The sequence below is a fragment of the Vibrio limimangrovi genome, from assembly GCF_054064025.1.
In genome coordinates, this window is the sequence record NZ_JBSUGF010000006.1 from 230,686 (window position 1) to 346,028 (window position 115,343).

At 45.9% G+C, this 115,343-nt stretch carries 102 protein-coding genes and 2 pseudogenes (2 of these 104 only partly in view); 34 read left to right on the top strand and 70 right to left on the bottom strand.

Going from position 1 to position 115,343, the window contains the following annotated elements; genetic code table 11:
* From ACWYU8_RS06955 to ACWYU8_RS06985, 7 genes are all read right to left on the bottom strand, one after another.
* Positions 1-735, bottom strand: the 5' portion of a protein-coding gene (locus ACWYU8_RS06955; protein WP_457518322.1) for an SDR family oxidoreductase. The gene continues 24 nt to the left of window position 1, outside the view; 735 of the gene's 759 nt are visible here — the first part of the coding sequence; the start codon lies at positions 733-735; the stop codon falls past the left edge of the window.
* A gap of 9 nt (positions 736-744) precedes the next feature.
* Positions 745-1,641, bottom strand: a complete 897-nt coding sequence (gene mmsB, locus ACWYU8_RS06960; protein WP_457518324.1) for a 3-hydroxyisobutyrate dehydrogenase — start codon at positions 1,639-1,641, stop codon at positions 745-747.
* Positions 1,642-1,687: 46 nt separating this feature from the next.
* Positions 1,688-2,818: an enoyl-CoA hydratase/isomerase family protein gene (locus ACWYU8_RS06965; protein ID WP_041170471.1), complete on the bottom strand. Its 1,131-nt coding sequence runs from the start codon at positions 2,816-2,818 to the stop codon at positions 1,688-1,690.
* A 27-nt stretch (positions 2,819-2,845) separates the two neighbouring features.
* Positions 2,846-3,622, bottom strand: a complete 777-nt coding sequence (locus ACWYU8_RS06970) for an enoyl-CoA hydratase (RefSeq protein ID WP_020333788.1) — start codon at positions 3,620-3,622, stop codon at positions 2,846-2,848.
* A 48-nt stretch (positions 3,623-3,670) separates the two neighbouring features.
* Positions 3,671-4,825, bottom strand: a complete 1,155-nt coding sequence (locus ACWYU8_RS06975) for an acyl-CoA dehydrogenase family protein (protein ID WP_014233975.1) — start codon at positions 4,823-4,825, stop codon at positions 3,671-3,673.
* A gap of 84 nt (positions 4,826-4,909) precedes the next feature.
* The gene (locus tag ACWYU8_RS06980; protein WP_014233974.1) at positions 4,910-6,403 is read right to left on the bottom strand and encodes a CoA-acylating methylmalonate-semialdehyde dehydrogenase; all 1,494 of its coding nucleotides are present in this window, start codon (positions 6,401-6,403) and stop codon (positions 4,910-4,912) included.
* A gap of 70 nt (positions 6,404-6,473) precedes the next feature.
* Positions 6,474-7,652, bottom strand: coding sequence for a thiolase family protein (locus ACWYU8_RS06985; RefSeq protein WP_457518326.1), 1,179 nt, complete (start codon positions 7,650-7,652; stop codon positions 6,474-6,476).
* A gap of 209 nt (positions 7,653-7,861) precedes the next feature.
* On the opposite strand from ACWYU8_RS06985, the gene ACWYU8_RS06990 reads away from it, so the two are divergent.
* The 6 genes from ACWYU8_RS06990 to ACWYU8_RS07015 all read left to right on the top strand — a co-directional run bounded on the left by ACWYU8_RS06990 (position 7,862) and on the right by ACWYU8_RS07015 (position 15,001).
* Positions 7,862-8,248: a MerR family transcriptional regulator gene (locus ACWYU8_RS06990; protein WP_005373242.1), complete on the top strand. Its 387-nt coding sequence runs from the start codon at positions 7,862-7,864 to the stop codon at positions 8,246-8,248.
* Between the two features lie 45 nt (positions 8,249-8,293).
* Positions 8,294-9,463, top strand: a complete 1,170-nt coding sequence (locus ACWYU8_RS06995; protein WP_065298804.1) for an isovaleryl-CoA dehydrogenase — start codon at positions 8,294-8,296, stop codon at positions 9,461-9,463.
* 104 nt (positions 9,464-9,567) lie between these two features.
* Positions 9,568-11,175 (top strand): carboxyl transferase domain-containing protein, encoded by a 1,608-nt coding sequence (locus ACWYU8_RS07000; RefSeq protein WP_065303459.1) that lies wholly within the window; start codon positions 9,568-9,570, stop codon positions 11,173-11,175.
* A 107-nt stretch (positions 11,176-11,282) separates the two neighbouring features.
* A complete protein-coding gene (locus tag ACWYU8_RS07005) occupies positions 11,283-12,065 on the top strand; it encodes an enoyl-CoA hydratase-related protein (RefSeq protein WP_457518342.1) in 783 nt (260 codons plus the stop codon).
* The gene (locus ACWYU8_RS07010; RefSeq protein ID WP_457518344.1) at positions 12,058-14,118 is read left to right on the top strand and encodes an acetyl/propionyl/methylcrotonyl-CoA carboxylase subunit alpha; all 2,061 of its coding nucleotides are present in this window, start codon (positions 12,058-12,060) and stop codon (positions 14,116-14,118) included. The genes ACWYU8_RS07005 and ACWYU8_RS07010 overlap by 8 nt, the downstream gene beginning before the upstream one ends.
* Complete coding sequence (locus ACWYU8_RS07015; RefSeq protein WP_457518345.1) at positions 14,099-15,001, top strand: hydroxymethylglutaryl-CoA lyase; 903 nt, start codon at positions 14,099-14,101, stop codon at positions 14,999-15,001. Before ACWYU8_RS07010 ends, ACWYU8_RS07015 begins: the two co-directional genes overlap by 20 nt.
* Positions 15,002-15,336: 335 nt before the next feature.
* Here ACWYU8_RS07015 and ACWYU8_RS07020 read toward each other — a convergent pair whose 3' ends face one another.
* The 7 genes from ACWYU8_RS07020 to ACWYU8_RS07050 form a co-directional block, all read right to left on the bottom strand.
* Positions 15,337-15,831: a hypothetical protein gene (locus tag ACWYU8_RS07020; protein WP_457518347.1), complete on the bottom strand. Its 495-nt coding sequence runs from the start codon at positions 15,829-15,831 to the stop codon at positions 15,337-15,339.
* Positions 15,832-15,834: 3 nt separating this feature from the next.
* The gene (locus ACWYU8_RS07025) at positions 15,835-16,272 is read right to left on the bottom strand and encodes a DUF5675 family protein (RefSeq protein WP_457518349.1); all 438 of its coding nucleotides are present in this window, start codon (positions 16,270-16,272) and stop codon (positions 15,835-15,837) included.
* A gap of 405 nt (positions 16,273-16,677) precedes the next feature.
* Complete coding sequence (gene dgcA / locus ACWYU8_RS07030; RefSeq protein WP_457518351.1) at positions 16,678-17,664, bottom strand: N-acetyl-D-Glu racemase DgcA; 987 nt, start codon at positions 17,662-17,664, stop codon at positions 16,678-16,680.
* Complete coding sequence (dgcN, locus tag ACWYU8_RS07035; protein WP_457518353.1) at positions 17,657-18,679, bottom strand: N-acetyltransferase DgcN; 1,023 nt, start codon at positions 18,677-18,679, stop codon at positions 17,657-17,659. The genes dgcA and dgcN overlap by 8 nt, the downstream gene beginning before the upstream one ends.
* An 82-nt stretch (positions 18,680-18,761) precedes the next feature.
* Complete coding sequence (locus ACWYU8_RS07040) at positions 18,762-19,481, bottom strand: ABC transporter permease (RefSeq protein ID WP_457518355.1); 720 nt, start codon at positions 19,479-19,481, stop codon at positions 18,762-18,764.
* A 10-nt stretch (positions 19,482-19,491) separates the two neighbouring features.
* A complete protein-coding gene (locus ACWYU8_RS07045; protein ID WP_457518357.1) occupies positions 19,492-20,196 on the bottom strand; it encodes an ABC transporter permease in 705 nt (234 codons plus the stop codon).
* 74 nt (positions 20,197-20,270) lie between these two features.
* Positions 20,271-21,050, bottom strand: coding sequence for a transporter substrate-binding domain-containing protein (locus ACWYU8_RS07050; RefSeq protein ID WP_457518359.1), 780 nt, complete (start codon positions 21,048-21,050; stop codon positions 20,271-20,273).
* Between the two features lie 208 nt (positions 21,051-21,258).
* Here ACWYU8_RS07050 and ACWYU8_RS07055 point away from each other — a divergent pair, with 208 nt between their 5' ends.
* The gene (locus ACWYU8_RS07055; RefSeq protein WP_457518361.1) at positions 21,259-22,242 is read left to right on the top strand and encodes a LysR family transcriptional regulator; all 984 of its coding nucleotides are present in this window, start codon (positions 21,259-21,261) and stop codon (positions 22,240-22,242) included.
* 33 nt (positions 22,243-22,275) lie between these two features.
* On the opposite strand, the pseudogene ACWYU8_RS07060 reads toward ACWYU8_RS07055, so the two are convergent.
* The 3 genes and pseudogenes from ACWYU8_RS07060 to ACWYU8_RS07070 all read right to left on the bottom strand — a co-directional run.
* Positions 22,276-22,389, bottom strand: a pseudogene (locus ACWYU8_RS07060) (2-nitropropane dioxygenase); the annotation flags it as partial.
* Between the two features lie 34 nt (positions 22,390-22,423).
* Positions 22,424-23,008, bottom strand: a complete 585-nt coding sequence (locus tag ACWYU8_RS07065; protein WP_457518363.1) for a DUF1294 domain-containing protein — start codon at positions 23,006-23,008, stop codon at positions 22,424-22,426.
* Positions 23,009-23,184: 176 nt separating this feature from the next.
* Entirely contained in the window at positions 23,185-24,045 is an 861-nt protein-coding gene (locus ACWYU8_RS07070; protein WP_457518365.1) for a mechanosensitive ion channel family protein, read from the bottom strand.
* A gap of 167 nt (positions 24,046-24,212) precedes the next feature.
* On the opposite strand from ACWYU8_RS07070, the pseudogene ACWYU8_RS07075 reads away from it, so the two are divergent.
* The 4 genes and pseudogenes from ACWYU8_RS07075 to ACWYU8_RS07090 form a co-directional block, all read left to right on the top strand.
* A pseudogene (locus ACWYU8_RS07075) lies at positions 24,213-24,722 on the top strand (c-type cytochrome); the annotation flags it as partial.
* A 635-nt stretch (positions 24,723-25,357) separates the two neighbouring features.
* Positions 25,358-26,137: a hypothetical protein gene (locus ACWYU8_RS07080; protein WP_457518367.1), complete on the top strand. Its 780-nt coding sequence runs from the start codon at positions 25,358-25,360 to the stop codon at positions 26,135-26,137.
* Between the two features lie 337 nt (positions 26,138-26,474).
* Positions 26,475-28,586, top strand: a complete 2,112-nt coding sequence (locus ACWYU8_RS07085) for a glycoside hydrolase family 3 N-terminal domain-containing protein (RefSeq protein ID WP_457518369.1) — start codon at positions 26,475-26,477, stop codon at positions 28,584-28,586.
* Between the two features lie 192 nt (positions 28,587-28,778).
* The gene (locus ACWYU8_RS07090; protein WP_457518370.1) at positions 28,779-29,780 is read left to right on the top strand and encodes a helix-turn-helix transcriptional regulator; all 1,002 of its coding nucleotides are present in this window, start codon (positions 28,779-28,781) and stop codon (positions 29,778-29,780) included.
* 41 nt (positions 29,781-29,821) lie between these two features.
* Here the strand turns inward: ACWYU8_RS07090 and ACWYU8_RS07095 are convergent, their stop codons facing one another.
* From ACWYU8_RS07095 to ACWYU8_RS07135, 9 genes are all read right to left on the bottom strand, one after another.
* Entirely contained in the window at positions 29,822-30,424 is a 603-nt protein-coding gene (locus ACWYU8_RS07095) for a methyltransferase domain-containing protein (protein ID WP_457518372.1), read from the bottom strand.
* Between the two features lie 111 nt (positions 30,425-30,535).
* Entirely contained in the window at positions 30,536-31,738 is a 1,203-nt protein-coding gene (locus tag ACWYU8_RS07100) for a phenylacetate--CoA ligase family protein (RefSeq protein ID WP_457518374.1), read from the bottom strand.
* A gap of 9 nt (positions 31,739-31,747) precedes the next feature.
* The gene (locus ACWYU8_RS07105; protein WP_014233948.1) at positions 31,748-32,569 is read right to left on the bottom strand and encodes an ABC transporter ATP-binding protein; all 822 of its coding nucleotides are present in this window, start codon (positions 32,567-32,569) and stop codon (positions 31,748-31,750) included.
* A 52-nt stretch (positions 32,570-32,621) separates the two neighbouring features.
* Positions 32,622-33,866, bottom strand: a complete 1,245-nt coding sequence (locus ACWYU8_RS07110; protein WP_457518377.1) for an ABC transporter substrate-binding protein — start codon at positions 33,864-33,866, stop codon at positions 32,622-32,624.
* Between the two features lie 45 nt (positions 33,867-33,911).
* Complete coding sequence (locus ACWYU8_RS07115; protein ID WP_457518379.1) at positions 33,912-34,979, bottom strand: branched-chain amino acid ABC transporter permease; 1,068 nt, start codon at positions 34,977-34,979, stop codon at positions 33,912-33,914.
* Positions 34,980-34,990: 11 nt separating this feature from the next.
* Positions 34,991-35,884, bottom strand: coding sequence for a branched-chain amino acid ABC transporter permease (locus tag ACWYU8_RS07120; RefSeq protein WP_457518380.1), 894 nt, complete (start codon positions 35,882-35,884; stop codon positions 34,991-34,993).
* A complete protein-coding gene (locus ACWYU8_RS07125) occupies positions 35,884-37,836 on the bottom strand; it encodes an AMP-binding protein (protein ID WP_457518382.1) in 1,953 nt (650 codons plus the stop codon). Before ACWYU8_RS07125 ends, ACWYU8_RS07120 begins: the two co-directional genes overlap by 1 nt.
* Positions 37,836-38,636: an ABC transporter ATP-binding protein gene (locus tag ACWYU8_RS07130; RefSeq protein WP_014233943.1), complete on the bottom strand. Its 801-nt coding sequence runs from the start codon at positions 38,634-38,636 to the stop codon at positions 37,836-37,838. Before ACWYU8_RS07130 ends, ACWYU8_RS07125 begins: the two co-directional genes overlap by 1 nt.
* A 242-nt stretch (positions 38,637-38,878) precedes the next feature.
* Positions 38,879-40,516: an electron transfer flavoprotein-ubiquinone oxidoreductase gene (locus tag ACWYU8_RS07135; protein ID WP_457518632.1), complete on the bottom strand. Its 1,638-nt coding sequence runs from the start codon at positions 40,514-40,516 to the stop codon at positions 38,879-38,881.
* Positions 40,517-40,675: 159 nt separating this feature from the next.
* Here ACWYU8_RS07135 and ACWYU8_RS07140 point away from each other — a divergent pair, with 159 nt between their 5' ends.
* Complete coding sequence (locus tag ACWYU8_RS07140) at positions 40,676-41,428, top strand: electron transfer flavoprotein subunit beta/FixA family protein (RefSeq protein ID WP_457518384.1); 753 nt, start codon at positions 40,676-40,678, stop codon at positions 41,426-41,428.
* The gene (locus ACWYU8_RS07145) at positions 41,425-42,351 is read left to right on the top strand and encodes an electron transfer flavoprotein subunit alpha/FixB family protein (RefSeq protein WP_457518386.1); all 927 of its coding nucleotides are present in this window, start codon (positions 41,425-41,427) and stop codon (positions 42,349-42,351) included. Before ACWYU8_RS07140 ends, ACWYU8_RS07145 begins: the two co-directional genes overlap by 4 nt.
* A gap of 59 nt (positions 42,352-42,410) precedes the next feature.
* Here the strand turns inward: ACWYU8_RS07145 and ACWYU8_RS07150 are convergent, their stop codons facing one another.
* From ACWYU8_RS07150 to ACWYU8_RS07160, 3 genes are all read right to left on the bottom strand, one after another.
* On the bottom strand, positions 42,411-45,584 hold the full coding sequence (locus ACWYU8_RS07150; RefSeq protein ID WP_457518387.1) for an HD domain-containing phosphohydrolase: 3,174 nt from the start codon (positions 45,582-45,584) through the stop codon (positions 42,411-42,413).
* Positions 45,585-45,927: 343 nt separating this feature from the next.
* Complete coding sequence (locus tag ACWYU8_RS07155) at positions 45,928-46,299, bottom strand: DOPA 4,5-dioxygenase family protein (RefSeq protein WP_457518389.1); 372 nt, start codon at positions 46,297-46,299, stop codon at positions 45,928-45,930.
* Positions 46,300-46,446: 147 nt separating this feature from the next.
* Positions 46,447-47,361, bottom strand: coding sequence for a LysR family transcriptional regulator (locus ACWYU8_RS07160; RefSeq protein ID WP_457518391.1), 915 nt, complete (start codon positions 47,359-47,361; stop codon positions 46,447-46,449).
* Between the two features lie 159 nt (positions 47,362-47,520).
* On the opposite strand from ACWYU8_RS07160, the gene ACWYU8_RS07165 reads away from it, so the two are divergent.
* Both ACWYU8_RS07165 and ACWYU8_RS07170 read left to right on the top strand, forming a co-directional pair.
* Positions 47,521-48,522 carry an MBL fold metallo-hydrolase gene (locus tag ACWYU8_RS07165; RefSeq protein ID WP_457518393.1) on the top strand — a complete coding sequence of 334 codons (1,002 nt, stop codon included), beginning with the start codon at positions 47,521-47,523 and terminating at the stop codon, positions 48,520-48,522.
* A gap of 232 nt (positions 48,523-48,754) precedes the next feature.
* On the top strand, positions 48,755-49,330 hold the full coding sequence (locus ACWYU8_RS07170) for a sugar O-acetyltransferase (protein WP_457518395.1): 576 nt from the start codon (positions 48,755-48,757) through the stop codon (positions 49,328-49,330).
* An 84-nt stretch (positions 49,331-49,414) separates the two neighbouring features.
* Here the strand turns inward: ACWYU8_RS07170 and ACWYU8_RS07175 are convergent, their stop codons facing one another.
* The 3 genes from ACWYU8_RS07175 to ACWYU8_RS07185 form a co-directional block, all read right to left on the bottom strand.
* Positions 49,415-50,593, bottom strand: coding sequence for an MFS transporter (locus tag ACWYU8_RS07175; protein WP_457518397.1), 1,179 nt, complete (start codon positions 50,591-50,593; stop codon positions 49,415-49,417).
* Between the two features lie 67 nt (positions 50,594-50,660).
* Complete coding sequence (locus ACWYU8_RS07180) at positions 50,661-51,581, bottom strand: EamA family transporter (protein ID WP_457518398.1); 921 nt, start codon at positions 51,579-51,581, stop codon at positions 50,661-50,663.
* A 225-nt stretch (positions 51,582-51,806) separates the two neighbouring features.
* Complete coding sequence (locus ACWYU8_RS07185; protein ID WP_457518400.1) at positions 51,807-53,009, bottom strand: MFS transporter; 1,203 nt, start codon at positions 53,007-53,009, stop codon at positions 51,807-51,809.
* A gap of 168 nt (positions 53,010-53,177) precedes the next feature.
* Here ACWYU8_RS07185 and ACWYU8_RS07190 point away from each other — a divergent pair, with 168 nt between their 5' ends.
* The 3 genes from ACWYU8_RS07190 (at position 53,178) to ACWYU8_RS07200 (ending at position 55,648) form a co-directional block, all read left to right on the top strand.
* The gene (locus ACWYU8_RS07190) at positions 53,178-54,056 is read left to right on the top strand and encodes a LysR family transcriptional regulator (protein WP_457518402.1); all 879 of its coding nucleotides are present in this window, start codon (positions 53,178-53,180) and stop codon (positions 54,054-54,056) included.
* 98 nt (positions 54,057-54,154) lie between these two features.
* Complete coding sequence (locus ACWYU8_RS07195) at positions 54,155-54,913, top strand: metallophosphoesterase (protein WP_457518404.1); 759 nt, start codon at positions 54,155-54,157, stop codon at positions 54,911-54,913.
* A gap of 147 nt (positions 54,914-55,060) precedes the next feature.
* Positions 55,061-55,648, top strand: coding sequence for an AAA family ATPase (locus ACWYU8_RS07200; protein WP_457518406.1), 588 nt, complete (start codon positions 55,061-55,063; stop codon positions 55,646-55,648).
* 56 nt (positions 55,649-55,704) lie between these two features.
* Here the strand turns inward: ACWYU8_RS07200 and amrA are convergent, their stop codons facing one another.
* Complete coding sequence (amrA, locus tag ACWYU8_RS07205) at positions 55,705-56,289, bottom strand: AmmeMemoRadiSam system protein A (RefSeq protein ID WP_457518408.1); 585 nt, start codon at positions 56,287-56,289, stop codon at positions 55,705-55,707.
* A complete protein-coding gene (amrB, locus tag ACWYU8_RS07210; protein WP_457518410.1) occupies positions 56,267-57,070 on the bottom strand; it encodes an AmmeMemoRadiSam system protein B in 804 nt (267 codons plus the stop codon). The genes amrA and amrB overlap by 23 nt, the downstream gene beginning before the upstream one ends.
* Positions 57,071-57,134: 64 nt before the next feature.
* Between amrB and amrS the strand changes: the two genes are divergently transcribed.
* Both amrS and ACWYU8_RS07220 read left to right on the top strand, forming a co-directional pair.
* A complete protein-coding gene (amrS, locus tag ACWYU8_RS07215; RefSeq protein WP_457518411.1) occupies positions 57,135-58,223 on the top strand; it encodes an AmmeMemoRadiSam system radical SAM enzyme in 1,089 nt (362 codons plus the stop codon).
* Between the two features lie 241 nt (positions 58,224-58,464).
* Positions 58,465-58,647 (top strand): hypothetical protein, encoded by a 183-nt coding sequence (locus ACWYU8_RS07220; RefSeq protein ID WP_457518413.1) that lies wholly within the window; start codon positions 58,465-58,467, stop codon positions 58,645-58,647.
* Positions 58,648-58,753: 106 nt separating this feature from the next.
* On the opposite strand, the gene nadE is transcribed toward ACWYU8_RS07220, so the two are convergent.
* Positions 58,754-60,850 (bottom strand): NAD(+) synthase, encoded by a 2,097-nt coding sequence (nadE, locus tag ACWYU8_RS07225; protein WP_457518415.1) that lies wholly within the window; start codon positions 60,848-60,850, stop codon positions 58,754-58,756.
* Between the two features lie 443 nt (positions 60,851-61,293).
* Between nadE and guaD the strand changes: the two genes are divergently transcribed.
* A complete protein-coding gene (gene guaD, locus ACWYU8_RS07230; protein ID WP_457518634.1) occupies positions 61,294-62,619 on the top strand; it encodes a guanine deaminase in 1,326 nt (441 codons plus the stop codon).
* A gap of 73 nt (positions 62,620-62,692) precedes the next feature.
* On the opposite strand, the gene ACWYU8_RS07235 is transcribed toward guaD, so the two are convergent.
* The 27 genes from ACWYU8_RS07235 to ACWYU8_RS07365 form a co-directional block, all read right to left on the bottom strand.
* Positions 62,693-63,175 (bottom strand): c-type cytochrome, encoded by a 483-nt coding sequence (locus tag ACWYU8_RS07235; RefSeq protein ID WP_457518417.1) that lies wholly within the window; start codon positions 63,173-63,175, stop codon positions 62,693-62,695.
* A gap of 125 nt (positions 63,176-63,300) precedes the next feature.
* Entirely contained in the window at positions 63,301-63,777 is a 477-nt protein-coding gene (locus tag ACWYU8_RS07240; RefSeq protein ID WP_457518418.1) for a PaaI family thioesterase, read from the bottom strand.
* A gap of 247 nt (positions 63,778-64,024) precedes the next feature.
* Complete coding sequence (locus ACWYU8_RS07245) at positions 64,025-64,540, bottom strand: cytochrome b/b6 domain-containing protein (RefSeq protein WP_457518420.1); 516 nt, start codon at positions 64,538-64,540, stop codon at positions 64,025-64,027.
* A complete protein-coding gene (locus ACWYU8_RS07250) occupies positions 64,533-64,817 on the bottom strand; it encodes a PepSY domain-containing protein (protein WP_457518422.1) in 285 nt (94 codons plus the stop codon). The genes ACWYU8_RS07245 and ACWYU8_RS07250 overlap by 8 nt, the downstream gene beginning before the upstream one ends.
* Before the next feature lie 196 nt (positions 64,818-65,013).
* Positions 65,014-65,973: an alpha/beta hydrolase gene (locus ACWYU8_RS07255; RefSeq protein WP_457518424.1), complete on the bottom strand. Its 960-nt coding sequence runs from the start codon at positions 65,971-65,973 to the stop codon at positions 65,014-65,016.
* A gap of 27 nt (positions 65,974-66,000) precedes the next feature.
* Positions 66,001-66,402, bottom strand: coding sequence for a hypothetical protein (locus ACWYU8_RS07260; protein ID WP_457518426.1), 402 nt, complete (start codon positions 66,400-66,402; stop codon positions 66,001-66,003).
* Between the two features lie 15 nt (positions 66,403-66,417).
* Positions 66,418-69,750, bottom strand: a complete 3,333-nt coding sequence (locus ACWYU8_RS07265) for a DUF6519 domain-containing protein (protein ID WP_457518428.1) — start codon at positions 69,748-69,750, stop codon at positions 66,418-66,420.
* A 10-nt stretch (positions 69,751-69,760) separates the two neighbouring features.
* Positions 69,761-71,845 (bottom strand): hypothetical protein, encoded by a 2,085-nt coding sequence (locus ACWYU8_RS07270; RefSeq protein WP_457518429.1) that lies wholly within the window; start codon positions 71,843-71,845, stop codon positions 69,761-69,763.
* Positions 71,842-74,538, bottom strand: coding sequence for a hypothetical protein (locus ACWYU8_RS07275; RefSeq protein ID WP_457518431.1), 2,697 nt, complete (start codon positions 74,536-74,538; stop codon positions 71,842-71,844). The genes ACWYU8_RS07270 and ACWYU8_RS07275 overlap by 4 nt, the downstream gene beginning before the upstream one ends.
* A gap of 1 nt (position 74,539) precedes the next feature.
* Positions 74,540-77,020 carry a baseplate J/gp47 family protein gene (locus ACWYU8_RS07280; protein WP_457518433.1) on the bottom strand — a complete coding sequence of 827 codons (2,481 nt, stop codon included), beginning with the start codon at positions 77,018-77,020 and terminating at the stop codon, positions 74,540-74,542.
* A 35-nt stretch (positions 77,021-77,055) separates the two neighbouring features.
* The gene (locus ACWYU8_RS07285) at positions 77,056-77,421 is read right to left on the bottom strand and encodes a GPW/gp25 family protein (protein ID WP_457518435.1); all 366 of its coding nucleotides are present in this window, start codon (positions 77,419-77,421) and stop codon (positions 77,056-77,058) included.
* A 16-nt stretch (positions 77,422-77,437) separates the two neighbouring features.
* Positions 77,438-77,761, bottom strand: coding sequence for a hypothetical protein (locus ACWYU8_RS07290; RefSeq protein WP_457518437.1), 324 nt, complete (start codon positions 77,759-77,761; stop codon positions 77,438-77,440).
* 16 nt (positions 77,762-77,777) lie between these two features.
* On the bottom strand, positions 77,778-78,293 hold the full coding sequence (locus tag ACWYU8_RS07295) for a phage baseplate assembly protein V (RefSeq protein WP_457518438.1): 516 nt from the start codon (positions 78,291-78,293) through the stop codon (positions 77,778-77,780).
* Positions 78,290-79,417, bottom strand: a complete 1,128-nt coding sequence (locus ACWYU8_RS07300; RefSeq protein ID WP_457518440.1) for a hypothetical protein — start codon at positions 79,415-79,417, stop codon at positions 78,290-78,292. The genes ACWYU8_RS07295 and ACWYU8_RS07300 overlap by 4 nt, the downstream gene beginning before the upstream one ends.
* The gene (locus ACWYU8_RS07305; RefSeq protein WP_457518442.1) at positions 79,417-79,761 is read right to left on the bottom strand and encodes a LysM domain-containing protein; all 345 of its coding nucleotides are present in this window, start codon (positions 79,759-79,761) and stop codon (positions 79,417-79,419) included. Before ACWYU8_RS07305 ends, ACWYU8_RS07300 begins: the two co-directional genes overlap by 1 nt.
* 12 nt (positions 79,762-79,773) lie before the next feature.
* Positions 79,774-80,403 carry a CIS tube protein gene (locus tag ACWYU8_RS07310; protein ID WP_457518444.1) on the bottom strand — a complete coding sequence of 210 codons (630 nt, stop codon included), beginning with the start codon at positions 80,401-80,403 and terminating at the stop codon, positions 79,774-79,776.
* On the bottom strand, positions 80,404-80,613 hold the full coding sequence (locus ACWYU8_RS07315) for a hypothetical protein (protein WP_457518446.1): 210 nt from the start codon (positions 80,611-80,613) through the stop codon (positions 80,404-80,406).
* A gap of 100 nt (positions 80,614-80,713) precedes the next feature.
* Complete coding sequence (locus ACWYU8_RS07320) at positions 80,714-82,723, bottom strand: ATP-binding protein (protein ID WP_457518448.1); 2,010 nt, start codon at positions 82,721-82,723, stop codon at positions 80,714-80,716.
* Positions 82,720-84,027, bottom strand: coding sequence for a DUF4255 domain-containing protein (locus ACWYU8_RS07325; RefSeq protein WP_457518450.1), 1,308 nt, complete (start codon positions 84,025-84,027; stop codon positions 82,720-82,722). The genes ACWYU8_RS07320 and ACWYU8_RS07325 overlap by 4 nt, the downstream gene beginning before the upstream one ends.
* The gene (locus tag ACWYU8_RS07330) at positions 84,024-84,848 is read right to left on the bottom strand and encodes a hypothetical protein (protein ID WP_457518452.1); all 825 of its coding nucleotides are present in this window, start codon (positions 84,846-84,848) and stop codon (positions 84,024-84,026) included. The genes ACWYU8_RS07325 and ACWYU8_RS07330 overlap by 4 nt, the downstream gene beginning before the upstream one ends.
* Positions 84,849-84,863: 15 nt before the next feature.
* The gene (locus ACWYU8_RS07335; RefSeq protein ID WP_457518454.1) at positions 84,864-85,688 is read right to left on the bottom strand and encodes a T4 family baseplate hub assembly chaperone; all 825 of its coding nucleotides are present in this window, start codon (positions 85,686-85,688) and stop codon (positions 84,864-84,866) included.
* 10 nt (positions 85,689-85,698) lie between these two features.
* A complete protein-coding gene (locus ACWYU8_RS07340; RefSeq protein ID WP_444493207.1) occupies positions 85,699-86,226 on the bottom strand; it encodes a phage tail protein in 528 nt (175 codons plus the stop codon).
* A 75-nt stretch (positions 86,227-86,301) separates the two neighbouring features.
* A complete protein-coding gene (locus tag ACWYU8_RS07345) occupies positions 86,302-88,248 on the bottom strand; it encodes a phage tail sheath family protein (RefSeq protein WP_457518456.1) in 1,947 nt (648 codons plus the stop codon).
* A gap of 575 nt (positions 88,249-88,823) precedes the next feature.
* Positions 88,824-89,981: an eCIS core domain-containing protein gene (locus tag ACWYU8_RS07350; RefSeq protein ID WP_457518458.1), complete on the bottom strand. Its 1,158-nt coding sequence runs from the start codon at positions 89,979-89,981 to the stop codon at positions 88,824-88,826.
* A gap of 463 nt (positions 89,982-90,444) precedes the next feature.
* The gene (madM, locus tag ACWYU8_RS07355) at positions 90,445-91,209 is read right to left on the bottom strand and encodes a malonate transporter subunit MadM (protein ID WP_457518460.1); all 765 of its coding nucleotides are present in this window, start codon (positions 91,207-91,209) and stop codon (positions 90,445-90,447) included.
* A gap of 11 nt (positions 91,210-91,220) precedes the next feature.
* Entirely contained in the window at positions 91,221-91,607 is a 387-nt protein-coding gene (madL, locus tag ACWYU8_RS07360) for a malonate transporter subunit MadL (RefSeq protein ID WP_457518462.1), read from the bottom strand.
* A 400-nt stretch (positions 91,608-92,007) separates the two neighbouring features.
* Positions 92,008-92,568 (bottom strand): SOS response-associated peptidase, encoded by a 561-nt coding sequence (locus ACWYU8_RS07365; protein WP_457518464.1) that lies wholly within the window; start codon positions 92,566-92,568, stop codon positions 92,008-92,010.
* A 398-nt stretch (positions 92,569-92,966) separates the two neighbouring features.
* Here ACWYU8_RS07365 and ACWYU8_RS07370 point away from each other — a divergent pair, with 398 nt between their 5' ends.
* The 4 genes from ACWYU8_RS07370 (at position 92,967) to ACWYU8_RS07385 (ending at position 96,894) form a co-directional block, all read left to right on the top strand.
* Complete coding sequence (locus ACWYU8_RS07370; RefSeq protein WP_457518465.1) at positions 92,967-93,992, top strand: TRAP transporter substrate-binding protein; 1,026 nt, start codon at positions 92,967-92,969, stop codon at positions 93,990-93,992.
* Between the two features lie 36 nt (positions 93,993-94,028).
* Positions 94,029-94,619 (top strand): TRAP transporter small permease, encoded by a 591-nt coding sequence (locus ACWYU8_RS07375; protein ID WP_457518467.1) that lies wholly within the window; start codon positions 94,029-94,031, stop codon positions 94,617-94,619.
* Positions 94,619-95,905 carry a TRAP transporter large permease gene (locus ACWYU8_RS07380; RefSeq protein ID WP_457518469.1) on the top strand — a complete coding sequence of 429 codons (1,287 nt, stop codon included), beginning with the start codon at positions 94,619-94,621 and terminating at the stop codon, positions 95,903-95,905. Before ACWYU8_RS07375 ends, ACWYU8_RS07380 begins: the two co-directional genes overlap by 1 nt.
* A gap of 71 nt (positions 95,906-95,976) precedes the next feature.
* Positions 95,977-96,894, top strand: a complete 918-nt coding sequence (locus tag ACWYU8_RS07385) for an MBL fold metallo-hydrolase (protein ID WP_457518471.1) — start codon at positions 95,977-95,979, stop codon at positions 96,892-96,894.
* A 12-nt stretch (positions 96,895-96,906) separates the two neighbouring features.
* On the opposite strand, the gene ACWYU8_RS07390 is transcribed toward ACWYU8_RS07385, so the two are convergent.
* Entirely contained in the window at positions 96,907-97,788 is an 882-nt protein-coding gene (locus ACWYU8_RS07390; RefSeq protein ID WP_457518473.1) for a helix-turn-helix domain-containing protein, read from the bottom strand.
* Positions 97,789-97,940: 152 nt separating this feature from the next.
* Here ACWYU8_RS07390 and pobA point away from each other — a divergent pair, with 152 nt between their 5' ends.
* Positions 97,941-99,161, top strand: a complete 1,221-nt coding sequence (gene pobA / locus ACWYU8_RS07395) for a 4-hydroxybenzoate 3-monooxygenase (protein ID WP_457518475.1) — start codon at positions 97,941-97,943, stop codon at positions 99,159-99,161.
* A gap of 113 nt (positions 99,162-99,274) precedes the next feature.
* Here the strand turns inward: pobA and ACWYU8_RS07400 are convergent, their stop codons facing one another.
* Complete coding sequence (locus tag ACWYU8_RS07400) at positions 99,275-101,080, bottom strand: S8 family serine peptidase (RefSeq protein WP_457518477.1); 1,806 nt, start codon at positions 101,078-101,080, stop codon at positions 99,275-99,277.
* A gap of 421 nt (positions 101,081-101,501) precedes the next feature.
* On the opposite strand from ACWYU8_RS07400, the gene ACWYU8_RS07405 reads away from it, so the two are divergent.
* Positions 101,502-102,137 (top strand): hypothetical protein, encoded by a 636-nt coding sequence (locus ACWYU8_RS07405; RefSeq protein ID WP_457518478.1) that lies wholly within the window; start codon positions 101,502-101,504, stop codon positions 102,135-102,137.
* A 483-nt stretch (positions 102,138-102,620) separates the two neighbouring features.
* On the opposite strand, the gene ACWYU8_RS07410 is transcribed toward ACWYU8_RS07405, so the two are convergent.
* The 6 genes from ACWYU8_RS07410 to ACWYU8_RS07435 are packed head-to-tail and all read right to left on the bottom strand — an operon-like array spanning position 102,621 to position 107,465.
* On the bottom strand, positions 102,621-103,460 hold the full coding sequence (locus ACWYU8_RS07410) for a class III extradiol dioxygenase family protein (protein WP_457518480.1): 840 nt from the start codon (positions 103,458-103,460) through the stop codon (positions 102,621-102,623).
* Between the two features lie 2 nt (positions 103,461-103,462).
* Positions 103,463-103,816, bottom strand: a complete 354-nt coding sequence (locus ACWYU8_RS07415; protein ID WP_014233887.1) for a protocatechuate 4,5-dioxygenase subunit alpha — start codon at positions 103,814-103,816, stop codon at positions 103,463-103,465.
* 1 nt (position 103,817) lies between these two features.
* Positions 103,818-104,696, bottom strand: a complete 879-nt coding sequence (locus ACWYU8_RS07420; RefSeq protein WP_457518482.1) for an amidohydrolase family protein — start codon at positions 104,694-104,696, stop codon at positions 103,818-103,820.
* 18 nt (positions 104,697-104,714) lie between these two features.
* Positions 104,715-105,773, bottom strand: coding sequence for a 4-oxalomesaconate tautomerase (locus ACWYU8_RS07425; RefSeq protein WP_457518484.1), 1,059 nt, complete (start codon positions 105,771-105,773; stop codon positions 104,715-104,717).
* Entirely contained in the window at positions 105,766-106,443 is a 678-nt protein-coding gene (locus ACWYU8_RS07430) for a 4-carboxy-4-hydroxy-2-oxoadipate aldolase/oxaloacetate decarboxylase (RefSeq protein WP_457518485.1), read from the bottom strand. Before ACWYU8_RS07430 ends, ACWYU8_RS07425 begins: the two co-directional genes overlap by 8 nt.
* Positions 106,444-106,454: 11 nt before the next feature.
* Positions 106,455-107,465 (bottom strand): amidohydrolase family protein, encoded by a 1,011-nt coding sequence (locus ACWYU8_RS07435; RefSeq protein ID WP_024372799.1) that lies wholly within the window; start codon positions 107,463-107,465, stop codon positions 106,455-106,457.
* A gap of 250 nt (positions 107,466-107,715) precedes the next feature.
* Here ACWYU8_RS07435 and ACWYU8_RS07440 point away from each other — a divergent pair, with 250 nt between their 5' ends.
* The 7 genes from ACWYU8_RS07440 to mrcB all read left to right on the top strand — a co-directional run.
* Positions 107,716-108,552, top strand: a complete 837-nt coding sequence (locus tag ACWYU8_RS07440; protein WP_457518488.1) for a shikimate dehydrogenase family protein — start codon at positions 107,716-107,718, stop codon at positions 108,550-108,552.
* A 15-nt stretch (positions 108,553-108,567) separates the two neighbouring features.
* Entirely contained in the window at positions 108,568-109,011 is a 444-nt protein-coding gene (gene aroQ, locus ACWYU8_RS07445; RefSeq protein ID WP_457518490.1) for a type II 3-dehydroquinate dehydratase, read from the top strand.
* Between the two features lie 398 nt (positions 109,012-109,409).
* A complete protein-coding gene (locus tag ACWYU8_RS07450; protein WP_457518492.1) occupies positions 109,410-110,627 on the top strand; it encodes a LysR family transcriptional regulator in 1,218 nt (405 codons plus the stop codon).
* Positions 110,628-110,735: 108 nt separating this feature from the next.
* Positions 110,736-111,665 (top strand): DUF1932 domain-containing protein, encoded by a 930-nt coding sequence (locus ACWYU8_RS07455; protein WP_457518494.1) that lies wholly within the window; start codon positions 110,736-110,738, stop codon positions 111,663-111,665.
* Positions 111,666-111,678: 13 nt separating this feature from the next.
* Positions 111,679-112,626, top strand: a complete 948-nt coding sequence (locus ACWYU8_RS07460; RefSeq protein WP_457518495.1) for a Gfo/Idh/MocA family oxidoreductase — start codon at positions 111,679-111,681, stop codon at positions 112,624-112,626.
* A gap of 26 nt (positions 112,627-112,652) precedes the next feature.
* On the top strand, positions 112,653-113,684 hold the full coding sequence (locus ACWYU8_RS07465; RefSeq protein ID WP_457518497.1) for an aldo/keto reductase: 1,032 nt from the start codon (positions 112,653-112,655) through the stop codon (positions 113,682-113,684).
* A 199-nt stretch (positions 113,685-113,883) separates the two neighbouring features.
* Positions 113,884-115,343: the 5' portion of a penicillin-binding protein 1B gene (mrcB, locus tag ACWYU8_RS07470; protein ID WP_457518498.1), read on the top strand. Its footprint extends 883 nt past the window's final position; only the first 1,460 of its 2,343 coding nucleotides appear in the window; its start codon is at positions 113,884-113,886; its stop codon lies beyond the right edge, outside the window.

Genomic DNA, 115,343 nt, shown 5'->3' on the forward strand with positions numbered 1-115,343 from the left:
TTCTAATACCCTTCCGGTCACGAACTCGTTAGTTAATACATATTTCACGGTCGCGGAGATTTCATCAGCAAGTCCCAAGCGGCCGACAGGAATCATCTTGATTAGCCTATCCATTGCTTCCGGTTTAATCTGATCCGTCATCGCCGTTTTGATTACGCCCGGCGCGATCGCAACAGAGCGAATACCAAATCGTCCTAATTCCTTCGCCCACACCGTCGCCATTGTCGCCACTGCTGCTTTGGAGGCAGAGTAGTTGGTTTGACCAATATTACCGGCACGCGCGACGCTCGATATATTGATAAGTACGCCTTTACTGTCAGTATTGAGCATGACTTTGCTGGCTTCTCGCCCACATAGGAAGGTGCCTGTAACATTAACATTCATAACCGACTGGAACTGCTCCAGAGACATTGGCGTGATCTGACCGTCTTTCACTTTAATGAACATACCATCACGCATGATGCCAGCGTTGTTAATCACGCCATTGAGCTGCTTAAAGTCCGCTTCAATTTGCTCAAAGGCAGCACAAACCTGTTGTTCGTTTGTCACGTTCGTCACATAAACTCGGGCATTAACGCCCAGAGATTCACACTCTGCCTGTGTATCCCTCAATTGTTCCAAATTGAGATCGATTAACGCGAGATTCACTCCGCTTTCTGCCAGCGATAATGCCATCTGTTTGCCAAGCCCCTGCCCAGCACCTGTAATCGCAACAACCTTATTTGCTAACTCCATAAGCGCTCCTTAGGCTTGGTTTTGCTTTTGGTAGAACTCAAACAAGCTAGAGAAATCTTTTTGCCCGTTGCCCTGACCGTTATGAAAATTAAATAAATTGCGTGCCACGCTACCCATTGGCGTTGAAGTTTGACTGGCAACTGCCGCTTCCATAGCAAGGCCGAGGTCTTTCGCCATAAGCAGACTCATAAAACCACCTTGATAGCCATTACTCGCCGGCGCATTCTCCATCACGCCAGGACACGGGTTGTAAAGCTCTAACGCCCAGTTTCGACCTGAGCTTTGCAGCATAATGTCAGACAGCACTTTAGGATCGAGACCGTTCTCGATACCGAGGTTAAGTGCCTCACAAGTACCGCTCATAAGAATACCCAGCATCATGTTATTGCAGATTTTCGCCACCTGACCAGCACCAGCGTCACCCGCATGGAAGATGTTTTTTCCCATATGGCAAAGCAACGCTTTAGCCTGAACAAAGTTCTCTTGTGAGCCACCAACAATAAATGTCAGTGTCCCTGCGGCTGCGGCTGCCACACCTCCCGAAACCGGTGCATCGACAAAGCTGATGCCTAACTGTTGTGCCTTTTCGCCAACCATACGTGCGGTCGCCGGATCAATGGTGGATGAATCAATCAGCAATGTTCCAGACTCAACGCTTTCTAAAATGCCATCCTGACCAAGATAGACACTTTTTACATGCTGACTAGCAGGTAACATAGTGACGACAATGCCCGCACCTTGAACGACTTGCTGAACAGAATCTGCACTCGAAGCGCCAAGTGCGGTAAGTTCCGCCACAGCGTTCGGATTCAAATCAAAAACTTCAACCTTCAAACCGGCTTTAACCAGGTTCTTAGCCATAGGTGCGCCCATATTGCCAAGACCAATAAATGCTATTTTATCCATGTTCTGTCTCTTCCTTGTCGCTAATCCGTTTAACTATTCCGTTCAACTAAAGTTCAGCTGTCGCCAATTGCGTGTCTTTGAGTGGGTAATCCACTGAATCAATGGGTGCAAAAAAGCGTTGCAACTCTTGTGGTGTCACATCGACAACACTCTTGTGCATCCACGTTGGCTGATTGGTTTTATCGATGATGAGTGCACGAACCCCTTCTCTAAAGTCACCTTCTAAGCCACAACGCAATGTGAGATTAAACTCCATATCAAAACAAGCATCTAAAGACAGCCCCTGATACTGAGTCAATTGTTGGTAAGTAAGATTGAGTGAAAGAGGACTGCCATAACTGAGTGCTTTCTGCGCGTTCACGAACCATTTATCATCCACATCAGCGTTGGCTATCGCGTCAGCTATCGTTGGTAAATCGCCACGACAAAGCTGCTCTATCAAGTTAGCATGAGGTAACATCAATCCCTCGCCCGGTTCGTCGACTTCTAAAGTACGAAGTAGTGTCGCAATCTTCTCGTTAATGTCTGCCTCACTTTTCCAATTGATATCAGACAGTTGAGAGAAGAAATCCCCTTTGCTTTCAGGCTGGGTAATCCATTGGCTCAACCCTAATGCTTTCATATCGGTCGCATTAATCTGACAGGCAGTTAAACCAAGAAACAGCGCGTAGTGTTTTGGTAACTGATTCAAAAAGTAGGTCGCGCCCACATCCGGATAAAGACCAATTTTGATTTCTGGCATCGCAAAGCGAGTGTTGGTCTCCGCCACGCGATGACTTGCGCCCATAAACAGACCGACCCCACCACCCATCAGGTAGCCATGTCCCCAAGCGATAATCGGCTTTGAATAGGTATGAATCAGGTGATCGCAGCGATATTCAAGATCGAAGAACGTCTTCATCGCGGAAAGTGCAGAGTTAAAATCTTGCTCTTTGTTTTCTAACGCGCGGTAAATGGCTTGAATATCACCACCTGCACAGAATGCTTTTTCACCCTTCGCATGCAAACACACCGCAACGATGTTGTCATCGATTTGCCACTCAAGCAGCTGATTGTATAGCTGCTCAATCATTACATAACTCAGTGCGTTGAGCGCCGCTGGATTATCTAACTCCAGTACACCAATGACAGAACCATCGGCACACTCTAGCTTTGACACGTTTACTTTGCTGGTCATCTCTACGTTGCTCGCCATGGTGACTCCTTAGCTATTGGTCCAGTTTGGCTTACGCTTTTGCAAGAAAGCGTTCACACCCTCTGTCTGATCTTGCGTATTGAAAAGCTGTAAGAACAATTCACGTTCCAAAACCAGCCCTGCCGCATGTGTCTGGCTACGTCGATTTTGAATGAGTGTTTTGCAAGCAGATACAGACTTAGGCGATTGACCCGCGACACGCTGTGCCAGTTCCATTGCGGTTTCCAACGCTTGTCCTTTTTCAACGACTTCTTCAACCAAACCAATTTTCTCTGCTCGCTCGGCTGTCACACGTTCACCACATAGGATCATGCGCTTCGCCCAACCTTCACCGACTAACGCAGTGAGATTTTGCGTTCCTCCGGCACAAGGCAATAAGCCAACCGACGCTTCTGGTAACGCCATTTGTACTTGCTCTTCAGCGATACGAATGTCGCAAGCCATCGCAACTTCCAAACCACCGCCCATTGCATAGCCATTGATCGCCGCGATAGACACCCCATCAAACGCTGACAAGGCTTCAAACGCTTCACCAAATGCAAACGCCATATCCGCCGCTTGCGATTTGTCACCCGAGGCGAAATTATTAAGGTCCGCACCAGCAGAAAAGAACTTCTCCCCTTCACCCGTTAGTACCAAAGCGTAGATAGAGCGATCGTTGCTGAGCTCAATTGCCAACTCTTTAAGTTGATTCAAAGACTCAAGCGTCCACGTATTCGCAGGTGGATTGCTGATGGTTAGCTTGGCAATGTGATTTTCACGCTCTAATTTGATTTGTGCTGTCATAATCTTTCAATCCATTTTGTTCTTTAAGGTAAGGCTCTACTGCGCAGGCTAAACCAGCTCAACGCCTTCCGTGAGTAGACGTCTTGAGATGATAAGACGCATGATTTCGTTGGTACCTTCAAGAATTTGGTGAACACGAACGTCTCTGAAGTGACGCTCAACTGGATATTCTTTGATGTAGCCATAACCGCCGTGAATTTGCAGTGCCTCGTCACAAACCTTGAAGCCCACATCCGTTGCAAAGCGTTTCGCCATTGCGCAGTACGCACTTTTTTCTGCGTGTTGAGCATCGAGTTTTGCAGCCGCAAGTCTCACCATTTGACGGGCAGCGACCAGCTCTGTTGCCATGTCCGCCAGCTTGAATTGCAGCGCCTGGAATTGAGCTAGTGAACGTCCAAACTGTTTACGCTCTGTCATGTACTGTTTTGCTTCGTTCAGCGCTTGTTGTGCCGTACCAACAGAACAGGTAGCGATATTGATTCGGCCACCATCAAGACCGAGCATAGCGAATTTAAAGCCTTCACCCTCTTCACCCAACAAGTAGTCAGCCGGAATTCGGACGTTTTCGAAGGTGATCATGCGCGTTGGTTGGCAGTTCCAGCCCATTTTGGCTTCTTTCTTACCGTAACTGATGCCTTCGCTGTCAGCAGGTACAACAAAAGCAGATACACCGCCAGCACCTTCTCCACAAGAGCGAGCCATAACAACGAGTACGTCCGTATCACCCGCGCCAGAGATAAACACTTTTGCGCCATTCAAAACAAACTCATCGCCATCACGCACTGCACTCGTCGTCAGAGATGCCGCGTCAGAACCTGCATTTGGCTCAGTGAGGCAGTAAGAAGCGAGCTTTTCACCCGTGATCAATTCACCACTAAATTGTTGAGCAACTTCCGGTTTGGCAAAGCTGGTGATCATCCAGGTTGCCATATTATGGATAGTCATAAACGCTGTAGTTGCCGTACAACCCATCGCCAATTGTTCAAAAATAATCGCAGCATCCAAACGGGAAAGCCCCAGGCCACCGTGCTCAGGTGGCGTATAGATACTCAAAAAACCCAGTTCACCCGCCTGACGAAGTACATCTTTAGGGAAGTGTTGTTTTTCATCCCACTCTGCGGCGTGCGGTGCAAGCATCTGTTCTGCGAACTGTTTAGCTGCGTCTGCGAATGCGATTTGATCTTCGTTTAATTCAAAATCCATCTTGAAGTCCTAAGGTCTAATTCATTGCATTTGAATCTAGGCCAAGCAGGAATAAGCTTGGCCATATACTGTTAACGTGGGTAATTAGCTAAGCTGAATGGTCATGTTCGGACCGCTTGGAATGTCATCTTCAAACCAGCGTGCGGTGACCGTTTTCGTTTCAGTGTAGAAGCGAACCGCTTGTTTACCGTAGGCATGCAAATCGCCATAGAAACTGCCTTTCCAACCCGTAAATGAGAAGAATGGCAACGGAACTGGGATTGGCACGTTAATACCCACATTACCCACTTCAATATTGTGCTGATACTTTCTCGCGGCAGCGCCATTCGCTGTGAAAATAGACGTACCGTTACCAAAACGGTTCGCGTTGATAAGCTCAATCGCCTCGTCCAGATTATCCACTTCCATGGTCAGCAACACTGGGCCAAAAATCTCTTCCTGATAAATCGACATGTCTGTCGTCACGTTGGTAAACAGTGTTGGACCCACCCAGTTGCCGTCAGGAAAACCAGCCACTTGGCAGTCGGTACCGTCCAGAACACAGTTCGCGCCAGATTCTTTGCCTTCATTAATTAAGTTCACCACACGTTGTTTCGCTTGCGGGCTAATAAGCGGTCCATAACCCGCTGATTCATCATCCCACGCACCTGGCTGAACTTGAGCTAACGCCTCTTTAAGCTCTGGAATCCATTCTTTGGTTTCACCAACAAACACCGCCACCGAAATCGCCATACAGCGCTGACCTGCGGCACCAACTGACGCACCAACAAGGTTATTAATCACTTGCTGTTTATTTGCATCAGGCATAATAACCATGTGATTCTTCGCACCAGCAAATGACTGAACGCGTTTTAGGTTGTCAGTGCCCGTTTTGTAGATGTACTCTCCAACCGGCACAGAGCCAACAAAAGAGATAGCGCGGACGACTGGATCGGTAAGAATGCGGTCAACCTGCTCTTTACTGCCGTGGACAATTTGCAATACACCTTTTGGTGCACCGGCCTGTTCAAACAGTTCAGCCAGTTTCATCGCGGTTAGCGGCACTTGCTCCGACGGTTTCAAAATAAAGGTGTTGCCGCACGCAATCGCCATAGGGAACATCCACAATGGGATCATCGCAGGGAAGTTAAACGGAGTGATACCTGCACAAACACCAAGTGGTTGAATGTAAGAGTAACCATCAATATTCGTTGCGACATTCTCAACCGTTTCGCCCATCATTGAGCTACAAATGTTTGCAGCTTGTTCAACGACTTCAATCCCGCGCCAAACATCACCTTTAGCATCCGCTAGGGTTTTACCTGTCTCGCTTGAAAGCAATATTGCCAACTCGTCGTGCTGCTCTTTTAGTAGATGTTGGTAACGCAGCATCAATCTTGCACGCTCCGGTGCAGCCACTTCTTTCCAACGCTTAAACGTCTCTGTTGCGCTGGCGATCGCCGCATTCATTTCTGATTCCGTGGCACAAGGTACTTGTGCAATCACTTCATTGGTTGCCGGGTTGGTTACATCTAGCCATTGTTTTGAGTCGGAGATGGCGAATTCACCACCGATATACTGCTTTACTTGTTCTGTCATGATGACATCCTTGTATTTTTCAGCTTGTTACTGACTACTGTTATGTAAGTGAAACTTTGTTGAGAATGAATTAGCAGATTTCAATCGCGATCGCGGTTGCCTCACCGCCACCAATACAAAGCGATGCAACGCCACGTTTTCCGCCAGTTTGCTTAAGCGCGTGAATCAACGTCACGAGGATGCGGTTACCACTGGCACCAATAGGATGACCTAACGCACAAGCACCACCGCGCGGGTTAACTTTGTTCTCATCGAGTTCGAGTACTTTCACTGCGTATTGAGTGACAACAGCAAAGGCCTCGTTAATTTCCCAAAGGTCAACGTCCGATTTGTCCCAGCCCGTTTTTTCCAGCAGTTTTTCAATCGCGAAGACAGGTGCGATGGTGAACTCTTCTGGCAGCCTTGCATGTGTGTTGTAACCCACGATTTTGGCCAGAGGTTGAAGGTTTTCCTGACGACCAAACTCGCTATCGACCAATACCATTGCCGACGCGCCATCTGAAATGGAGCTTGAGTTTGCCGCTGTTACGCCACCATCTTTAGCAAACGCAGGGCGCAAAGTTGGAATTTTGGCAACATCGAGTTTGCTCGGTTGCTCATCGTCGGCAACCAAGATGTCGCCGCGTCGACTTTTCACGTTAACAGGCACGATCTCTTCTTTGAACAAACCTTGCTCAATTGCTTGCTGCGCACGAGTCACCGATTGCTGCGCCCAAGAATCCATGCTTTCACGATTAAACTGATACTTTTGCGCTGTTTGTTCAGCAAAGACCCCCATCAGCTCGCCTTGATAAGCATCCTGTAAACCATCATAAAACATGTGGTCGAGCACTTGTTCGTGACCTAAACGGAAACCCTCGCGCGCTTTCTTTAATAGATAAGGAGACGAAGACATGTTTTCCATACCACCCGCAATAACCGCGTGCGCGTTGCCAGATTGAATAAGATCATGAGCAAGCATCACGGTTTTCATGCCCGACCCACACACTTTGTTCAGCGTGGTACAACCGATGGATTGTGGCATGTCAGCTTTTAAACTCGCCTGTCTTGCAGGTGCTTGTCCCACACCTGCTGGCAGAACACAGCCCATCAGTACTTCATCTATTTTGTCTGCATCAAGCTGACTTTCTGCTAAAGCGCCCTGAATGGCTGTCGCCCCGAGTTCAGTGACATCGGTTGAAGCTAATGCTCCTTGAAAAGCACCGATAGGCGTTCGTTTAGCGGCAACAATCCATGTTTCGTTTTTCATTCTGTTAACCTTTTGTTGACGTTTACGTCATAACTATACTAACATTTACGTTAACGTCAAGTTTGAGGTTATTGTTTGTTCGAGTGAATCGTCAGTTTCGGGTAAACGTCAGTAATATCAAGGCTCAAGAGTGTTCACTAGTTGTTTACTTTAACGTTAACGAATTGTATATTCGGATAAATGTTATACGAAAGTCGTAAGGTTAAAGAATGAATACATTTAAGATCAGTGAGCTCGCTAAGGAGTTCGATATTACAACCCGAAGTATTCGCTTTTACGAAGATTTAGGTCTGCTAACTCCAGAACGTAAAGGCAACACTCGAATCTACAATGGTCGCGATCGAATTCGACTAAAACTGATTTTGCGAGGTAAGCGATTAGGCTTTTCTCTTGCAGATATCAAAGAGTTGTTTGAACTCTACGATACCGATCAAAGTACTGAGCAGTTGAACTATATGATTCGGTTGATCGAAGAGAAGAAGGCAGCATTGCAACAGCAGGCGAATGACATTCAAGCGGTAATGATGGAATTAAATGCTGCGCAGTTGCGATGCCAAAACACACTGAGATCCATGAAAGGCGAAAAAGTCACCTGACACCTCAGCACTGGGATGTAGGTGACGTAAAGGCAAGGACACGCAATGAAATCTACCTACTCTTCCCTAAACTTTGTTTATGACGAAAATACCGATTTGCTTCGCGAGCAAATCAATAGTTTTGCTGCAAGAGAAATTGCGCCTCTCGCGCAATCTATCGACCAATCTAACGACTTTCCAAACCATCTTTGGTCCAAATTAGGTGAAATGGGTCTTTTAGGTGTGACCACCAGCGAAGAGTTTGGTGGCGCAAACATGGGCTACCTCGCCCATGTGATAGCGATGGAAGAAATCAGCCGGGCATCAGCTTCGGTTGCTTTAAGCTACGGTGCGCACTCCAACCTTTGTGTTAACCAAATCCACCGCAACGGGACACAAGCTCAAAAAGAGAAATATCTGCCTAAACTTATCTCCGGTGAACATATTGGTGCGCTAGCAATGAGCGAGCCTGGCGCAGGTTCCGATGTGGTATCCATGCAGCTCAAAGCCGAACGTAAAGGCGATATCTTCCTGCTAAATGGCAACAAAATGTGGATCACTAACGGTCCAGATGCACATACCTATGTTGTCTACGCCAAAACCGATCCAAGCCAGCACTCCAAAGGCATCACGGCCTTTATTGTAGAACGTGGATACCCTGGATTCACTCAAGCGCAAAAGCTCGACAAACTAGGCATGCGCGGTTCGAACACTTGTGAATTGGTATTCCAAAACTGCGAAGTCCCTGCTGAAAACATTCTTGGTGAAGAAAACCAAGGCGTGAAAGTGTTGATGAGCGGTTTGGACTACGAACGCGTTGTGCTCGCCGGCGGCCCGCTTGGCATTATGCAGGCATGTATGGATATCGTCGTGCCATATATTCACGACCGTAAACAGTTCGGCAAATCCATTGGCGAATTCCAGCTTGTGCAAGCGAAAATCGCAGATATGTACACACAAATGAATGCTGCTAAAGCCTACGTTTACGCTGTGGCAGCCGCTTGTGATCGCGGTGAAACCACACGTAAAGACTCCGCTGGTGCGATTCTCTACAGCGCGGAACTGGCAACCAAAATGGCTTTGGATGCGATCCAGTTACTCGGTGGAAACGGCTATATCAATGAGTTTGATACGGGTCGTCTGCTTCGTGATGCCAAACTGTACGAAATCGGCGCGGGCACTTCGGAAATCCGACGCATGCTTATTGGTCGCGAATTGTTTAACGAAAGCGCCTAGTTATCATTCAACCCCAGGCGGACTGACTCAACACATTTCATTATTCAACCTAAATTGGTGACAGGCAATCTGTGCCTGTCACTCCGAATGGAGATCGGCTATTTATGGCTTGTTTGACGACCAATATTAATACCCACTCAGAGCAGTATCAGGAAAACTACCGCTCTATGGCGTCACTTGTGGATCAACTTTATACCGTGACCGCGCAAATAGAGGACGGTGGCGGCGAAAAAGCGCGAGAACATCAGCAGAAGAAAGGCAAGCTCCCTGCTCGAGAGCGCATTCTGGCCCTACTCGATCCAGGTTCGTCCTTTTTAGAAATCGGTCAATTTGCTGGCTGGGATGTGTACCCTGATTACGTTCCATGCGCAGGAGTAGTTGCAGGTGTGGGTGTGATAGACGGCACAGAGTGCATGATCGTCGCCAACGACGTGACGGTAAAAGGCGGCAGTTACTATCCACTTACCGTTAAAAAGCACTTAAGAGCTCAGGAAATTGCAGAAAAATGCCAACTACCGTGTGTTTACTTAGTCGATTCTGGCGGCGCTAACCTGCCTCGCCAAGATGAAGTATTTCCAGACAAAGATCACTTCGGTCGTATTTTCTACAACCAAGCCCGTATGTCGGCCAAAGGCATCCCACAAATTGCTGTCGTGATGGGGCTGTGTACTGCTGGCGGCGCGTACGTTCCTGCCATGTGTGATGTTTCCATCATCGTAAAAGAGCAAGGTACGATCTTCTTAGCGGGTCCACCTCTTGTAAAAGCAGCAACAGGCGAAGAAGTGAGTGCTGAAGATCTAGGCGGCGCCGATGTTCACTGCCGTACATCTGGCGTAGCCGACTATTATGCAGAAAACGATCACCACGCGTTAGAGCTAGCAAGACAGGCCGTTTCACAAATCAACCACTTAAAGCCGATTCAACTTAAGCAAAAAGCGCCACAAGAACCACGTTTCTCTGCGCAAGAGCTTTACGGCATCGTCGGTACCGATCTTAAAAAGCCGTTTGATGTAAAAGAAGTAATTGCTCGAATCGTCGATGACTCCCAGTTCGATGAATTTAAAGCCTTATTCGGTGAAACCTTAGTCTGCGGCTTTGCTCATATCCATGGTATGCCGATTGGGATCGTTGCTAACAACGGCATTCTATTTTCTGAGTCGGCACAAAAAGGCGCCCATTTTATTGAGCTGTGTGCACAGCGAAAAATTCCACTTCTCTTTTTGCAGAACATAACAGGCTTTATGGTCGGTCAAAAATACGAGGCAGAAGGCATCGCTAAGCATGGCGCAAAAATGGTGACCGCTGTGGCATGTGCAGACGTGCCTAAATTTACCGTTGTTATTGGTGGCTCGTATGGCGCAGGTAACTACGGTATGTGTGGCCGAGCTTATGACCCAACCATGATGTGGATGTGGCCAAATGCGCGTATTTCCGTCATGGGTGGCGAGCAAGCTGCGGGCGTAATGGCGCAAGTGACCCGTGATATTAAAACGCGCAAAGGTGAAAGCTGGAGCGCAGAGGAAGAGGAAGCGTTCAAGCGCCCAATTGCGGAGCAATATCAGACGCAAAGCCACGCTTATTACGCCAGTGCTCGTCTGTGGGACGACGGCATTATTGATCCCGCGAAAACCCGAGATGTTGTCGGCATTGCGCTGTCTGCTGCGCTTAATGCACCGATACCAGACAGCAAATTTGGCATCTTCCGTATGTAGTCGGATACAAAGCAAACCTTAACTCCTCGCTATCCATCAATGATGAATAAAGTGCTGACTAGCGAGTATTGGAATATCAGACTTAAATGTCAGACAAAGGAAGTCACATGACCGGACTACTGCTTGAAAAAGACAGCAATGGCGTTGCCTGGTTGAGCCTGAATCGGCCAGAAAAACACAACGCGTTTAATGACGAATTGATTGCCTCACTGATTGAGACACTAGAGCAACTCGAAAAGGAAGATTCTCTCCATGCACTGGTGTTAACTGCACAGGGAAAACACTTTTCTGCGGGGGCTGATCTTGGCTGGATGCAGTCAATGGCAACCAAAACTAAAAGTGAAAACCTGCAAGATGCACAGCAACTAGCAAAACTTTTGCATACGCTGGATACCTTCAGTAAACCAACGATTGCCATGGTGCATGGCGCAGCATTTGGTGGTGCGCTTGGGCTGATTTGCTGCTGCGATATTGCCATTGGCACACCTGAGAGCCGCTTCTGTTTGAGTGAGGTGAAACTCGGCTTATTGCCCGCGACTATCGGCCCATACGTAATCCGGGCGATTGGACAACGACAAAGCCGACGCTATTTTTTAACCGCGGAACTGATTGATGCCGAGACTGCGCTTTCGATGAACATTCTTCATCAAATCGATCCACAGCCAAAAGAGGCGGTCAATCGTATAGTTGATCACCTGATTAATAATGGTCCGCAAGCCATGCAGGCGGCAAAAGCACTTTGTTTACGTTGTGATAACCAACCTATCGACCACTCATTAATTGAATACACCAGCCAAGCGATAGCTGCTGCTCGGGTATCCGCAGAAGGACAAGAAGGCCTGACTGCTTTTTTCGAAAAGCGTGCCGCTCATTGGAGGAATCATGTTTAAAAGAATACTGATTGCAAATCGCGGTGAAATCGCATGCCGAATCATTAAAACCGCAAAAAGCATGGCCATCGAAACCGTTGCCGTCTATTCCGAGGCCGATCGCAACAGCCTGCACGTCAAACAAGCAGACTTTGCCGAATTTATTGGCCCCGCTCCGGCGAGTGAGTCGTATCTGGATATTGATGCCATCATCCGTGCTGCAAAGAAATGGCAAGCCGATGCTATTCACCCTGGCTACGGCTTTCTGTCGGAGAACCCGAAACTGGCGAAAGCGTGCAGTGAAAATGGCATTGTATTTATTGGCCCTTCCACCAGCGCAATCGAGGCAATGGGTTCTAAATCTCAAGCCAAAGCAATCATGTCAGAGGCGAACGTACCATTGGTTCCCGGCTATCACGGCACAGACAACAGCGTAGAGCATTTATTAGCAGAAGCGGAAAAAATCGGTTACCCGGTGATGCTAAAAGCAACCCAAGGTGGTGGCGGTAAAGGCATGCGAGTGGTCAGCAGTGCGGATGAAATGCCGTTAGCCATTGACGGAGCGCAGCGCGAAGCACTTTCAAGCTTTGGCGACAAACAGCTTCTGATCGAAAAATGCATATTGCAGCCGCGCCACGTGGAAGTGCAGGTATTCGCCGATCAACATGGCAACTGCGTTTATCTTTCTGATCGCGATTGTTCCATTCAGCGTCGTCACCAAAAAGTCGTCGAAGAAGCGCCTGCTCCCGCTCTGAGTGATGAACTACGTAAACAAATGGGTGAAGCCGCTGTTCTGGCCGCTCAGGCGATCGACTACGTTGGCGCTGGTACGGTTGAATTCTTACTTGATAGCCGTGGTCAATTCTACTTCATGGAGATGAATACCCGTCTGCAAGTTGAACACCCAGTCACTGAATTGATAACAGGTGTTGATCTCGTTGAATGGCAGTTCAACGTTGCGGCTGGCGAGCGTTTGCCTATCTCACAAAACGAAATCACGCATAACGGTCATTCAATCGAGCTACGAATTTACGCCGAAGACGCCGAGAATGACTTTATGCCGTCGACTGGCCGCATTGACTACTTGAAAGAACCCGTCTCAGACAGCAATGTTCGCTTGGCGGGCGTGCGTGTCGATAGTGGTGTCACACAAGGCGATGCCATTAGCGAGTATTACGATCCGATGATCAGTAAACTGATCGTCTGGGGTCAAACGCGCGACATTGCACTCAAACAGCTTAAACAGGCTTTAACTGAGTATCACGTGCGTGGCGTCACCACCAATATTGGTTATCTGCACAGCATTATTTCGCAGCCAGCCTTTGCTGATGTTGAGCTTGATACTGGATTCTTGGTCCAACATCAGCAAGGCATTAACGAGCAACAAAACGTGTCTGATTCGATCTGGCTCACATTGGCCGCCATTGCGCGCTGGAACGATATCACCTCGACGTCTGGAGATTCATCATTACCGTCCCCTACTAAGCAAGGTTTTAGGCTGTCGGTTGAGAACGTGTATCGATTTAATTTCACGGATGCAACGGCTAACCATCAAGTACGCTTACACCTTTCTGCTAAGGAGTCCGGTTTCCAGCATCCTGACCAATTTACGATTCAATGTGGTGATCAAGTACATCAGGTATGCCTGCTTGAAAAAGATGGACAATTCATCGTTGATATTGATGAGGTGCGTTACATCTTTAATGCACTCAACGACGAACAAAAAACGACGCTGTTTTATCTTGGTCAGCAACGTACATTTGCGCACCAACCAAGCTTTGAATCACCAAAAGGCAAAGAGGATGAGCTTAGCCCAACAGCGCCACTTAACGGCATAATCTCGGCTGTCATGGTGAATAAAGGCGACGAAGTGGCCGCTGGCGATCCATTGTTAGTTCTCGAAGCGATGAAGATGGAGTACACCATCACCGCTCCGGTAGCCGCCACCGTTGATGAAGTTTTTTATCAGCATGGAGACCAAGTACAGCATGGTTCGATACTGCTGCATTTAGCTTTGGCATCAGAGAATGTCTGTGTCGATAAGGAGCGCGAGTATGCTACCAGCGAAGGTTAATATCGTCGAAGTTGGCGCTCGCGACGGCCTGCAAAATGAAACGGCAGTGACGTTGGTGGATAAAGTCCGCTTAATCGATCAATTGAGCCTCAGCGGGTTAAAACACATTGAAGCGGGTTCTTTCGTCTCGCCGAAATGGGTGCCACAAATGGCCGATTCTGATCAGGTATTTGCGGGAATAACTCAACAACCAGGCGTGGTTTACAGCGCGCTCACACCAAACTTAGCAGGTTTAGAACGAGCACTAGAAAGTGGCGTAAAACAAATTGCGGTATTTGGCTCCGCTTCTGAAGCGTTCAGCCAGAAGAACATCAACTGCAGTATTGCGGAAAGCCTCGCGCGGTTTGAACCTGTGGTAGCGTTAGCACAGCAGCATAACATTCCTGTGCGTGGGTATTTATCCTGCACCATGGTTTGCCCCTACGAGGGAGAGATCAAACCAGAGCAAACCACCGCGGTAGCGAATACGCTATTTGATATGGGATGTTATGAAATTTCTCTGGGCGATACTGTCGGTAAAGCAACCCCAAATCGCGTTATTGCCATGCTTGATTCGCTGTTAATGCAACTACCAAAGGATGCGCTCGCAGTACATTTTCACGATACTTACGGGCAGGCATTGGCCAACATTTACCAAGCTTTATTAATGGGAATTAACACCGTTGATAGCGCCGTTGCAGGTTTGGGAGGCTGCCCTTACGCAAAAGGAGCGAGTGGCAATGTCGCAACAGAAGACGTGCTTTATCTGTGTGAGCAACTTGGTATTGAAACGGGCGTTGATCTCAACGCTGTCAATGAAGCAGGTTGGCAAATCTGCCGCGCATTAGGTAAACCGCCAGCGTCAAAAGTGGCACTCGCACTTGGCGATCCTAGAAGCCTGTAAAAAATATTTAGCCATTACTACTTCAGTGCTCATTGAAAATAAATCTGTCAGTTGCAAACTTAACTTATTACTTGGACTGACAGATTATCTTTCCAGCTAAGTCAATTGTTCGAAGTTGTTAAAGTCCTCTACCCAACGAATAAATTGAGTCAAAGACGTCTCGTGCCGCCTTTTAATATTCAATTCATCACAAATAGTTTGTCAAAAGGAAATGACAGCTCCTTAACTTTTAAGTTTACTGACTCACCGGGTTCCAAGCGATCTATGTACCAAGAGTCTTCACTCAACCAACCTTCTATTAGCTTTCTTTCTACCACTCACTATTCATAGACATGTCAGTCTACGCTTCGGATTGTAATTTCCTCGAGCCGTTCAAGTAAGCTCTTTCCATAAGGAGCCAGCATTACTTGAGGGTTTGAGTTCATATATGAACTCAAAGCACGAACAACATCTTCTTTAGTTTGAGATAATTGTTCAACTTCTCCCCCATTGAAATCCGTAAAGACTATTCCCTGTAATTCATTTAACCACTTTAAAAACGAATCGGGCTCTGATGAAAGTACTGCCAATGAAATATGGGTATGATGAGTCAAAGCAACTAACAACAAAGAGGATACCTCTCCAGAAACAGCACCGTCTCTATGAATCCATATTTCACCTAGAGTATTTATCGTAGGTACGACTAATATTGAATCATCATGCCTCAATTTTTGTTGGATTATAGAATAATTACTTTTCATCCACTGAAGATTGATCTCTGTACGAGGAGTAGATGCAATCACAGTCGCAGAAAACACTAGAAAAACTAAAATGCCAATTCTTTTTAACATGAATCATTTCTCCAGTTGATTTGTTACCCTAATCTCAACACTTTTAAACTTTCCAATCTCTGCAAAAATTTCTTTTAAAGCCACCTTACTATTGCTTACATAATAGTGTGAATCATTTAATGCACCCCAATTTTTACCAGGCATGAGGCAACCTTCTGTATTTTCATGGTAATTACCTGCGTGAATCAATATATAAGTTCGTCCTGGAACATTTTTTAATTCATACACATTTTTATATTTTGTTCCACTAAACGGTTCCATTTTGTATGTACCAGATGAAATTCTTTTGTCAGATCCCTCAACTATTGAGTCAGGACCTCCCGGCTCTAAAACAAACCAACTTTTGTCTATACCATCAATAGTTAGTTTTCCTAACGTCGTTTCTCCATATTGCTTTATCCGTCTAAGGTTTAATATTGCTTTGATCTTCTGGCTAGTCATTAATGAGCCTCCATAGTAAATTGAGAGCATATTAACAAGAATAGAACTATTAGAAGCTTCAAATAGGTCCTTTTGGGGCAAGGTTCAAACCAAGATTGTACTTAACAATTCTAATTATTACCTTCGACGAATTGACTCATAAAAGCAAATACATATCCTCACTAATCTCCTCATAATTTCTCTGAAAAACAATGAGTAGGCGCACATCGCCCCGTCTGATGTTCAAGATCAGCTACGCGACATCACTTTACGGTAGAGCCGTTCAGGTGTATTCAGACAACGACTGTATGAGAATAAATATCAGAAGCTTCACAACGCGTTATATCTTTTGCTTGGAGCGGAGTTAGAACAAAGCCAAGGAAAATCTCCCCTGGCTTTAATTTAGAAATGAATCAGTATTGGAAATTAACCCCATACGCCTTGCGTGGGCTCAACCACACTCTCGCGATAATTGAGTGCTGGAGTTCTGTCTTCAGATAATAACAGTGGCCCATCGATATCCACCCAACGAGCTTGTTGAGAGAGCAGCAATGCCGGAGCCATTGCGAGAGAGGTTCCAATCATGCAACCTACCATCACTTCAAAGCCCATCTCCTGCGCCTCTTTAAGCAGAGCCAATGCTTCGGTCATACCTCCGGTTTTGTCCAGCTTGATATTCACTGCCTGATAACGCCCTTTCAAAGCGGCTAGCGAGGTGCGATCAATACAAGATTCGTCGGCAGTGATTGGCAAAGCTGGCGTAATGGTTTCCAATAAGTGCTCTTCTTCGAACGACAATGGCTGTTCGACCATTTCTACACCGAGTTCAGCTAACACTGGCAAGTAATCACACAGCTGAGCAAAGCTCCAACCTGTATTGGCATCAATCACTAAACGGGTATTTGGTGCGGCTTCACGCACAGCGCGAACACGTTCCAAGTCGCCATCACGACCCAACTTGAGCTTCAGGATTGGGCGATATTTTTGCGCGGCCGCTGCCTTACCCATGTTCTCTGCACTGTCGAGCGATAACGTGAATACCGTCGTCACTGGCTGAGGTGCTTCACTAAAACCCGCCATTTGCCATGCTGGTTGCTGTTTTAGCTTGGCTTCCAATTCAAATAAAGCACAGTCAACGGCATTGCGTGGCGCAGCAGATGGCAACAATTCACGCAGCTCGTCACGGCTAATACCCGACTCCACCGCTTTAACAGCCGACTGAACTTCCGCCAGCACATCAAAAGGATAATCTGGTTCGAAGATGTCCATTCGTTCGCATTCCCCGCGACCAACGCAACCATCTTGCTCAATCTCAACCACAACTACTTCGCCGTGCAACATTGGTGCCATGCGAGAAATGACGAACGGCTCATGCAAAGGCCATTTCTCGACGCGCACACTCATCTTACGCATAACACACCTCGGTAATGCCATCGACAATTTTCGCCACACCAGTACGTACTGGATCAACAACCGGTACTCCAAATTTCTTCTCGACACGCGCAATTTCAGCCAACGCTTCTTCTTCACTCAGGTTGACGGTATTCAACGCAATACCGCCCAGACGAATATTCGGGTTCGTCACACGGCCCATAGTAAGGTTAATATCGATCACCGTTTGCAGATCTGGCACGCTAAAACCTTCCATTTCATCCATTTGAGTACGTCCAGCCTCATGACAAACGATGATCACATCCGCTTGAGCACCGTGCAATAGACCCAGACTCACACCCGCATAGGCTGGATGCAGCAATGACCCCTGACCTTCGATGATATCCCAGTGCTCCGGAGCATTGTCCGGAGATAATGTCTCAACCATCCCAGAGATAAAATCTGATACCACAGCATCCACTGGAACGCCGCTACCTTCAATGAGAATCCCAGTTTGGCCAGTTGCGCGGAACGTTGCCGGAATGCCACGTTTCTCCATCTCACGGTGGATCGCCAACGTGGTAAACATTTTGCCAACGCAACAATCTGTGCCGACGCTGAGCAGACGTTTGCCACTACGAGGCAGACCTGTACCACAGACCATCGGCCCCTGTGGCACTCGTACATCCAACAGTTTTTGACCAGTACGTTCAGCAGCAGCAACAAGCTCAGGGATGTCATTCAGGCGCATGTGCAAACCACTTGCTATGTCCATTCCCGATTCCATAGCGTCGATTAAAATTTCGATCCAATCCATCGGCAGCGTGCCACCTACCGGAGCAAGACCAAGAATAAACGTTTTTGCCCCGCATGCAGCCGCTTCACGTGGTGACATTTCAGCCAATCCAAGGTCGGCTTTCGCGCCTGGCAATCGATATTGCGCCAGACATTTCTCTGGTCGCCAGTGAGCCACACCTTTGGCTACTTTCGCCATCAGAAGATCATTTGCATCGCCCAGAAAAACCAAATATGGTGTTTTCAATTCAATCTTGTTCATAAGGTTGATCCTTTTTTAAAGTCAAACGAGCCCACAAGAGTCATTGCTCCTGTTGCCATCAGGTTGTGGTTGGGTTGAAAAATCAGGTCGTCGCGACAGTGGCGGGTTTCGCACCCGGTGTTCGCTGGATCTGATGACGATAGAGGTAACGTTCGGCCTGTCGCCAAGCCATCACAAATAGCGTTGCGATAACCAGATACATCGCTGCCGCCAGAAAATACGTCGAGATATCAAAAGTCTGAGAAAATGCGCGTCGGGTTTGCCCCATCAAATCCATCACGGTAATCACACTTGCCACCGCGCCACCTTTGAGCATTAAAATGCACTCATTACCCAATGCTGGGAAGGCAATACGATACGCAAGTGGCAATACAATGTGTCGGTACAACAGGCTATTGTTCATCCCCATCGATTTGGCCGCTTCTATCTCGCCCGCATCTACGGATTGAATCGCACCGCGTAAAATCTCGGTCTGATACGCCAGAGAGTTCAGGGTAAACACCAATAGCGCGCAGTTAACTGGGTCGCGGAAGAATTGCCACATCCCCATTTCCATTAGCCAAGGACGAAACTGACCAGAGCCGTAATACAACAAAAATAACTGGGCGATCAATGGCGTTCCACGAAAGAAGGAGATAAAGAGCTGTGCTGGCCAACGGTAGATACGTGCCGACTGAATACGCAACAACGACATAGGTAACGCCAACAGCGCTGCCAAGGATACCGATATAAAGGTAATCTTAAGCGTCATCCATGCACCGTTGAGCAACATCGGAGCCACCTTAGCGATAAAATCTGTCATAGCTTACTCCTTAGCGACTCACGCGAATGCCGCGCTTCGAATGTTGTTCCATGACGGCTAATAACCTTTCACAGCATACGCATACTGCCCAGTAGGCAAGACAAACCGTCAGATAGAACAAAAATGGCTTTTTGGTCGCGCCCACAGCAATGTTTGCTGCACGCATCAAATCATCGAGTGCAATTACTGAAACCAAAGCAGTATCTTTAAGCAAATTAATCCAAAGATTCCCTAATCCCGGCAGAGCCAAACGCAATAACTGCGGGCGCTCGATAAGCCAGAAGATCTGTAGTCTGGACATCGCGAGTGCATAACCTGCTTCACGCTGACCTTTGTTCATCGCTTTCCAGGCACCGCGCAAGACTTCCGCCGCGTAGCCACTAAACACTAAACCTAGCGCGATCACACCAGCACCAAATGGGTTCAATTCGAAGAAGCCATTGCTCGGGTCGAGCCATTTCAGCGTTTTGTTAATCAGAAGCCCAACGCCATGGTAGATGATAAAAAGAGTCAGCAGTTCCGGAAGACCGCGCAGTACGGTGGTATAAACATTGGCAAACCAACGATGGCTTTTACGCGGACTTATCGACAGTGCCGCCACGCCAGTTCCCAAAAATAAGCCAACCGGTAACGCACATATCGCTAGACCAAGGGTCACGACTAAACCTTTAAGCAGCTCGTCCCCCCAGCCCGTATCACCTAGACTCAAATACATCAGATAATCCATCGCGTTGCTCTCTTTATGATTTACTACTCAGTGGCGACATAGGCCGCCACATTTGATCTGACTTATTTCAGAGTCAGCAAGTTAATCGAGAAGAACTCGTCGTTGATTTTCTGATAAGTACCATTTTTAATGATGCTTGCCAGCGCCTGATCTAAACGCAGACGAAGATCCTGATCCTCTTTACGGAATGCGATACCGACACCATCACCAACGTACTTGCGATCGGTGATCAGATCGCCGACTTTCTGGCAACACGCACCGTCTTCGGAGTTAAGCCAGTCCGTCATTGGCATGATGTCGCCCGCTTGAGCGTCAATACGGCCGCTGACCAAGTCTAGGTTCACCGCATCCTGCGTTGGGTATAAGCGCACTTCGGAGTCCGGGTATTTAGCTAACAGGTATTCAGCCTGTGTCGTTGAGCCTTGCGCACCAATGATCATGCCTTTCATCGCCTCAGGTGACACGTCTTTGATACCAGACTGTTTATCGACAACAAACGTCATCGCAGACGCCTGATACGGCGCACTGAATGCCACTTGTTCTTTACGCTCATCGGTAATGAACATTGAAGCCAGAATCATGTCGTATTTACCTGCCAAAAGAGCCGGGATAATACCGTCCCAATCCTGAGCAACAAACTCACATTCGACTTTCATCTCCGTGCACAGTGCTTTGCCGATTTCGATATCAAACCCAGCTAACTGACCATCAGCGGTGTAGTAGTTAAAAGGAGGATACGCACCCTCCGTACCAATTTTGATTGTTTCTGCGTTAACGCCCGCTGACGCAGCGACGGCCACTGAGGTAGCAAGCAAAGCACCTAAAAATTTCCCTTTTGACATCATGGATTCCCTTCTACTTTTGTTATCGTTTCATTCCAGATTCTCGCTCGCTAAGAAGACAGTTCCCTTCCACTTCAGCAAACGGTCACAAAGACAATATTGAGTATGTGAAAAAAGTGGTTAAAAGCCATAATGATGAATTAGTATGATATACATAGCCTATCGCTATGGGTATTTTTCAAAAATTACAATTCAAGGAAAGAGGCACATGCTCAACCCGAAAGACCGCCTGCTGCGTAATCTCGACTGGAACTTACTGTATACATTTTTAACCATCGTTAATGAAGGCGGTATCAGTGCTGCTGCGCGTAAATTGTCTCTCAGCCAGCCCAGCGTCAGTAATGCATTGAAGCGACTCGAAGAACACGTAGATAAGAGGCTCATCCTGCGTAAAAAAGGGGTGTTTTCTCTTACTCTGCACGGAATGCGAGTCTATGAATATGCCTCTTCAGTGAGTCGCATTATCGGCAATATGGCGGATCAATTTGTTGATCAAGCGGATAATATTCAAGGCGAGCTGACGATTGAGATAGCCAGTCATCTGCAGTGCCCGGCGTTCGATGCCACACTGACGAACTATCACGCGCTGTACCCTAACGTTATTTTTAACGTTAATACCCATCCAAGCGCTGACATCGTCAGTCACGTTGCGGACGGTTTATTACGTATAGGACTGAGTAACAAGAAAATTGCCAAAACTGGAATTCGCTGTGACTTTCTCGGCTACGAGCAAATGGGATTTTACTGTGGGCGGGCACACCCTTGCTTTGGACGTGAAGACCTGACTCTCGAAGAAATCAAAGGCCTGTCATACATTTCATTTGAAAGTGATCAGCCCGGAGAAGGATTAGATGCGATTGCTCACTTTCGTGAACAACAGCAGTTTTGGGGTAAATTAGTTGCCGTTTCGTCCAATGTTGAGGAAGTTCGCCGTATGATCATGACAGGCATCGGCTTTGGTGCACTGACTGTCGAAAGTGCCAAACCGTACGTTGCACAAGGTCTGCTCTGGCCCCTCCCGCCTTACGAATCATTACCCGTGACTGAGATGTATCTTGTAACGCCAGAAACGGTCTCGTTGAGCGATATTGAAGTACAGTTTGTTAAACTGCTCAAGCAAAAAACTCAAGAGTTGGTGCGCGATACCCTTAATGCGATTCAGACCGCTCATCACCAGCCTCAGGGAGATTAAGTCACACTTTCACATTGGAAAAAGACTGAAAACTTAGCGCAGCCCAGCTAACGCAAGTGTCATCTCTTTTGCGGATATTTCACGGCAACCTTGCGTATTTTGTCCACACCACAAAGGCGAGAAGTCATCCATACCTTGGCTCTCAGCTTGCTTACTCTACTGGATTCCTAAATACCGTGCTCTAAAGATTACCAACAACATTTTGGATAATTTCCCTACCTGAATCAGTCAGGGACCAAGTAAACGCACAGATATTCAAAGCCACCGTAATCCAAAGAATAAATTTGAAGGGCTGCTTTTTGGACTTATGTCGTAACTGAAATTGAGCCAACAGTGCTCCTGGCCAACCGCCTGCTAATGAAAGCAAATGCAGAGTATTTTCAGGTGTTCTCCAGTTTCCATTTTGAGCGGCCTGTTTATCCCACGCGAACATTAGATAGGTAAATACGCTAATAGCCAGGTAAAAAGGGATAAGTAATAACGAGCCATCAAAAACCACAACGGACGCGAACGCAGCTACCAAAAAAGTAAAACCAAATAATACAGCAACTGGAAAACCGTTCGCTCCTTGTATCACTACGTTTTCCGCGTTGAAACGACCTTTATTGTCTTTACTAACTTCAAATGTAACCGTGTCATTTAATTTAGGACGGCGTCTCGATTTCTTGACTGATGACACATGAACGAAAACCTTTCGTTCACCATTTGAAGCAGAGATAAAGCCGTAACCTTTCGAATCATGCCACTCTACAATTTGACCTTTCATCTTAATTCCTCATTCTAAGCGACGGTAAGAGGCTATTGGCTCACTTTCTAAGTACGTTTCAATGCGCATAATAATGCAACCTTTTGCTCATTCAGACAATCTATGAGTATCTCTGAGGCTCAAGATTTTAGAGGCTAGGAGTAATTACATGAAACAGAGCGTAATTTTAGGGTGGGCTAAGGTTCCCGAGAGACCTTAATTTCCCCATCAATATGCACATCACGTTGAGGAAATGCGATCTCAATGCCTTTTCGCTCAAAGGCTTCATAAATTTCAAAACGTATCTGACTGGATACCGCACGAATCCCTCCTTCAACCGTTGAATGGATCCAAAAATATGATTCGAAGATCAATGCGTTATCACCGAAATCTTGAAAGAACACATCTGGCGCGGGATTATCCAGTACTGGTTCTTGTCTTGAGGTAGCTTCTTTCATCAAAGAGGCGACCAGTTTGACGTCACTACCATACGCGACACCTACGACAACGGTCCCTCTCACCAATCTGTCGCATAACGTCCAGTTAATCACCGCATTTTCAATAAGTTGACTGTTCGGTATTAACATGTGCACACCATCAGTACGTCGGATTCGTGTTGAACGGGTGTTAATCTGTTCTACCGTCCCTTTCGCACCTTCTACTTCTAAAAAGTCACCGATTCTAATTGGCTTCTCACCAATCAAGATCCAACCACTAATAAAGTTGTTAATGATGTTCTGCGCCCCGAAACCGAACCCAATAGCGATAGCGCCAGATAAGAAAGCAAACGCGGTAATAGGCACATTAATCATCGAAAGCGTAGTTAAAAAGACAATCCCAAGAGCCATAACGAAGAGTATTCGTTTAACCAGATGAATCACATTGGGGTCTTTTCCGGCAGACGACATTCTGGATGTTACCGTTGTGATTAATATTTTTGCCACCCACAGACTTACCACTATCCAAGTAGGTACCATCAATATCGCCCACAAAGTGATGGGTTGCTCGTTAAAGGTAAATAACGTTGTTTCCAAAATTGAAATTACTTTTTCGAACATAGGAACTCACTTTTATTTCATTGATTTTGGTGAATACATAGTGCGTTAACTAAATTGTAATCCACATAATGATGAGTGAATGTTTTAATCGCCTCCTCTTAAATTGCATTAGTTCTATTGAGTTGAGCGAAGATATGTAAACCACTCCTCGAACCAACACACAAGTTGATGGTGTTCCGGTTGTTGGACCCCCATTATGGGGATTAGCAGAACGTGATATTGCGAGCTTTGAGGACTTCAATTACAGCGAAGGCCTCAAACAGCATCGAGGAAAATGGGATGCTGAAAAGCTTGATACGTTTCTATCTTCACCCACAGATTTTGCCACAGGAACTAATATGGTGTTCCCAGGGGTAAAAGATCCGGGAGCTCGTGCCGCGATCATCGCTTGGCTTGCAACTAAAAACCCTACTCCTCCCAACTGGGATACCTCCTCCTCTGGAATGGAGGTCAAGTCCGCTGGTGATGGGATATTAACGCCAGGGGAAAACATGGAACTTGTGGCAGCAATATGCTCTGCGTGTCACTCGTTACATATGGTAGCTCAGCAGGGCTTAAGCCGATCGCGGTGGGATAAAATGCTCGACTGGATGATTGAGGAACAAGGGATGGAAGAGCTAGCTGGCGACGACCGGGAAGCTGTTCTTGATTATTTATCAATGTACTACGGAGAATAGCAATAATAATTAGCACAATATTAACGTGGTGCAATATATCCTCAATTATTTCAAATTTCTATTATCAATCGATTCTCTATTATACTTTTCAAATAGAGTTAAAACTCCATTTCTGGTTGCAATACCCATGTAAGAATGTAACTATCTAAATTCAATAGCTAATTATTTAATGACGTTTATAAACTTATAATTAAAATTGTAAATACTGGATAAAATTATATGAAGCAAGGTGCCTATTGGTGTAATTGAATTGATTCTAACAATTGCAGTCATAAATAAATTACTTTAAATTCATATACTAATAACATACCTACTAATTATCTTCGTTCATCTGTCATTATGCACTCCCTCACCAAACAACATTTCTTGCAGCAAACAATATGATATACCCAGTAAAAATATAAATTTCCCACCAATAAGAAAAATGTTTTTGTGCAATCTATTTATATTCAACTAGTATTTTATTCAATGGTTTTTATTAAGGATTAATTTAAAGACCATGCCAGCCATGAATTTAATTTAAACGTGGCTAATCATTTTATTGTCATACACCCATTTCGTTATTGATTGTATTAAGAATCTGGGGAACTTATTGTTTCAATAATCAGGAGTTAGACATGAATTTTAAAAAATTATTGTTATTAACAGCTATCACAGGTGTCATTGGTTCTACTTCGGTAATTGCGGCACCATCAGCCAAATTCGCAGCTGCGTGGGACGTAAAATCACCTAAGTACGTATCCGTTGCGGTAATTGAAAATGCTACGACAGATACACCAGTAGTACTGGATAGAAGTAAAGGCTACCTACTTACTACTATGAAAGTTCCGCAAGACAAAGAACTGCTGGTCGGTGTTTCTGCCGAAATTGGCATCGTGACTGACACTTCGGTTAAAGGGAAAGACGGAGGTTCAGCAAGAGCCATTGCTGGTGGCGTTGCTAAAGTTTTAGTGACGGCGACACCTGTAGGTGGTGGAGAATCAGTGATTGCCGCTCCGGGAACAATAACTCTTTCTAAAAGAATTCAAGAGCTGAGTGCCACACTCGGTGGGGACGACGTCTGTACAGACACGATCGGTGCTACCGACGAAAGTGGTAATGATATCCCAGATGGCACAATAGATGTGTTACTAGAATGTACAGTGACAGATGAAGAGGTCGGCTTGATGCAAAAGACGCTCGCGTCGCAGCATTTCAATTTTGTTTTACCTAACATGGACGCTGGTGAGTACGAGATTAGAGCCCACTTTGTAACCAAAGCAACAGCGGAAGTTGATATAGACGAAATTTCAGTACAGGACGGTGGAACCGTTTCAGGCAGTGCTTATGCAAAAGCCTTCGTAGGTAAAAATATGATAACGGTGCAGCAAGTGCGTGCGGCCCAATCCTTGTCTGACTTCGATATAGTTGAATAAAAACTTAACATGACAAAATAAGCCATCGTAATCCTCTTATTTTCCCAGTAGTAAAAATGTGAACGATGGCTTGTCTCTCTCCACATTACAGATTGATACTCCTCTAGACCAAATAGCCAGTACACCAGCCTCAAACTCGAACTTAAGTTTTTGATCCTTTTTTAATTTTATAAACTAACGATTTAGCCAGTATGCGTCAAAAAATGCATCAAGCTCACAGTTCATTCTTTATGCTACTAAATGCAAACAATCAGCTCCTAAATGTTTAAAACAGATAACTAATGCACTGTTAATGTTTCGACCGAAAACAAGATAAATAACAAAAGGTAATCGAAACATGAGAACACCTCTAAACCCTATCGCTATTGCCGTCGCAGGGGCAATATTATTATCTGGGTGTAATGACTCAGATACAGACACCGTTTCCATTCAAGATCAAGTTGAGCTATCAACTCAAGCTTTAACACTACTGAATAAAGATGATTTGCAGTTTAAAGATCACAATAAAAACGGTGTACTTGACCCTTATGAAGATTGGCGGCTTACTCCGTCTGAACGAGCTACGGATTTAGTAGAGCGTATGACGGTTGAAGAAAAAGCTGGCATGATGATGCACGGAACGCTCGTCATCAATGACAATAACCGTATTGAAGTGGATACCGATTCAGATAACTATGAATTGATTGCTCGCCGATATATCACTACGTTGATCACAAGACAAGCGGGTGAAGTGGCAAATATGGCCACCGACAACAATGCCCTTCAGACACTGGCAGAAAGCACCAGACTCGGCATTCCTTTATCTATCTCTACTGATCCCCGTAACCATTTTGATGAAGCATTTGGCGGGTCACACAGCGCTGGTGACTTCTCTATGTGGCCAGAAACTCTCGGCTTGGCTGCGCTTGATGATGTCGAACTCACAAAGCGTTTTGCCGATATCATCAGGCAGGAATACCTCGCTGTAGGGATAAACCAAGCTTTGCACCCAACTGCTGATATAGCGACAGAACCTCGCTGGGGACGTAACTACTCGACTTTCGGTGAAGACGCGTATTTATCGCAGAGAATGACAAAAGCTTACACTCAAGGGCTCCAACATTCCGATACCGGCTTAGTTAAAGACGGCGTATGGGCCGTGGTGAAACACTATGCTGGTGGTGGTCCTCAGAAAAATGGTATCGATGCCCACCACTATATCGGTCGCCATCAGATCTATCCGGGTAATAACTTTGACTACCACCGTATTCCATTCCAAGGCGCTTTTGAGGCTGGCGTTGCTGGTGTCATGCCTTATTACGGTGTACCAGTCGGCCAGTTACCAGAAAGCGAAGGGAACATTGGTTTTGGTTTTAGTAAGTACATCCTGACTGACTTGCTTCGCGGGGAAGATAACTTCGAAGGTGTGCTTGTGTCTGACTGGCTCATCGGTGATAACTGTGATGGCGCATGTAGAACTGGCGTTCGTACTCCAGAGGACTTAACCAACTTCAGTTTAGGGATGCCTTGGGGTACCGAGGATATGGACAAGACCGAACGTTTCGCGCTTTCTGTTGACGCAGGTATTGACCAGTTCGGCGGTATTGACGATCCGAGTTTCCTACTTGCAAACATCAATAGCGGTCGCATTAGTGAAGAACGTATCGATGTATCGGTTCAACGCATTCTTGAACAAAAATTTAAACAAGGTCTTTTTGAGAGCCCATTTGTCGACGTGGAACAAGCAATCGAAATCGTGGGGAATGCCGAGTTCCAACGACAAGCAGACGACACTCAACGCCGCTCTTACACCTTGTTGAAAAACGCGAACAATGTATTACCAATCTCAGTCGATACCATGCAGACTGTGTACCTTTACGGCATTGACCGAGATGTCGCTGAAAGCTACGGCCTGACAGTGACGGATAATATGTCAGAAGCGGACACGATCCTAATGCGTGTTGTTACGCCAGCGACGGAATGGAATGCTTGGGTACCATTTGGAGCAATTAATGCGTCTGGCGAACTCGCATTCGTTTCTGAAGAAGATTTCGCCTTGAGGGATTACGAGCTAGAAGCAGATCCAGAACAGACTGATGCTGCCGTTTGTTATGACCCGACTCAATACCCAGAAGCTGGGCAATGTGAATATACGGGCTTTGATGACTATAACGCGATTCGTGCAGCAATTGATTCAGGTAAGCGATTGATTCTGGACGTTAAACTACACAGAGCCGTGGCATTAGGCAATATTGACGCTCAACTGAATACTATTCTTGCCAACTATGGTGCTTCTGATCAGGCCTTCCTGGATATCGTTACTGGTGTCGCATCACCAGAAGGTAAACTACCATTTGGTCTGCCTGTATCAACCGACGCAGTCGAAGAACTTGGTATGGAAGATGTCCCTTCATTTGAACTGCCTGAAGAAATGACGCTATACCCATTTGGCCATGGACTTAGCTACTAATATTGTTTATCGACTAACATAAATTTATCTACTAAAAAGTGACACCCCTAAGAAAAGTACTGCTTTCACTAGCAGTGCTTTTCTTCCTCAAAATAGTGAGTTAGCCGATCTAGCTAACAAAAAACGGGGTTGCGATTAGCTCTGGTGCAATCTCTGATTTAACCTGATTGTAGTTTCAAGGAGCGAACATCAATGAGCCTAATTAGTTATCCATTGTTTGAACATTGCTATCAGTCAGTAACGAAATCTAACCGTACAATTGCACTGACTCAATTGCATTCACAAGCCCTCTCTACAATGGTCGCTGAACACTACGTTCCTGAAAATTTGTGGCGCAGATTGGTGGCTGAAGTGAATAAATTGGTCAAAGCCCCTGTGTCGCTGCCAACGTTTGAGTGGTTATTATCTATCATCCCTGAGCTTGCCTGTGTAGCCAACAGTCCTAATGGCCAGATTGCCATCGAAAGATATATCAAGTATCAAAACTTGATAGGGACGTCAGACTCTTATTTGTTGACGCCAACAACGACGGGAATCTTTATTGAGTACGTACCCGATAAATTTGATGGGCACGGCATCTTAAGTGCTATCAGTAATTTTTCGATTATTAGTCACCTGATTAAAGATCTCTATGACATACAAAATCCACCAATAACTTGGTATTTTCCTAGTGACCGAATCAGTAAACCACTAAACAAGCTGATAAAAGATGATATTCGACTTAGTCAAACTACCTGTAATCTATTCATTCCATCTGATTATCTCACAGCACCAGCATTACACTTCAATGCGAGTATTGATTCAGCACTAATCAGTTTAGCGGAGTCACAATTAGATTATGTCGACAGCTACTTAAGTACACACCTAATTGTGCAAAAGGTTAAAGTTCATATACTGCGTTTGTATCAAAATGAGCAACTCGAACACTGCTTAGAAAGAATTTGTGAATCGTTGCACCTTTCACGCTGGACACTTAATCGACAACTGAAAAAAGAAGGCACAAGCTATCAGTATCTGCTTACACAATTTCGCAACAAAAAAAGCAGAGAGCTACTTATGCAACCCAACATTCCACTAAGCGAAATCGCATTTAGACTGGGGTTTCAATCACAAAGCAGCTTCAATCGTTATATCAAAAGCACATTCAACTGCACGCCAAAGGATCTCAGAGACACGTTTTTACAACGAGATTAGATAGTTGCAAATTCGAGTAATCAGTGAATTTTTACCTATCGTTACTTCTTCTGCCACACCATCCAATACTCTTTGCCTTTAAACACATCAACGCTATTTGTGACAGGTGACGATTCGAGCAGATTGAAGGATGACTCTAACCTTCTTTCCAACTCTCCATTACGTAAACAAAACGGAGGAAAGCGCGATAGATAGTCGTTATCGATAACGAAATAACCCACCAGAAGACCTTTGCTTGGTAATAACCGCTGAATCATTGCAAAGTAATCGTCCCACTTCTCTTTTGGTAATGCGGCTAAAAATGCTCGTTCATAAATCACATCAAACGGCTCGGAGAATTCCGCGCTAAACACGTCCCCTAACCTGACTTTATCTTTGTGCCTGCCAAGCTTTGATTGAGCCATTTTCACGGCTTCTTCGCTGTAATCCATCGCGACAACATCATGTCCATGTTCAAGAAAGCTCGATACTTCATGCGCCGCGCCGCATCCAGGAATAATCACAGATTGTACTTCACCAAAAGTGCAATTTAGATAATGTTTCAATGCTTCAGGTGCTTGATTACAATCCCACGGCATTGTGCCTTTGACAAACAAATCATCCCAGAAATTCACATCAATACTTGGTGAGTCTGTCGTTTTCATCGCACTTCCTTTAAAGCGGTATTGTTTAACTTAAAAATAACTTAAAAAGGGATACGCGACTAATCTCGGTATCCCTTTTCTCCTAGCCTTACCCTGTTATATCTAACGTTGCTAATTGCGTAAATCGTTAATCAGAGGTTGCTCTGCACTGTTCGGCACAAACTGGACCTTGCCCTTGAGCTTAGTAACAGACTGCAACGTTGCTTGAATATCATCGGCAGAAACGTGATCTTCCTGGCAACAGAATGTAATCGTATCGCTGAAACCATCGCGCTCAATTTTTAACGAGCCAGTGATTTCATGACGACGACACACTTCCTGTATCTGATGTGGATAGACAAATAGACCTTTTACCTTAACAGCAGAATCCGCACGCCCCAGCCAGCCCTTTATACGCATATTTGTACGCGGTGAGTCAGATTTTCTTTCGATGTAAGCAGATAGATCACCGGTTGCGTAGCGAATAAGCGGAAACTTTTCATCCAGAGAAGTGACCACCACCTCACCGATTTCACCTGATTGAACAGGCATACCATCAGGGTCAACGATTTCAACAATGATATCCTCTGCAATCACTAAGCCTTGTTCACCAGAAACCTGATAAGCAATCAAACCAAGTTCTGCGCTCGCATACGCTTGAGACACTGCAATGCCCAAGTCTGAAAACGCTTTTTGCATGTCTGCCGTGACCGCTTCTCCAGAAACCAGAGCCTTGGTAATACTCGGCTTCTCACCATATTGCTCTTGATACTTGGTTAGCAAAGTAATTAGGTAAGATGGTGTCCCGGTGTAGCCCGTTGGCTGAAGCTGTTTGATCGCTTCTATCTGCGCTTCGGTATTCCCTACCCCAGCCGGAAATACCGCACAGCCACAGGCTCTTGCTCCGCCATCCATGATAAATCCACCAGGAGAGAAGTGATAAGAGAGCGTATTGTGGACTAAATCCCCACTGCGAAATCCTGCTGCATGGAATGCTCGCCCCATTCGCCAGAAGTCAGCTTCATCCGTTTGCGCTTCATACAATGGGCCTGGAGATTGAAACACGCGAACCATTTGCCCGATACTGACGCTGTTCAAGCCCCCAAACGGCGGCTTAAGTTGCTGCTGGCTTGGCACATTAAACTTGCGTGTAATCGGCAACTTCGATAGCCCTTCGCGACAACTTACCGCGGTAGGATCAATATCTGCGAATAGTTTAGCGTAATGCTCGCTGTGCGCTTTTGCATTTTCAATCAGTGTCGGCAGACGTTTAAACAGAGATTCTTCTCTCTCTGTTGACGGCAGAGACTCTTTCGCATCAAATAATTCGTTCATCACCACTCCTTACAACCAACGCTTACGACGTTTGTAAGATTTTAAGTTCTTAAAGCTTTTGCGCTCTTCATCGCCACCACCAAGGTAGAACTCTTTCACGTCTTCATTGTTAAGCAGCTCATGCTTGGTGCCATCGAGTACAATTTTGCCTGACTCCATGATGTAACCGTAATCGGCTGCATGAAGGGCAAAGTTCGCGTTCTGCTCCACCAGCAACATGGTAATACCTTGGTCTTTGTTGATCTTCTCAATGATGCTGAACACTTCTTTCACCAGCAGTGGCGAAAGCCCCATCGACGGTTCATCAAGTAAGATCATTTTTGGGCGAGCCATGAGTGCACGGCCAATTGCGAGCATTTGCTGCTCACCGCCAGACAAATAGCCCGCGAGACCAGTACGTTCTTTGAGTCGAGGGAAGTAGTCAAACACCATTTCGATGTCTTTCTCGACCTCGTTGTCATTGCGGGTAAATGCACCTAAGCGAAGGTTCTCGATAACCGTCATATCTTCGACAATCCGACGTCCTTCCATCACCTGGAATATCCCTGACCGGACAATTTCTTCCGGGCTCTTGTTGTCGATACGCTCGCCCATGAAGGTAATTTCACCACGGGTCACTTCGCCATCTTCGGTTTTCAACAAACCAGAAATCGCTTTTAGTGTGGTAGATTTACCCGCCCCGTTTGCGCCTAATAGCGTCACGATTTGACCCTTTGGCACTTCAAGGCTTACACCACGCAGAACCAAGATTACTTCGTCGTAGACCACTTCGATATTGTTAACCGAGAGCAGGATTTCTGCTGGTTCTATATTCGTTGCTAATTCACTCATCAAGCCACTCCTGTGCAGGTGAGAGTTTCCTCTCACCTGTTCTCGTTTGAAATTAGTAACCTAGCCAATCATCACGACGTGACAATGTAACTTGAGACACTTTCTTGATGTCTACCGCGCCACCCTGGTTATTACCCATAAACACGTTTACGGTTGTTGTGCCACGGTGATCTTCTGGTTGCCAGTTAGCAGGAATACATACACCCTCCAGGCCTTTTGGTACCCAGTTGGTGTGTACGTACATGCCTTTCTTGATATTTTCACCGGTAATACCACCGTTGTCTTTCGCCCACTCCATCGCTTCTTTCATGTAGAACGCAGAGCACACGCCACGGATGTAGTGGTGAGTTCGAAACTCTCCTGGTTCCGACTCTGACAGTTTGGAAATTTCCTCAACCAGTTTCATTCCTTCTGTATCATCACCCCAGAATGCGGTCATACCCGGGAAAACATAGTCTTTCAGACCGTCACCCGCCGCTTCAATAACTGGTTTATCACCGCCCCAGATGTTCGCCATGTATTGGAAGTCGGTGCCGACCGTGTTACACGACTTCACCAGAGAAATCACCGAACCACCTAAGTTTGCGATGTAGCCGTAGTTGGTACCAGACTCTTTAAGTGACAGACATTGCGCTTTAAAATCGCCCGGTTTAAGTGACACAACCACTGGATTTTGCACTTCAAAGCCCAGTTCTTTGGCATACTCTGCACACGCCTCTTTTGGCGCATTCGGGAACGGGTGGTTATCGCCGATGTGAGTAAATTTAGGCGCAGTGGTATTGCCTTTCGCTTCCCAGTCTTCTTTCGCCCATTTCACCAATGCACGACAGGCATCTGAATAAGAAGCGCCATAGAAGAAGTTGTACGGAGCAGGTTTGGCGGTTTTCGGGTTTTTACCTGTTGGGTCTGTTAAGTGGCCCGAGTAAGATGCCGAAAAGACTGGCACTTTGTCTTTGGTGACAAAAGAGATTAACGCTTCGGTATCCGCCGTACCCCAACCTTGCAGCGCTACCATGTTCTTACGGGCAACCCAACGTTTGTAGTTAGAAATCGCAACTGGCACTTTGTACGCCATATCCACCGTTTCAAATTCTAATTCGGTACCGTTGATGCCGCCATTTTCGTTAATCCACTGCAGTGCATCTCGTACACCAGAGCCGTACGGTTTACTTACATAAGCCGTTGGACCAGAGAAATCCACCAGATGCCCGACAAACACGGAATCTTTTGCCCAAGATGCGGTAGTAAACAGTGCCGAAGATAGCACCAACGTTGTCGCTAAATGTCCTTTGTTCATAACTCGTTGTCCTTGTTATTGAGGTATATTCCACTTAAGTACACGTTAATAAGAGAACGGATAATGTTTCCAATATGCTCGAATCTGCTGCCAGCGATGTGACAACCCTTGAGGTTCGAAAATCAGAAACAGCATGATGACCAGACCAATTGCCATTTCTTTGAAGTAAGCCAGCCCATCAATAAACGAAGTGTTATCGCTAAACGCAGCCAAACCCGTTACGCTAAACTCTAAAACTTCTGGCAGCAATACGATAAATATCGTGCCCATTAAGGTGCCTTTTACTGAGCCCAGACCACCGATGATGATCATCGCCAGGAACTGGATAGACATCATGATGGTGAAGCCTTCCGCAGAGACAAAGCCTAAGTAGTGACCGTAGAGTGCGCCGCCGATACCTGCGTAAAATGCGCAGACACCAAAAGAAAGCAGACGATACTTGGTCAGATTTATACCCATGATTTCTGCGGATAAGTAGTGATCTCGTACTGAGACAAACGCACGTCCATCACGCGAGCGGATGAGGTTCGATGCCCACATGTACATAAAGATCAGCGCAAACAGTGCAACATAGAAGAAGCTTTCATCGGTCGAAAATTCGAAACCAAACAGATTGATTGGGTTTGCACTTGCGCCGTATGAACCACCACTGAACCACTCAGCGCGAGCAAAGAAATCTTCTAAGATGAACTGTGCAGCTAAGGTTGCGATTGCAAGGTACAATCCTTTGATACGCGCCGCTGGCAGACCAAAGATCATCCCGACAATCATGGTAAGGTAACCCGCGAGCGGAATGGCAAGCACCACAGGAATGTTGTATTGGTTATTCAGCCATGCCGATGCAAATGCGCCAAAGCCAAAGAACGCACCGTGACCTAACGAAATTTGCCCGGTAAAGCCAACCAGAATGTTCAGACCCAGCGCTGCAATACCCAGATATGCAATCTGAATAAATAGGTTGAGGAAGTAGATATCCAGAACCAGCGGCGCTGCAAGCATCGCGATAACACCCGCTATCGCTAGTCTTCTAATGGTTTTGGTTTCAAAAATCGGCGTATCACTTTTGTATGTGGTTCGAAAATCCCCACATGGGCGCATGCTAAGTTGAGCCATGTTATTTCTCCTTAAATACGCTCAATATCTTTGGTACCAAACAGGCCATATGGCTTGAAGGCAAGAATGATTAACAGCACATAGAAAGGTGCGATGTTGTACAGGTTACCCACTTGCAGGTATTGGCTATCAAAAAACTCAGCCAGATTCTCTAGTAACCCGATAGTGATACCACCAACAATCGCCCCGACCACCGAGTCCAAGCCACCTAAAATAACCGCTGGGAATACTTTGATGCCGATGATGGATAGCGCGTCAGAAACACCGTTTACAATCCCGATAACAATCCCTGCTGTCGCGGATACCATCGCCGAAATAGCCCAACTGATTGCAAACACTTTCTTGATGGAAATGCCAAGACTCTGGGCTACTTGCTGGTTAAATGCTGTCGCTCGCATCGCCAAACCCATTTTGCTGAATTTGAAGAACCAGTAGAACGCACCCATGATGATCATTGAGATGATCAAGCTAAGGATGTAAGCAAACTCAACGTTGAGACCACCGATATTCACTACGTTTGTTTCGAATACTTGTGGGTACGATACCGCTGATACACCAAATATCCATTTCATCAGTGCCTGGAAGAACATCGACAGACCAATGGTCACCATAATGACCGAGATGATCGGCTCACCAATTAAAGGTCTGAGCACAATGGTTTGGACCGCGATACCAAACACCATCATAAAGGCGAGTGTCAGTAAGAAGCCGACAAAGAAAGGTAATTGAAGGTGAACCAACGCCGCCCAGCACACCCATGCGCCGATCAGTAGAAATTCACCTTGCGCGAAGTTCACCACCTGAGTCGATTTGTAAATCAATACGAAGCACATGGCGACCACGCCATACAACATGCCGACGATTACGCCATTAATGACGAGTTGCAGTAATAAATCCGTATTCACTATGCGATCCTCCGTTGTTCGCTATCCACCAGTGTCAGCTCATGTTGAATAAGCGTTTCAATCACCAGTGACGTTTGAATGCGTGTCTTAGTCCCATCCTGATAAGTAATCACCGTATCGACATCGACATTTGGCGCAGCACTGTAAATGGTTTCGATGATGTCAGCGTATTTCTCCGCAACCACACCACGACGAACTTTACGAGTACGGGTTAACTCGCCGTCATCGGCATCCAACTCTTTATAAAGCAGAATAAATTTGCTGATTTTCTGTGCGTCCGGCAGAGACTCGTTAACTTTGAGTACTTCTTCGCGAATCGCTTTATACACCTCAGGTTGCGCAGAAAGGTTGGTGTAGTTGGTGAACGCAATACCCTTTTGCTCTGCCCATTTGGCGACGATCGCGTAACGAATACAGATAATTGCAGAGAGCCAAGGTCTGTCTTTACCCACCACAACTGCTTCTGCGATAAATGGTGAGAACTTGAGTTTGTTTTCAATAAACTGCGGAGAGTAACGGTCGCCATGGCTGGTTTCCGACATGTCTTTCAGACGGTCGATCACCACTAAGTGGCCAGATTCTTTAAAATAGCCCGCGTCGCCAGTATGCATCCAGCCATCCAGGACATCTTCATCGTAAGCGGCTTGGTTATTGAGGTAGCCGGTAAACATGCCAGTACTTTTGGCAATGATCTCACCAACCCCATTGCTGTCTGGGTTGATGACTTTCACTTCCGCATTGTCAAACGCCACACCAACTGAGTCGTAGTCGACATCATCCGCTTTATGCACGGTGTACGCGCCACACATTTCGGTCTGACCATAAAGCTGTTTGAGTGGCACACCAATCGCTTGCAAGTAACGGAAAGTATCTGGGCCCATTGCCGCACCGCCTGTTGCAGCAGAGGTCAGATTCGAGAATCCTAAACGGTCACGCAGTGCTCGCAGAAGAATCCATTCGGCTAACTTGGAGCGTTTACCCTGATCCAAGGCTTGATTCGCCAACTTCATTCCGAGTTTGTACATTTTCTGCTTAAACGGTGTAGAGTCCATCATTCGAGCAGACACGTCTGCCACAATGTTTTCCCATACACGTGGAGCCAATAAAACGAAGTTTGGGCCAATCTCGCGTAAGTCCGCCATCATGGTTTCCTGCTCTTCGACAAAGTTGACGATTTGACGGGAAATCAACGCCTGACCAACCACATATACCTGCTCCATGATCCAAGGCAGTGGAAGTACCGAAACGTAGTTATCACCTGGAGAACGTGGGTCGGCACGCAGATAAGCCGCACAGTGATCCAAGAAGTTACCACTATGTAACTGAGCCAGTTTCGGTTTTGAAGTCGTACCCGAAGTAGTACAAAGAATCGAGAGGTCGCTGCCTTTCGTTGCCGCTACCATGTTCGGGTACTTGTCTGGATCTGCTTTGTCTATAAGCTGACCTTTTTTGTACACTTGCTCGACGTCAATCAGTCGCGGATCATCGTACTTACGCATCCCGCGAGGGTCACAATAAATGATGTATTCAACACTTGGGATCTCATTACCAAGTTCAAGCAATTTGTCACATTGCTCTTCGTCTTCTGCAATCACTACTTTCGCTTTGGCATAGTTGATTAAATACGCCACTTCCTCGTGCATCGAGTCTTGATAGATGCCCAGTGAATAACCTTTGATCGCATGCGCGGCCAGTTCACCCCACACCCATTCAGGTCGGTTGTCGCCTAAAAGCCCCACAACGTCTTGCTCACCAACACCTAAATCTTGCAGTGCAAGCGCCATCCACTTGACTCGATCTTCATAATCCTGCCAAGTAAATTCTCGCCAAATACCAAATTCCTTCTCGCGCATTGCGACCTGATCTGGCCAGTGCTTGGCGTTGTGCTGCAACACTTTTGGAAAGGTATCTAAGCTGGTTATATCTGCCCAATCATTATGTTGCTGTGCCATTATGCACTCTCCTCTAATGTCGGAAGTTCTTCACCTAAGTAGGCTTGTTTCACGTGAGGGTTCGCCATGACTTCTTCTGGCTGCCCCATCGCAATGTGTTTACCAAAATCCAAAACGAGCACTCGGTTAGAGATGTCCATGACCACACCCATATCGTGCTCGATCATGATGATGGTGATGTCCAGTTCTTCGTTGAGATCCATGATGTAACGTGCCATGTCTTCCTTTTCTTCCAGGTTCATGCCGGCCATCGGTTCATCAAGCAGGAGAAGTTTTGGTTTCAAAGCTATAGCGCGAGCAAGCTCAACACGCTTACGTAACCCGTAAGAAAGCGTGCCAGCGGTGGCTTTACGGATGTGTTGGATTTCTAAAAAGTCGATGACGTCTTCTACGTACTTGCGGTGTGCCATCTCTTCTTTTTGTGCGTTAGAGAACCAGTAAAGCGGACCTGTTACAAAGTTGTTTTTCAACAGGTGATGGCGGCCAACCATGATGTTATCGAGTACAGACATATGAGAAAAAAGCGCCAGGTTCTGGAACGTTCTACCCAGACCTAACTCTGCTCGTTGACTCGGTGTACGCTTGGTGACGTCATTTCCGGCAAACACTACGGAGCCTTTGTTAGGCGTGTATCGTCCTGAAATGCAGTTGAGCATTGATGTTTTACCAGCACCGTTGGGACCAATGATTGAAAAGATTTCCTTTTCGTTCACATGGAAGCTCACATCGGTTAAAGCTTTAACCCCACCAAAGGCCAATGAAATATCGTTTACCTGCAAAAGAGGTGTTTCCGATACCATAGTTGATCTCCCTTTCTTTTTGAGTGCGTTCCGTGAAGCACTATTTCCATATCCAGCCTGACGTTGATACTGGCAACTGCTTATACACCTATGCATCAACTCATTTATTCAGTTTACGTAAACGTCAAGTTAAAATCAGAATAGTGCCTAGAAGTTGAAGTTGCAATCCAGTTCATCGATTAAGATTTGAACCAACGCAAAGTTTAAGTAAATAATTTGTTAACAAAAGTTAATGTCAGATATTACATGTTTGGGTAGTTGGGACCACCACCACCCTCCGGAGGTGTCCAGGTTATATTTTGACTTGGGTCCTTGATGTCGCAGGTTTTACAGTGAATGCAGTTTGCCGCATTAATCTGTAATTGGGCTTGATCTTCACCCTGCACAACCTCATAGACCCCTGCTGGACAGTAGCGCTGTGCGGGTTCTGCGTAGAGTGCTAAGTTCTGCTCTATAGGGATACGCGGACTAGTGAGTTGCAGATGACAAGGCTGATCTTCTTCGTGATAGATATTGGACAGATAGACAGAAGAAAGACGGTCAAAACTCAGTACGCCGTCAGGTTTTGGATAGACAATCTCATTACTCTTTTCTGCCAAAAGTAACGACTGATGATCGGGATTATTACAACGTACATTCCACTTTGCTTTGCCTTTTAACACGTTGTGTTCCAGCATGGCTAAGCCTCCACCTAACCAAGCGCCAAAGCGGTGAATACCACTAGAAAAGTTACGTGCTTGATAAAGCTCTTCATACAGCCACGACTGTTGGAAATGCTTTTGATAATCAGCAGTAACCGATTGATTTGAAATTGCTTCGAATACCGCTTCGGCGGCAAGCATCCCCGATTTCATTGCGGTATGAGTGCCTTTGATTTTCGCACCGTTGAGCGTTCCAGCATCGCAGCCAATCAATAATCCACCCGCAAATTGTTGAGTCGGAAGAGAATGAAATCCGCCTTTAGCGATCGCTCTCGCGCCATAGCTGATGCGCTTACCATTTTTAAGGTACTGCTCAATCATCGGGTGATGTTTGAACCGTTGGAATTCGTCAAACGGGCTGAGATGAGGGTTCGTATAATTAAGGTCGACGATCAGACCAACCGCAACTTGGTTACCTTCCAAATGATAAAGGTAGCTTCCCCCTGTTGCCTCACTAGCAAGTGGCCAGCCTAATCCATGCACAACTAACCCTTGCTTATGCTGCTCGGCTGGAACTTCCCACAGCTCTTTAAAGCCAATCGCATAGTGCTGAGGCGTTTTATCATCGGCCAGATTAAATGTGTTAATCAACTGCTTACCAATATGACCACGTGCACCTTCGGCAAACAGGGTAAACTTAGCGCGAAGCTCAATACCCGGCTCAAAATTGGCTTTCTGCTCGCCATTTTTATCCAAGCCCATATCGCCAGTGATTACGCCACAAACACGGTTTTGCTCGTCAAAGATAGCCTGACTGGCACTGAAACCTGGGTAAATTTCTACGCCTAAGTTTTCCGCTTCATTCGCCATCCAGCGGCATAAGTTACCTAAGCTTATTATGTAGTTACCTTCGTTGTGTAACGTATTAGGCACCGCCCACGTTGGCAGCTCATGACCATTGAGTTCATTACTCAGATAGTAGGTTTTATCCTGATTGACTTTGGTATTCAGTGGGGCACCCATTGCCTCCCAATCAGGAAACAGCTCCTCCAGACCGCGCGTTTCAAACACCGCGCCAGAGAGAATGTGCGCGCCGACTTCTGAACCTTTCTCGACAACACAAACTGAGATTTCCTGGTCTTTTTCCATTGCCAACTGTTTAATGCGACAGGCAGCAGACAAGCCCGCAGGCCCTGCGCCAACAATCAGAACATCAAACTCCATGCAGTCTCTTTCCATGGTTGTATTCCCTTCTTCTTTTTGCATGTTGCCAACTTGTTAAGCAACAATATATTTAAAGTTGACGCAAACGTAAAGGTAAATTAACATCAATTTAAAGACGTCATCACATCGTCTTCACTGTAAACACATAGTCTTCACTGTAAAAAGGAATCTAACGTGAAAATACTAGTGCCAATTAAAAGGGTCATTGATCCTTACATTAAGGTCCGTGTTAAGTCGGACAACAGCGATGTTGAAACCAATAACGTCAAGATGACTATCAACCCTTTCTGTGAAATCGCCGTTGAAGAAGCTGTGCGACTTAAAGAACAAGGGATTGCAGAAGAAGTCATCGTTGTGAGTGCGGGTGGCACACAGTGTCAGGAACAATTGCGTACTGCCCTAGCGCTAGGCGCAGATCGAGCCATTCATATTGAAACTGCAGATAAAATTGAGCCGCTAGTTGTATCGAAGCTACTAAAAACAATCGTCGAGCAAGAGCAGGCTCAACTGGTGATCACGGGTAAACAATCCATCGACACCGACAACAATCAGGTCGCACAGATGCTGGCCGGCCTACTTGACTGGCCTCAGGCAACCTTCGCTTCCGATGTAAAGATTGAAGATCAAAAAGTTCAGGTAGTGAGAGAAGTTGACGGCGGTTTGATGACAGTAGCAATGAGCCTACCGGCGGTGATCAGCACCGATTTGCGCTTAAATGAGCCTCGCTTTGCGTCTTTGCCAAACATCATGAAAGCCAAACGCAAACCTTTAGACACCATCACACCTGAGAGTCTGGGTGTCGAAGTCGTGTTTAGCCAAACCATCACTGAAGTGACACCACCAGCGCAGAGAAAAGCAGGCATCAAAGTGGCGTCTGTCTCGGAATTGATCGATAAGCTACGTAACGAAGCGAAGGTGATTTCATGAAAAATCTAATTATTGCAGAACATGACAACCGCCAGTTGCATGCGGATACGTTAAAAGTGGTAAAAGCTGCAACTCAGGCGAGCCAGGACAATACCTTGCTCGTGGTTGGCTATCAGTGTGAAGACGTCGCACAACAAGCAAGCCGAGTTGACGGTATTTCGAAAGTCATTTGTATTGATGACGAGTCGTTAGTGCATCAATTCGCTGAAAATATCGCGCCTGTCGTGACAAGTCTTGCGGAAAATTTCGACGGTATCTGGGCAAACTCATCATCAAAAGGCAAAGATCTTGCGCCACGTATTGCTGCAAAATGCGGTGTGGGACAAATTTCAGATATTGTTCAAGTCGTTGATGAAAAGACGTTTATTCGCCCGATTTATGCTGGTAACGCCTTCGCCAAAGTGACTTCAAATGACAATTTGCGGGTAGTAACAGTACGCGCTTCTGCCTTTGATCCTGTTGCTTGTCATAACCAAGTCGACATTGAACATCAACAAGTCACGGTTCAGTCGCCTGTGGTTGAATTGATCGCTATCGAAAAGACCGTTTCTGAACGACCAGAATTGACTGCGGCAGAAATCGTAATTTCTGGTGGTCGCGGTGTGGGTAGCAAAGAGAATTTCGCACTGATAGAAAAAGTCGCGGACAAACTTGGCGCGGCTATTGGCGCTTCTCGTGCTGCGGTTGATGCTGGCTTTGTTGCCAACGACTTACAAGTTGGTCAAACCGGTAAAATCGTAGCGCCTAAGCTTTACATTGCGGTTGGGATCTCTGGCGCAATCCAGCACCTCGCAGGTATGAAAGAGTCAAAGGTGATCGTTGCAATCAACAAAGATCCTGACTCCCCTATCTTTGAAGTAGCAGACTACGGATTAGTAGGCGATCTGTTCGAAATATTGCCTCAACTTGCTGAACAACTGTAAATAAACCCGACTCTGGGCGAGCATGATTATGCTCGCCCTTTTCGATCCGTTCGAACTAACTAGCTATTGCTTACGTTTCGAGGTTCCGCTCCAGCCACCGTGTCATAATTATGCGCTTCCTCAACATCTAACTGATCTTCCGGCAAGAACGTTTTAGCGTACTCAATGTGAAGATTTTTACTTAACATTAGCTCAAACAGATCTTTATCTAAGTGCCCATCTTGAACCATAAAGTTGAGTATTTTTATCGCTTCGCTTAATGGCTTCGCTTTCTTATAAGGTCGGTCTGATGCGGTGAGCGCTTCGAAGACGTCCGCAATGGCTAAGATTCGCGTTGCTGTTGTTAACTCTTCTGCGCTGAGCTGCTTCGGATATCCGTCACCTCTAAGGGTTTCGTGGTGTCCACCCGCATATTCTGGTACCCGCTTTAACTCTTCAGGTAATGGTAAGGCTTCGAGCATGCGTATCGTAGAAACGATATGTTCATTGATTCGGTAACGATCTTCTACCGTTAAAGTACCTCGGCCAATACTTAAGTTGTACAGTTCCCCTTGGTTGGCCTGATATTCCGGGGCTCTCATTTTGATATCATCGCCAATTTTGTTATTCGGATCCTGTGGCCATTTAATCAAATGTTCTGGTTTGTCAGACAGCAAGTTCTCTTCACAAGGTAAGTTCTGAGATGGTATGTCTTCCATGCGTCGGCTTTCTTCCGGTGATAAACCCAATCGATCATCTAAGTTTCGCACCCATGTCTGCGCAGCAATATCTTTCAACCTCTCTATGTGCTCGTCAGACATAAACTCGCCCCCCACATTGGATTGGGCAACAAAGTCAAAGTCATCTCTAATCTGGTCCTGACGCTGGTAAAGTGCGCGCTTCAATTCACCAGCATCTTTGCCCTCATCAATACCTTTCCAGTATTCGATCTCTGCGTCTCTTAGCAGAACCTCAAATCGCATTCTAACCAAGTGGATACGATTACATATTGCTTCTAGCTTACTTCCCTTATCCACGATATGTTCTGGCGTAGTAACTTTACCGCAGTCATGTAACCAAGCTGCGATTTCAAACTCTCGCCACTCATCTTCCGTTTTCAGTTTGAAGTCTTTAAAAGCGGGCAAATCACTCTTGTTGGCGGCTTTAGCAAGTTCAATCGCTAGGATAGGCACCCTCTCACAATGCCCCGCCGTATAAGGTGACTTGTCATCAATGGCTTGTGCAATCAGTTTGACGAACGAGTCCATGAGTTCTTGCTGATTCTTCTGATATTGCTCGATAGAACGAGACATCGAAAACATCGAGTCTGAAAGTGCTGCGAGTTCAGATATCCAACTCGGTACGTTCTTTAACGTTTTGAAATCTCGTTTCTTGATTTTTTCACTCTCGCTATATAGAGCCCGGACTGGACGAACGATGATGTTAGCAAAGAACAAGAGCACTGGTAGTAGCAATAATATTGCGCCAAATGTAATCATCGTGGCTTTGTTTACTTTATCCATATACGGAGCTTGAATGGACTCGGTAGGAACCACAAACCCAACATACTCATCCGTTCCAAAGCTTGCTTCAACGCGTTGAACATACAAGGTGAACGCTTGCCCTTGGCTCTTGATCGATTGCAGTACAGAACTTTGAGTATCACTTTGCTTTGCCATTTCGACGAGCTCACGAAAAGGGACAATCCCCGCTTTAAGCGCGCGAACAATATTATTGTTATGGTTACTGTTGTCTCTATCGTTTTCTGCCCACTTATGTTCTATTGCGCGCTTTTCAGCTTCCGAGGCAGAAGCCATTGCCTTATTGAGTAAAGTGATTAGAGGTCTTTTGTCTTCGTTAACCATTAGCGCTAACGATTGATGAAAGCCCTTGAGTTCAGGCTGAACTTCTAACCCGGTAAAGGAATAAGCGCTCACTAAATAGTTAGCCACTTTTTTGGCCTCTAGCGCCGCATCTGCCCTGCCGTTTACCACGGCTTGCAATGCACTCAGGCTGTCTTTGACTTTAAGTACATTTATCCCCGGATAGTCACGCTGAATGACATCAATTAGTCCTGAGTCTACCTGAATAGCCAACGATTTCCCTGCTAACTGCTCTACGGAAGCAAGTGTTGGCGTGTCTTTTTTTGTCACGACAACACTAGACAATTCTAAATATGGCGTAGTAAATAAGTCCATATCTTGGCTGGACTCAGTGATTATGGCAGATTGGAAAATATCAATGCTGTCTGACTCAAACAGAGTATCCAATTCTTGCGAACTGTAGCCATTGACGTATTTGATCTCCAACCCCAGTTTTTGAGCCAGAAGGTTAATCAAATCTGTCGAATATCCTTGAGGTAGTCCACTGTATGAGAAATCAAAAGGTGGAAAGTTGGACTTGTTAGCTATTCTCACGACGCCTAGCGAATCGACATAACGCCTCTCTTCTTCCGATAGCTTGAGCGGTACTACAGGAATGAGAAACTTTTCCGCCTCTACATCAAACGAATGGGCGTGAATCTTACCGTTATTATCAAATATCATCGCTTCGCCATTGGGGTTATTTTTGGCGAGAAAGCCAGATAATGACGAAAGGGAAATGTCGGCGGCTATGACACTGTCCGTATTATGGATCCGCTTGGCGTAAGTGACACCCGGAGTTTGTAGATTGTGGAAAAGATACGGGGCGGTTTTGATGACATACGTTGCGTTAATCGCTTTTCTATACCACGGCCGCTTATTCGCATAGTAAGTCGTTGGCTCTATTTTTTGGTGGGTCAAATTAAAGTTGACGTCATAATATTCCGACTCTCTTTTTCTCCCGGTTGGCGTGTCGTGAATCTTAATGATCAGCCAACTATCATCGGCAGTAGCGCCATGTTTTGCTTTGAAATCATTATTACTGCCTAAATTAATTAGTTCATAAAAATCTCCATTCCCGTAGCCAATATACATCCCGTATAAATTCGGATTTTTTAACATGGCTTGGGCGATGACTTCTGTGGCTGGTGGTGGTGACTGGAAACTCACCTTTTCATCTATGTAGGGAAAATAAGACAAAACATTGATGAGATTACTGGTCTGAGTATTAAGTGAATCGATTTTTTCACTAAAGCTATTCGCGGTGCGGTTAAAGGCAATGGATGCCGAATCTTTGGCGAGTCCCTGACTAAAGTAATACTGTAATGAAAGGGCTAAAATGACGATTAACGAAGATAAAAATAAGAAAACGGTAACGACCGTTACTTTCATACTGAAAGTATTTTTCCTGACCACATCACCCATGCACTCTGGCCTCCCGGGATAACAGATCCTTTGCCAACGATATAATTATTAGTATCGCTAAAATATTAGGTTAGATCAGATACTTAAATAATCAAGAATGAGTTTTATCTTCAATTTGCTCAAAGAGCTCCACCGCATGAGTGTGGTAAGTTTCTTTCCCGACAACGGCAGGACAAAAATAATATTCTCTATTTATCCTTCAATTAGAATGAATGGAGATCATTCCTGTGTGCATTCAAAGGGATAAGTGACATAAAAAAGGAGCCGCTTTTACGACCCCTTGTTGTGATGCTTCAGGCTTTAAAGCTTATCAGTCCTCGCTTTCTGTTGATCCTTCGAAAACAGACAAGTCCAAAGCAAGACTGTCACCGAGCCAGTAAGCATAAAGAGTATGATCTTCCCACTCGTTACCTGAAAGCGCGTGAACCAAAATTGACAAACCTTCTCGATTTTCATCTAACCATGGAATGAGCTCATCGAAATCCTTAGACGTGAACTTGAGCTGACAGCTCCATTTCGGGTGCGGACCAACCAATTTCTCATGGACTCGTCCCATTTTGACTCGGAACCTTTCTTCCGCTTCGCGGCAAAGTGCCGTCGCAAACGCCAGGGTTTCGTGATCAAAATATACATGGGCATGATAAGCCCGATGAGAGTTTACAGGTCGCTTAATTTCATTCATGTTTTACTTCCATATCCTTATTCACAAAGGATTTATAAATTTTAAGTCAGATAACTGACAGTGTAGACTATCTCCACTGCCATCGGCGGTAAAGGTGATCGAGTCTATTTAAAGACCATGTTTTTAGATGTCGATATAGGATTGATGCTACTCGATCAAATCTCTTTCCCACGGTGGTATCTCACCACCAAAACGCTCAACTAAAAAGTCAACCAATAATCTCAAACTAACGGGTTGATACTTACGTGATAAATATACGGCATGTATCCCCAGTACTTCAGGCTCTTCTTGGGGAAGAATACTCACTAACCTCCCTTGCCTGAGGTCATTACCCACATAAAACGTAGGTAACATACCAATCCCTGCGCCGGAAATAACGGAACGGCGTAAAATCTCTGTTTCGTTAGTTTGGAAATTGCCAGCAACTTGATACTCCACTATCTCGCCATTTCGCACAAAACGATAATGTCGGAAAACTCCGGCAATATGAGTAATGCAGTTGTGATTCTGTAGATCCTGAAGAGAATTCGGGCAACCATTTTTTTTAAGGTAATCCGGGGAGGCACAGAGCACCGAACGACACAACGCAAGTGGGCGACTTATTAAGGTTGGATCGAGTGTATTAGTAATACGAATGGCAAGATCGACTCTATCCTCGACCAAATTCGTTAAGTTATCGGCTACCGAAAGTACAATATTAATTCGGGGATAAATTCGCTGAAAATCGACAATAGCTTGGGTAAGTTGCGTATCAGCAAACGATCCAGTCGCATTAACACGAAGTTCTCCCTGAACTTCTCCACTATGTTCCTGGGCAACATTTCTCGCATCTTCTGCCGCAAGAAGCATTTGTTTACACACGGGTAAACTCGCAACGCCCGCTGCAGTCAGGCTGACATGACGTGTCGTGCGATGTAGTAAGCGTGCACCAAACCAACTCTCAATTGCGACTAGATAACGGCTGACCATCGCAGTCGACATATCTAACTGTTTCGCAGCTTTAGTTAAACTGCCCTGTTCCGAAATCTCAACAAACACTCGTGCAGCGGTAAATCTATCCATTATTTCAATCTATGCAATAATCATTTAACTCAATCGCAATTTATCAGCACTACTATTACAGGTACATTGATCTGCGTTCTAATTAACTAACAAATATGGGAAGTTTAAATGACTACGTTTAATCGTATTTTCGCTCCTGCTTTACTTTTAGGAGCCATCATGTCAACCAGTTCTGCATTTGCTGCCATCAAAGAAGCGCCTTCGACTGTCGATGCTGTCTACAAAGTTCAGTCCAGCTCTCAAGCTTTAAATCCCGGTGAAAAAGTGGCTGACCTCTTCCAGCTTAATATGACCACACCCTACGTTTTGCAACGTTTAACTGAGCACACTTATTGGTATGAGTCTGGTTTTTACGCAACCATTTTTTATGTAGGTGACAAAGGCGTACTGCTGTTTGACCCGCTAGAAATGCGCGCCGATAAAATTTTAGAAGCGATTCGTTCTGTAACCGACAAACCAATCGCAACCATCGTTTACTCTCACGACCATGCAGACCATATTTCTGGTACCGCAGAGATTCTTGAAGCGATTAAAAGTACGCAAACTATCGCGCCAGAGATTGTCGCTTCTCAAGCAACCGTCGATAAAATGGAGCTATTAGGAAGCAAGATACCTCGCCCGACCAAAGTGCTCGAGTGGCCAGAAAGTAAATTCCAGTTTGAAGATCAGACTATCGAACTTCACGGATTCGCCCATGCCGCTCACACTGACGACCACTCTGCATGGTTGCTTGTTCAGGAACGCGTAATGCACGCGCCTGACTTACTCAATGCGGATCAACCACCATTCTGGAACTTTGCAGGCTCAGAACGCTTTACCTACCTGGTACAAAACCTAAAGACAGTTAATGCATTGGAATGGGATCACTTCAACGGTGGCCACGGTAACGTCGGCTCACATGATGACTTTAATTTCCACCTGACCTTTATTGCAGAGCTAGAAAGTGCTGTAGCGAAAGCGATGCAGGAAGTCCCATTTGGTTTTGGTGTTGAGATGGATAAAATCAACGCACATACCGTAATGCTACCAGCATGGTACGGTGAGATCGCTCGTAAGGCGACAGAGGAACTTCGTCCTAAATACGGTAAATACTACGGATATGAGACAGCTGTACCTGCTAACGCACAAATGATTGCCGAGTACCTATACAGCTATCGTTAATCACATTTAGTGCCATTCTAAGCACAAAAATTCCTACTGTTACTTTTCTTAGTTAGTTTGGTGGCTTACTCCTTCAACCCAGGACAAGCCACCTTTTTTTGTTTGCGCAATGGGTATACCATCATGGCAACTCATCGGGACACTGAAACGGATGACCATTTAATGCTTGATCCACAGGCTCACCGTGATATTGATTAGATAAATTTGCTCAAACGAATAACAGGAATTATTGATGACGTTAGATGAATGCTTGGACTACATGCGCCAAGGCGGAGTGATTGAAGGCGGCTCAGACATCCACCAACAATGTTATGAATTAGCTCAGCAAGCGCTTAAAATCACATCAGAGCTTAACGGCAGCTACCACACTTCAGAAGAAATTCGAGAGTTCATGTCTTTAATAACGGGTAAGCCGGTCGACGATAGCTTCATGATGTTCCCTCCGTTTAACACTGACTGCGGCAAGAATATTACCATCGGCAAAAATGTGTTTATCAATTCAGGTTGCTGTTTTCAGGATCATGGTGGTATCACCCTAGGTGATGGCGCATTAGTCGGTCACAATGTGGTTTTAGCAACACTAAACCACGACTTAGATCCTCGTAAACGCGGAACAACCATTCCAGCACCGATTGTTATCGGTAATGACGTATGGATTGGGGCTAACGCGACAATACTGCAAGGCGTAACAATTGGTGACGGTTCTGTTGTTGCTGCAGGTGCTGTGGTGAGTAAAGATGTTCCGCCTAATACTGTCGTCGGTGGCGTACCAGCCAAAGTCATTAAACAAATAGAACTCGAAGACTGAACATCCATCAATTAAAGTAAAGAGCCTCAACAGGCTCTTTGTTACTTTAATAGAGAACAATAGTAGGTAGTCATCGGTATTAATCTAGACTTGTTCACTTACCTCAACACCAGCCTTTTCTCGATTTTTTAACGATAAATTAAGCATGAAGGCAACAAGCACGATCAAGGCTGCCACCATGACCGTCGTCCCCCACCCGTAGTGGCTATAAATCCAAGGTCCTAACCAAGAGCCGAGAGCTCCACCGATAAAAGTAGCGCCAATACACAAGGCGTTAATACGACTACGAGCCTGCGGCGCCAGAGAAATCACCGACTGTTGAATCACAACATTGGTCATCTGGACACCTGGATCCAATAACAGACCTGCGACGAAAAATGAGGCCACAAATAGACCGAATATCGGTGTCACAACGAAAGCACAGGCAACCATCGCAATACTGATTACCGTAAGCACAAAACCTTTACCACGGTCGATCATCTTACCCGCCATAATCGCACAAGGCGGCGCCGCTAAACCAAGCAACGAATATAATGCAACGTCTGAGTGACTGAACCCAAGTAAGTCCTGCAGAGCGATTGGCACCGTTGCCCAAAACAGAGTAAACGTAGTGAATACCAGAGACATTGTACCTAAGCGTCTTTTTACACCACGAACTGAAACCAACAGTCGAAGCATGGACGTCAACATTTCAGGATATCTCAGCCCCTTTGCATCGGGCTTTCTACGTGGAATGTATTGTAAGCAAACAAGCACCACCAGCATTAGAATGGCGGCGAAAATATAGCTCACTCTCCAACCATACAACCCTGTGATATAGCTCGAAATAGGCCGTGAAAGAACAATGCCCAACAAGGCACCAGAAATAATCAACCCGACTACCTGGCCCCGATCTTTGTCATCAGCCATCCCTACACTCATAGGAATAATGATTTGCACTGAGCAGGACAGCAAACCAACAAAAAACATTGAGATTAAGAATATCGTCTGCCCCGTTGCTGTAGCGGCACTGAGTAACGCTAACGCGGAAACACCCACAAGACTTCTGATTAACCGGCGACTTTCCAGTACATCACCCAGAGGCACCAGAAACAAAACACCAAGGCAATAGCCTATCTGGGTGATAGTAACAATTACGCCACTGGATGATGCGTTTATGCCCAAATCGCGAGCAATATCGGCAATAATTGGCTGCGAGTAATATAAGTTACCCAGAATAAAGCAGCAAACCAATGCCAACATGTATTTTAAATGGCCCGACATACTATCTCCATGCATTCGATGTTTCGATTCAACACAACTCTCGTACTCAGAATACCAACCTGTATTATCACAACTCGCGCTGAACTGACGACACCAAATCAGCCTTTCGTTTGAACCAACGCTGACCAAAGACGTTAATCGCTAGACCCAATGCAATCACGATAACGCCAATTACTTGATACAGGCTCAGGCTTTCGTCCAACAATATCCATGCGCTAAGCAAACCGAAGACTGGCACTAACAGAGACAAAGGCGCGACTAATGCGGTGGCATAGCGGCTTAATAGGTAACTCCAACTACCGTAGCCAACAATCGTTGCCAGAAGTGACAGGTATACTATTGAGAACACATTGTGCCATTGCATGTTTGCCAACGAGCTCTGAATGACCTCTGGACCTTCAATAAAATATGACGCAACAGCAAATGCGGAAAAAGGAACTAATGCACTCCAGACAATCAGAGACATGGTCGGAACAGTGTAGTTTTGCATGATCACTTTATTGGTAATATTACCGAGCGCCCAGCAGGTAGCTGCGCCAAGGATCAATATCAGTGTAAGGCCAGTAAGCGATGCAGCCCCGTCGTGCTGAGCGGCTGCAAGCAGGTAAATGCCGCCTGCTGCTGTAACCACAGCGATTATATTGTGGACACGTATTTTCTCCTTCAGTAGCAACACCCCAAACCCTAAAGTTATAAAAGCTTGAGCCTGTAAAAGTAATGATGCTAACCCCGCCGCCAAACCAACATTTAACGCCCAGAAAAGTAGTGCAAACTGGCCAAAACTGATCGTTAAACCGTAAGCGACAATCCATTTTAAAGGCACTTTTGGACGCGGAATGAACAATAATGCGGGAAATGCAACCAGCGCAAATCGTAATCCAGCTAACAGCAAAGGCGGCATTCCTTCCAAACCGACTTTAATGACGACAAAATTCACGCCCCACACCAGTACGATGGTGAGAGCCAATAACCGATCGCGTAATGACATTATGCTTCCTTTCAGGCGTCCAAATTTGGTAAATAATGCAGGTAAGAGTTATACCGATTACCTTTCAATGGTTAACAAGGGTAGAACTGAAGAAACCAGACTGCCTGAAACATAAGTTCAACACAAGCTTTGCTTATGCATTGCTTTGATTATCATTAAAAGTAAAAGAGCCCTCTGCAGGCTCTTTCTTATATTTAACGACAACTTTTCTCTGAAGACGGACAGCTACGGCATTGCGGGAGAATGATTGTCTTTACGCATGCTGATCCACTGGTAAATGATCACCAAAAGAATACACAGCGCTAGTGCAATACGTGTTGCGCCCAAAATACCCTGCCATCCCCACGCTTGGTAAAACGGTTCGAGGAAAAATACCCCCAGGCTTGCCCCAGAGTAATAAAACAGACTGTATAACGCTTGTGCGCTGCCTTTCGATCTGGTGGCTTTTCGGCCAATTAAGGTGCTGGCTTGTGCATGACAGAAGAAGAACCCAACCGAGACCATCACCATACCGATCACCATGGTATAAATATTCGACCAACTCATCAGGAAGTTTGCCGCTAACATAATGATAGCGCCGAACGCGACTCCGGCAATCTGGCTATGCCTTTTAGCGAATTTGCCTGCTAGAGATGAACTGGTTGTGCCACCAAGTAAGGTTAAAAACATCAAGCTACGGATGTCACTCGGTAAGTTGTAAGGGAAGTCACTTAGCACCATCATCAAATAGTTGGAAAGGTTAACAAAAGTGCCGAATGCCAGACCTATCAGAAGGTACAGAACCACGAGCTGAGGGTTTTTCAGATGATAGCCGTAAGCTTTAAGGCATTTACCCACTTTGAGCGGTGCCGGTTTGAAATGACGCTGAGCAGGCAATAGATAGTAGATAATGGCATACAGTACCGCGCTAATGCCCGCAATAAAGTAGCCTGCATACGCCCAGTTTCCTAATAGTTCAGCACTAAGTCCCCCCATTATGCGGCTACAAATTCCGCCTAATGTATTAGAGGCCACATAAAAGCCAACCGCGCCTGCTAACCAACTTTTTCTTAGCTCTTCGCCCATTAATGGAACCGCTAACGCCGGACAAACCGCGAGGAACATTCCCTGTAGAAAGCGAAGAGATAAGAAAACATTATAATTTTCCACCAGAGGCAGAGCGAGTGACACCAACAATCCAATCGCCGTCCCGACTAGTAGTACTTTACAGCGCCCGATAGCGTCAGACAGACTGGCGAAAACCAGTAACCCTAACCCCATACCAAATAAAGGCGCTGACATCGCGAGGTTGGCTGCCAGAGAAGTGACCTGAAACTCTTTCTGAATCACTGGTAGCAGAGGCTGCAACCAATAGATATTGGAAAAAGTGACGATTGAAAAGAGACAGACACAAATGACGACTCTGCTGTAATGGGCTGATTTTTTCACTGCTTACTACTACTTTTTTGTAAATTAATGAAACTGGTTACAGCACTAGGGTATCTACGAATTGACAATAAAAAAAATATTTTGTATTTATCTGTTCCATAAAAAATATTTATACCTTCAAAAAGAGCAGTGACATTAGAGGCATATCGGGATATAGGATGATTTGATATGGAGTTACGTCAGCTAAAACATTTCGTCGAGGCAGCAGAGCACGGCTCTATATCTGCCGCCGCCAGACTTCTGAACTTAGCACAGCCAGCAATCAGCAGTAGTATCAAGAAGCTAGAGCAAGAGCTCAAAGCACCGCTATTTAATCGTAGAGATCGTGGTATTACTCTGACTGTCGCTGGTAATGAATTTCTTTCTCACGCCAAACAAATCTTAAAACAAGCCGAGGACGCCAAGCTGGCAATGCAGGCGATGGAAGGATTGGATCAGGGTTTGGTTGACGTTGCTGTACCCAGCATGCTTGGCTCCTACTATTTTCCGCCTATTGTGATGGCATTCAGACATCAATACCCGAATATTGACATGAACATCCTCGATACAGGTACTCGTAATATTCGGCGACTGCTGCTTGAAGGAGAAGTTGAGCTGGGCGTCATCGCCAGTAAAGATCTTACGCCCGAATTAGACAGTGGCTTCCTGATCCGTGAAGAAATGGTGGTGTGTATGGCTGTCGATCATCCTTTAGCTGAAAAGGAAGTGATCGAATATGCGGATTTCCTCGCGCACGATTTGGTGCTGTTCCAAAAAGGCTACTATCACCACACCTTGCTCGACAGAGTTTCTCAGCAAGTAAATATCAAACCAAAAGTCGCGTTTAGCAGCAATTTATTGCCTTTGATCAAATCCGTAATTCGACAAGGTTACGCGATTTCTCCAATGTGGAAAGTCGTAATCGGTGAAGACGATGACATCGTAACCAGACCATTTGCAGAGACATTCGAAATCGATTTAAGTCTTGCGTGGCGTAAGGACAGTTACCTTTCACGTGCGAATCAGGCTTTTCGTGATTTCATCTTGTCTGAAGTAAAGGGGAGCTGATTCTATGCCATCAATTTATCCGAAGCCTTAGGGAAAATCGTCTCTTAGAGCTGTGCTATGCTTGAAAGAGTTGTCGCTGATCAGGCAAGAATATTGATATGACCACTCCTTCTGACATACCGCTACATACCCATTTCAGCCAAAATAAACAAGGCAAAGATTGGTTTGTCGGCGATATTCATGGCGACTTTCCACTGCTTATTCATGCGTTAAAGTCGCTGCATTTCGACAAATACCAAGACCGTGTTTTTTCGGTCGGTGATTTAACTGACCGTGGCGTGGACTCGTTTCACTGTTTAAATCTCGCCAGAGAAAAGTGGTTCTTCCCCGTGTTAGGCAACCATGAATACTTCATTCTCGAAAGATACGATGAAAACCCGAACACAAAAGCCACATGGATGATGAACGGTGGTGAATGGTGGTTATCGCTGAATCGTACCGAGCGAGAGGCTGCCAGAGAAACCATCGCTTCGTTTTATAGCCTGACAATTAGCGTTGAAGTTGATGATTTACTTATCGGTGTATTGCACGCTGAGTATCCGTTTAAACATTGGCCACCCGATCCTGCACTCATCGATAAAGAATCACGCAAAACAATGCTTTGGGGACGCGACGATATACTCAGGAGCACAGGAAAACATATTGCTGGCGTTGATGTTGTTGTGTCCGGACACACCCCATTAAATACCCCGAAAATGAAGCGGAATAAGTTATTTATTGATACTGGCGCTGGCTATAGTGCAAATAACTTTATTCCAGATCCACGTATTAGCCTATGCGAGTTTCGTGCTGGCACAATTGAAGTCCATTCATTTAGTATGCAGGATGAAAAGCACCTTCAATTCGAAATTATTTAGTTGCCTCTTTTACTCAGTTTGCGTCAAATATGCAATCTCCCTTGCGCCAAATAGAAATGCAATGATTTTTAAAATCTAACATTACCGAACTTTGGAAATTTTTTGACTAAGCTTTAAATATCAAGGCGCTAATCAGTCGAGGTCATCATGAGAAAGCCGCTTAAAGTTGTGGTAACTGGCGGTCCAGGTGGAGGAAAAACCACTGCATTGGACCTATTTCGCAGGGAGTTGAAAGAACAAATCGTGGTTGTTCCTGAAGCTGCAACATTGCTTTTTTCCGGCGGTATTACTCGTTCTGATAATGAGCAATGTATAAAGATGGTGCAAAAGACCATTTTTCAACTGCAAAAAAATATGGAAGAAATCCACAAAATACAGTATCCGGATCGGTTATTAGTGTGTGATAGAGGCTCGCTTGATGGTCTCGCTTATTGGCCCGACTCAGAGGAAGACTTTTTCACACAAGTAAACTCGACGTTCGAGAAGGAGCTTGAAAGATATGATGCGGTGATTTTTTTTGAGTCCGCCGCAGCCTCTGGGCAGGATATCAGCAGCAACAACCCGACAAGGCATGAGTCCTTGGAACAAGCGGCAAAATTAGACAAAAAGTTACAACGGGTCTGGTCCAGGCATCCCCATTTTTACTTTGTGGGTAGTTCCGAGTCTTTTGTCAGAAAGATCATGTTCGGGATTATGACGTTAGAAAATGTCATCAATCGCTACCCTTCTCCTTAGCGCTCCTATGCTTTGTTCGCGCACATATATTCAGGAGTAGCGATCGTTATCGACAACTATTTCTGGTTGTCAGCAATCACAGCTGTCGTAAAGCGATGGAGGGTAATATTTTCGCTCCAATAATGTTCCGGCCATCCTCCTTTACGCTTTAATGCGCGAACAAATTGCTCGGGGGTTGGCAAGACCTCCCATACCGATGGAAGAAACACGGCACGATGCCAATCATCTTCCAATAGCAGTCCGTCAACACCGGGGCGTAACGTAGTCATTAAGATTGATTCACCTTCATTCTCTAATGGAATGAGGTCCGACAAAACAGAAATCTCCAGACTCAGACCATCACGATCTTCTGGTGCCAGTGGCAAAAATCGGGTGTCCTGAAAACCGCTGGCATACGCGTTTTTGCAGGCATTGCGCCATAGAGGCTCATTCGCCTGTAGAGAACCAATGCAACCACGCAGCTCTCCGTTATGGTGTAAGGTAACAAAACACGCGGCGGGCAAAAGCAGTTCTTCTCTATTTGGCTCAGCAGGTAATTGAAATCCATTACCTTTCAGCGCTTCATCAAGAACTTGCCAAACCATTTCTAGCAAATAAAGGCTTGCATCCTTGCTTAACTCAAAACAAGACGAAGCTTGCATAACCAACTACCCCCTCTGAAGGTTCCGGGGCCCGATTCTCATGATCAGCCATGACATCTCCGGAATTAGTATAATTCACGCACTTAATCTCCCAGTGCTGCTCTTTAGCATACTCGAGCAACCCATTGATTGCATTGCAGCCACATGCGCGTTCCGGATGAATATTACTGCCAAACGACAGAACTCGTTGAATAGTATCCGCATCAATCTCATTAGCCTCACTGTATGGATGGTAGTGGCTGAGATCGCTACTAACAACAATCAGAGTTTCTGGTAATTGCGCGACTGCGGCCAATATTCGCTTAACGTACCCTTGGAGGTCACGCCCGACAACGACTGGCAGAAGTGTAAAATCTTCTAGGCAATATTGTAGGAAAGGAAGCTGAACTTCCAGAGAGTGCTCCCAGTGGTGGGCTTGGTCTGATTCTACTGCCAACCCTTGTGATAAAAGTAACGCCACACTTTCACGATCGATCGTCACTTCTCCTGTAGGGGTCAGGAACACATCACTGCTTGGTACCGCACACCCTTCAAGCGCGACATGATGGCTTGGTCCAAACAATACAACGCGCGAAAAGTGTTGCTTTCGATTAGCAAGCAAGCGATACGCTTTAGCAGCAACCGCCCCAGAATAGAAATAACCAGCATGAGGCACAATCAGAGCCTTTGGAACCTCTGGCAAAATGGCTTGCTCAGAAAAGTAACCAGCCAGTTGGTTTCTGAGTTCTTTTGCTGCTGCGGGATAAAATCTTCCGGCAACTGCGGCTTCCCGATATTTCATAGTCGTCTTACTCGTATTGCATCAACTATACTTTCAGTGTAGGTCATCAGAGGGCTAATTCACTATGCAAACCTCTCCTCCTGATTATTTCCCGACCCAATACTGGCATAAGCTCGAAGACGGGAGAGTGTGCTGCGATGTGTGTCCAAGAAAATGCTCGCTTCGAGAAGGTAAGCGAGGTGCTTGTTTTGTGCGTATGCACAGAGACGGAGAAATTGTACTGACCAGTTATGGTCGTTCGTCAGGATTCTGCATCGATCCCATCGAGAAAAAGCCCCTCAACCACTTTTATCCGGGATCAAGCGTGCTAAGTTTCGGTACCGCAGGCTGTAACCTAAGCTGTGAATTCTGCCAGAACTGGGATATTAGCAAATCACGAGAAGTAGACACCTTATGTGATGCCGCGATGCCGGAAGAGTTGGCAAACACAGCATTAAAATACGGTTGTAAAAGTTTAGCGTTTACCTATAACGACCCTGTCGTATTTATGGAATATGCGATAGATGTAGCGATAGCGGCTCGACTACTTGGTTTGCAAAGTGTTGCCGTGAGTGCGGGTTACATCTGTGAAGAACCGAGAGAAGAGTTCTACCGCCACATGGATGCAGCCAATATCGATTTAAAAGGATTCAGTGAGCGCTTCTACCACAAAATCTGCCACGGTCATTTGCAGCCTGTGCTGGATACCTTGTTGTATCTGAAAAAGGAAACCGATGTGTGGTTTGAACTGACTACCCTTCTCATCCCTGACGAAAATGACAGTGACGAAGAACTCAACGCCATGTGCCAATGGATCTTTGAAAATCTGGGACCCGATGTGCCACTGCATTTCAGTGCGTTTCATCCGGATTTCAAAATGTTAGATAAAGGCAGAACACCACTGAGTACGCTATTACGAGCCCGCAATATCGCAATCTCACACGGTCTGCATTTTGTCTATTGTGGAAACGTTCACGATCCAGCGTCTGACGCTACCTATTGTCCTGCCTGTGGCAAACAAGTCATTGAAAGAGACTGGTATCAACTCGGTGAATACACATTAGATGACACCGGTCACTGCATTCATTGCGGACACAAAATACCAGGACGTTTTGCTGGACCAAGAGAAAATTTTGGCCCTCGGCGTATCCCTGTTGCTATTCATCGGATTTAATTTTTTGGTCCTGAACAAGAAAAAACGCTTATTGGACTACGTGTACTAACGAGATTTAATCTGGTACCCGCCATTTCCAAATAATAAATTTCACAATTATTCATACAGATACTTCTCCCGAACTCATTCTACGAACTTGTCAAATTCATTTGGTTGAACTTATGTTTCACTTTTAACTAGTGTGCAACTTAAGTAAACGGATTAGTTTATATAACACATCAGTAACAACGGAGAGACGACTATGAAAGTACTTATTCAATACACTCAAGCTGGTAAATACAGAGACCAGGCATGGGAAGCACTAACGCTTAAGTCTATAGGTCAAATTCAGGCCGTTACCCCAGCTTGTGCGGCACAGTTGATTGAACAGAAGAAAGCCAGTTTGGTCATGTCTGATGATAACCAGATCATCTTCTACACTTAGTCACTTAGCGGACATTACGTAAGCAAAAATTAAGAAAATGCTTCAGTTAATTAACTGTTTTTAAAATAAATCAGAAAACTGAATAGAAGCCAAAACCGATAGAAAACTACTCAGCTGTCTGGCATCCATTGATTAGATTTTCGATGCAGGCAAGCTCTTCTTGGTATCCAGAACTTAGTAGCGGAAAGCGCTTATAGGTTTTTGGATCCAGGCTATTTACTTCGATATGAAAGCCAGGAGCCTGACGATCACGCTTCCACTGATTACGGAACAGTAGCCTAAAAAATTTGACGATGTAGCCGGCCATCGTTTTCTTATCTACCGAGTCAAACTCTTCCGTCATCGCATCGAAAATATCTTTCGGTGGCATACCTGCTTCCAAAGTGAGAAAGACCATACGGTCAAGTACATCAAAGGGCATCAAATCATCTTCGTCCCGCTGTTCTTCAGGTCGAAGTTCTGCCGTTGGACGTTGGTTGTTGATATAGGAGAGTGCGGTCAACTTCATGATTTGGCCATCTGAGAAGTAAAATCCCTTTCGCTCTAACCACACTAATAGTTTCAATATTCGGCTTTTGGTGACGCCAGAAACAGGGGCGAGCACACCAGAGGAATCACCATCCATAGTACAATATCCGACCGCACCTTCTGACATATTACTGGTGGTCAGCAGCAGCTTGTTTTCCAGGTTCGCAATAAACCAGATACTGGGTGAACGCACACGAGCCTGAATATTTTGCAGCGCGATATCGTGATCTTTCCAATTGAGAGATAGATGAGTGGCTTTCGATATCATCGACTCGTAATGCTCAACCACTTTAGAGATATTGAGGTTTATAAATTTAGCCCCATAGGATTCGGCGACCTTTTGCGCGGCGACGCTAGTGATTGAACCACTATTGGCACTGGCTTGATACGCCGTGGTCAGCATGTTTGCCATAATAGAAGACGCAATGTCCATGACCAGTTCGTATTGGTTGTCAATGACCAACGCATTTCGGAATTCTGTCGCCTGCTCGTCCGTGACAAATTTATTCAAATGCTCAGGCAATAAGCAGTCGCTACCTTGCTCGGTTTTAGACACCAGCTCCCACAGCTCGAGGATAACGGCTGTATAAACAGCGCTGGCAACTAAGGCTGAATCAGCACCACCACTCAGTGAAAGCGCGTAACCGCCAGTATGTGTTTTTTTAAGCCAGTCTCGCAGACCGATCGAAATAGCACGCAACGCTTCTTCATGCTCCAGAAACTCACTCTCTTCCCAGCTCTGATACAAGGGTTTAGCCGGAAGTTTGTTGGTTTTGACCGCTTTGCCAAGGTCTACTTTTATTACGGTTTCAGTATCAAAATCGTGTTCTTCGTAGTAACGCTGACTATTGTTTATTTGCCCAATCCTGCTGCGAGATAAGTTAATATCGGTCGTGATCACTGCAACATCACTCATGTGAAGCCGCTCACCTTTAGCAACTAAACTGCCATCGACTGCGATCATCACCCCAGCATCATAGATAGCTCGTCCAGACTCACAACCACAAAGGTTGGAGTAGACATAGCAAGCAGAATAAACACGACTTGATTCTTCTACGAGTCTCTTGCGTGTGAGAAATTTACCAATCGCAAAGTGGCTTGCGCTCGGATTCGCAATCACTTCTACTCCCTGATTAAAGAAACGCTCAGAAGTGCGATTCGCAACCCAGGCGTCTTCACATATCTCAATGCCTAGTTTTACTCCGTGAATACTGTACACAAGATTTCCGATCGGCACTGACGATGCTATTCCATCGAGCAAAACCGTCGCATTTTTGTCTCTGGTCCACGGCGTAAACCATCTCTGCTCATAATGCAGGCCATTCGCCGCCAGATTGCGTTTTAGGGAAATCCCCTGAATGCCTTTGCTCGTAAGTAGGGCAACCCCGTTATAGATTCGGTTGTTGATCAAAACGGGTAGCCCCACCGTCACCGCCATGCTATCCGGAATGAATCTAGTCAGTTCACGTAAGCTTTTGAGCGCTCGATTGGCAACATGGGGGCTATGGAAAAAATCTTCGCATCCGTAACCAGAAATACACAGCTCTGGAGTGATGAGTAGCTCTGAGCCGGATGCATGCGCGACATTAATCGCTTGCTGAATGTTTTTCAGGTTTCCACTCCAGTCCATCGGAGTCTGGTTTAAAGAGCATGAGCTAATACGCAATTTATTCACGATACTTCCTTTTGCCAGTTGCTTCTCTCAAGTCCAGTAAGTATCGGTGAATAAAGCAAAAGTCGCAAAACCAGTTAAGGTAACGATTAGATGGCAATATATTAATCTGCGTAGAGGTATTCACATTAAATTTTAACGCACCACTTCAGGTCAAATGTTCATTTTTTCTCACCAGTTTGGTTAGAAAAAATCTCCAAAATCGGAGGAAACACTTACTCAGCCATTGGGCTATCTCCAACCGGATGCCATTTCAAAACTGGCATACTTCTGGCAGTAATACTTTGCTTTTAATGGTTTTCGGTTGTTACATACACTACTCTATTGACAAGGACTTACAAAGATAAGTCAAAAACCATGGGTATCGAACATATTCAATGGAGTGACTTATGGGCAACAAACCTATCGTTCTTTCTTTAAAGAAAACGGGGCAACTTTCTTCTGGCATCACGTCAAAAGCAACCGCTATACGTGCGAGCTTTCTTCACTTTTACAATGACCCAGCCAGGGTCGATAACCTCGAAGAATCTTTTCAATATATTGAAGATGGCCTGTTGGTCATTGAAGGTGGCTTTATTAAAGCGGTTGGAGAGTTCAGTGATGTAGAAGCAGCGCAATACAATGAGTTTATCGATTACCGGGGAAAACTTATTGTGCCAGGCTTTATTGATACGCACATCCACTACCCTCAGACTGAGATGATCGCATCTTATGGCAAGCAGTTACTTGAGTGGTTAGAGAACTACACCTTCCCAACAGAAAAGCAGTTTGAAGACAAAGCACATGCGAAAGCCGTTTCTGATTTCTTTATCAATGAGCTATTAAAAAACGGCACCACCAGCGCTCTGGTGTTTGGCACTGTTCATCCCCAATCCGTGGATGCGCTGTTTGAAGAAGCGCAGAAAAAAAACATGCGCATTATTGCCGGAAAAGTGATGATGGACCGCAACGCGCCGGACTTTTTGCTCGACACGCCAGAGTCGGGTTACCGGGATAGCAAAGCGCTGATCCAAAAATGGCATAATCACAAACGCCTGCAATATGCTATCACCCCTCGATTTGCTCCTACTTCGTCGAGAGAACAATTAGCCGCCGCTGGAAAACTCAAAGCTGAATTTCCTGATGTGTACGTGCAAACGCATCTCTCTGAAAGCAAGAACGAAGTTGAATGGGTGAAATCGCTTTTTCCTGAGCACGAGGATTACTTTAAAGTGTACGAACATTATGGATTGACCGGCAATCGATCCGTATTCGCCCATGCTATTCATCTGACCGACAGAGAGTGGACGGCCTTTGAGCACTCCGATTCAGTGATCGCATTCTGCCCGACTTCAAACCTCTTCCTCGGCAGCGGGCTGTTCAATTTAGAGAAAGCAGAACAGAAGAACGTTCGTGTTGGATTGGGCACCGACGTTGGCGCAGGCACCAGCTTTAGTCAACTACAAACGTTAAATGAAGCCTATAAAGTCATGCAGTTACAAGATCAAAAACTATCCGCATTCAAAGGCTTATATCTTGCGACGCTTGGTGGAGCACAAGCACTGAGCATCGACGACAAAGTGGGTAACTTTGAAATAGGAAAAGAGGCCGATTTCGTGGTCTTAGACTGGGCTGCAACGGACTTACAAAAGCTGCGACATCAACATGCGAAAAGTTTAGAAGACAAACTGTTCGCCTTGATGATTTTAGGTGATGAGAGAAACGTGTATGCCACTTATGTTGATGGCAAGCTGGTGTATGGCACCGCAACCACTTCAACCGTTTCGGTATAATCTAAAAACGATGTCAGCCGGATTGTTACCGATCCGGCTGCTGTTTTACTTGCTATTCTGGTTTCCCCACTGATCACTGTTTTGGCGGTTGAGGCCATTGAATATAAGGCGTTTTTGGCTCCTCTTCAGGAGGAACAAATGATGGAACGCTATTCTCTAACGTGCCTAAACTCTTAATGTATTGATAGATAGCCCTTAAATCATCTTCTGTCATTTCATTGAGAATCCACCAAGGCATAGGAGGCCGGGTTTTAAGTTCTTTGGCTTTGCTTATCCATTCTGCTTCAGACAGCTTATCCATATATTCGCGTAAGTTAACCGGATAAGTGGTGCCCCATGGCCCTCTGAACCCTACTTGATCTCCCAAAAGCCATTGTGATTCTGGTGTTGTTCCACCGCTAGGCGCATACCCAGCGGTATGACAATCATTACAACCACCGATTTTGACGAGGTATTTTCCTTTCGCATGCTCTTCACTCATCTCATTTGAAACAGCAACAGGTACAACAATGAGCGATAGCAGCAATAGGGAGAATCGTGTTTTTCTTATAAACATAATGAGCATACCTATGCTGATGCAACAGGCTAATTATAGTTCTATAAATAAAAACACTCTTGTTAGTAGTAATAATATTATTGATTATCACCATTAAGAACATTCATCAGGCTAAATGGTGATGATCAAGCAGCGGAAAACCAGCTATTAGGTACCTTGACCGCGACAACCTGACTTGTACAACAAAGATCATCACCGGAAAACAGTTCACAGCGCAATGTCATCTTGTTGCCGTTAACGCTTTCAATGGTCGCTATCAGTTGTACATTTTGATCAATTGGCACTGGTTTAAGGTAGTTCACTTCTAATTTTCCAGTCGCGTACCATACCGCTTCACCGACGCCTATTTCTCGTACCTGTAACTGATACCCTTTCGCTATCGCCGTGCAGATGCAATGGCAATCGATAATTGTAGAAATGACCCCACCATTCAGGAACTGTGTAGGTCCGGCACATTGATGCGGTAGTGGCACGAATGTACAGGCTGATTTATCTTCTTCAATCCAGTGACTCTTGATTTGTAAGCCAGATGTATTCTCTGGTCCACAACCAAAGCAGTGATTATTTGGTATCTGATCTTGAAACGCTTTCCCTTGCTGCATACTTCCTCCTGAAACTAACGCTTATCGAAATGCTGACTGATTTTTCAGTCAGGATGGCAACTTCATTGAGATTAGACAAGTTTAACAATAAAAATTCAAAGACTTATCAAAAGTCAGAACAGACAGAGTCAAGTGTATTGGAGCAAAGACAAATGGGGAGATAAGAAAAGAGAGCGCGCAGCCCGTCGACAAAGACAGCAAGAGAAAGCAACTGAGGAAGATTGCTTTCTCTTCATTTTAAGGTGGACTATTTGTTTTGCTTACCAGGCAGCATACTTCGTAGGTAAGAATGGCCAGTAATTCGGGTCATTAGCACCACAGCGCCCACGTGAATACAAACACAGAAGAAGGTGATATTAACAGCAGCCTCGTGAATCTCTTTAACCCAATCCTCTCCCCAGAACTGGTCGGTTTCCATCATATACCCTGAGATTCCGATGACGATCAGCCCTATCCACATGCACCAAATCATTATCGCGCCTGCAGGATTATGACCATGGTGATAATCAACTCGGGTCTGATACACCTCTTTTAAATGTCCTATCGCTTTAGGAACGGACGGTAAGAAGGATGAAAGACGTGCCGGGGGCTTAGCGACACATCCCCATAGCAACCTTAGTACGACCACTCCAACCGCTGTATAGCCAACCCACTGGTGAAGAGTGCTACCGTCCTCGGTAATGAAATAGTTTATCAAGAACAAACTCGCCACCAACCAGTGGGTGAACTTAACAACTCGATCCCACTGAGTTTTTTTAATCATCGACTTCCTCTTTTACTACCGTCATGTCAACCGGGTTGTAATAGATTTCAACACGCTTACCACTAGTGTCATGACCATATAACTCGTAACACCCAGTATCGGTTTTTTTAAACTTCTTAATTTTATATCCTTGTGACTCTACCATTTTCTGAGCCGAGTCAAATGGCATCCAGTTATCCGGACTCTCTTCGGTACAAGTAGGGTCAGAAGCATAAGCACCAAAAGAAAGTAGTCCTGCCAGCATTACTGTTGAAGCTAAAATTGTTTTACGTTCCATATTAGTTATTCCTGTTAGTGGTAAGAAAGGTTCAAACTCACCACCAACATTAATCCTCATAACTTAAGAACTACTTAAGATTCTTCCAATTAAACGAAATTACTTTTTTCAACGTTTTTCCGGATACAACTCGCTTGATAATATTCTGCTTCTCTCCAACATCAAGCAGCAGTGTGAGCGTTCAAATTATAGAATTTCACAATACGTGGCTGCGTTCATTAGGCTTCACTCGACCTGTACTTATCGCATCCACCATGTGCTGAATAATTGGGCTCGGATTGCCATTCTTGTCATCAAGAAAGTAGGTATGACCTTTTAAATCAAATTTTGTGTTGAAGTTATCGCAGTCAACCTCAAAAACACTTTTTGGCAATTTTGATATATCTTCAGGACCCGTCATCCCCATTCTTCGCGAAAGTGTTCTGTTTTTAAGATTGGCCAATTTCGAAGCTGGCATAGCCAAGTCATCATTGGCGAAGTAAACAATCACATTTCTACTGGAATCAACGATACAGCGCCCCTCTTCTCCCATCTCTAACACTTCATTTTCCACGTCAGCCGCTACCATAAATACGTTGCGAAAGAGTTGTGGCATGTTCCCGGACGAAAACTTGTTAGCCCAATTAGCCAATGCATTCTTTAATGTTCGGTTGCCCATCGAATGGGCTAAAATGTTAATACGCTTTAAACATGGGATTTCTTGCTGCTTCTCGTCTCGACGCCATTCGTCAAACTTTCCGAGTAGTCGCGCGAAGACCGGACCACTGGCATCTGCAGCGTCTTGATCATCCCAGTAATCATCCGCAAATGCGGTCACTCCGTCATCATCACAAGGCCATATCACAGGAACCACATAAACAAGATCGGGAATATGATGGTTGATCAGCTTTTGCAGTTTCTCTGCATTGGTAAAAATGGTGGGTTCCATGTTGTTATTGAAGCCATGGATATAGAAAAGCAGCTGGGTTTGAGGAGGAAGTTCTTTTAGACGGCTGAAGAATGCTTTACTCATCACTTCTCGGTAGTTATCTTTACCTAACCTCTCGCAAAAGTAGAGATATTGAGCCACAGCAGTATTCTGGTAGTTAAAGCTAATATTACGGCTCTTTTTTGACTTTGCTGATTGTCTGGGTGTTCTATTGGTAATGAATAGCATGATGATGCTCCTGACGTTGATTCATCGTTACTTCTTCGTCGTCCGCGTTGTTTTAGCTGCTGTGGACACAGTTTTGATATTGGTCGTTGCTTTAACTGTCTCTTTTGGATTCACTTTCGTACTGGGCGTGGTTGGGCTTGCAGGTTTAACTACGGTGTCCTTTAATTCCTGATCCGGCACCATCTGCTCGAAACGCTCGATTTCAACGAGTTGTTTTTTCTCACGAGCTATCGCTTCATCCATTTTTTTATTAAACGCCGCCCGTTGCTGTTCGAGTTCAGATATTCGACTTTCAATCCTGACTTTCTTTTCAGCAGCAGCGGTTTTCGTTGCTATGACCGGGTTGTTCACTTTGTCAGTTTGGCTCGCCTTTTCCATCTCTTTGATGAGCGAGAAATGCTTTTTCAGTGTTGTACTCGCGTTTGCCATGATTTCGCTCCTTAATTAAATCCGCGAATTAAAGCCAGATTCTGGTACTGGGAATTCAGGGTGGTTGATAGCGTTGCCCTCAGTAATATTACCGATGTAGGGACCCGCCATATTTTGGAAGTTAAACGATGGAAGAAACCGAGTGCCCGACTTGATTTGGTTACCCATCACAACGCCTCGGGTTCCGCTCAAAATGACAGTTGCACCACTTGCTATATCCCTACCGTTACTTCCAAAGTGTTCGACAAGATTATGGTTAAAAAACACTCGCTCAAATCTGAGTCGAACCAGATCAGTAAGCTCTGTAGAACGAAGTTCCACCAGAGTATCTGCGCCCTGACCAAGAAACTTGTTGTTTGAGATTTGAGCTGCATATCCCAATAATGATTTATTTTTCCCGTTGGCATCTGACAAAACCACTTCCCACAACCCCTGCATCAATAGCGCCCGGTCATCAAGTATTCTTTCACGAGTCAATAAATCCGAATACGAAACAAGGTTACTTTCCACACGGGCTTCGAGCACATATAGCCCCCCAATTCCAACCGTAGCGTTGCCATTAACCTTATCGTCCCGACCCACTCCCGTATTAAGCACCTCATTAGACTCGATGTGACATTCACCAAAATGGAAAATACTCATAATCGACGAAGCAAATACGCCCTGAGCTGACCCGCCGACATAATTCAAGCGATTGCCAATTACCCCAGCGCGTGCGAAACAGAACAGCAAAACTATCCCACCAAGGTGGCAGTGGTTAATTTGGTTGTTGGTGACATCGACTCGAATACACTGAACACACCCAATTGCAATGCCATCATCGCGAATGTGATTGCTACTGATTTGAACGTCTTCACATTGGGTGACCATAATGGCCAGTAACGCTGAAACAATGATGTTATTTTCGATGCTGACCAGCGAACACCCCTGCACCGACACCGCCAGTTCTTCATCAACGTCACCAGCAATATCATTATTATCGATACGAAGCCCTTTGACTCCCTCAGCCAATATGCCTCCACTGCAGCCATGCAACCAATTTTGCGCCACACTAATACCGCCGGAAAACAATTTTCCATCACCGCCAACCAAAATTGCGATTTGTGATTGAACTTTCCCTTGTGTCTCTATCCGGTTACGCTCGACCAATGTACCGAGACCTTGCACCATCACCCCGATGCTCCCCTCTGATAACAGCACAATTTGGTTCTCTGAAACCGTGCCATATGAACAATTGCACTCCACAGCAACCGCACCTTGATCGACCACAATCTCGCTTAGGGTAATGCGGTTACCTTTGACTTCACTGTAAGAAGCCGTCGAAAATGCGTCTTCAAATATTTGATTGTTAACCACCACACCTCGAATGAAGCCAATGATGTCGTTCTCGAACACTCTTACCCTGCCGGACAATTTACAAACCGCTATACCTACGAGTCCGGGAAGTTGTTCGGCATTAAAACGGATCACATTGCTATGAATGGTTAGATCTTCACCGTCATTATCCAGCCAAACACCCACTGGAGAACCCTCCAGCTGACAGTGGCACACACGCACTCTCTGACAGTCAAACAATGCCACAGCCGGGCTATCGGTTGACTGAACACTCGCATCCAGTGTTTGAACTCGACAATCCTCAATCAGACTATCGCTAACCGTTTTTAGGGAGATGATGCCATCGGAGCCTTTCGTTTCTCCACGACTAAGAATGGTAAACCCTGAGAGATGAATGCCAGAAAGCTGGCTGCCATCTTCTGAACTCACTGTAATCGCGTTTTCATTGCTGAGATTGATGATTTGCGCACCGTGGCTTTCTCCATGCAACGTGACATTGGGATAACGAATACGAAGCGGTCTGTGAATGGTATGGACACCCACTTTTAGGCAAACGCAGCCACCAAATTCAGGAGAAAGACTATCTAACGCTGTCTGAATATCTTCGCCCGGCCGCACGACAACAGTGCAGCAACCCGCATTGCCGATGGGGTCCCGACAGTCCTGTACAATCGGTTCAACAAATTCCCCACTCAAAACATCTAAAACAGCCAGTCGGCAATAGTGATGATGAAATGCCTGAGGGGGAGCGTTGGTTAAGGTTTCAACTGAGCTGTCCGCGTAACGGGTGACAAAGCTCCAATTATCACTCATATGATAATCGCCGGTCCCTTGTAAAGAAATCGCCGCTTCAACACCGTCCTCTAAAGCAATAAAAACTCCTTCTGGAGCCGGGATTAAGCCATGACTTCCCGGGGCATCGAGATTTATCACTTCAGCACCATCCGTGTCCAATACCACACCCGACTGATCCCAACGTCGTAAAATAGGATGGAGAGATTTATCAGCAACTGCGGAGGCAGGAATCAGCACGATATCATCGGCGCTCAAAGGGTTGGTAAGCACCACGCTATTCGTCGCGTAATTGACGGAAAGTATTTGAACCATGGTACCGGGATTGCCTTCCAATACGCGGACATCATCAGTAATCTCCGCCCAATCACCTGCGCTGAATCTCAGGTAATCATCTTTGGCAACTTGTTCCAGAGTGATAGTGTTATTCGCTGGCTGAGAAAGAATGCGCCCAGCGAAAGAGCCATTAACCCGAGACCATTTAAGCAACGCAACGCCATCTTCATTAACATCATGGACTGCAACCATGTAAGTGCGGTTTTCCAGACCACGATACCCACCTTCTGGTGGCAGCAGACAGGGATCATCAACGGCGGATGCGGGATTGGCACGAGTGGATAAACGAGAAGACGATGGCTGAATAAACTCTGCCCAGTCATCAATATCTTCATCTTCAGTACTACACGTTACGCCATCATCTACCGAAAAGAGTTTTACCTGCCAGACGGTTTGCAAGCGAGCGCTGGTATCGACCCCCACTGCCGGATCGATTAAATCAGGGTCTTCAAGGAAAGTGACCGGACGCTTCCATACATCCAGAAAGACCAGATAACGGCCGTCATCCAGATCCAGAGGTTCCATAATTGGCAGGTATGGCTGAGATTGAAAAGGTACAGGCTCATTACTGCGCATCTCTTCCAACGGAAAATAAAATTCATCTTCGCCGTAACCAAAGTTCTCTGCAAGCAAACCATCGACATAATAACGCCCCGGGTGGATAAGCAACTCTCCGCCAGTAACCTCAATGCGAAAGCTGTCTGGCAGATGCGCTGGATAGCCACAAAAGCCAGCCAGGTCGATGGTTTCAGCACGAAAGCGCCTATCTACAATCTCCGCGCCCTCATTGAGCGGTGTATCCAACACCACCCTTCCTTGCATTGACACCAGTCCGGAGTAGTTATGACGTGGGTCAAACGTTTTTCCTGAAATATCTACAGCCATGAGTCCCTCCTCAGGTCACATAGATCAAGCCTGCATCGAGGCCAATAGGTAAAAATTCATTAAGACGAAACAGCAAAGCATCATGCCGCTGTGGGTAATAAAGATGATGATAAACGCCCATCTCTCCACCACTGTCGGCACCGCGGCGTAATTCTACCGGCGCAGAGAGTAGCAGTTGACCATAGGCAGGATCGTTATATCGGGTAGATGTAAAGGCAGCGACGACACGTGCTCTAACCCCACGAGTGATGTTAGCGCGTTCAGTATCCGTCAGAGCCGGATTTCTCGCTTCGGCAGCTTCTATTGCCTTAGCAGCTGCAAACTGTGGTTGGCATCTGTGTTGGCGAGGAACCCTTGAATTAGGAGGTATGTAAGAGAAACGGACACACCCGGTTTGTCGTTGCAATGCCCACACTGGTGCCGTCCAGGGATCAGTTTCGACCAGTGCAGCATCTACAATACAGTTTGAGATGAGTGGAAACGATCGTGCTCCAACTTTACCGATCACCGTCGATTCACACAGTGTCAGTACGCCACCATGACCGTCTCCACCCAGTGATGAAAAGGCGATGTTAGTGTTTGATGTCGCATCAACAATACTGTCTTTAATAGTGACTGAAGCACCTTCTACGGTACGAATCGCACCAACGATTGAACGCTCAATTTCTACAGTAACATTAGCGATTTCGACAACCAGCGAAGGCAACTCAGGAAAGAGTGGCTCACCATCCATGCTCACAGAGTGTCCCGGAACCAATGTGATATTCCGCAAAACTAAACGGCGCAGTGAATTATCTCCGGTATCCTGAATCACAAGACGCCCACCGATAATGACCAAGCCATCTAAAATGATTTCAGATTCAGCGCCACCTTCCAGAGTCATATCATTGCCACCAAGCTGAACAAACCCGCGATGACCATCTTTAGCGCGTAATGACAATGTTCGATCTGCGGCTACGTCTACAGATAACGCCTCATTAAACACATGGGACACAGCAATTTCTGCTACGCCACCATCGGTAATCAAATCGAGCGCAGTCTGAATACTCTCTCCTCCACCAACGACCTCTGGAGGGCGTTCAGAAACAATAAACCCTTCACCACGCGAATAAGCGCCTCCACCAATATCCGCACTCGCCCCGTAGTGATATGTTACTTCAACAGACTCTGGCTCTGGCATGGATGCCGGAAGCGATAATCGGCCAAGCTCCGGGTCAACCGATATCAAATTAACGGGAGAATACGCCCAATCCGAACCATCATCGCTTAGATTACAGATTTGTAATTGATCAGCGGTTTTCAATATCCCATCAATCACCAAAGTAAAGGCATGGGGATAGAAAACAGCTAAGCGATCACCGGCGATATTGCTTCGTTTCAACGCAACGGGTAAGTTTTCTTCACGAGCAAGATGATTGATATCCGGCTCAGGTACTGGCTGATTAAACAGCTTGGTATTACAACCTAGCGGATTAAAGAGAAATCGCCGCTCAGCAACCCTGTGAGCAGGCACAATCGGCTGACGATAATGGTCTAGCCTCCAGAGGCACAAACCTATGTGACGAAAATGGTGCTTCCCTTCACTCTGGCTAATTCTCCCCACCGATGTTGTATAACTTGCAGAATCAAAAGCAGAACCAATCGCATCGCACTTGCGGCTGTTTCTTAAATCCAAAGTGTAGTGATTTTGGAGATGGACTGCCGCCATATGCTCTGGCCGTGCCAAAAGCTTGAAAAACTCCACCACTCTCGCGGGCCAGCGCGTGGTATCCGTTGCCATTTGCTCCAGCGCCAACGCAACCCCGCGTTTTCTCGCGAGTCGGATTTGATTGGCTGCCGCTGCACGTTGACTGACACCAGGTATTTCAGCGCCATATCGATAACCGACCAACTCTCCCAGATAAGGTGCGGCCCATTCATCACAGGTTTCGATGAACTGATTATCGTAAAGACGGTCGATGTCATATTTTACGATGTTCGCCTGCTCAGCCAGAATCTCCATCAACGCTTTAAGTGGAAACCCCTGATCTTCGTCTCGACGACGATAGACTTCTGGCAACAGGTTGTACAAAGATTCAGGTGACAAACTACTCATAAGCAGGCCCCCAGAAAATCAAGTCCACTAGGGTGCAAGCTTAGGATTGACGCACCAACGATTTCACCATCCACTATTTCGGCCATAGGTGCCGCGATCCCTTCATATCGCGTTGGCGAACTGCCCATATAGAGTCGTTCGATGACGACAGCGTCTATGCCTTCAACATCATGAAGCAATGCAATGACTTCACTGGCAAAAACAGGCTGGCCAAAGTCCCTGGCCTCGAAGGAAAACGACTCAAAAATGACCATTTCAGCTCGGTTGAGCACGTCGTCTTCCAGATAATCAGGATTCACTTTGACTTTGACCCCAAGACGAAAATAGGTTTGTCGAAAACTTCGCAGCACAAATCGTGCGAAAGGATCACCCACATCCATCAATGCCTGCGTTAATGCATTATGAAGATCACTGCCTTCGGGTACCTGAGCTCCCGCTTCCGCCGCTACCGTCACGACCACATGGTGCCCACCACTAACGTGAAGCCATTGTGATGTCGCTTTAGCGATTCCTCCGTAAGCACGCGAGAAATCGGCATAATCCGTTAGTGAAACAACACGTCCTAACGTTCTGCAAGAAAGCGGTGCACTGACGCGGATATCATCCATACCTTCCGGATCGGCACCGCCTTCTGCATCCAACGGGTTATTTACCCCCTGAACACCCAATGGTTGCGACATTAACAGGTTGAGTTGACCAGCTTTCACCCTGCCTTCCAGTCCCAATGTCTTGCGATAACTGGCTCGGATGTTTTGTTGTCCTTTACCTGGTATCGCGCCTAACGTCCCATCTCCAAACGCTACATGACTGTATCCGTTCTCATCGATGCGCATGGTGTAGACGCGATCGGTCGGTGAGGCATCAAGAAAATGGGGCACTTGCTTCCAGAGGACCTTATTGACACGAATTTCCATTGTTGGCTTCACTCCGGATTCGGTCGCAGCAGGCACGAAGGTTTGAGGAGCCTGTTTAGATTTAAAGGCTAAGTGTGGTGTCGCGTTACTGTCACCAAGTACTTCAGCCACCGACTCTCCCTGTGAGGCATCTGCAACGTTGGCATAAATACGAAGACTTTGCGGCAAGTAAGGCGCACCTATCGATTCGGAGAATGTCAGAGTCGTGCCTCCATTTTCGGCGAAACTGTGACTCACCGATTGCACGATTCTCGTCGCGACAACAGGCTCAGTACCTGCATTTTCGGCTTCCCCCTTGAGTATCATTTTCCGGCCTTCTTCTAACCCCGGATACCAGCCATTTAATTCAATCGAAAGACTCTCCTCGTCCATCGCCTCCGTAATGGGTGGATCGGCGATGTCCATCCACTCACTAGCACCAAATACCACAGTACCTCTGATGGAGAGTTCATCAAAATGAGCATCGCTGTTTAATGTCAGACGCGTGCTTTTACCGGTGACAGAGAAGAACGAGACAGACGTTTCGTTGGTATCAGTCACACTGTAACGTGACCACTTATGACCATCCCGAAGTACAACCTCGCTATCCTTACCGATGTCGGTGACCGGGCGTTCTAAGAAAACATGATGTGACGCGCTATCGTCCATTACGTCCAGCGTGCCACCCGCCCATTCAATCTCTTCTAAACCCGCATATGGTCCGCTAGCAACATCTTCGACGACAACATCATCACCAGATTTTTTGTAAACAGGAAATGTGCCTGTTAATGAATAATGTAAACTCGCCAAGGGAGGGGCTGCATGACCGAAAATCGCTGCTTTGGCACGAAACAGTTGTACTTTTCGCGTTGTTTTGGTGGATTCAATTAGTGGAGAAAAGAAAGCCTTTTCTTTAAAGGACTCCTGCTTTAGTACGCCCGCCAGCTCTTTGGCATCAACGGTTTTCCCTTTATAGTTCGCTATCTTATCTGCCAGAGATCGAGCGGTTCCACCTGACAGGTCTGAATGAGAAGTCGCAAGCGGTTCAGACAATACTGGAGATATATCGATCCAGGTAAGGTCTTTTGAATCAGGATCTTTGGCTATGTTTGCGAGCACAGGAGTGACAGAATTAATAGTCGCGAAGACTTGCTCACCATCATCCGACACAAAATAAACCGCATCGCCAGTTTTCAGATTAAGGTTAGTGCCGGGCAGCGGAATCTTTTGGGTTGTCTTGGTTAACGGATGTGGTGCAGTCAATTTGGGACGAATCGCATTCCACGCTGCACGAGTGGTCAACGCGCTCAACGTCTCGTAAATCACTGGCTTCTCGTCCTGGGCGGGAGTACTTTGCACTTTAGTACCCGCTGGAACAATAATTTCTTCCGGAATGCCCTCTCCTGCAGCGATCGTAAATGCTAGATTTGTGGTGGCGGCAGCGCCAGGGGGAGGAACATAATTCGTCAGCATGGCTAATTCATAGAGAGAGCCGGTTTCCATCGCCGTGTTGACATAAGCTTCATTCAGCCACATTTCATTGTAGAACGTCAGTACATCGCAACTGGCGGCCCATGCATCTATTAGCGCTAGAGTAAAATCGCTCGACTCACGTGTAGTCAGTGTTCCAAGAGCGCCATATTTAGCTGAGGATAAGCGCGCGACCATACTGAGATAAAAGTCGTTGTATTCACCGATTCGATAATTAACGTGTGATAAACCAGCCGTGTTATCGGGTGCTCTAGGAGTTCGTACTTCAATACCATTACAGGCTCCACAATGGGATTCGTGATCTGACATATCAACGCCCTCCATCCATGTCGAGTAGGAACACACCATGACCAGGGTGACTGAAATCATTGTCGATTCGGGCGATTTCCGTGCGACCGAATTTCAGTTTTCTGTCGGCAAGGCCACTGGTACGTGCATCACCAAATCTTCTGAATCGTATGATTTTCGCCGCAACGACACCCTCTACGTGTTGTGCCGCAGCGATCCATGGCGACAAATGTAATGTTTCCCCTGCGCGGAACCGATCAGGATGCAATAAACCTAAAGAACCATCGGGTAGACGACTAGTAGAGAAAAGTTTGAGCAGTTGCTGCCGTACGTAAGATTTAGAGGCATTTGGCGCGACACAAACATGTAAAGTCACTTCCAAAGGCACATAGACCGGTGATGACACCTCAATATCATGCGCTGCAAGCCGGAACTTTTCATAATGATCTCGAAGTGTGGAACGCAGGGCTTGAGGAACGTCCACTCTCTCTTCCGGATCCGGTAAAGCAAACGTGGTCACCCAACTCCCTGTATGGATGTACGCACAACTGACATCCTGAATGCCTGTAACGCGGCGGCCCAGCGTCTGATAGTCTTCACGTGTGACGGCGCGTTCCTGATTTTTGAAGATAAAGGGAGCACGTTTGCGGATTTCCGCATTCGTTTCCGGATTTCGGCCGCCTTCTCCCGGCGTAATATTTCGTACTTCTGCCACTTCCGGTATCGGTAAAGCGAGATGATAGAGTTTGTCGGCACCGATATTTCCAGCCTCCCCAATACCCACGCGGTAGGTTGCGAGAAATTGGGTTTCTGGCAGCGGACGGTGGCCAAATACGTTGTCACCAAAACGGAGATAAACCCGACCATCACGCTCAATTTCCGTAGTAAAGACGAAAGCGGAATCATCGCTTGCCAATAAGTCCCTCACAACCTGATAAGGACGTTCTTCACCGGCTTCATCCGCCTTGAGTGAAATGTTGGCAACCGCTTCGTTTGGGCTCGGCGTCCGTAATAGTACGGATGCGGGTGCACCAGCTTGATAGGCCGGAGAAAACGTAAGAGGCAGGATGGCGAGCGAAGGTCGATAGCGAGGAGTGATCGATTCGGCCTGATTTTGTTCACAATGTTGTTGCTCACAACTGGCGCTTTTTGAAGTTGCAGATTGCATGCCACGCCCCGGAGCCCAACTAAGCGTTGGCAGTGGTACATCGGGCAAGCGTTCGTCGGTAATTGTCTGACCATGATCAACCAGCACCAAATTACCACGCGCGACAGAAACAGGGTCGATATAACGTCGCCCTTCTTCGATCGAAGTTTCTGATGAGATGCAGAGTGAAAATTTCAACGCATCAGCACTGTGCCAAAAAATTTCTGTGATTGGCGCTTCTGTCACAGGATCAATCAGAAGTTCGTCGTCAACATCAAACGCCTGAACCTTTGTGAGTAATACTACCTGACGATGCGATAACCGGCGGTCGGCTTGATTGCCACTTCTTGCCCCAATCACCTCCTCTAGCGCTAGGTACATCCCTGCCGTTAAATCAGGATAGTGCCCGTCCAAAGTCGCGCTCACTGCTCCTTTTGCCAGATAACAACGCGCGTTGCTCCAGGTGTAGAACTTCATTTCGTTGTGCAACCTATAGAGCGCAGGAACGTCAAAACAGGTCTCATAAACTGCGCCACTTTTGGCTAATACAAACTCGTTTCGAACAAACGTTCTCGGCAGCTCACTGAGTTGAGTGCAGACCGCACTTCCCTTAGGGATAACTGCGCTCGCTGGTGCCATTGGCAACACATCCGCCGTCACCGAAAAATGGCAAAAGCAGTGCGCATTACAGCCTTCATCGACGGTGTAATCAACCAACCGTGTCATTCGCTTGAGGGAGATACGTGATCGCGCTTTATTCAGGTACGCTTCCGTCGTTGCAGCATCCTGATAATAAGCGAGTTGATCAGCGGTATAGGCAAGTACTTCGATTATCGCTGTAGAGAGATCTGCCGGATGTCCCGTCGCTGCCTCTTTAGCCGTCACGGATAGTCTGTCTAACATCATGCGGCGAAATGATTGGAAATCACGCGCGGTATAGTCAATTTCAGAATCAAGAGCTTCAGGTTCCGGGCAATCACAACGACTCTGACAGTCCAACTGCGTAGGACACTCAACCTTGAACGAGAAGGTAACGGAAGCCAGTGCAGGATCAATTTCTGGTGGCGGCAAAGGGTTCAACGAACTGGTGACAATATTAATGGTATAAGGAGAAAAATCTCCAGGCTCATCAACTTCAATGACCAAAACGTTAGTTTGTCCATCAAATCCCATCGAAACGTTGACCACTTTAATCGCAGTCGCCCCTTCAATTCGGATGTTATCAACCTGGTAAACAAATGCTCCTGGGTCGTTGACCAGATGAAGATGCAGAAAGCGCTGGCGATCGGCTTCCACTGCCGCTTCTCGATCAATGACTTCGACAAAATCGATACCATTGAAGTCAGAATTGCGCACAGCCTCGCGCCGACGTTGGTCGCAGCAGAAATAGATCATATTGACACCTCACGCTCAAACGTTGCCTGCTGCTCTTCCCCTGTTGGCAGCACCAAGTAAGCAACATCAATAAACAGGGCTCCATTTTCGAATCGCACATCCACTTCCGTCAGTTCAATGTCATCCTGCATCCAGGTTTGAAGGGAAGTCGCAATCAAACTGCGCGTATTTTCGATCACTGAATCACTGACGCCTGTAAACAACAGCCGATTTAACCCACATCCGAATGTAGGCATCATCACGCGCTCGCCCGGCTCAGTAAAAAGGAGTTGTTCAATGCGGTCACGAACAAGATCAAACGGCGTAGTAGTTGCCGTTTTGCCACGTGTATCAATTCGATAAGGAAAATCTGGATAAGCCATACCCTTTCACTCCTTTTCAGGTCGCCAGAACACGAGCTTGAACTACTGATGTAAACATCGGTGTGCCTGTCGGTGCGCAGATCGACTGCCCAACTTGCAGCGCAAAAGTCTGACCTTGCGACAGTACTCGCATTGACCCCGTGAGCCATTGACCAGTTAGGCAAGGACCATTACCAGCAGTCGGTGGTGGCATCGAACAACCAGCTATTACATAAGGTGCTGTCTGCAGCACTGTCGGCTGACCAGACACCATCACCCGAGGGTTTGGTATTGTCGGTGTGGCCTGCCCTCCATGAGCACAGGTGACGGTCGCACCAACGTGAAGAATCGCTCCTGGCATATCTGCTCCTCACCAATCAGGTTATGGTCAGCGCACCATTATTGATATCTACGGTTGGCCCAACCATTGATATCTGCGCCCCTCTGCCGTTGTTAATGAAAATACCCGCATCGGTAACCGACAGCGTCGCGCCAGTCCCGGTTTGCAACGTAATCCCGCCCATACCCATAGGTCCACCAACATCGCAAATGACAATTCCGTTCATTGCCAAGGTTTGCAATGTAATGGCGGAAATTGGCGGAACCGCCGTTCTCGCCAACGTCGGTACATCGGTTGGAGCGCCAGCAAAACAACCCGTCCAAATTGGATAATCGACATCTCCCTGCTCAAACTCAATCCATACGCCAGCTCCAACAGGTGGTACAGTAAACATCCCTGAGTTAACGCCGAGAACTGGCAAACAAGGCATACACCAGCTACCGGGTATCATTCCGGACACACTGGGAACGGTCGCCTGGATTCGACCTTGCTGCATAGGATCAACATTGTTCACGACCGTTCCCCTAAATTTCCCGTACAATGGCTGCGTCATGCTGACACCTTGCTAACAGTCGATAACAGACCGTCCCTACTGAGTTGAAAATTCTGTTTCAGCTCACCCTCTTTGAAAGTGGTGGTTACTGACTCAACATAATGAACACCATTGAACGCCGGACTAGCACCTCTCACATAGACCAATCGTCTCGCTTTCAGTAACGAGCCGTACGACAAGACGTCAAGTGAACCTGTCATTTTCAAAGCACGGACTGCCGAACGTGCCGCTTTGGCCATACCAATCATTGCCGCTTGTACCGGAGAATATTTCGCCGTCTCATAAATATTTTGCGTATTCAGCGTGATCGGTCGGATTATCCCTAACGGCGGATTCAGCGGATTTACATCTGGCACCGGAATCGTGATTGGTAGTTTGGTTTGCGGGTTTTGAATAGTAATGAGAGGGATAAACGCGCCTTGCGAGTTATAAGTCCCCGTCAGAGAAGTCACATTACGGCTGGCATCTAAATCATCATTCAACGGTTTTTGCACGTTTCCGAAACGCACATCTGGTCCCCAATAAGCCACAGAAGATCCCACGGTATCGGTCGGTTCGATATAGAACACGTACCCCACTTTTTCTGCGAGCGACTGAATGTAAGCCAAGTCTTTCCCCTGCTGTGTCGGTATGCGATCCGTTGGGATTGGCACATCAATCAACACTGAAGGTATCACTTTAGGAATGAGCCCTAAAAAGGCATATTTTGCCAGCACCAGATTTACCCTCACAAAATCCGGCATTGCGGGGTAGCGCATAAAGCTGAAGTCGATGTAATCAAGTACCTTACTGAGGTCTTCACCCGTTATGGTCATACGCGATACACCGGGTGAGTCGCCCGGACTGACGCTGTGCTCCGTAATAACGCCATCAATCAGCACATTCTTTTTACCGTTCATTTCAACCACTATCACTGTACGCACCAAGGGAATCGGATTATTGCTCGCCAACATAAACAGAGTATGTAAAGGCGAGTTGTTGTCGATTTCGAACACCAACTGAAATCCCGAAGCATCTGTCGTGCTTGACCGTACCTCACAGGACACGAAAGCGTTGATCACGGCCTTTGACACCGGTATCGGTGCAACAGGGCCAATGTAAAGACTCATAACAATCTCAGACATCAGCTCTCCTCATCGCCTGTTGAAAGCGAGATTTTACGACCGGGAGTTGCAACTAAATGACCGGGATAAACCTCAAGGTTTGCATCGGCAATACGCCACCACTGTGAAGGATCGGCATAATATGCAGCACCGAGTAAATCAAGACGATCGCCTTCTCTCACCAATAACATAGGAACGGTACCTTCCACTGCGGGTTGAGGCAAAAAACGTCGACTGACGAAAACACGTTCAACTCCGTTACTGTCTTTCATCACTTTCAGCGGCGAACCCGCATAGCGACTATTCGACGGAAAATCAGCCGTTTCATCCGTATTGCCGAGAAGATATTGCGTTAAGTCTGTCATCGTTAATGTTCCTCACTCTAACCAACCGGTTGCGGGTTTGAAGACTTTAACTGCCTGTTTTTCAATGCCATCGAGGTAATTAAGAAACAATGCCGATGCCGGATGATCGAAGCCAAGATCATCAACCGATAGCACCTGTAGAGAAAGACTCGCCTTGGCACGCAGAGGATTGAGATGCGCACTAAAGAATTCTTCCGCCACCGAAAGGCTGCCCACTTTCACGGGTATTCTGCGATGTAGCCCCCAACAGAAGACTGGCAAAGGTTGAAGCATCGGAATGATGGTAAGTTTGCCCTGACGTGCCAAGCTGTCGTTATCTAAAAGCTGCCGTTTCGTGGGTGAAATTAAACTTCTGAGCGCCGCGATATAATGGCCAATCCCATATTTCATCGCGTCTTCATCACCACGTGACATGGCATCCGTCGCATCCAGTATCGCATCAAACGTTATGGTTTCTTTCGGTGGTCCGTTAAGACGCAATTGCTCATTACGCGTACCTGATGCCACAGGCGCTTTCACTTCAAATTGAGTATTAAGCGTATCGGGATTGATCAGCAGTGGAATCGCATTTATCGGCTCTCCACTTTTCTGATCCAACAGCACGATGCCCGCTTTGAGATAATTCGGTTGAGAAGACAACATTTATCGTATCCTCCTTGCGGCTACCGTTCTTGATAGCTGCTTTGTCATCGCAACAACAGCGCGTTGCTGTGCTAACCTCTGCTGCTCAACTGACACCGATGTAAGATTTGGCCAGTTTTGACGCACAGCTTTTGACAACTCAGTGTAGATCTCACTGTAAGAGGCGTTTTCTGCAATCTGAATGTGGTCAAAACCAATCGTGATTTTCATGCTTCCTTCCATACATTGAGCCATTAATTGAGCTGACCTACCGACTTCCAATCGTCTTCACTAAGCCGAGCGAGCTCTCCACCATTTCAACAACGCGAACTTAACCATAATCCAAGTCTCCCGCTTTTAAAGGACGCTCCAATTTTTGCAGTTCTGCAGCAGCGGCCTCCATTAATCTGCGCATTGAAACAGGCTCATCATATTTCGCTGCCAGAAAAGCACCATTAAGCGCAACATTGTGAATGCTGCCACCAGCCAAATTTAGGCGAGCGAGTCTGGCTGGATCCACATCAGCAGCGAGTGGTGTCTGTTTTGGGAATACAGTGCGCCAGATTCGTTCTCTCTCTGAGGGAGAGGGAAATGGAAAGTCAATGACAAACCTCAGACGACGCATAAACGCTTTATCAACTTGAGATTTCAGGTTAGTAGCAAGAATCGCAAGGCCGTTGTACATCTCGATACGCTGAAGTAAGTCGTCGGTCCCCATGTTTGCAAAGCGATCGTTGCTGTTTTTTACTTCTGCTCGCTTACCGAACAGTGCGTCGGCTTCATCAAAGAAAAGAATCGCGCCGCAACGTTCTGCTGCATTAAACAACGCTCGCATTTGTTTCTCAGTTTCACCGATATACTTGCTTATCACACTGGCAAGATCGATGCGGTAGAGATCAAGATTCAAGGTGGTGGCGATCACTTCTGCTGCCATGGTTTTCCCTGTACCACTTTCACCACTAAACATGGCGCTGATCCCCATGCCACGGCTCATTCTGCTGCGAAAGCCCCAATGCTGATAAACACGGTTACGAAGTGCGACCTGAGATGACAACTGGTGCAACATTCGGGTTTGAGTTTCCGGTAAGACAAGATTGTCCCACGTTGCTTTGCACTCTATCCGTTGCGCCAGTTTCGATAACTCTGAGGAGGAACCACGCTGACATACACGCCAGAGCGTACTTTCCATTTGCTCGTTATTAACACCAGATTGTGCCACGGCAATCGCCACTGAACGCACGATGTCGGGCTCATTCATTGAAAATTGTTCTGCAAGACGCGAAGGTAATTCGTTTTTAATTGGCAAGACGCCCCGCCAGATAGACTCCTGCTCTTCCACCGTAGGGCGTTTAACCTCCAGTGGAAAGCTGTTTACTGTCAATGCAGCCGGGGCTTCTCCAGTATCTATCAGAACCAGACCTCTCAACCTTGCAATCAATTGCAGTGCAACTATTTGTTTTGCAGCCTCGTCGGCGTCTTCCACCAAAAGCAACATAGGAATCAAACAGGATTCACGAATCCAAAGTCGGACTAATGCATCGATATCATTAGACCGAGATGGTAAGTTCCCCGCTCTGATACGTTGTAAACTCGCACCAATTTCTGTTGCGATCACCTCCGCCATCGCCGCTCGGGCAGGAGCATCATCGCCGAACAACTCAAACACGGTTAAGGCTCCGCTTTGCTCCCGCCGCTGAATTTGAGCGAGGTAGTTCGTGGCAGTCTCCAACTGTTTACGTTGTGATGGCATCAGTGACACTGTGATATCGGCTATTGACGGCTCAAGCAGCACAGAAAGTCGCTCATCAAGGTAATTAATGCCACGAACAAAATTCACCACACGTTCATCAGCGATAAGCACGCCATCTCCAGAACCATGCGGTTGCCATTCGATCAGCAGCCAATAGCGCAGCGGTGACTGCGGCGAGAAGCTGCTCCAGTCGCATTCTGGTAAACGAGAAACACAAAGCATCGCAGTAACTAAAGGCATCGTAGTAAAAGAAGACTGAGAAATATGACCCGCAAGCTGTGCGCAGCGCTCTGCCACTTTTGGCTCCAAAGCCGATGCTATGAGTAAGGCCAGTGCCGCCTGATCGCTGTCGTTCAGACCGAATTGCTCGATCAATACGTTCAGCGCAGTTGGATTTTCGTTTGATGTTTTTGTGCGATAACGAGCATTAATGGCAGAAACAGATTCACGCGACGCATCTCCTTCGTGCTCTCCAAGCATACTTATCGCCCAATCCACAACCGCCGCCAGATGCTCGTTGTTTTGCTGTTGCCAGTGATTCAAGGCTTCATGTTTCTCGAGTGACGAAAATTGGATAGATTCAGACATCATGGCACCACCACTACCTGAGTTGGGTCAAAAATTGGCGCTCTTGGCTCAAAGTCCGGTGCAATCGGCGGTCTGTCACGAAGAATGAACCAGCTATCGACGCCATCAACACGAAGTCTCGCTGGGTATGACCCCGCAGCTAAAGGTCCAAAGATAAACACTAAAGTGTCTGTCTGAGACGACACGGTTTCTGATATTGCGCCTTCTGCACCAAGCCACATCATGGCTTTTTGGCCGGGATGCATATGGGGCGAAACCTGTACTGTAACGACAACAGTCTGACCATTTCGTACCACACTGGTTGGTGGCAGAGTCATGACTGGTGCAATCTGAACCGCCAGTTGATTTGACTGCTGATTTTGACCATCAATCTCGACAGAATAAAGTAAGGAATAGAGGCCGGCAGCCCAATTTGCCGCATCATTCGGCAAAATGACTGACTGTAGACGTGCCGTTCCACCTACCTGTGCATTGATGGTATGCGTTACTGCCAGTGAGGTGTGCGTCAATGTGAAGCCTGGATTATTGCCATCCAATGCAAAGCCTTCTACATCTAGCGGCTCTCCCAGTCTTGCACTTGGCTGTAGAGCGGGAGTAATCACACGTTTAAGCTGGGGTAAAGAAGCAAGCAAAGTTGGCTGGACATCAGGCCCGGTATTATTCGGGCCGATGGTTAACACCGGAAGAGCTTGACTCACGCCGTACTCGGCTTCTATCAATACCGTAGACACGCGATATGTCGCAGAAGGACGATACTGGCTTTGAAAAGCGCTCCATAATGAGGACTTTTCAGAGACAGACATTGAGTGCGGAGCAATTCGGATCGCCTCAGCTTGATCGGCCAGCCCAGTCGTAGCAAGTGCTTCAAGAAGTGGTGGGAGGCCTGCATCAATAACCGTTGAAGCGGTCAGCGCAGACTGAATCTCCGCACGAGTGAACCCGGGATGCTCATGTAGAATTTGCATTGCATAGCCAAGAAGTACATCGTTATGCAGATCTGCCGTTCCGTATGCGCTGACGATATAAAAAAGATCAAGCGGTAACGGCGTGTTGTTGATTCTATCCCCTTGGCTATTTTGCGTAGGTAAACACTGATTCGCCCATGCACCATTTACTTCGGTGTGATAGAGGAACACATTTAACATCGGTGCGTTATCCGCCTCCTGAGCCAACATCTGATCAGGCGCTAGCGCATGCACCGTCACATTGCTGTTGACCACAGTAGCTACATCGTTATCCACCAGACCGTCATTCAATAAATCGCGGAGAAGTTGGGTTATACCGGCAATCGCTAGTGCACTGCTCATCGTTTACCCTCCTGACGTTCACGAAGATAATCACTGAGGCTAATTGGCGGTTTCCAGTTTGACTGATGTTTCTCTGCACCATTAGAAGAAGACATGATAGTCACCTGACGGATAGTCACCGATACCTCGAGATTCTCTCCATCTCTGCTGTGACCTTTAGTGTCAAACTCAGCACCATTCCAAGTGATGGTCGGAGATTTTGGAGAGCTCTCGTAAGCAGCATCATTTCCTAAAATCGCCTGCGCAACTTGCTTGGTGAAATCTCTACGCTTTAATGGCTTAGAAAGTGCGTCGTAACCAGAATCCGTTGTAGAGCTTGCCTCTAAATCTTTTAACTCACCCTGATGGATAAGCACACTTTCGTTTTCCAGGTTGTGCTCTGAGATAACAGCAGAATATTTAGATTCAAATTGCGCTTCATCAATGTGACCCACTTGGCTGTCCCTGTTTAGCTCTGATGTATCTCTCATAGAAGCGTCTTGCTCGACAGTAAGACTCTCCGCGTGGCTACTTTCCTCTGGGTGGTACTCCGAAGTTACTTGTGTAGAGGCATCAATGTTTCTGTCTAAATCCGGTTGGGCATTGTCAGCGGCAGGGGTAGCTTCGGACAGGAACTTTCTTGCAGGCGTAGATGCTGTAGAAGCAGATTCGTCGTCCATTGATGGTTCAGAATTCATCCAAGATCTGGCGTCATTATGTTGAACGCTTGCCTCGTAATGAGCATTTGGAGTGATATCAGAATAATAGGAGCGCACCACCGGGTTGAGAGATTGCTCTCCGGTCAGATTTCGGTGGATAAACTGGCTAAGCGTTCGGCTCATCATACTCTCCTGACATCACTCGATGATCATCGAGATGTGGCGTCGTCTACGTGCAGGGCTCATCGCGAGAATGTCCTGACTCGACCAACCGTATGCGGATGCCAAGAGATGAACATCCCAGAGCTGCTTTTCGACATGAGCAGAAAGCTGAGCCCAAAATTGACTCGCGATATCAAACTGATGTTCGTTTTTCGCGCCACATTCAGGACAAGCGGTAACCAAAGAGACGACTGACAGAGGCTCACACTCAAGCATGCCTCTTTCTAGCTCATCAAAAAGTTCTTCCCATGCTGCATGCACATCCTCTTTTTCAGCCAATTTGCGACTGACCTGCTCAAAGGACTCTTGATCCAACACACGTTGCGCAAACTGAAACAGCACTGAATCCCCTTGTTTTAACGCCATCAAGTCAGCAATACAGGGAAGACGGAAACGGCATTGAACACCATCAATATGGATTTCATGGTAGCGAGGAAGGTAAACCTCTGTATCCAATGTTCTGGTTACCGCATCCCAGCCATTATTAAATGACACGGATGCCGTACTCAGAATTTGGGAGGCAGTAAAACTGAGCTCTGCTTTCTCACCACATTCAGTACAGGACGTAGACACGTTGATATCATCACCAAACTGACATTGATACGCCAATAGCAACAGGTGATCGCGTCCGGCTACAGACCAGTTATTGAAAGAGGGCTTTAATGAGTCAGGCAGGTAGGCACTGGCTATAATGGCTGCACGATTTTGAGCCCGACAAGAAGAGGCCAACTCCCAAACCTCTACTTGTTTGTTATCGCTGAGTGCGTTTAATACAAATCTCATGTGTAAGACAAAGCTCATGTGCGATTACTCATTGCTCTGGATGAACAAAACTTGGCTCTTTCGGAGTCGTAACAGGTACGCGTTCCCACCCCTCATTTTCCAGTTTGATCGTCTGAATCATGAACGCAGAACTTGAGGCATCCAAACCCGGCAGTGCTTTATATTCCGAGACCCAACACCGGTAGATAACGTAGCTGAGCACCTTCTGTCCGGCTTCATTCATTACTTCCAGAATCAAGTCTTTGTGCAGATCAGCCAGCGATACCTCGCCCCCTTCTTTGGTGCCAATCCGCCAGACCTTATTTGCCCATTGTTCAAACTGGAGGTTTTCTGTTACCCCACGCTCCAACGTAATCGCTTCGAACTTAACCTGACCGGGCGATTTTCGAGTGTGAGAAGCGTCTCCACCCGCTCGATACTCATTCACTTCCACAGTACGGCTAAGACCAGAAACTTTTTGTACGGCGGCCAACACTTCACCACCCGCTTCCTTGATGATGAATTTATATCCAGGATATGGAACGACTCGTTGACCATTTACATTAAGCTGAGACATAACGCCCCCTCGCTACCTGTCCATAGAGATGATTAACATAGCCGGAAAACGAGCCACCGTTTCCGGCATGAGAAATTAGCTTGCTCGGTTGTTCATCAGTTGAAGACTGACGACGACAAATTCCGCAGGTTTGAGCGGTGCGAACCCGACTAATACATTGACGACACCTGCATCAATATCAGCCTGCGTTGTTGTTTCGGAATCACACTTCACAAAGAAAGCCTGCTCCGGTGTACTCCCCTGAAACGCGCCTTGACGGAAAAGTCCTTGCATAAAGCTGGTCACCGCGATGCGTATCTCGGACCAGAGCGGCTCATCGTTTGGCATAAAGAGCGACCATTGCAACCCCCGGAATAAAGATTCCTCAACGAAAAGTGCCATCCTGCGAACCGGGACATATTTCCACTCCGATGCCAGTTCATTTGCACCACGAAGTGTTCTTGCACCCCAGATGATGTTACCGCTAATACCACCATTTCTGAGGCAGTTCAGGCCGATAGGATTAAGTAACCCTATCTCGTTGTTGGTGAGGTTCTGATTAAAACTGATCACATTACGAAGACTGGCAGTAACGCCTGCGGCTGCAGTCCAAATACCAGATTCAACATCTTTCCTCGCATATACGCCCGCAACCGTACCACTTGGTGCGATAGTACGAAGCCGGTTATCACTGTTTGGATCCGGCACCTGTACTCGAGGGTAGTAAGCAGCAGTGTTACGATGACGAAGCCCTGCTCCGGCGACTTCATCCAACCACTCGATGGCTTCATCCGCACTATTTACGTTCGCAGGTGGATCAATCAGCAAGAACGCTCGCTGCTCTTCACAATAGGCAATGGCTTGGCTCATTACGCTCGACATCGCGGCAACGCTGCCATTATTAAGATCAGACGCTTCAGGAATAAGCAACAGATTGAAAAGATCGACATCTTCCAGCGCATAAATACCCGTGCGCTGATTTCGGTTACCGCGTAATTGCGCAGCCGTTGGTGCGGAGCCTGCGGTCCCCGCTACTGCCAAAGTTTGGTGTCCGGCTGGTGCGGTAGTATTCATGGCATATTGCTGAACATTGTCTTCAACACCAGCACCAACTAGTCCGGTTACCGTAGCAAAATTTCCGACTGATTCTGCAATAGCAATGACCTGTCCTGCACGATACTCAGTACTGTTACGTCCACTAAATATGGCCAAACGCTGGCCGCGAACCAACACCTGACATTGAGCCCAAAGTGGGTCAGCAGGACGCTCTTCGCGAACTGCGTTCTGAAGCATGAGTGCAGCTTCTGCCATGGTAGTCGGCGGTGTTGAGCCATCAATGTCAACGTCTACAACACCAGCCCCCAAATTTATTTGCAGAGTACTCAGTGCTGCGAGACTCGCGTATTGCGCAGTGTCTTGCAAAGCGGAGTAAAAACCGGTTGGTGCGGGCATAGCTGTACCCGTCGCGGTAATCTGAACCATCATGGAGTCATCATTGACCACGTCCTCGACATAACGAGGATGTGTAGTAACCATAGAAACGTTTCGGTACGTCTCATTTCTGACTGGCACTTCCAAGCCGTCAACATGTCTGATTTCAGTTACAGAGAGATTAAAAAGAGAGGTAGGGTCAGAGGTGAGATAGTCGATTTCTACACGAATATTGTTGTTCCAGGTACCCGGGTCTTCGACAGCATTCCCCTGAAACTGTCTCCCAGCAGAGAATGCAAGTGTACTGGCACCGTTCCAACTCTCCGCAGTCATGCTGCCAGTAGTGCCACCACCGACTCTAACAGCGAAAGATTCTCCCCCGCCATTAGCAAAAAACTGAGATACGGCATAGCTGGTTTCACTGTCTGAGTGAACACCACCCATGTGAGTGTCAAAGTCACCGACATGAAACATCCTAACCGGTGTATTTAAAGGTCCTCGAGAAAAGCTGCCAACAAACGCAGCGATGGATGTTGCGGCGCCACTAATAGAGCGACTGCCGCTGGAAATTTCCTGGATGTAAACACCTGGATATGTCAGTGCAACGGGCATGATTGACTCCTCCAATAGAACAGTTGGCCCTGACGGTACTATTTACGACGTGAATCAATGGCAAAATTACCTAAGATAAAAACGTACCTGATATGAACCTATGCACACTTATAGAAACAACCTTGGATTAAAGCGTAGCAGCTTATTTGTGACATGAAAGCGAGTGTTTTGAACGTTTCTGCAGTGAAAAAAACAGAGTAAATGAGGTGGATTATTTATTGTTACATTTATCAGTTAATTATGCATTCACACACTAATCGTTTAGGTGAATAAAATAATTAAAATTTTTTTTTCTAATTTACGTTGGCACGGAATTTTCTTTAAAAAGTAAGCAATGGACGACACAATTAGCCATGCCTCAGGGGATAAAGCCAATCGATTAACGATTTTATCTGTGTCATTCCAGCGAGCTCAAGCGAGACTAGGAATCTAATAGCAGCGCGCTGAGCGGTTAATGAAATAATTTCGGCCATAAAGTGAGCGGAAATTAGATCCTGAATAACACTCCTTCGTCGTTGTTCAGGATGACTGGAGGCTTAAACATGCCGTTAGCGACTAAACGAACGGCATTTACCTCAGGGTGCGGCTGGGGCAGCGGCATTCCTTTCTGCCAGAAAATCTTCGGCAGACATTCTTCGACCATCTTGGGTTCTTACCGATATTTCCGCTCCCCGACGTTCTCGCCCACCGCCACGAATGATAATAAATATCTGGTAGTGCCCATCCCTGCTTCGGAATGCAGATATTAATCTAGAAGCGTTTTCATCAACCCAGTTGTGATAAATACTTGGATCGTTGAAAACATCCTGCAGAAACTCTGCTTCAGCTCTGATGCCAAGCGGGTGAACGCGATCCCATTCCGCATCTAGATTCAACATACCAAGCCGTCTATCGTAGTTACGCACATTGAAGCGTTCAGTTAGAAAGTGAAGCATAACCGATTGGAATCCCAAATCATCACTTGCCATCAAGTCATCAAGATCGACATAACCACGCCGTAGTTCATCCATTAAAAGTGGGGCTCCTCCGACATAACCAGCGCCCGTGATTAGCCTCATAGGAACCATCTCCGCTCGATCTATAAAGCCCGTAATCCGCTGATCAAATGGAGTGAGCGCATTTTCATCGATGACGTTATAGCGAAGAACTCCACCTTCTAACCTATATTCAATCCCCGTAGATAATCCATTCATCCTGTCTATAAGTTCCTGTGCTCGGTCGAACGCTGAAGCACTGCTACTCCCGGGTGGTTGTATCTGAATCTCACGCTGGATCCCCGGAACATGCGCCGTGCTATTTGATTTAGCTCCTCCGGTTTGCTGCATCACGTGAGTTAATTCGTGGGCGAGTAATGTTTTTCCTGCAACAGAGGTAGGACGGTATTGACCAGAACCGAATACAATATGATTTCCAGCCGTATACGCTTTTGCATTGATCGATTTAGCGGACGTTGCTGCCAACGCATTATCGTGAATACGGACACCGCTCAAATCCTGATCTAATCGGGGTTCAAAAAAAGCTCGAACGTCTGGGTGAAGCGGTTCACCCGCTGAACGTAACACATCGTGAATAATAGTCGGGGCTGTAACCTTCCCAATGCCGCTATCTTGAATACGTTGGGCTTGAATACGCTTGGGCTGTATTCGCTTACCGTTCTGAATGAGTTGTTCACCTCTATTTTTGGGACAGAGACCACCATTAGCAAAAGACCTCATTAGCTTAGGTTCAGGCATTCGCATCACCTGGTCAGCAACACGATCCGCCTCCTGCTCATAGACATCCCCTGGCTCATTTATCGTCAACTTCGTCTGAATCGCGACCGACCTGCGACTTATCGACGGACGTGCGTCGACACCTGACATGACTCTGGGTGATATTAATGGATTGTGGGCGTTTTCATTTGAAGAGACGACGGAACTTTCAGAGTTCGAAAGCTGGGATTGGAAAGTAAACATGTCAAAGCTCTCTTGCCCGTTCCAAGCGCAGACATCTAACATCCACTTGGCTGGGACATTGTGATGAGGTTGAAATTAAACATAGTTCATATACGCCAAGATGTACAAATAGGTGAGACTAGCCTCATCGACGAGTTAGCGTTGCTTTTGCTCGTCGGCGCACTTTGTCTCACCCAGTTTAGATATTTAATCTGTTGATTATGCTCCGCTTCAGTTCTGGGGCATCAAATTTTTACATGAACTACGCAACGATGCTGACTACTGCAAAGTAAAGCAGAGATGGACCAAGCAAGCAGCCTAATGCCGTATAAAATGCTGCAGTGATACATCCATAAGGAACCAGTTTTTCATCTGTGGCTGCCAACCCTGCTGCTACACCGCTAGACGTTCCTATCAGACCGCCAAACACAATCGCAGAGCGAGGAGAATTCAACCCGATAAATGGCGCAATAAATGGTGTTAGGATCATCACCAGAATTGATTTCACCAAACCTGCTGCAATAGAGAGCGCCATCACTTCAGAGCTTGCCCCCAGAGCAGCGCCCGTAACTGGCCCCACAATATATGTCACTGCTCCAGCACCAATGGTGGTAATACTGACCGGATCGGTATAGCCAAATGCCATCGCAATTGCTGCGCCAGACACAAAGGACATAACCACACCTAAAATTAGAGCCGTAACGCCGGACATCCCGGATTGCTTTAATTCATCTAGTTTGACACCAAACCCCGTAGCTATGATGGCGAAATCTCGCAACATCGCACCGCCCAGCAAACCAATTCCTGAAAGGAATGGAATATCCACAGCGCCTTTTGTACCACCAGTCAGTGCGCCTGAAACATAGGCCAGCGTTAGTCCCAACATTATCGCGATCGCTGAGCCATGTATTCTGCCTTTAGTCCATTTGTCCGATACCCAGAAAGAGAACCACATCATTAGACCAATGACCGCAAAGCCGACTATTAGCTCATATTTATTTGATACAGAGATAAGAGATTCAAACATGACGGCCCCACTTACGCTTGTTGTTTGTCAAGTTGGGACACTGAGCTTGTCCCCATTTTTGTAATAACTGGTACTAATGCAAACCCAACAGCGACGGCAGTCACGCCAGCCAGAATCGCCATAGGCCCGCCGGTAATTGCACCAATCACATTTTGTTTTGCTGCCATCGCGACGACGATTGGGATGTATATTGCGCTCCAAAAAGCGACGCCTTGCTCCGTTTTAACGTCGATCTTTTTATGTTTCTGAAGATAATCACTCGCAACAATTAAAATCACCATTGCGATACCCACCCCACCGACATTTGACGGTATGCCGAACATGTAACCCAACATTTGCCCGATACCCAAACCAGCGAGTGTACAAAGAGAAAGTAGTGCTACTCCGTAAATGATCATTAAGTCACCTCCAATATGTGATACTTTCGTTTTGAACCTTACCAATTGTTATCACATTGTTAATACCAATCAATTAACATATTTCCAAAACTGTTAACCTCAGGGTAATTATTCACTGTGCATTTCTAAAGAAGATCTAACAAATAAATATAAATAATTTTAATATCAATTATTTATATCTAAAATCAGCCCACAAGGCTTGATCATTCCATGAAGGGTTAAACGTGTTTCTAAAGTGAAATTTTGTGATCAAAAGAAGAGATAAAGAAACATTTATTTTACATTGCTAGCGTGAGTTTTGTGCGCCATAGAAAAGGTTCACAGCAGCTTTTCAGTATCTAATAGAAACAGATATCGCCTACCGGCACTCTTTAAAATGAAATTATCCTAAAGAGTATCGCTAATCTTTTATCATCAACGTTTCATTAAATTGGTTATCTAATAACTGATAGACGCTCTTGCCTTCTCCACTGATCCAGTTCATGACTTCATTATCTGGAATCAATAACGGCATGCGGTGGTGAAATTTGCTGCATTGTTGATTTGATTCGGTGGTTAGCGTTACGAGTTCTCGCCCATTTTCCACCGCAATACCTGCCATATATAAAACGTGGTTATCTCCAAGGCTGAAAAGGTACTTTACCTTTCTGCCATGTTCTTCTCGCCACTCATACCAACCCGTGCACGGTACGATGACTCGGTTAAATTCAAACGCATTCGCAAATGTTGCTTTAACAGCAACAGTCTCGGCTTTCGCGTTGATGATCAGGTGGTTTGCCCAGTCAGGTTGTATTCCCCAAGGTAAATCGAGTTGTTTTAATTCACCGTGTTGGGCGCCGACAGTAGAAACTATTTGACTGGGCCTGAGATCTCTATTGGTTTCGGTTATAAAACTGATGCCTAGTTGCTCGGAAACAATTCGACAAAGCGGTTCGTTGATCACATTTAACCGGCCACACATATCACACTCCTAAGAAACAACAGATGTAACACAAATTATAGTAACTTTTTTACTCCCTTCTTTTTCATGAATTGATATCACGAATAACCAGGAGTTAATACCTAAACCATGTCTATTATTAGACATTAATATCAATAAGATAAGACAAAAAAAGCTATAGTTACCGCCCAGTAATCATCTCAAAATAACGTCGCCGAATTTCAAAAATTGAATAGCCTTTTCTTTTTTCTAACTAACGTGATGACGAATCAAGTGTTAACTTAACATTAACATCTCAAACAGGATAGAACTCGCTAATCGGGACAAAGTTGACACTTTTATTCAGCCCCAAGAAAAAGAATAACCTGATTAAAAGAGCGCTTTATAAAAACACTCTACTAACATTTGGACGTTTAAGTATGAACACGATTATTAAAAAGACTGCTGCCACTGCATTGTCATCACTTCTGCTAGCTTCACCGGCGTTCGCCGCAGACGTTACATTGAGATTTGGGCACTTTTGGCCTTCCGTATCTGATATTCATAAAGAGATTTATCAAAAGTGGGCTGACGCTGTTGAAACGGATTCAAATGGACGCATTAAAGTAGAGTTATACCCGTCCTCTACCCTTGCTAAGCCACCAGCGCAATACGATGCCGTTAAACACCGTATTTTAGATGTTACGGCAACAGTGCAAGGTTACTCTGCTAACCGATTCCCGTTAACTCAAATCGTTGAACTACCTGGGGTCGTGCAAAATGCCAATCAAGGTTCTTGCGTGATTCAAAAGCTTTACGAAGAAGGGGCTTTTGCAAATGAATACAAAGATTCTAAACCACTGTTCTTATTTACTCACGGCGCGGGCTTATTGCACGTAAAAGGCAAAAATATCGAACAGCCTGGTGATCTGGAGGGCCTGCGTATCCGCCGTCCAACGGCCGTCATCGGTGGTTTGCTTGAAGAACTAGGCGCACTTCCTGTCGGTATGCCAGCACCGCAATCTTACCAATCTCTTCAGCGTGGTGTTATCGATGGCGTGGCACTGCCTTGGGAAGGCGTAAAGAGCTTTAGAATTAACGAACTAGCGGAAAACCATACTGAAGTAGGTGGTTTGTACTCCCTTGCCTTCATCGTGACGATGAATAGCGACGTATACAACTCGCTTGATGATGAGCTTAAAGCGGTTGTCGACAAGAACTCAGGTGCCGCATGGTCGAAAATTGCAGCACAAGTGTTTGATAGTTTGGACAATCAAGGTATGGAAGAAGCTAAAGCCGCAGGTCACACGATTAACCGTATTGATGCATCAAGTAACGAAACAACCTGGAAACCAATATTCGACAAAGTGATTGAAAACTACTTGTCTGATTTGGAATCGAAAGGGCTCGCTGCACGTGATGTTTACAAGCGAGCAATGGAACTGTCGCAAGACTGTAGTATTTAACCGCTGCCTTTCAGCATGAATTAAGGGAATGAGATTATGAAAATACTCATCAACCTAGTCAATCGCGCGGCACATATTGCCCATCTGGTCGCTGGTTTTATTTTAGTGTCGATGATGTTCATCACTCTCGCTGACGTCATCACTCGCGCGATGTTTAATTTTACCGATGGCAGTATCGACTTGACGTTTGTTGGCGGTATAGAGCTCATCAAATTTGGATTGTTATTTGCCATTTTGTTGACGATGCCTCATTCGGTAGCTAAATCTCAGGTCATTGTTGATTTGTTTACCGATAAAATGAATCAGCGTTTGAAGATATATCTTGAAGCCTTCTACAACCTCGGCTTTGCACTACTGGGCGCGGGGATGTCAGTGCGCTTTTTTGAAGCGATTGAATCAGCCGCTCTTACTGGAGAAACCACTCAGGATTTACAAATCCCGCTGGAATATATCTATATTGGTGTCGTTGTAGCCACAGCACTACTTACAATCCGAGCGTTAATCATTGCCGGTGAACTTATTTTTCACTGCCATACACCAGAGAAAAAAAATGGCGGTGATGAACCAGCAAAGTTAAGCGACAAAAAAAGTAACGTGCAACAACGAAATAAAGAGGAGTTAGTCTAATGGATGCTTCAACGATTGGTCTAATTTGTATTGCGTTAATGTTAGTAATGATGGCGTTCAGAGCCCCTATCGCGTTATCGATGGCGGTAACCGGATTTGTTGGGTTCGGATCTATCGTTGCTTTTCCTTCAGCGATGGCTATTTTGGACAGCGGTCCGTTTGAGACCCTGTCTAACTACAGCTTCAGCCCGATTCCTATGTTTATCCTCATGGGTGTCTTTGCCTCTAAAGCGCAAATGTCTCAAGAATTGTTCCATGGTGCGAGAACGCTATTCGGTCGCTGGCGCGGCGGTATGGCACTGGCTGCGGTCACCTCTTGTGGCGTTTTCTCAGCTATCTCGGGGTCTTCTCTGGCGACTGCGGCTAGTATGTCTCGCGTGGCATTGCCAGAAATGGAAAAGAATGGCTACTCGATGTCATTGGCTACCGGTACACTTGCGGCAGGTGGTACATTAGGTATCATGATCCCGCCTTCAATTGCACTTCTTCTTTACGCGTTAATCACAGAACAGTCTGTGGGTGACATGTTCATCGCCGGTCTAATCCCAGGGTTACTCGGGCTATTCCTTTACTGCGCAACGATTGCGATTACCGTTTGGCTAAAACCTGATCTCGCAACGCCAGGTGAGCAAACATCATTTGCAGAGAAGATCAAAGGGCTTAAAGGCTTGGTTCCGTTCACCGGTATCTTCGCTTTCATCATCTGCGGTATTTATTTTGGCCTGTTTACACCAACCGAAGCGGCGGCTATTGGTGCAGCTGGTACATTAGTCATCGCTTTGTTCCGAGGAATGAAATGGAAACAATTTGTTGAAGCGGTAGAAGAAACGCTGGCTCTCTCTTCCATGATCTTCTTTATGATCATTGGCGCAGAAATTTTTGGCTACTTCCTTTCAGTTTCAAGAATCTCTTACACCTTGGTGGAAGTGGTCGATAGCCTGCAGCTTTCTCCTTACATGGTTCTGTTTGCTGTGCTGTTGCTGTTCATCCTACTCGGTTGTGTCATGGACAGTATTGCGATGCTGCTGCTGACCGTCCCTGTCGTTTACCCTCTTATTGAGGCAGCAGGCTTTGACCCAATCTGGTTCGGTATCGTTGCAGTGATTACGGTTGAGCTTGGCCTGATTACGCCTCCTGTCGGAATGAACGTATTTGTCATCAAGTCACTAGCGCCCGATGTTTCCATTAAAGAAATGTACAAAGGCGTATTCCCGTTCGTCATGTCGGACGTTGTGCGCCTGCTATTGATAATTGGCTTCCCAACCCTAGCTCTTGGACTGCTTTAATTCCCCCACAACCCTTGCCACACAGACTGTGGTGAGGGTTTCCTTCCCCAACAAATTTCTTGGAGAATCTAATGAAAGCCTTTAGATCTGGTGTTTTTGTGCCTGCGATAACCTGCGCCCTAGGCCTAATGTTATCCATCAGTGCATCAGCCAAAACCGATGTTATTCTGTTAGGAACGGGGACCCCTGTTCCTGATGCTGACCGATCTGGCCCATCAACCGCCGTTGTTTACAACGATACTGCGTTTGTCTTCGATGCAGGTGGCGGCATGGTACAGAAAGCGATTGAAGCGGCGCAAAAGAAAGGCATCAACGCTCTCTACCCGACCAACATCAAACACGTTTTCATCACACACCTTCACAGTGACCATATTCTAGACATTTCGGAGCTGGCTGCTACTTATTGGTGGCGACGTGACGACAAAGTGTCACTGTATGGCCCAGTTGGTACAGAAAAATTTGTCACTGGTTACTATGACATGTTGTCCGTTGACATTGGCTTGCGCACAAGCGGTAAACAGCCATTAAAAGATCCAACCAACTATCAAATGATCGTGAAGGAATACACCGAAAGTAACACCGTTTATGATCAAGATGGTGTCACGATTGAAGCCTTTACCGTCCCTCATGGTGATATCCGTCCAGCCTTTGGCTACAAAGTGACAACACCAGACAAAGTTGTGGTTATCAGTGGCGATACCGCCTATTCAGAGAAGATGATTGAAATTGCGAAAGGTGCCGATGTGCTGGTGCATGAAGTGATCAGTGAACAAGGGTTGTCAGGACTTTCTGAGTTTTGGCAAAAATACCATTCGACAAGCCACACCAGAACTAGTGAGCTAGCAAAAATTGCTTCTGAAGCGAAACCTAAATTACTGGTGCTTAGCCATATACTTCATTACAGCGCACCTATCGAATCGGTAATGGAAGAAATTCAGGCCAACTACGACGGACAGGTGGTACTTGGTAATGACCTGGATGTTTTTTAATCCAATCCTTCACTAATATTCCGTGTCAAACGGGTTGAGCTGTCTGAAAGAAGTCGGGCTCAGCCCAGATTTATTTTTAAAAAAGCGAGAAAAATACGCCGGGTCTTCAAAACCCAAGTTGTAAGCAATTTGATCAACATGCAACTGGGTATACAAAAGGCTTCGCTTCGCTTCAACAAACAGTCTCTCCGCAATAATCGCTTTTGCAGCTACCCCTTTTGTTTTGCGACATACGCGATTTAACGTCGACACCGACGTTTGTAGCGCTTCTGCATATTGAGCGACCGTCCAGTGGCTACGATAGTTATTCTCTAATAATTTTTGGAACTGAAAATAGTGACTATTTAATGAGTTACCGACTTTGGTTCCTGCTTCTTGTTGCTTTATCGCCCGAAACAGAATCAACAAAATCATCTTTGCCAGCCACTCGGAAGCTTGCCTCATTCCCACATCATGTGCATTCAGCTCAGATGACAATAAATTACAATACTCGTGCAGTTGAGTAAGAGCCTTATCTTTCTCTGTAAATGAAAGCACTCTCGGTTTATCCAGAACGGTATCAAATACATTTTCGGCATATGATTGTGCCGATTGGTGGATCATCGGTTCCGCGATGCTCACAACATATCCCTCCGTATTAGGAGAAAAAACAAATCCGTGCACAACCCCGGTAGGAATCGCGACCACAGAAGCTCTATCTACAAATATTTTATTGTTATCTAAAGAAATATCTGCATGACCCTTGTTAAGTAAAAGAAGTTGAAAAAGCTTGCCGTGACTATGAGGTTTAATACGCCACCCTCTCGTTTCACTGCGAGCAGCAATGGTTTCTACATGGACAAACTCAGAATTATTGCTGTCGCTCTGTTCTCCGTACAGGAAGAACTTTGGCACATCAGATATCGCTCTCATTACTTAACCAATCATCAAACACACATCACACCATGACCTAAAAGTACAAGAAATTGCTCTGTATGTGAATGGAGGAAATCACACTTTATTAACAAAATAGAAACACAAGGAACAAAACTAGCGGAGTGCTTAAAATGGAAGTTATCAAAACACAAGTTGCAATTATTGGCTCTGGTCCTTCAGGCCTATTACTTGGTCAACTGCTTGCAAAACAAGGGATCGACAATGTCATCGTAGAACGTTCTACTGCAGATCATGTTCTCTCCAGAATACGCGCGGGCATCCTTGAGCAAGGTTTTGTTGACCTCATCAGAGAAGCGGGATGTAACGCTCGTTTGGATAAAGAAGGTCATATCCATGACGGTTTTCAAATCAGTGTTGACGGCGAAAGTACAAGAATCAACCTCAAGGAACGCACTGGCGGTAAAGTCGTGACTTGTTATGGACAAACCGAAATCACCCGCGATTTAATGGAAGCAAGAAGAACTGCTGGCCTAACAAGCTATTATGACGCGCCGGTTACCGACATTGTCGCTCCTGATTCTTCTAACCCTGCGGTCAGATTTGAGCACGAAGGGACCCTTTATGAGTTGCAATGTGACTTTATCGCCGGTTGTGACGGTTTCCACGGCGTATCACGACCAACAATTCCTGACACCATCCGTAAAGAGTATGAGCGTGTTTATCCGTTCGGCTGGCTTGGATTACTAAGTGACACTCCGCCAGTGGATGACGAATTGATTTACTGTAAACACCCTAGAGGCTTTGCACTTGCGAGCCAACGTTCATCGACACGCTCACGTTACTACCTACAGGTTCCTGCAACAGATAAAGTTGAAGACTGGAGCGACGATAAGTTTTGGGATGAACTGAAAAAACGCCTGCCTGCCGAAGCGAGCAAAAACTTAGTAACCGGGCCTAGTATCGAAAAAAGTATTGCACCACTGCGTTCATTTGTGTGTGAACCGATGCAATACGGCCGACTGTTCCTGGTGGGCGATTCAGCACACATTGTACCGCCGACGGGCGCAAAAGGACTCAACCTGGCCGCTTCTGACGTGGCGACGTTGTACAAGATCATGACTCAAGTGTACAAAAATGATGATATGGAGTGCATCAAACAATATTCGGATATTTGCTTACGCCGAGTATGGCACGGTGAGCGTTTCTCATGGTGGATGACCAACATGCTGCATGACTTTGACGAGCTCAGTGTAAACAACACCGATGGCGCTATTTTTAGTCACTTGATGACATCAGAGTTGGATTACTGTCTGCATAGTGAATCAGGCAAAACGATGATCGCCGAGCAGTACGTAGGTTTACCTTATGAAGAAATAAAACCGTCCAAATAATCCCCACTAACATGTAATACCCCATCAAATAAGGATACTTCGGTATCCTTATTTGGATTAATCAGGGCGCACTATATGCTGAAGGGGATACTTATTATTACAATTATCTGTGGCTAAAACTCAGCTGTCACAATATTAGAACAATCAGCATCAAGTGTACTTCCAGCCTCACATACCTGATACGAGAAGGTACCACCACCTTTACCTAGGGAGTCATCCGTAAAAGTAATATCAGCAGACTGGTGCAACAAATTACCATCTCGATATATGTCTACTGTTACAGGAGTACCGTTGTCTAGCCAATGCCAATTTAGAGAAGCATTCATGGTCCCTCTAACTTTGCTAGTTGTGACGGTGAGCTCAATACCATAGCCTGATCCATCACCAGCGTTAGGGTCTTGAAGAGTAATGTAATCTGAATAGGTATCTGTTACTTCACCGTCATCAGTTACCACTAACGTAACGGTGTAGGTACCATAGACAGGATAGGTATAACTTACAGGGCCTGAACTACCAGACGTGTCCGTATCTGAAGTGGTGTCTCCAAAATCCCATGACCAGCTTGCGATACTACCATCGCTATCATCAGAGGCGTCAGTAAAGTTAACGGTTAGCCCACTAGCATCATCACTATCAATCGAATATGTAAATCCTGCAGTAGGTGCTTGATTAGAGGCTTGCTCAACTGGAGCTAGAGTTGCAGAAAAGCCACTAACATCCAGTAGTGGTTCTAGAATTCCGTCACCCGAATCATCGAACCAACCAAAATTACCTGCATATACTACGTTATTATATAAATCATACACACCTTCTGCATTTGAAGGTGGATTCGTGCTCGCCAATAGCGCCAGAGCTCCAGCCACATGTGGAGAAGCCATGGATGTACCACTAATTGTGCCGTACTCTCCCTGCTCCAGTGGATAGGTAGATAGAATACAGACGCCCGGAGCTGCAATATCAACGGCACTACCCCAGTTACTGAAATCAGCCAGAGTGTCATCTTGATCTGGGCGGCAGGTAATAGGGCCAAGACCTCCAGACATACCATCAAAGTCTGCAAGGGCACTTACTGTTAACACGTTATTGAATGCCGCGGGGCTATAATTATTCGCATCAGCGTTATTATTGCCTGCCGCAACAGCAAAAGCGACACCAGCATTAACTGCTCCTTGAATGGCGTCGTATTCAGCCTGGTTGAAACCAGAACCACCCAGACTCATATTAGCCACTTCGATATTTCCGTTAGCCGCTATCCAGTCAATGCCGGCAACGATCCATGAGGCATAACCGCTGCCTCTGGAGTTTAAGACTTTAACGGCCCACAAACGGGCTCCGGGGGCAACCCCAACCACACCAATACCGTTATCCAGCGCTGCAATGGTTCCGGCGACATGAGTGCCATGATAATGTTCATCATCCCCACCACTATCACATGTCGTGCTAAACGGTCCTCCTGTTGCACAATTAACGCCTCCAACGACATTCAGATCCGGGTGCTCAAAGTCGATGCCGGTATCAATAACAGCAACATCCACATCCACCCGATAATCATCGTTACTATCAATACCAATGTTGGTATTCGTATCAGCGAAAATTCGCTGGATACCTGTGGGAGCTGTCTGAGCCGAAATATAGCGTATATCATCTGTGGCCACATATTTGACCTTAGGGTTTCTCTCCATAGCCGCAACTGCCTGGGGCGGTACTGTGATAGAAAATCCTTTCAGGGCGTGCTGATAGATAAAACCGACATTGCCGCCGACCTGGCGAGAGATCTCTTTGGCTGCAGCCGCCGGGTTATCGATATGGTCATGAAGAACGACAATATATCCTCCGGAAGGAGACGCTGCCATCGTGACAGGTGTAACGCCAATCAAAGCTGCCAGCGAGAGTAGCAGAGTAACTAAAATTTGTTTCATCGTAATTGCTCCGAACTAGATTTAGCTTTTCCGGTGGTAATTAGCTATCCGGCTAAGCTCCTTTTTAAGAGTAGTAGGAGATAACGTTATAAATAAACTAAGAAACCATTAAATTTGAGATTTATAACCTTAAATGGTTAGCTTTCTAGTTAGATCAATTACTCTACAATGTAGTTAGGATGATGGAACCGTCCAGCTCCGTGCAAATATGTACCACATATAAGTGTGGTCGATCCTCGAGAGGGGGAATTCATGTCATTCCTTAGCCCAACATATTAGCAATCTCAGACTTACGCTCTAAGTAATTGCTGATTCAGTAAATTGCATCCTCTCGTGAAATCGTACGAAAATATGTTAGGTGCATTTGTATGCCGACTTATAACAGCGTATCACTTCCCATATACGTTAAATAGGAGGGTTTATGAAAGTCCACAAAACTCAAATAGGTTCCGATCCAGTAAAATATTACGCTAGGTTAATTGGAATGGAGAAATACGAGCCTCGTTTGAAAAAGCAAGCCAATGCAATTCCGATAATGACTGGAATTGTACTATACAGACAACTACCCAAAAACAAGCAATCATTGATTTTAAAGCAAATACTAGATTTAAGTGATGGTCAGCTCAAAGCATCATTATACGCATTAGTATCGCAGGTTGTTGCTAATTCTTATTGGTTTTCATGGTCACTCTCGGATAATGAGCTGAGAGAATTCTTTGATACCAACAAAGAAGTGAATGACATACTGAAAGTGGTTGGAATAGATATTACAGTTCCATTAACCGTTGCTGGTGTTGCGTCATTTTTGTTCTCTGCATCTGAGAAAGGACTTCCCGATGCTTCACAAAAGGCTTTAAGCCAGCTAAAAAAGGCGGTTACGACATCTCCCGTCGCTCAAGGTGGAGTCAAATTGGGGTTAACCAAACAGGCAGCATCACGAGTTTCGGCTATTTTAGTTGTAATGGTAAGTGTTATCGCATACCAAACTAATTCAAACGCAAAAGATGCGCAGAAGGAGCTACTGCGGAGAGGCTTGCTAAAAGCGGATGATTTATAATGTTAATTATTGTACTAATAATTGTTTTTTCTCTGGCTACAATTCATTTTTCACACGTACTTTTTTCATTGTATCTTTTATCCGAGGGTAAGTTGTCCATAGGTGTGATGTTATTTCGCCCATTAGCACTTTGTATTATGGCTGCCTGTGCGCAATATTATATTCTTTCATTGATACTGGGCTCGAACCTTCCTGCTACCTCTGGCTTAGTTCTAGTAGTTACTAATGGTTTCTTCTTTATAGGTTGTAACTCAGCTTATAGAGCCAAGCATGTAGAAGAAAGTTAGAGCGATCAATTATATGTAAAGCTTACACATATGAGCCTTCTGCCTGTCAATAGGCATCTAGTGTTAAGCCGAAGCAGTCATCGGAAGACTCAGCTGGTTGGATAAGACAAAGAATTACAAAATCTGGGAATAACAAAAAACAAAGCGGCCCATCTGGACCGCTTAACAGGGAGAGAATGAACAAGTCGTATGACGACTATTTTGACTCAATCAACATAGTGCCGGAGCCAGTGTTCGAGATTGGTGCATGGTAGCTGCTTTGTAAAACATTTAGCTCACCCTGCAGTGTTCCGCGCATACCAAGCCACATGTTCAGTTCAGGGCCTTGAGCACCGCCCTCTTTGATAAGATCAAGGACGGAAAGTTTGGTCAGACATTCAGGTTCAGACACTAGCTTATCCATACAGTAAAGATCGAATTCTTTGTTGATAAACCCTGCGCGTTCACCGTCAAGTTGGTGTGAAAGGCCACCAGTGCCAAGTACAACCACTTTAAGATCCTGATCGAAGCTCTCAACTGCCGCAGCAATCTGTTTACCCAGGTCGAAACAACGCTTTGGAGAAGGCATTGGATGCTGTTCGCAGTTGATACAAACAGGAATAACCTGAACATTGTTGTACGAGTAATTTGGCCATAAAAGCTGCATAGGAACCGTCAGACCGTGGTCGACTTTCATTTCCTGACAAATCGTGATGTCGAATTCATTTTCAACCAGATGGTTACAAATATGCCACGCTAAGTCTGGAGACCCTTTCACATCGGGAATGGTTTGAATGCCCCAACCTTCGTCGGCGTTCTCATAACTATCTGCGACACCAATAGCAAAGGTCGGCTTCTTATCGATGAAGAATTCCAGACCATGGTCGTTGTAAAACAAAATCGCAACGTCTGGTTTTTCTTCCCCTAACCATTTAAGAATCGGAGGATACGCATCAAACAACGGCTTCCAGTACGGTTCCTGTTGTTGATTATTTTCTATCGCTTTGCCGATAGCAGGGATATGTGAAGTACCGATACCACCTATAATTTTTGCCATGATTATTTCCCCGCGTCGACTAACATTTGCTTAAATTCTTCAACCGTTTTGCCAGTTTGAATTGCACCAATATCTTGCATATTCAGACCAAGCATGCCCGCAAACTTAGCCAAATAGTAAATACTTCCACCTAGCTTTAGTAAGCCAAGCACATCACGATTTTGAATTGCTACTTTCTGCTCTTCCGTCAGGCCAAACTTATCGCAATAAGCCATTTCATCACGCTGAAACTCTTCGCGAGCCGCAGCCGTGTTGAGAGAAAAGCACATCTTGTTCAGACCGTAACCTTTACGAGCCATTTCACCGTCAAACAGCACAGTGCCTTCAATTGAGGACTTGTTATCAAGATAAGACATATTAAACTTCCTCCGGCCAGTAAAGTTTCATCGGGTTAGTTACAAGCAGTGCTTGTTGCAGTTCTTCCGATGGTGCAATTTTAGGAATCACATCAACCAGGTGACCATCGTCAGGCGTGTGGGATTTCATGTTTGGATGCGGCCAGTCGGTGCCCCACAGAACTCGGTCAGGAAAGCGTTCAACTAACTCGCGAGCGAAAGGAACCACATCTGAATAGTCAGGAGGAGTAAGCGTCAGGCGTTCTGGACAGCTCACTTTGGTCCAGATTTTCGGGTTACTCTCCATCATGTTAATGAACTTCTCAAACTCTTCGCTGTAGACGCCTTTAGAGACATCAGGGCGGCCCATATGGTCGATAACAACGGTCATATCAAGTTCATTAAGGAAAGGCACAATTTCGTCGATATCCTGAGCTTCAAAGTAAACGACAACATGCCAACCCAAAGGGCGAATTTTCTCTGCGATAAGCTTTAGCGTTTCTTTTGGTGCAGTATCAACAAGGCGTTTTACAAAATTAAAACGCACACCACGGACACCGGCTTTGTCCATCAGTTGCAGTTCTTCGTCGGTAACGGTTTCATCAACAAAGGCGATACCACGAGCTAAATTGCCAGCAGTATTCAGCGCATCAACCAAAGCAGCATTATCTGTGCCGTGACAAGACGCTTGTACGATAACGTTACGGCTGAAGCCGAGGTAATCTCTCAGGGCAAATAACTGCTCTTTAGAGGCATCGCACGGCGTGTACTTACGTTTTGGCGAGTAAGGAAACTTGATAGCCGGGCCAAATACGTGGCAATGGCTATCCACAGCACCTTCCGGCACCTTAAACTCGGGTTTGCTTGGATTAGGGTGAAAAGGCAGATAATCCTTGTCCATGGTCAGTCCTTCTATTTTCTATTTATTTGTGTACACGATTCCGTCGAACAACTTACGAGCTGTACGCAAAATTGCTGCAGCTTGGACTTGGTTGTTTTTTACATCCAACACTACGCTCATTTTGCCTATCGGGTGTTCAACGTCTACCGCTAAAGTTTCACTTTGCTCGATTGATGCCAATTTTTGTGCAGGCGAACCAGGTAAAATGCACGCACTCGCAACACTCACGGCACCTAATACGCCTATCGACGCATGGCAACGGTGAGGGATAAAGGTGCGAGTAGAGATAGCGCCGCCGTATTGAGCTTTGCTAACTAACGTCATTTTAGGGACCGATAATTGAGAGACATCTCCGAGATTCATCAGCGGTCCGGCTTGTAGCCGAATCGATTCCAATTTTTGTTTCAGTTCAGCGTTATTGTCTAATTGATCGCGACTTTCATCGCCCGAAATACCAAGATCTCGTGCATTGATGACGACAACAGGCATACCGTTATCAATTAAAGTCACTTCAACACCATCAATCACATCAACTGCATTACCACTCGGCAGCAGTGCGCCACAGGTTGAACCAGCGGTATCTTCGAACGTGACCGCAATCGGCGCTGCGCTACCAGGGACGCCATCAATTTCACAGTCACCTTCATAGGTCACTTGTCGATTCGGCGTATTGACAGTCACTGTCACGATCTGATCGGTGTTCTCCATGTAGATTCTTACCGTCGTTTGCTTTTCTTGGGCTTCGACGATGCCTCGCTCTATCGCAAATGGCGCCACACCCGCTAAGATATTGCCGCAGTTTTGCTTAGTGCTGATCAATGGTTGATCCACAAACACTTGTAAGAACAGGTAATCTACATCCACGCCATCACGCTCAGATGGCGAGGCAATCGCAACTTTAGATGTCAGGGGATCAGCACCGCCAATCCCATCAATTTGTCGCTCGTCAGGCGAGCCCATTACTGCAAGAAGAAAGCTCTCCAGACAAGACTGGTCTGAAGGCAGGTCACTTTTAAGAAAGTATGCGCCTTTTGAAGTACCCGCTCTCATCCACATACAAGGGGCTTGGTTAGACATATTTGAGCCCTTTTTCTGCTAAACGCTCACGCATATTATAGATGTCCAGGCCAAGTTCGCCGTTTGCTAAGCGAACACGTTTCGCCTCTTCTCTCTCAATGCGGTCCAGTGCAGCCTCAAGTACTTGTTTTGCTTCGTCGCGACGAACAACCACAACACCGTCTTCGTCAGCGACCATCACATCGCCCGGGTAGACGATTTCATCTGCACAGGTCATTGGAACGTTCACTGAACCCAATGTTTCTTTAATAGTGCCTTCACTGAAAATGGCTTTTGACCAAACCGGGAAGTTCATTTCGCGCAAATCTCTCGTATCGCGAACGCCGCCTTCAATGATTAAGCCAACCACACCGCGCGCTTGCGCTGACGTAGCCAGTAAGTCACCAAAGAAACCGTGGTTTGATGGAGAAGTTGGAGCGAAGACTAGGAAATCACCGTCCTGAGCTTGCTCAATCGCTACGTGCATCATCCAGTTGTCACCCGCTGCGCCAGAAATGGTCAACGCAGAACCAGCAACCGCATCACATTGGAAAATTGGTCGCATGTAGTGTGCCAGCAGGCCGCGACGACCTTGAGCTTCATGGATAGTAGCAACGCCACATTTGCGCAGACCTTCAATCACGTCTTTGTCTGCACGCTGAATATTCTGAACTACAACATTGTTTTGCATAATATTAATCCTTATGCCTTCAGACGGCTGAATACACGACGAGCGTTGCCTTCAAAAATAAGTGCTTTCTCTTCGTCGTTGACCTTATCGCTTGCATCGATATAACGCTTGGTATCATCAAAGTAGTGACCTGTTTCCGGGTCTACACCACGCACCGCACCAATCATCTCAGACGCAAACAGGATGTTTTCCGCAGGAAGAATGTCCAGCAGTAGGTCAATGCCTTTCTGATGGTAAACACAAGTATCAAAGTAGATATTCTTCAGTACGGATTCTTCTAAAGGCGGAAGACCCATGTCTTGTGCAATACCGCGGAAGCGTCCCCAATGGTAAGGAACAGCACCACCACCGTGAGGAATAATGATTTTCAGCTCAGGGAAGTCTTTAAATACATCCGACATCAGAAGCTGTTGGAATGCCGTGGTATCCGCACCTAAGTAATGTGAAGACGTGGTATGGAAACAAGAGTTACATGCCGCAGATACGTGAATCATCGCTGGAACGTCCAGTTCAACCATTTTTTCGTAAAGTGGGTAGAACGCTCGGTCACCTAAAGATGCATCCTTCCAGAAACCGCCCGTGGTATCCGGGTTTAAGTTACAGCCGATGAAGTCCATTTCTTCTACACAGCGAACTAATTCAGGTACTGATTTGGAAGGCGTCACACCCGGAGACTGAGGAAGTTGAGCAACAGGCGCAAAGTTGTTAGGAAATAGGTCACACACACGACGAATCAAATCATTCTGATGTTCTGTCCAGAAACGGCTGGTATGCTCGTTTCCAATGTGGTGTCCCATCCAGCTCGCACGAGGAGAAAAGATAGTCAAATCGGTGCCACGCTCTTTTTGCAGACGCAGCTGATTGTTTTCAATACTTTCACGAATTTCATCATCGGAAATACTGATTGTACCTTTGTCTCCAACGTATTTTGGATCTTTTGCTACCGCTGCTTTTTGGCTCTCTCTGTAGTCACCAACTTGCGGTGGTGTAGTGGTATAGTGGCCGTGGCAATCGATTATCATCTCATCAATTCCTTCTGTTGTTTTGTTTGAGCTACTATAACGATCTAGAGAACACCTCGACTATTTCAATTTATTTTTAAGGTATAAGTTTTTGAGATAGAAATATTACTTCTAACGTTAACAAATCGACTTAAAACCCAATAAATACAACGATTCAACAAAAATGAATAGGTGTTAGAAAAATATAATTATCTTTAGAAAAATGACGTATGCTAGCCTTGCCTCATCATTTATTGATGGAGTAATTACTATGCAATGCCGCCTATTTGGTAAAAATATAACTCAGTCAAAATCACCTTATTTACACAACGAGCTTGCCAAGAAATTAAATCTTAACTTTAGCTATCAATTAAATAGTATTGATAGCGGGGATAGCGAGGAGTTTAAATCTCAGGCAACATCGTTGTTCAATTCTGAAATTCAATCCGCAAATATCACCTATCCATTTAAAGAAATCGCCATTGAGATAGCGAATAAACTCGACAGGTCAGCACAACGGGTTCAGGCCGCGAATACACTAGTAAAAAAAGGCGATGAAATTATCGCATACAACACCGACTACTCAGGGTTTATTCAGGCATACCGAAGTTCGCGCGAACAAACACCAGGGCGAGTCGTGTTAGTTGGGTGCGGAGGTGTAGGTAAAGCGGTTGCGATGTCGTTAGTCGATTTAGCGGCTTCAGAACTGGTTCTATTTGATACGGATGAGAAGAAAGCTCAAGAACTCGCGAATCAACTGGTTAATGAAGAGTTACAGGTTACGATAGCCAATAGTGAGTCACTGGAATCTTATGTCAAACTGGCAAATGGTCTTGTAAACTGTACGCCTGTTGGGCACTACTCTATGCCGGGAACGCCGGTTCCAGAAAGCTGGATTGGCTCTCAAGATTGGGTTTTTGACGCCGTTTATACACCAGTCGAGACACAATTCCTGCTGGCTGCAAAGCAAAAACACGTCGCTATTATCAGTGGCTTTGAGTTGTTTTTCTATCAAGCTATCGACGCATTTTCTCTGTTCACTGATACCAAACCGAGTTCTGCCGAGCTGGCGGAGTTCCGTAAATCGCATTTTGCTCATCTGTGCTAAGTCAAGGTTTCTATCATGCCTAAATTACTGTTATTAAATGGTCCAAACTTAAATTTATTGGGCTCTCGTGAGCCAGAAAAATACGGTCATGACACGCTTACGGATGTGGAAGAGCGCTGCAAAAAACTCGCTTCCAAGTTCGGTTATGAAGTCGAATGCCTGCAAACTAATATCGAAGGCGAATTGATTAATGCCATTCATCGAGCGGGCACTGACTACAAAGATGGCCAACTTGCGGGCGTTATTTTCAACCCTGGCGCATACACCCACACCTCGATTGCCCTTCACGATGCGATCGCAGGTGTTGGCGTTCCTGTCGTTGAAGTACATATTACCAACGTACACGCCCGTGAATCGTTCCGTCATCATTCCTATATTTCTCCGGTAGCCGTGGGTACCATCATTGGAATGGGTACGAAAGGTTACCAACTGGCGATTAAATACTTGCTAGAAGAATAACCTCATCACGCGGTTTTAATCCTGGTTACCGATAATAAATAAGACATTTATGGCGTGAAAGACCCATTCAATTTTTAGATAATGAGCAAGTTCCAAACCTAGGTGATATTACATTTAGATTATATAAAACAATAAATTAAGATGAATTTTATAGAACAACAGCATTAAATAAAAAATAAGAACGCTCTGCTGTATACAACTTAAAATAAGAGATTGAGGTCACAATTCACAAACAAAAATGTCACCTAACCGTTTAGCATTACGCATAAACATGTCTAAATAAGTGAAAAGTCGGTGTTGATTTGTCTTCGAGAATGCTTGCTTCGTAAAGTATGAACAGCCATCTGGATTTCGTATCCGACACCGAGACTTACCTTTCTCATTTTACAGGCGGTCTTATGTTTAGCATCCCAAATATTCGTCACTTGCGCGCCATTTCTGAAGTTGTAAAGACAGGAAGCATCAGTAAGGCATCAGAGACCGTATTTCTCTCACAGCCAGCCATCACACAAGCAATTTCAAAGTTTGAAAAGAGCATTCACAGCGAACTTTTTGAACGAACAAGCGAAGGTATGACTCCGACTGAACAAGGCAAAGCGTTTGCTTTTCGTATCGACAGGGCTTTAGAACACTTAGAGCATGGCATTGCAGAGACACTTAAAATTGCCAAGGGCCAGCGCAAAAGCAATGTTCATCGATTCTTATACAATATGACGTCGACACATCTTAAAGCGTTAGTCGCTGTGTCAGATGGACAGGGCTTCACCGAAGCCAGTCGATTGTTAGAAGTTTCCCAATCGTCTGTTTACCGGGCATCTAAGGATCTTGAAGAGATCTTAGATGTCATCTTATTCGAAAAAATAAGTAACGGTATTGTAGTGAGTAAAGCAGGCACTGCGCTAGTCAAAGCTTGCAAGCTTGCATTTGTTGAAATTAAGCAAGGAATCGAGGAAATCGATGCCCTGAGCGACCGACATAACAGTGTTATCACTGTCGGTTGTCTGCCGCTAGCCCGTACCTGTTTATTACCCATTACGATTAATGAGTTCAGCCAAAGCTATCCAGATTGCCGGATTCAGGTTATCGATGGCCCCTATTCCGACTTGCTCAATCACCTTAAGTACGGTGAAATCGATGTTCTGATAGGTGCATTAAGATTCCCTATTCCTAGTACCGATATTCGTCAGGAAACCTTGTTTGAATCAGAAAACAAAGTATTTGCGCGTCATGATCATCCACTGTCAAAAAAGGACACCCTCACTCTGCAGGATTTACATGCCGCAAGTTGGGTAGTGTCCAGCGCCAATACGCCTGGACGTAAAATGTTTGAAGACATTTTTATTAATGGCGGATTGCAACCTCCTGCTCGTTTGGTAGAAGCGAGCTCGCAAATGCTGGTGAAAGAGTTAATTCTGGGAAGTGATCGCCTATCTGTCCTTTCACAGCATCAAATTCAACGCGAGCTGGACGAAGGCCACTTTACAATATTGCCGTTTGACTGCGGCCAGCAATCTCGACCAATAGGACTGACTATGCGCAAGAACTGGTATGCAACTGCGGTACAAACGCATTTCGTATCGCTCCTACGTAAGAATGGCTTGAAAATGTCAGGCTAATTTAGGCAATGCTTTCTCAAAATTGAATACCTCTGATCATCTTTTGATTATTCGTGTTTTTGCCCAAATGTTAAAGTCGTTATCGGTGAAGTAACATAATCAGGTAAAATGGTGAAAACAACTCGTGCCGCATTTATTGGCTTCGGCGAAGCCGCTCAAGCACTTATCAATGTTGCTGGTGACAATGCACCAGATGTGATCAGTGCTTTTGATATCAAAACTCGCAATGAGGCTACACGCGAAGAGAAACTGATGGATTACATCCAATTTCAGGTCAATGGCGCGTTTAACCCAGAGCAAGCTGTGTATGGTGCGCAACTTATTTTTTCTCTCGTTACGCCTGATCAGGCAAAGCAGGCTTTAGACCCTTTGCAAAATGCGCTGACAGAAAAGCAAACCATCATCGATTGTAATTCTTGCTCTCCGACAATCAAACAACGCAATGCAGTATTAGTGGAATCTCAAGGCGCAGCCTACATTGATGCGGCAATCATGAGTCCGATGAAAACGAATTCAACGCGAATTCCATTGTATATCTCTGGTAAAAAGGCCATTCAGATTGCTCCACAGCTACATTACCTGGGTTTTGATGTCACGATCATTTCAGACAAGGTTGGCAATGCCTCACAGATAAAGATGTTGCGTTCAGCCATGGTAAAAGGCTTAGAAGCACTCACTACAGAATGTATTCTTGCCGCTCATAAAGCCGGTGTGGCCGAGTATGTTATTGATTCATTAGAAAAGAGTTATCCGCAACTTAATCTGCCACAACTCTCTATTTATCATATGGAAAGAATGCTCTCTCATGGTAAGCGTCGAAGTGAAGAGCTGAAATCTGTGGTCGATACGCTTGCTTCGCTTAATATCAATGCCAGCATGTCTGATGGAGCCATTCGCTGGCATCAGCTGATGTCGAACGTTAATGTCACTGTCGACAATCAGACCTTAGAACAGTTATCTAATCAAATTTTGAATACGATGGAGCACTCAGCGTCACCCATCCTATCAAACGATACCCTTACCTCTAACAAAGTGTAATAAAGGATTATTTATGAAAGTATGTGTAGTTGGTGCAACGGGTGCCTTTGGCCTTAAGCACTTAGAAGCAATTAAAAATATCGAAGACGTGACCGTCACTGTGATGGTTTCTCCAGAGCAGGATAAGCTAGACGCTCTTATCAGTGAGTACGATTCTAAGGCTATTGGCTTGACGAATCTTGAAGATGCGCTTGCTCGCGACGATGTTGATGCCGTAATCCTGGCAACACCAACTCAGGTTCATGCTTCACAGGCTATTCAATGTATGGAAGCGGGTAAGCACGTTTTGGTCGAAATCCCAATGGCTGATAACATCGAAGACAGCTACAAGGTTGTGGAGACTCAAAAAGCGACCGGTTTAGTCGCAATGGCAGGCCATACTCGCCGTTTCAACCCAAGTCATCAATGGATTCACAACAAAATTAAGGCCGGCGAACTGAACATTCAACAAATGGATGTGCAGACCTATTTCTTCCGCCGTACCAATACCAACGCGAAAGGCGAACCAAGAAGCTGGACCGATCACCTGCTATGGCACCATGCATGTCACACCGTCGATCTGTTCCAATACCAAACTGGTGAAACAGCTTCACATGTGCAAGGTTTACAGGGCCCAATTCATCCGGATCTCGGCATCGCGATGGACATGAGCATTGGTATGAAAGTGCCATCAGGCGCGATTTGTACGCTTTCTCTGTCATTCAACAACGAAGGGCCATTTGGTACATTTTTCCGTTACATCTGTGATGAGGGTACATTTATTGCTCGTTACGATGATTTGTATGACGGGTACGACAACCAAATTGATTTGTCAGGCGTGACGGTATCAAACAACGGCATTGAACTGATTGATCGTGAATTTTTTGAAGCGATTAAAACCGGCAAAGAGCCAAACTCAAGTGTTGCTCAGTGTTTGTCAGCAATGGAAACCTTGCACCGTATCGAAGAACAGCTCATTTAAGGAAAGCTCAGCAAAGGAATAAAACTATGCAACAACGGAAAATTGGCCAGTTTCAATGTAATCCTGTCGGTCTGGGATGTATGAACCTCTCTCACGCTTATGGTACGCCACCAGATGAGAAACAGAGTATTCATTTACTTAATCATGCACTGGACCTTGGTTACAACCACCTGGATACCGCAACGTTATATGGTTGCGGTGCCAATGAAAAACTTGTCGCTAAAGCCGTTGGACATAGAAGAGATGAATATGTGTTAGCCAGCAAGTGTGGCATGTTCATTAACGAGCAAGGTAAAAAAGAGATCAATGGTCGTCCTGAAGCGCTGCGTAAAAACATTGAAAACAGCTTACAACGCCTCAACACGGACGTTATTGACCTCTATTACCTTCATCGCTGGGATAAAACCGTTCCTATTGAAGAGAGTGTTGGCGAGCTAAGTCGACTGGTTGCAGAAGGTAAAATCCGTGAAATCGGCTTGTCTGAAGTTTCAGCTGCGACCCTAACACGAGCGGCAAAAGTGCACCCTATTGCAGCAGTACAGTCAGAATACTCACTTTGGACTCGCAACCCGGAGATCAAAGTGCTTGAAACCTGCAAAGCACTGGGTACCGCTTTTGTCGCATTTAGTCCGCTTGGAAGAGGAATGCTGACGGACACCATTTATTCGCCGACGAGTTTCACTCCTAACGATATCCGTCGTAACATGCCTAGATTCGATATTGAACATTTTTCACATAATCAGAATCTGGTCAGTGAACTTGCAGCCATGGTTAAACAAGAGTTAGACGCGGATTTGAGCAACGCCAGTCTCGCAAGTATCGTTCTACGCTGGGTACTAGATCAACAAGATCATATTCACGTTATCCCGGGAACGACTAATCTAGAACATCTGGCTGAAAACCTGTCTGCAACGACAGTGCGCTTACCAATCGACCTGTCAGAAAAAATAGGGCAGCTCATCAACAGCAACAATGTATCTGGTACTCGCTATAACGCCGCTCAGCAAGTCGAGATTGACACCGAAGAGTTCTCTGATAGTTCCACTCTACCTGCATAACCTACCCCCAGCTTTTCAAGTCCACTTCGGTGGGCTTGTTTTTACCCCACAACAAATAACGCTTATCTAACCACACTAATAAACACTCTTCTCTCCGCCTGTATGTGCCTCAGTTTATACAGTTAACGCTCTAATGACATAAGCGAACAAATAACCAGCTACGCTTCATGTCTATCCCTAACGCGCTATACATACAAAGATGCCTGCTAAAACTTCTTCACCACTATCAAAAAAGCTCTGGTTCCGTCGTTTGACTCAAGTTCTCTTCGCCGGAGGCATACTGCTTATTCTAGGCGTTGTTTACTTCGGAGTGCAGTTTAACAACCTTGTCGCGGCCAAATTTGAAGGCCAGATGTGGCAGTTGCCTAACGTCGTGTATGCACGTCATCTGGTATTAAGCCCACAAAGTCAGATTGATCAAAAGACAGTGCTCAATGAGTTGACGCAACTAAACTACCGCAAAGTCACACAACCGACGACAAGCGGTGAGTACAGTGTGTCCGGCCAGACAATACACTTGATTCGTCGACCATTTGTATTTCCTGAGGGCGAACAGTCAACAGTACAAGCGAGCATTCGATTTAGCGGTAAACGTATTGCTAAAATAACCGATGAAGCCACAGGTTATGATCTTGGTGTATTACCGATAGAGCCGCAAATTTTAGGGATGCTCGATGATGACAATACTGAAAAGCGCATCTATGTACCTAAAGATGAAATGCCAGAAACCTTGGTAGCCGCACTATTAGCAACAGAGGATCGCGATTTCTATCAACATGACGGCGTCTCTCCGGTTGCAATTGCCCGCGCCTTTGCGGCAAACGTAACGGCAGGACGTAATGTGCAAGGCGGAAGTACCTTAACTCAGCAATTAGCGAAAAACTTGTTTTTAACACGCGAGCGCAGCTTTGTCCGTAAGCTTAAAGAAGCTTACTTAGCGGTGATCATGGATTATCGTTACAGCAAAGATCAGCTACTTGATGCTTACCTAAACCAAGTCTATTTGGGTCAAAACGGTCAAGATGCAATACATGGTTTTGCTTTAGCAGCACGCCACTATTTTGGTCGCCCGCTATCTGAACTGCGCCTGGATCAACAAGCTTTGCTCGTAGGATTAGTGAAAGGGCCTTCTTACTATAACCCTTGGCGTTATCCTGAACGCACGAAAGCACGTCGTGACTTAGTCCTGAAAATGATGGTCGATACCGGGGATCTTGAGCCAAGTGATTATGAGAGAGCCATTCAAAATCCATTATCAGTGCGTTCGAAAGGTAAAGGCAGTACCACTCAACCTCCTTACTTTGACTATGTAAAACTCTCTTTAAAAGAGCACGGCATAGATTACAATAGCGGTCGTGGCTTACGTCTCTTCACAACCTTCGAGCCAAACGTACAGAGTCAGGCAGAAGCTGCCGTGTATAGCGTCATGCCACAGCTCGAAAAGAAAGCAGGTCAGTCTTTAGAAACGGCGATGATTGTTGCAGATAAACAAAGCGGTGCCGTACGTGCCATGATTGGTAGCCGCCAGCCAAATTTCCACGGTTTTAATCGAGCAATCAATGCCGAGCGCCAGATAGGTTCTTTAATAAAACCAGCAGTTTATGTTACGGCGTTAGCACAACCTAAAAGCTATTCACTGGCAACAAACTTGACCGATAA

Coding starts and splice junctions, on each gene's coding strand:
- ACWYU8_RS07065 (WP_457518363.1), bottom strand. CDS start 23,008: ATGAAAGGTCAAATTGTAGAGTGGCATGATTCGAAAGGTTACGGCTTT.
- ACWYU8_RS07435 (WP_024372799.1), bottom strand. CDS start 107,465: ATGATAATCGATTGCCACGGCCACTATACCACTACACCACCGCAAGTT.
- ACWYU8_RS07285 (WP_457518435.1), bottom strand. CDS start 77,421: ATGGCTTATCCAGATTTTCCTTATCGAATTGATACACGTGGCAAAACG.
- mmsB (WP_457518324.1), bottom strand. CDS start 1,641: ATGGATAAAATAGCATTTATTGGTCTTGGCAATATGGGCGCACCTATG.
- ACWYU8_RS07310 (WP_457518444.1), bottom strand. CDS start 80,403: ATGTTGTCTTCTCAACCGAATTATCTCAAAGCGGGCATCGTGCTGTTG.
- ACWYU8_RS06975 (WP_014233975.1), bottom strand. CDS start 4,825: ATGGATTTTGAATTAAACGAAGATCAAATCGCATTCGCAGACGCAGCT.
- ACWYU8_RS07125 (WP_457518382.1), bottom strand. CDS start 37,836: ATGGCACAGCAACATAATGATTGGGCAGATATAACCAGCTTAGATACC.
- ACWYU8_RS07070 (WP_457518365.1), bottom strand. CDS start 24,045: ATGTTCGAAAAAGTAATTTCAATTTTGGAAACAACGTTATTTACCTTT.
- ACWYU8_RS07100 (WP_457518374.1), bottom strand. CDS start 31,738: ATGAACGAATTATTTGATGCGAAAGAGTCTCTGCCGTCAACAGAGAGA.
- dgcN (WP_457518353.1), bottom strand. CDS start 18,679: ATGAACAAGATTGAATTGAAAACACCATATTTGGTTTTTCTGGGCGAT.
- ACWYU8_RS07175 (WP_457518397.1), bottom strand. CDS start 50,593: ATGTCGGGCCATTTAAAATACATGTTGGCATTGGTTTGCTGCTTTATT.
- ACWYU8_RS06965 (WP_041170471.1), bottom strand. CDS start 2,818: ATGACCAGCAAAGTAAACGTGTCAAAGCTAGAGTGTGCCGATGGTTCT.
- ACWYU8_RS07250 (WP_457518422.1), bottom strand. CDS start 64,817: ATGGAACGTAAAACAATTTTAGCTTCAACAGTAATGCTGGCAGGACTA.
- ACWYU8_RS07235 (WP_457518417.1), bottom strand. CDS start 63,175: ATGTTTATAAGAAAAACACGATTCTCCCTATTGCTGCTATCGCTCATT.
- ACWYU8_RS07365 (WP_457518464.1), bottom strand. CDS start 92,568: ATGTGTGGCCGGTTAAATGTGATCAACGAACCGCTTTGTCGAATTGTT.
- ACWYU8_RS07115 (WP_457518379.1), bottom strand. CDS start 34,979: ATGGCTCAACTTAGCATGCGCCCATGTGGGGATTTTCGAACCACATAC.
- madM (WP_457518460.1), bottom strand. CDS start 91,209: ATGTTTGAATCTCTTATCTCTGTATCAAATAAATATGAGCTAATAGTC.
- ACWYU8_RS07405 (WP_457518478.1), top strand. CDS start 101,502: ATGAAAGTCCACAAAACTCAAATAGGTTCCGATCCAGTAAAATATTAC.
- ACWYU8_RS07015 (WP_457518345.1), top strand. CDS start 14,099: ATGCTACCAGCGAAGGTTAATATCGTCGAAGTTGGCGCTCGCGACGGC.
- ACWYU8_RS07350 (WP_457518458.1), bottom strand. CDS start 89,981: ATGCCTGAACCTAAGCTAATGAGGTCTTTTGCTAATGGTGGTCTCTGT.
- ACWYU8_RS07130 (WP_014233943.1), bottom strand. CDS start 38,636: ATGGTATCGGAAACACCTCTTTTGCAGGTAAACGATATTTCATTGGCC.
- ACWYU8_RS07375 (WP_457518467.1), top strand. CDS start 94,029: ATGAAAATACTCATCAACCTAGTCAATCGCGCGGCACATATTGCCCAT.
- ACWYU8_RS07180 (WP_457518398.1), bottom strand. CDS start 51,581: ATGTCATTACGCGATCGGTTATTGGCTCTCACCATCGTACTGGTGTGG.
- ACWYU8_RS06980 (WP_014233974.1), bottom strand. CDS start 6,403: ATGACAGAACAAGTAAAGCAGTATATCGGTGGTGAATTCGCCATCTCC.
- ACWYU8_RS07320 (WP_457518448.1), bottom strand. CDS start 82,723: ATGATGTCTGAATCTATCCAATTTTCGTCACTCGAGAAACATGAAGCC.
- ACWYU8_RS07410 (WP_457518480.1), bottom strand. CDS start 103,460: ATGGCAAAAATTATAGGTGGTATCGGTACTTCACATATCCCTGCTATC.
- ACWYU8_RS07465 (WP_457518497.1), top strand. CDS start 112,653: ATGCAACAACGGAAAATTGGCCAGTTTCAATGTAATCCTGTCGGTCTG.
- ACWYU8_RS07335 (WP_457518454.1), bottom strand. CDS start 85,688: ATGAGCTTTGTCTTACACATGAGATTTGTATTAAACGCACTCAGCGAT.
- ACWYU8_RS07135 (WP_457518632.1), bottom strand. CDS start 40,516: ATGGAAAGAGACTGCATGGAGTTTGATGTTCTGATTGTTGGCGCAGGG.
- ACWYU8_RS06985 (WP_457518326.1), bottom strand. CDS start 7,652: ATGAAAAACGAAACATGGATTGTTGCCGCTAAACGAACGCCTATCGGT.
- ACWYU8_RS07455 (WP_457518494.1), top strand. CDS start 110,736: ATGGTGAAAACAACTCGTGCCGCATTTATTGGCTTCGGCGAAGCCGCT.
- ACWYU8_RS07380 (WP_457518469.1), top strand. CDS start 94,619: ATGGATGCTTCAACGATTGGTCTAATTTGTATTGCGTTAATGTTAGTA.
- ACWYU8_RS07295 (WP_457518438.1), bottom strand. CDS start 78,293: ATGACGCAGCCATTGTACGGGAAATTTAGGGGAACGGTCGTGAACAAT.
- ACWYU8_RS07010 (WP_457518344.1), top strand. CDS start 12,058: ATGTTTAAAAGAATACTGATTGCAAATCGCGGTGAAATCGCATGCCGA.
- ACWYU8_RS07200 (WP_457518406.1), top strand. CDS start 55,061: ATGAGAAAGCCGCTTAAAGTTGTGGTAACTGGCGGTCCAGGTGGAGGA.
- pobA (WP_457518475.1), top strand. CDS start 97,941: ATGGAAGTTATCAAAACACAAGTTGCAATTATTGGCTCTGGTCCTTCA.
- ACWYU8_RS07240 (WP_457518418.1), bottom strand. CDS start 63,777: ATGCAGCAAGGGAAAGCGTTTCAAGATCAGATACCAAATAATCACTGC.
- ACWYU8_RS07190 (WP_457518402.1), top strand. CDS start 53,178: ATGGAGTTACGTCAGCTAAAACATTTCGTCGAGGCAGCAGAGCACGGC.
- ACWYU8_RS07170 (WP_457518395.1), top strand. CDS start 48,755: ATGACGTTAGATGAATGCTTGGACTACATGCGCCAAGGCGGAGTGATT.
- ACWYU8_RS07370 (WP_457518465.1), top strand. CDS start 92,967: ATGAACACGATTATTAAAAAGACTGCTGCCACTGCATTGTCATCACTT.
- ACWYU8_RS07425 (WP_457518484.1), bottom strand. CDS start 105,773: ATGTCTAACCAAGCCCCTTGTATGTGGATGAGAGCGGGTACTTCAAAA.
- ACWYU8_RS07110 (WP_457518377.1), bottom strand. CDS start 33,866: ATGAACAAAGGACATTTAGCGACAACGTTGGTGCTATCTTCGGCACTG.
- ACWYU8_RS07020 (WP_457518347.1), bottom strand. CDS start 15,831: ATGTTAAAAAGAATTGGCATTTTAGTTTTTCTAGTGTTTTCTGCGACT.
- ACWYU8_RS07325 (WP_457518450.1), bottom strand. CDS start 84,027: ATGAGCAGTGCACTAGCGATTGCCGGTATAACCCAACTTCTCCGCGAT.
- ACWYU8_RS07385 (WP_457518471.1), top strand. CDS start 95,977: ATGAAAGCCTTTAGATCTGGTGTTTTTGTGCCTGCGATAACCTGCGCC.
- ACWYU8_RS07315 (WP_457518446.1), bottom strand. CDS start 80,613: ATGAAAATCACGATTGGTTTTGACCACATTCAGATTGCAGAAAACGCC.
- ACWYU8_RS07440 (WP_457518488.1), top strand. CDS start 107,716: ATGCAATGCCGCCTATTTGGTAAAAATATAACTCAGTCAAAATCACCT.
- amrA (WP_457518408.1), bottom strand. CDS start 56,289: ATGCAAGCTTCGTCTTGTTTTGAGTTAAGCAAGGATGCAAGCCTTTAT.
- ACWYU8_RS07400 (WP_457518477.1), bottom strand. CDS start 101,080: ATGAAACAAATTTTAGTTACTCTGCTACTCTCGCTGGCAGCTTTGATT.
- ACWYU8_RS07275 (WP_457518431.1), bottom strand. CDS start 74,538: ATGTCAGATCACGAATCCCATTGTGGAGCCTGTAATGGTATTGAAGTA.
- ACWYU8_RS07245 (WP_457518420.1), bottom strand. CDS start 64,540: ATGATTAAAAAAACTCAGTGGGATCGAGTTGTTAAGTTCACCCACTGG.
- ACWYU8_RS07155 (WP_457518389.1), bottom strand. CDS start 46,299: ATGAATGAAATTAAGCGACCTGTAAACTCTCATCGGGCTTATCATGCC.
- amrS (WP_457518411.1), top strand. CDS start 57,135: ATGCAAACCTCTCCTCCTGATTATTTCCCGACCCAATACTGGCATAAG.
- ACWYU8_RS07290 (WP_457518437.1), bottom strand. CDS start 77,761: ATGCCAGGAGCGATTCTTCACGTTGGTGCGACCGTCACCTGTGCTCAT.
- ACWYU8_RS07255 (WP_457518424.1), bottom strand. CDS start 65,973: ATGCTATTCATTACCAATAGAACACCCAGACAATCAGCAAAGTCAAAA.
- dgcA (WP_457518351.1), bottom strand. CDS start 17,664: ATGCGTAAGATGAGTGTGCGCGTCGAGAAATGGCCTTTGCATGAGCCG.
- ACWYU8_RS07000 (WP_065303459.1), top strand. CDS start 9,568: ATGGCTTGTTTGACGACCAATATTAATACCCACTCAGAGCAGTATCAG.
- ACWYU8_RS07095 (WP_457518372.1), bottom strand. CDS start 30,424: ATGAAAACGACAGACTCACCAAGTATTGATGTGAATTTCTGGGATGAT.
- aroQ (WP_457518490.1), top strand. CDS start 108,568: ATGCCTAAATTACTGTTATTAAATGGTCCAAACTTAAATTTATTGGGC.
- ACWYU8_RS07040 (WP_457518355.1), bottom strand. CDS start 19,481: ATGACAGATTTTATCGCTAAGGTGGCTCCGATGTTGCTCAACGGTGCA.
- ACWYU8_RS07045 (WP_457518357.1), bottom strand. CDS start 20,196: ATGTATTTGAGTCTAGGTGATACGGGCTGGGGGGACGAGCTGCTTAAA.
- ACWYU8_RS06970 (WP_020333788.1), bottom strand. CDS start 3,622: ATGACAGCACAAATCAAATTAGAGCGTGAAAATCACATTGCCAAGCTA.
- ACWYU8_RS07025 (WP_457518349.1), bottom strand. CDS start 16,272: ATGACTAGCCAGAAGATCAAAGCAATATTAAACCTTAGACGGATAAAG.
- ACWYU8_RS07460 (WP_457518495.1), top strand. CDS start 111,679: ATGAAAGTATGTGTAGTTGGTGCAACGGGTGCCTTTGGCCTTAAGCAC.
- ACWYU8_RS07055 (WP_457518361.1), top strand. CDS start 21,259: ATGCTCAACCCGAAAGACCGCCTGCTGCGTAATCTCGACTGGAACTTA.
- ACWYU8_RS07165 (WP_457518393.1), top strand. CDS start 47,521: ATGTCAACCAGTTCTGCATTTGCTGCCATCAAAGAAGCGCCTTCGACT.
- ACWYU8_RS07300 (WP_457518440.1), bottom strand. CDS start 79,417: ATGTCTGAGATTGTTATGAGTCTTTACATTGGCCCTGTTGCACCGATA.
- ACWYU8_RS07270 (WP_457518429.1), bottom strand. CDS start 71,845: ATGAGTAGTTTGTCACCTGAATCTTTGTACAACCTGTTGCCAGAAGTC.
- ACWYU8_RS07420 (WP_457518482.1), bottom strand. CDS start 104,696: ATGGACAAGGATTATCTGCCTTTTCACCCTAATCCAAGCAAACCCGAG.
- ACWYU8_RS07415 (WP_014233887.1), bottom strand. CDS start 103,816: ATGTCTTATCTTGATAACAAGTCCTCAATTGAAGGCACTGTGCTGTTT.
- ACWYU8_RS07005 (WP_457518342.1), top strand. CDS start 11,283: ATGACCGGACTACTGCTTGAAAAAGACAGCAATGGCGTTGCCTGGTTG.
- ACWYU8_RS07265 (WP_457518428.1), bottom strand. CDS start 69,750: ATGGCTGTAGATATTTCAGGAAAAACGTTTGACCCACGTCATAACTAC.
- ACWYU8_RS07160 (WP_457518391.1), bottom strand. CDS start 47,361: ATGGATAGATTTACCGCTGCACGAGTGTTTGTTGAGATTTCGGAACAG.
- ACWYU8_RS07340 (WP_444493207.1), bottom strand. CDS start 86,226: ATGTCTCAGCTTAATGTAAATGGTCAACGAGTCGTTCCATATCCTGGA.
- ACWYU8_RS07345 (WP_457518456.1), bottom strand. CDS start 88,248: ATGCCCGTTGCACTGACATATCCAGGTGTTTACATCCAGGAAATTTCC.
- ACWYU8_RS07430 (WP_457518485.1), bottom strand. CDS start 106,443: ATGCAAAACAATGTTGTAGTTCAGAATATTCAGCGTGCAGACAAAGAC.
- ACWYU8_RS07105 (WP_014233948.1), bottom strand. CDS start 32,569: ATGAGTGAATTAGCAACGAATATAGAACCAGCAGAAATCCTGCTCTCG.
- ACWYU8_RS07195 (WP_457518404.1), top strand. CDS start 54,155: ATGACCACTCCTTCTGACATACCGCTACATACCCATTTCAGCCAAAAT.
- ACWYU8_RS07260 (WP_457518426.1), bottom strand. CDS start 66,402: ATGGCAAACGCGAGTACAACACTGAAAAAGCATTTCTCGCTCATCAAA.
- ACWYU8_RS07090 (WP_457518370.1), top strand. CDS start 28,779: ATGAGCCTAATTAGTTATCCATTGTTTGAACATTGCTATCAGTCAGTA.
- ACWYU8_RS07305 (WP_457518442.1), bottom strand. CDS start 79,761: ATGACAGACTTAACGCAATATCTTCTCGGCAATACGGATGAAACGGCT.
- ACWYU8_RS07085 (WP_457518369.1), top strand. CDS start 26,475: ATGAGAACACCTCTAAACCCTATCGCTATTGCCGTCGCAGGGGCAATA.
- ACWYU8_RS07330 (WP_457518452.1), bottom strand. CDS start 84,848: ATGAGCCGAACGCTTAGCCAGTTTATCCACCGAAATCTGACCGGAGAG.
- ACWYU8_RS06995 (WP_065298804.1), top strand. CDS start 8,294: ATGAAATCTACCTACTCTTCCCTAAACTTTGTTTATGACGAAAATACC.
- ACWYU8_RS07220 (WP_457518413.1), top strand. CDS start 58,465: ATGAAAGTACTTATTCAATACACTCAAGCTGGTAAATACAGAGACCAG.
- ACWYU8_RS07145 (WP_457518386.1), top strand. CDS start 41,425: ATGAAAAATCTAATTATTGCAGAACATGACAACCGCCAGTTGCATGCG.
- ACWYU8_RS06990 (WP_005373242.1), top strand. CDS start 7,862: ATGAATACATTTAAGATCAGTGAGCTCGCTAAGGAGTTCGATATTACA.
- amrB (WP_457518410.1), bottom strand. CDS start 57,070: ATGAAATATCGGGAAGCCGCAGTTGCCGGAAGATTTTATCCCGCAGCA.
- ACWYU8_RS07450 (WP_457518492.1), top strand. CDS start 109,410: ATGTTTAGCATCCCAAATATTCGTCACTTGCGCGCCATTTCTGAAGTT.
- madL (WP_457518462.1), bottom strand. CDS start 91,607: ATGATCATTTACGGAGTAGCACTACTTTCTCTTTGTACACTCGCTGGT.
- ACWYU8_RS07050 (WP_457518359.1), bottom strand. CDS start 21,050: ATGTCAAAAGGGAAATTTTTAGGTGCTTTGCTTGCTACCTCAGTGGCC.
- ACWYU8_RS07150 (WP_457518387.1), bottom strand. CDS start 45,584: ATGAAAGTAACGGTCGTTACCGTTTTCTTATTTTTATCTTCGTTAATC.